The sequence below is a fragment of the Thalassospira sp. SN3W genome, from assembly GCF_038070535.1.
Lineage (GTDB): Bacteria > Pseudomonadota > Alphaproteobacteria > Rhodospirillales > Thalassospiraceae > Thalassospira > Thalassospira xiamenensis.
On the sequence record NZ_CP121124.1, the window covers coordinates 2988077 to 3103419 of the forward strand.

Consider the following 115343-nt stretch of genomic DNA (forward strand, 5'->3'; position numbering starts at 1 on the left):
GAGACCGCCGAAGGCTTTGGCAAAGACATGGAAAATGCGGGTGAGTCCATTCAGGAAGAAGCTGAATAACAATATTGCCGTGCGGCTTCTCTGATGCCTGACGGGCACCGGGCTTGATCCCGATGATCCGCCAACGGCCAAAACCGAAAAGGAGATAACATCATGTTGGGTTGGGCAGTCTTTTGTCTCATTCTGGCGCTTGTCGCCGCCGTCCTTGGTTTTGGCGGCTTGGCAGGTACGTTTGTCGGGATCGCAAAGATCCTGTTCTTTGTCTTCCTCGTACTGTTCGTTGTTTCGCTTCTGGTCAACGCACTGCGTGGTCGTCGTCCACCGATCTGATCGCGATATCGACAATAATACGAGCAAACGGAAACGGGCGTGCTGCGGCGCGCCCGTTTTTCTGCGTGGCTTTTAAATCATCCATGCAGGAAAGAGTTGCCAGCCGGTCGTGACCCCGACAAGATAGCAACCGATTTCGGAAGCCATATGCCTTGCGTCAGAAGCGGGCCGCGGCCGCCTTCAAAATCAACATGTCGTTAAAGGCAGGAGCAATCAAACGATGTCTATTCTTGTAAAACGTATTCTGGCACTGGCCCTGATTGCGGGCTTTGGCATGTCGCTGGCCGCGTGTGAAACCGCCGCCGGATTTGGACGTGATGTCGAAAAACTTGGCGAACAGATTCAGGAAGGCGTCGAAAAGTAACCCATCCTCAAGTTCTGGAAAGTTCCCGCCGTGATCACCTGCTATCTGAAATACGTTATCGACATGCATAAAATCCCTGAGTTCGAGGATTATGCCCGTCGCTGGATTCCCATCGTCAATCGGATGGGCGGGACGCATCACGGCTATTTCCTGCCGCATGAAGGCGCCAGCAGCATCGCCTATGCCCTGTTCAGTTTCCCGAGCCTTGCGGCATACGAAGATTACCGCAATCGCATGGCCGATGATGACGAATGTGTTGCAACACTCGAACTTGAAAAACGCAACCGCAGCATCATCAGTTACGAACGCAGTTTCATGCGCCCGGTTCTTGATTAGGGCGGCATATCTGATCAGGGCGTTGTGGCGTGCCGGTGCGGTGCCGGATGCATAAATCGTCACTTAAACACCGCAAAGCCTTTCCCCGACTGGACAGCACAGGGCCGAGCCGCTAAATAGGGCAGTCGCGCCGCAAGTTTGCGGCAGCGTTTGTTCCGCGTTTTCCGGGTTGGAGAGAGATGCAGACCGTTAACGATATCCGCACCACGTTTCTGGAATTCTTCCGCAAGAATGGCCACGAGGTCGTTTCTTCCAGCCCGCTGGTGCCGCGCAATGACCCGACCCTGATGTTCACCAACGCAGGGATGGTCCAGTTCAAGAACGTTTTCACCGGTCAGGAACACCGCGATTATTCGCGCGCGACCACCTCGCAGAAATGCGTGCGTGCCGGTGGCAAGCATAACGATCTTGAAAATGTCGGTCATACCGCCCGTCACCACACCTTTTTTGAAATGCTCGGCAACTTTTCGTTTGGCGACTATTTCAAGGAAAACGCGATTGAATTCGCCTGGAACCTGATCACCAGGGAATATGGCCTCCCGGCGGACAAGCTGCTGGTTACCGTTTATCACACCGATGACGAGGCCCATGGTCTTTGGAAAAAGATCGCCGGTCTTTCCGATGATCGCATCATTCGCATTCCGACGTCTGATAACTTCTGGTCGATGGGCGATACCGGTCCTTGTGGTCCGTGTTCGGAAATCTTCTTTGACCATGGTGATAAAATCTGGGGCGGTCCCCCCGGCAGCCCTGAAGAAGACGGCGACCGTTTCATCGAAATCTGGAACCTCGTCTTCATGCAGTACGAGCAGATGGCAAATGGTGAACGCGTGAATTTGCCAAAGCCGTCGATTGATACCGGCATGGGTCTTGAACGTATTGCCGCTGTGCTTCAGGGCAAACACGACAATTATGACATCGACCTGATGCGTGCCCTGATCGAGGCATCGGCCGATGCCACCAGCACCGATCCTGATGGGCCGCATAATGTGTCGCACCGCGTGGTTGCCGACCATCTGCGTTCGACCAGCTTCCTGATTGCCGATGGCGTTCTGCCGTCCAATGCCGGGCGTGGTAACGTTCTGCGCCGTATCATGCGCCGTGCTATGCGTCATCTGCACATGATCGGCACCCAGGACCCGGTGATGTATAAACTGGTCCCGGCGCTGGTGCGCAAAATGGGCGGTGCCTTCCCGGAACTGGTTCGGGCGCAGGCATTGATCGAAGAAACCCTTAAGCTCGAAGAGCAGGGCTTTAAAACCATGCTTGATCGCGGCCTCAAGATGCTTGATGACGCGACTGATGGCATGGGCGAGGGCGCGACCCTTTCGGGTGATGTTGCCTTCAAGCTTTATGACACCTACGGCTTCCCGCTTGATCTGACGGCGGATGCACTTAAACCGCGTAAGATCGGCATTGATGAAAGCGGTTTTACCTCCGCCATGGAAGAACAGAAAGCCAAGGCCCGTGCCGCATGGTCGGGGTCGGGCGAAGCCGCGACCGAGGAAGTCTGGTTTGACATCAATGATCGCGATGGCGCGACCGAATTCCTGGGCTACGAAACTGAAAATGCCGAGGGCGTTGTCACAGCCCTGATCAAGGATGGTGCGGAAACCAAAACCGCGACCAAGGGCGATAACGTTGCCATCGTTGCCAACCAGACCCCGTTCTTCGGGGAATCCGGTGGTCAGCAGGGCGATGCCGGGGTGATCAAAACCGAAAAGGGTGCCGTGATTGAAATCACCGACACCCAGAAGAAACTTGGCGCATTGCATGTGCATCTTGGCAAGGTTGTCGAAGGTGATGTTTCGGTTGGCGATGCCGCCGAATTCCGCGTCGATCATAGCCGCCGTTCGGCCTTGCGCGCCAATCATTCGGCGACCCATCTTCTGCATGCGGTGATGCGCAAGCATCTGGGCGATCACGTCACCCAGAAGGGATCGCTTGTGGCCAAGGATCGCCTGCGTTTCGACGTATCGCATCCTAAACCGATCACCGCCGAAGAAGCCGCTGTGATCGAATTCGACGTCAACCGTCTGATTCGCGAAAACAGCGAAGTCACCACCCGTCTGATGACCCCGGACGAGGCGATTGAACTGGGTGCGATGGCGCTGTTTGGCGAAAAATACGGCGATGAAGTCCGCGTTGTTTCGATGGGCCTGCCCGAAGCCAACGAACATGCCTATTCGCTTGAGCTTTGCGGTGGTACGCATGTCAAACGGACCGGCGATATCGGCATGTTCAAGATCGTATCCGAAGGTGCGGTTTCAAGCGGTGTCCGCCGTATCGAAGCCCTGACCGGCTCGGATGCTGCAAGCTATATGGCGGCCCGAGATCAGCTTCTGCAAACCATTTCGGCCGATCTTAAAGCCGTTCCCGAAGATGTTCCGGCGCGTGTCAAAGCCTTGCAGGAAGAACGCCGCAAGCTTGAACGTGAGGTTTCCGACCTGCGCAAGAAACTGGCGACCGCCGGTTCGGGCGGGGCATCGGGTGCGGATGCGTTCAAGGAAGCCAACGGTGTCAAACTGGCCCTGCGTGTTCTGGATGGTATCCCGGCCAAGGAACTCAAAGGGATGGTTGACGAATTGCGCGATCAGATGGGATCGGGCATCGTTGCCCTGATCTCGACGGATGGCGGCAAGGCGTCCATTGTTGTCGGCCTGACCGAAGACCTTGCGGGTAAATTCAGCGCGGTCGATCTGGTGCGTGTCGGTGTCGAAAAACTCGGCGGTAAAGGTGGCGGTGGCCGCCCGGATATGGCACAGGGCGGTGGGCCCGATGCCGATCAGGCCGAAGCGGCACTTGCCGCGATTGAGGCAACGGTTGCTGCCTGATCCGGTAGTTTCCGGATATGGAAACGAGAAAAGGGGACCTTCGGGTCTCCTTTTTGCGTCTGGCGTCGTGCTCTGAATTATTCGGCTGTATGATGGACTGGCTTGGTTTTGATCAGTTCCCAGCCAAGGTTCAGGCCGCTGAATAATCATCCTTGGCCTGTTGCTGTCGCAGGACGCGGTTAACGGCCCGTTCAACCGCCCGGCGATCCGTCGCATCGGGGACATCGCGCGCAGCTGCGCGTTCGATGAGACGGGCATGTTCGCGCAGAATTTCCTGCTGCCCCGGGTGGCGGGCAAGCCCGACGAGACTTTCAAGGACTTCTGCCATTGGCAGAAGCACATCGGGCTTGGCAGCAGCCGATTGGCGGATCTGATCGAATGCTGCGTCCAGCATGCCACCGAAATCCGAAAGATGGGCGCATATGCGTTCCTTACCCTGATCATCCTGCCAAAGTCCAAGTGGATAATGAAAGCGCATCGCTTCTGGCAGCGCCCGGCCCAGACGATAGATCACCGCAATGGCGGTAAACGGGTCGTTGATCCCCGGCGACAGGGCGCGTAAGGCAATCTCGACCAGCTGGCGCAGGGCGAATTCGATATCAAGCAGGGCCGTGCGCTGATTGCCGATCATGATTTCGGTGTCAATGTCTTCGCGGAGTTTGTCGGTGTCGATATTGCTGTCGCGGGCCGTCGGGTAGGGGCTGATTTCACCGATAATGTCACCGGCAATAACATGTTGCCCGGCGCGGATCGTCAGGGCTATTTTGATGTCGGCCCGGATGGCAAGTTCAAGCAGATCGTCATAGGCAATTCCCTGAACATATCCCGATTTGGTGGCCCGGATGATCCGTTCGGATTGGATCGAAGCCGCGTCGGGTAGCGCGCATTTAATTTTTGCTGCCCGTTCAATGGGGGATTTCAGGGTCTCAAGCGACGAGGAAATGGTGGTTTCCAGATTCGCGCCGACATTGTGGATCACCTGATCGGCAACGATGGATCGGCCAAGATGATGCACAAACAGGATCAACACAAACAGGCTGACGACAAAAAGCGTAATGCCCGCCATCGCGGCAATTTGGGGTATCTGATCGCCTTCGCCCTGTTCGCCCATGATGACAAGGGTGGTGATCAGAAACAGGATCGATCCGACAAAACTGCCAAGTGAGTTCTGGGTTTTCGGGTCCCCCATGAAATTGCGGATGGTGCGTGGTCCAAGCGACCCGGCAGCCAATGTCAGAACCACCATGGTCACCGAAAGAGCAAAGGTGGTCATCGTCACCAATGTTGCCAGCAGTGTCGATGTCAGGTCCTGCACGGTTTCAATCGTACCAAAACGCGGCCAGAAATCCGGAAGGCTTCTGATCAAATCCCCGCCCGGTAACCGAATGGACAACAGGGCAAGAATAGCACCGCCAACCGCATACAGAAGCGGGGTAAACCACAGGCTGTGGCTTATCATTTCCCAGAGCCGGATAAAGCGATGAAACATTTTTAAAGGAACCCCGTTCTTGTCATGTGCTTTGCGTGGCGACATATGGCGCCCGTCGACAAAGCCGGTACCGGGACAGCGATCATCATATGAACGTCCGACGTACAAAGCCGGTTCCCGACCGATGACGGGAATTCATGTCATAGCATATTACGGGAATTTCAGCACCTTCATCACTGCTGGATGTCACCCATGCAAATTTCGCGGTTGCCGGTTTTTTAAAAATGAACCAAATTCGATTTTGCGTCATTTAATTAAACAGGCATTGCCATGACCCGGCAGGACATCCCGGAAAACCCACCCGTAACGCCACGGGTGAACCGCATAGAGAAGCGCCAGCAGCGCGAAGAACTGATTGTTCAGCGTGCGGGTGAACTGATTGCGCAATACGGGTTTTTCGAATTGAAAATGTCCGATCTGGCACAGGCCTGTGATATTTCGGTCGGTACGCTTTATGCCCATTTCGCCAGCAAGGAAGACCTTTTGCTGGGGCTTGCCATTACAGCCGGGCAGAAACGTGCGCGGTTTTTTGGTCATGCGCGCGCCCATGATGGCAGTGCGATGGAGAAGTTCATTGTCGCCAGTTTGCTCGATATCCGCTTTTCCCTTGAACATCCCGAATGGTTCGAGGCGGAATATCTTGCGCTGGCGCCTTCGATCTGGACGCGCGCAACACCATCCCATCATCAAAGCCAGTTGGCCGAGGTTGGCCGGATTACCGAAATGTTCCAAAGCTTCCTGTCGGCGGCGGCCGATGAACTTGGCATTTCGCATGATGTGATTGCGCGAACACGCAACCTCAATCTTGGCAGTTGGGGGCTTTCATTTGGCATGAATGCCCTTGCAATGTCGGAAATTACCGACCGCCATTACGGCGCGGAGCTTCGCAACAATGCGATTGATATTTTCTGTGACAGTCTGGCCGATCTTCTGGCCGGGGCAGGATGGCATGTTGATGATGCCCGCCAGATCGTGCGCGACCTTGCCGCACGTTATGCCGAACTGCCCGAAGATGCGACATAGCTTCCACCCACGATTTCCATAAACCGCTGCCACCAAAAACGCCCACGGAGTATTCGCCCCATGCCCCAGGAAACCAAAACCATGACTGCGGTCTTTTTGACCGTGCTGTTCGGTTTTGCCGGGTTCAGCCTGCCTTATCCTGTTTTCAGCCCGATGTTTCTGAAACCCGAACTGGGGTTTCTTGATCCATCGGTGCCGACGGAATACCGCACGATGCTTTTGGGTGTCGCCATGGCGCTTTATCCCATCGGGCAGTTTATCGGCGCGCCGTGGCTTGGTCGGGTGTCGGACAAGCTTGGTCGTCGTCCGGTTCTGATGGCGTCGCTTTTGGGAGCGGCCCTTGGCTATCTTGTGACGGCCTATGGGGTGGCTGATGCCAATCTTCCGCTGGTTCTGGTCGGCCGGTTCGTGTCGGGCCTGTGCGAGGGCAATATGGCCATCGCCCAATCGATTGCATCGGATATCAGCCGCCCGGAAACCAAGGTGCGCAATTTTGGCCTGATCACGGTTGCGATCAATGTTGGCTGGATCATCGGCCCGCTGATGGGCGGCTTTTTCTCCGACCCGACCATTCATCCGTCCTTTAACGTGTCCTGGCCGTTCTATTTTGCCGCGGGCATGTATGCCTTTAACCTGCTGGTGGTGTTCGTGATCCTGCGCATCCCCGAATATGCGCGTCGTCGCGGCACGCCAAAGGGTATGGTGGCACCGGTCACACGCACCGTTTGGGCGACGATCAAGGATCCGGACCTTTTGCCCGGTTACGTGATTTCGTTTTTCAGCTATATCGCGGTTTATATCTTCTTTGCCTTTTTCGGGGTCTATCTGGTGCAGAATTACGACGTCACCAGCAGCTTCCTTGGCATGTGTTCGGCCATCATTTCGATCCCGCTGATCCTTGCCGGATTGACGGTTGATCGCGCGCAGAAGATTTGCGGCCTGATCGGTGTCGGGACCCTTGGCCATCTGTTTCTGGGGATCGGCCTGATCACGTTCCTGATCCCCGATGGGCTGGTGTGGATATTTGTCCCGATGTGTCTGGCGGCGTTTGGCATTGCCTGGTGTGAGGTCACGACCAGCCTGTTTATTTCCAACGCTGCCGGATCGCATGAACAGGGGCAGGCGCTTGGCGTTTATCGGTCCGCCCACGTTCTGGCCGAAGCCACCGCTGTCCTGATCGGTGGGGTTCTGGCCGGGATCGCCAGCTATGCGCCGTTCTTCCTTGGCTTTATCGCGGCGATGCTATGCGTAATTGGTATTCTGGGCTGGCTGCGCATCCGTCAGACAACCGCGGACGTGCCGGCGGCATAAGTTCGCAATACAGACTCAGACATCAACCGGCGCATAGGCGGCGCAGGCAATCAGTTTGGCCGCCTTTTCGCTGTCTTTGCGGTCCTTGTCCGGCAGTTTCGCAAGGTCATCGGCAAGCGCGCGGGTTTCGTCGATCCCGTCGAGATCGGCACTGATTTCCATCACCCGATCCCAGATCGCCTGATCATCCATACCGCCCATCACCGTCAGGGTGATCGCCCGGTTAAGGGTGGCTTCGGGGTTTTCGGCATCTTGGCTCAGGATCAGTTCGAACGCCTCAAACGCCGAAATCAGATGACCTTCGCGCAGATGGATAACGCCCAGATCATTTTTTGCCGCAAGTGACGCTGGATCAATGCGTAAAAGCTGCTCGATTGCGCGTTTTTCACCTTCCGGATCGTCGTTGGCGCGATGTGCTGCGGCAATCAACTGATGTATTTTTGTATCACCCGGCCGGTGGTGGGCCGCGTTCTGAAAAGCACTCAGCGCATATTCGGGCTGTTCAAGGTCCAGCAATGCCTGCCCGCGCAGTACCAGCAAATTTGGGTCGGTCGGATGATGGCGCAAAACGATATCGACATGATTAAGTGCCGAACGGGCATCACCATTTTCAAGCAGGGCGCGTGCAATGTGATGCAGGCATTCTTCGTTGCCTTCATCAGATTGCAGCACAGTGCGATATTCGCCAAGTGCTTCGGTCAGCGAACCTTTTTCATGAAGAGCACGCGCCAGTCCGAACCGTGCTTCAAGATTATCCTCATCCTCGCCAAGTGCCTGACGCAACATATTGATCGCGGCGTCATATTGGCGGCGTTTAAGCGCGGCAAGACCCATATCCGCAAAGGACATAGTGGTCATGCAAATTCTCCCAACCTTGTGCTCATCCCGTTGCCCGGAACATCGAATTTATCGAATTTCGATGGGATTATAGGCGGTGGTGCGATCATTTCCACCCCCGATCTGCATAAATTGAAACCTGCCCGTGACGGCAGGTGATGGTCAAAGATTATTGTCGTTTGCGCAGGGTTTCGGAAGGCAAAACACCGAACTGCCTTGCATAGATCCGGGCAAAACGACCGGCATGGGCAAAGCCCCATTTCATGGCAATCTCGGCAACGCTTACCCCGTCTTGCTCATTAAGAAGGTCGTTATAGGCGTTGTTCAGGCGCACCGATCTCAGATACGCCATCGGCGACATGCCATAAGCGGCGTTAAAGGCCATTTGTAACGTCCGATAGCCGCAACCCGCATGTTGTGCCAGCGTTTCGAGTGTGATTGGTGTATGGGCATGGGCGTGGATGTAATCGCGCGCCCGTTTCACATAGTGTGGAACCGCGTTGGATTTCTGTTTCCGATGCAGAAGTTCTGAACAGGAGTTCGGAAACATCATCAGGATATTTGTCAAAAGCAGATCCTGAAGACTATTCAGAACAATGGAATTGTCGAGATTGTGAAGCGGGTCATCAAGTGCTTGCGCGATGTAATTCAGAGTATTGCAGACATGCCGACCCGGCGCAGTGTCCAGATCAAGGCTGATTTCGAACCCCGGATCCATGGTCGGCATATCATTGCCCAAAAGTGTCCGGCAATGTCTGGCGATGATGTCTTTCGGCAACCGGACGCCCAAGCAGGCAAACCGGTCTTCGTCAGCGAAAAGCGGAACGCGCATGTCGCGGATCATTCCGCGCTTGGTCGAAATTGTGTAATTCTGCCCTTGATGCTGCACCGATCCCCCCCCTTCGGTCGGGATGATCATGAATAGGGCATCGTTATCGCTTTCTGGTGTTCGAAGCTGAATGCGACAATCCCCAAAGGACGAATGCAAAACTTGCAAATCGCCCAAGGCAACGCCATGGATCGAGACATCGAAAGATGCGTGGCGTTCGATCAGGTCCAGTGTATCAATGGAATTCAGTTCGGCCAGAAGAGCCCGGGTTTCATAAAGATCACGCGATGATAGAACCTGATAATTCTGAAGATACGTCACACAAGCTTCCCCCAGACGCATTGCACAATCGCAATCGCGCAGCTTTGTAACTCCCCCGGCACCAAGACTTTAAAATAGTCTGGAGTTTGTATGATTTTCACTAACCTTAGGCTATCGGCTTGAACTCTACAAGAACGTTGAAGTTGGCGGGTTGTTAAACTCGTCCCTTGCCGCCCGGCTCGCAACGCCCTAGGTTAACGTAAACGTCAACTTATGTTGCAGGGCAAAAATGAAGTTTCAGGGCACGAAAAATTACGTTGCGACCGAGGATCTGATGGTGGCGGTCAATGCCGCGATTACTTTGCAACGGCCGCTTCTGGTCAAGGGCGAGCCGGGAACCGGCAAAACCGTTCTGGCCGAGGAAATTGCAAAATCGCTTGGCAAGAAGCTGATTATCTGGTCGATCAAATCAACCACACGCGCCCAGCAGGGATTGTATGAGTATGATGCGGTTTCGCGCCTGCGCGATAGCCAGCTTGGTGACGCGCGCGTGCATGACATTGCCAATTACATCGTCAAAGGCAAGCTTTGGGAAGCGTTCGAGGATGAAAGCGCGCCGGTTCTGCTGATTGACGAAATCGACAAGGCCGATATCGAGTTCCCCAATGACTTGCTTCAGGAACTCGACCGGATGGAATTCTTTGTCTACGAGACACAGGAAACCATCCGGGCCACAAACCGCCCGATCATGATCATTACATCGAACAATGAAAAGGAACTGCCCGACGCGTTCCTGCGCCGGTGTTTCTTCCATTATATCCGTTTTCCGGATGCCGAAACCATGGCGGAAATCGTTGCTGTCCATTTCCCCGATATCCAGAAACGTCTGGTGTCCGAGGCATTGAACCTGTTCTACGACATGCGCGATGTTGGCGGGCTTAAGAAAAAGCCGTCTACCTCGGAACTGCTTGATTGGCTAAAACTTCTGATGGCCGAGGATTTGCCGCCCGAAGCATTGCGGGCCAAGGACGCCAAAACAGCCGTGCCGCCACTTCATGGGGCGCTTTTGAAAAACGAGCAGGACGTCCATCTGTTCGAACGCCTTGCCTTCATGGCGCGGCGTGAAGGGCGTTAGACGATCATGTTCACCGGCTTTTTCTACAAGCTGAAAGAAGCCCGCGTTCCGGTCAGTTTGCGCGAATATCTGACGCTGCTTGAGGCCGTCGAAAAGGGCCTTGCGAACTATGCGGTCGAGGATTTCTATTACCTGGCGCGCGCAGCACTGGTGAAGGACGAACGTCATCTTGATCGGTTCGATCAGGTCTTTGGTGCCCATTTCAAGGGGGTGATTGATCTGGCTGGCGGCATGGACGAAGTCTCCGAGGCCGACATTCCCGAAGAATGGCTGCGCAAGCTTGCCGAAAAATTCCTGACCGACACGGAAAAGGCCGAGATCGAGGCGCTTGGCGGTTGGGAGAAGCTGATGGAAACCCTCAAACAGCGGCTTGAGGAACAGAAAGGCCGTCACCAGGGTGGGAATAAATGGATCGGCACTGCCGGGACATCGCCCTTTGGTGCCTATGGCTATAACCCCGAAGGGGTGCGGATCGGGCAGGATAAATCCCGCCATCGGCGCGCGGTCAAGGTTTGGGACAAACGCGAGTTCAAGAACCTTGATGACAGTGTCGAAATCGGCACACGCAATATCAAGGTGGCCCTGCGGCGTTTGCGCAAATGGGCGCGGACCGGGGCGGCAGATGAGCTTGATCTGCCCGGTACCATTTCATCCACCGCCCGTCAGGGATGGCTTGATGTTCAAATGCGGCCCGAACGGCATAATGCGGTCAAGGTACTGATGCTGTTTGATATTGGCGGGTCGATGGATGACCATATCAAGGTCTGCGAGGAACTGTTTTCCGCGGTCAAAACCGAATTCAAGCATCTTGAATATTATTACTTCCACAACTGCCCCTATGAGGGGCTTTGGAAGGACAATGCGCGCCGCCGCACCGATCAGGTTTCAACATGGGATGTGATTCGGACCTATGGCGCGGATTACAAGTTGGTGATTGTTGGCGATGCCACCATGAGCCCCTATGAAATCACCTATCCCGGTGGCTCGGTCGAACATTGGAACGAGGAAGCCGGGGCGGTCTGGATGCAACGTTTGCTGGATCATTTCGAACATGCCGCCTGGATTAATCCGCAGGCGGAAAACTGGTGGCAATATCACGGCTCGATCCAGATCATGCACAAGCTGATGGAAGGCCGGATGTATCCTCTAACCCTTGAGGGGCTTGATCGGATGACCGGAGCGCTAAACCGTTAAATGCCTGTCGGCTTTTGCTTGTCCGATATTTCAGGCAGGCCCCAGAAACAGATAGCTTTGGGTTTTGGCAATGCCTTCCATGGCGCGCACGGTCGTGACAACCTGATGAAAATCCGAAAGGGCGGGCACCTGAATTTCCGCGATCAGGTCCCATTCGCCATTGGTGGTGTGAAGGGCGGCAAAGCCAAGATTTTTGCGAAGGCTTGCGACCAGCGTTTTTACATTCTTGCCCGATAGTTCGATCATCATCACGCCCCGGACGGTCCCATCGGCTGCGTCATCACGCAGACGTACTGTGAACCCGGCAATCACCCCCTGATCAATCAGGCGATCCATTCGGGTTTTAACCGTTCCGGCGGCAACCCCCAAAAGCTGCGCCAGTTTCGGGACAGAAGCACGCCCATTGACGCGCAGTTCGGCAAGAATGCGACGGTCAAGATCATCCATGATTTCATTCCGCTTTGATGATTTCGTCAATTATCCTGATGAAATGATCAATTTCCAATCGAAAATTGTATCAAACTGGCATTTTAACTGATTTCGGCAAAGTATATCCTGCTGTCACGTCATCAGGGAGCAAGCACATGACCATGCCGGGAAAACGATGGGCACCTTATGCCCGTACTGCTGAAATCGCCGACCGTCTGACCCGTTTTGGCAGTGTTACCGGCAGTGCAGGGGAAGCCGATATCGCAGGGCTGATCATCGATATTTTGCATGAAATTCCTTATTTTCAGGATAACCCCGACAATATCGCCGTGATCGACAGCCATCCGGTAGCGGGGGGCAGCCGGATGGCAAAAAGTGTTGTCGCACTGGTGCGGGGGCGTGGTCGCAAAACACTGGCAATGGCCGGGCATTTTGATGTGGTTTCGATTGAAAATTATCATGATCTGAAACATTTGGCTTTTGAGCCCGATGCGCTGTGTGAGGCTCTGATTGCCGATCTTTCGGGCCGGGAAAATCTTAGCGATGCCGAGGCACTTGCCCTTCGCGATTTTCAGACAGGAGATTTCATCCCGGGGCGCGGATTGCTTGATATGAAAAGCGGCGATGCGGCGGGCATTGCATTTCTTGAACATTTCAGTCAGCAACAGGATCGGCAGGGCAATGTTGTCCTATTCCTGACCCCGGATGAAGAACGCAATTCATGCGGTATGCGCAGCCTGCGCAATGCGTTGCCGGAATTGGCCGGGCGATGGAACCTCGACATTGTCGGCGGGATCAATCTGGATGCCAGCAGTGACCCTGGCAATGGCGAAGTCGGTCGGGCAATTTTCCATGGCTCGGTCGGAAAGCTTTTGCCCTTTGCCCTTGTTGCCGGTTTGCCAACCCATGTCGGTTATCCGTTTGACGGCATTTCCGCCCATGCCATCGCATCGGAAATCATGCAGGCGATCGAGGCCAATAGTGATCTCTGTGATCGTGGTATGCATGAAACCGCCCCGCCCCCGGTCTGTCTTGAGGCCCGCGATGTGCGCGATATCTACGAAGTCACCACGCCCGAACATGTCTGGATGGCGTTTAACTGGCTGGTTATGGGGAAAAGCTGTGCTGAGCTGATGGGCGATTTCACCGACATCGTAAAGGGTGCCGGAAACCGCGCACTTGAACGATTTGCCAGCCACGCAGCCCGCTATGCTAAATCCAACGGGCAGGCTGCCCCTGCACCTTTGCCACCCTTGCGCATGGTAACGACTGCACAACTGCGTGATATGGCGTTTGCATCCGGCGGCAGCGATGCGCTTGATCGGATTGAGGCGGTGGCCCTTGAAACCGCAAAGGATAACAATCCGCTGAATCGTACCCGTATTCTGATCCGTGCGATGCTGGCCGAGGCACATCTGCGCGGCCCGGCCGTAGTGACCGGTATGGCCGGTTTGCATTATCCGGCTGTTCATGTTGATCGCGCAAAGGATATGGACCGGCAGTTCCTGGATGCGATCAGCCGTGCCCGCGCCACGATAGAGGCCCGTCACGAAACGCGGATCTGTGATCGCGGTTATTTTATGGGCATCTCGGATATGAGCTTTTTCGGCCATGTGACCGATGTTGCCGATATCGATATCATCGCCGCCAGCACCCCGATTGCCGAACTGGTCGATCATCCGGTTGACAATGCCCTGACCTATCCGGTGGTTAATATCGGTCCGTGGGGCCGGGAATATCACCAACGTCATGAACGACTTTATGCACCATACGCCTATCATGTGCTGCCCGATTTTCTGGCCGAAATCGCGGATGAACTTCTGGGGTGATCAACCCGTTGCAAAGCAATCCATGGAAGGCGATCAGGCGTAACAGTTTCGAGAAACTTTGCGCTATCGCCTTCTGCCTTGTTCCTGCCGCATCGTTTCGTCACTATGCTAGGCAAAACTTATGTGGAAATAAGGAGTTATGGGATGCTGATGAAATCTGCGCGTGCGGCCATTCTGGGAACGGCACTTGCCATTCTGCCTTTGTCGATCACACCGGCAATGGCACAGGACAGTACCCTTGAAAGGGTTGTGATCGCCCATCGCGGAGCATCGGGCTATCTGCCCGAACATACCCTTCCGGCAAAGGCGCTTGCCTATGGCATGGGCGCGGATTTCATCGAGCAGGACGTGGTGATGTCCAAGGATGGCGTGCCGGTTGTCCTGCATGACATCCATATCGATACCACGACCGACGTTGCCAAGAAATTCCCCGACCGCAAACGTGAAGATGGCCGGTACTACGCCATCGACTTCACGCTGGAAGAACTCAAAAGTCTGAACGTTACCGAACGGTTCAAAGCCGATACCGGTGATCAGGTTTATCCCAACCGTTTCCCCGGCGAATATGCCATCTTCAAAATCCCGACCTTTGAAGAAGAAATCGCCATGATCCGGGGACTTAACAAATCAACCGGGCGCGATGTCGGCATCTATCCGGAAATCAAGGACCCGGCCTGGCACAAGTCCGAAGGACAGGATGTGACTGCTGCGGTCATCAAGATCATGGAACATTGGGGGTATGGCACGACGGAATCCAATTCCTTTGTTCAGAGCTTCGACTGGGCCGAAACCAAGCGTATCCGGAATGATCTGAAATATCAGGGCAAGCTGGTTCAGTTGCTGGGCGAAAACAAATGGGGTGCGCCCGAAGGCACGGACTACGATTATCTGAAAACCGATGATGGTGTGGCCGAAATGGCAACTGTGGTGGATGGTATTGGCCCTTGGTTGCCACAGGTCATCGAAGGGCTTAGTGCCGATGGCACGGCGATCATGACACCAACCCTGATCGCAGCCCAGCGCGCGCAGTTGAAAGTCCATCCCTATACCCTGCGGGCTGACCAGTTGCCGAAATGGGCGGGCGATATGGATATCGCGCTTAAGGCGATCTTTGACGATGCCGGGATTGATGGCATCTTTACCGATTTCCCCGATCAGGTTGTCGAATATCTGGCGGTGCGACCGCAGCAGGACTGACTACGCTGGTATGTCGCGGTCTGGAACAGTTCCGGAATGCGCGCGTTCTGATCCGGGTAGGTTAAGCGAAATAGACTGTTTCCAATCTGACTGTTTCCGTCAGGCGGCAGTTGCCGCATGCTGATGGCGACGGATTTTCAACTCAAGGAGGCAAAATTGGCCAAGGTTCTGGTTCTTTATTATTCGATGTACGGACATATCGAAACCATGGCAAATGCCGTGGCCGAAGGCGCACGTGGTGTTGCCGGTACGCATGTTGACGTCATGCGCGTTCCTGAAACTATGCCCGAAGATGTCGCCAAAGGTGCTGGTGCCAAGCTTGACCAAGTGGCTCCGGTGGCGAAAGTTGACGATCTTCCGGAATATGATGCGATCATCTTTGGCGTTCCGACCCGGTTTGGTAATATGCCCGGCCAGATGCGCACCTTCCTTGATCAGACCGGTGGTTTGTGGGCCAAAGGCAAACTGATCGGCAAAATCGGTTCGGTCTTTACCTCGACCGGGACCCAGCATGGCGGTCAGGAAACCACGATTGTCACGACCCATACGACGTTGCTTCATCATGGTATGGTGATTGTCGGTGTGCCCTATAGCTGTTCGGGGCTGACCAATATGGACGAAATTACAGGTGGTTCGCCCTATGGTGCGGGAACGCTTGCCGGGGCGGATGGTTCGCGCACGCCTTCGACCAATGAGCTTGATATTGCAAAATTCCAGGGCAAACACGTTGCCGAACTGGCGGCAAAGCTGGCTGGGTAATCATTGATTGCGTTCGATATCAGGGTCGTGCGGGTTATCGGCGCGGCCCCGATACATTTAGAGGCACGAACATTTGCTATGATGTTCGTGCCTTTTTGATTGATTGGGGTGTTATGGGAAACAATTCGATGCTTGATTGGCCATTGTTTCGCGACAGTTTTCTGCCAGATTGGGGGATATGAAGTTTCACAGATCGCAGCCCGATAGATTCCCGGCTGCTGACAGGAGGACCTGATGTCTGAACAGGGCAAAAAACCGCGCGGTGTTGCGCGCGTACTTCGCGCGATGGACACATCCGACGGGGCAGGCGTATCGCTGAAGCGGTCCGTCGGATCGCCGCAGCTTGATATGCTTGATCCGTTTCTGATGCTCGATTCCATTTCAACCGACAATGCTGACGAATATATTGCCGGTTTCCCCGAACACCCGCATCGTGGTTTTGAAACCGTGACCTATATGGTCGAAGGTGCCATGCGTCATAAGGACAGCATGGGTAATGAAGGTGTTCTGCGTTCGGGTGGTGTGCAGTGGATGACCGCCGGCAGCGGGATTTTGCATTCCGAAAGCCCGGAACAGGAAAACGGTCTTTTGCAGGGGTTCCAGCTTTGGATCAATCTGCCGGCCAAGGACAAGATGGTTACCCCGCGTTACCAGAATATTGAAGGCCGCGACGTTGCCGAATTCAGCCCCGAAGACGGTGTTGATCTGCGCCTTGTCGCCGGTGAATTCATGGACAAAACCGGCCCGGTTAAAGGGATTGCCACCAAACCGGTCTTTATTGATGCCAAACTGGCGGCTGGTCGCGAGGTGACCCTGCCGGTGCCTGAAGGCCACGCGGCCATGGTTTATGTCTTTATCGGGGATGCGATTGTTGCCGATAAAGCCGTCACAACACATCATCTGGCCGTGCTTGACGACGGTGACAGCATCACCCTTACAGGCGGGCCCGAAGGCGGGCGGATGCTTCTGATTGCGGCCCGTCCGCTGCACGAACCGGTTGTTCGCTATGGCCCGTTCGTCATGAGCAGCAAACAGGAACTGATGCAGGCCTTCGATGATTATCAGCGTGGCCGTTTCGTCCGTGCTGCGGCGGCTTCCTGAAAAAAAACATCCATAAAATGCGACAAACCCCGCCAGTTTGCACTGGCGGGGTTTCATCATTCTGGCAAAATGCCGGGCAATCAGCCCATGGCAACTTTCAGGCCTTCGTCAAGTTTGTCGAGGAACTGCGTGGTGGTCAGCCATTTCTGGTTCGGACCGATCAGCAGCGCCAGATCCTTGGTCATGAAGCCAGCTTCGACAGTGTCGACACAGACTTTTTCAAGGGTTTCGGCAAATTTCACGACGTCCGGGGTGGCATCGAACTCGCCACGGTACTTAAGGCCCTGCGTCCAGGCAAAGATCGACGCAATCGGGTTGGTCGAGGTTTCTTTGCCCTGCTGGTGCTGGCGATAGTGGCGGGTGACGGTGCCGTGGGCTGCTTCTGCTTCTACGGTCTGCCCATCCGGCGTCATCAGAACCGAGGTCATCAGACCAAGCGAGCCAAAGCCCTGTGCCACGGTGTCAGACTGAACGTCGCCGTCATAGTTCTTACAAGCCCAGACGAAACCACCATTCCATTTCATCGCACATGCAACCATGTCGTCGATCAGGCGGTGTTCATAGGTGATGCCAGCAGCTTTGAACTTGTCGGCAAATTCGTTCTGGAAGACTTCCTCGAACAGATCCTTGAAGCGGCCGTCATAGGCTTTCATGATCGTGTTCTTGGTCGACAGGTAAACCGGCCAGCCAAGAGCAAGGCCATAGTTCATGCAGGCGCGTGCGAAACCGATGATGCTGTCATCAAGGTTGTACATCGACATGGCAACGCCCGAAGACGGGAAGTCGAAGACTTCGTGTTCGATGGGCTCACCGCCGTCTGCCGGCTGGAACTTGATGGTCAGTTTACCTGCACCCGGAACCTTGAAGTCGGTCGCACGGTACTGATCACCAAAAGCATGACGACCGATAACAATCGGCTGGGTCCAGCCCGGAACCAGACGCGGAACGTTCGAGCAGATGATCGGCTGGCGGAAAACGGTACCGCCGATGATGTTGCGGATGGTGCCGTTCGGCGACTTCCACATTTTCTTCAGGCCGAATTCCTCGACGCGCTGCTCGTCCGGCGTGATGGTCGCGCATTTGACGCCAACACGATGTTCCTTGATGGCATTTGCCGCATCAATGGTGATCTGGTCGTTGGTTTCGTCACGTTTCTGAACCGACAGATCGTAATATTTAAGATCGATGTCGAGATACGGCAGGATCAGTTTGGTTTTAATGAAGTCCCAGATGATCCGGGTCATTTCGTCGCCGTCGAGCTCGACGACGGGATTCTTCACTTGAATCTTGCTCATGGAATACTCCCTTTCTGGCCGCGGCCAGGATACAGCGCGGCTGCCATTTGACATTTCATCCGGCGCGCGAGGGAGCGCCCTGGCCGCGTCGGGAGAGCGCAACATACAGGATGAAATCAGAAAATCAAAGAGGGCGGCGCAACATCCTTGTTAAGACTTTCGCGCAAGGCCGAAATTGCTGGGTTTTTGTGCCTTGGCCGATGTTGATGCTGCCCTAGAAAACGCTGGTTTGCCCGATATTTACGCCATTCCCTGAATTAATGCTCATCCCACGGGCAGGGGACATGGCATGTGACGGCATATGATCCTGATCAAAGAAAAAGGTTATGGAATGGGTCAAACTCGCATTTGTCGGGTTCAGGGGGAAGACTCCGGCACCGTCAAACCGGAACCATATGGGGGCTTCCATGAACCTGCCTTATGAAACCAACATCATCATCGCGCTCTGCATTGTCGGCTTCTGCCTTTTGGGCGTCGGATATAGCTTCCGCGACCGGGGATGGGGCCTTGCGCTTGTCTGGATCGGGGTGATCACAATGATGGGGCCGATTGCCTATCGCCTGCTGGTCATGTTCTGAGCCGGAAGTCGTTCGGTGCGCAGGCTTATGCCTGCGCCGGGGTTTTCTGGTCAACCGTGGCCGGGTCTATTCCGTATCCGCGCAAGAACATATCGACCGCCGCAATTACATGGGCGTGCAAATCCTTTGCGTGTGGTTCCCAGCCGACATAGGTCATCTGTCGGAAATCGTAATCGGCCTTAAGCAGGCTTGTGAAAAACACGGCGGCCTGTTTCGGATCGCTTTTGGGGAAGTTGCCTTCTTCCATCTGGCGTTCGAAATAGGATGTGATGATCCGGCGGCCGCTCATCAAGCCGCTTTCATAAAACACCTTGCCCAGATGCGGGAACCGCGGGACTTCTGACAGGAACAGCCGCATATAGCGAATGGTTTCCGGCGTGGTCAGAAGCGTCATCAGCGTTTCGCCAAAATGGATCAGGGCCGCACGCAGCGGCATCTGTGACAATTCCAGATCGGCCATGACAGCAACCACACGTCCCGTGCAATTGCGAATCACCGCTTCGAATACGCCGTCCTTGTTGCCGAACAATTCGTAAATTGTTCGCCGGGAGCCGCCAGCTTCGGCGGTGATCATTTCAAGTGTCGTGCCCGAAAGGCCATGTTCGCAAAAAAGTTCACGGGCCGCATCAATCAGCGCTTCGCGACGTTTCAGGGTTCTCGGGTCGATATTTCGCGTTTCGGACAAGCAACTGTTCCAATTCTGCACTTGACGTTTGGTACTGATTGGTACCATAAGGGTTCAAATGGTACTGATCAATACCAAAAGGATCAAACGGACGATGAGTGTGAAAAAAGTCATACTGCCCCTGATCGCTGCGGCGATTATCGGTGGCGGTGGGTATTACGGGTTCTACTGGGTGACTGAAGGTCAGTACCACGAATCGACCGACAATGCCTATTTACAGGCTGACGAAGTCGCGATTTCGCCAAAGGTTTCGGGATATGTCGGCGACCTTCGGGTTGCCGAAAACCAGCCTGTGCGCAAGGGCGAACTGATGTTGTCCATCAAGGACGAAGATTATCGTGCCGAACTGAAACAGGCCGAGGCCGCCCTTGATGCGCGCCGTGCCGCGGTTCAGACCATGGACGAGCAGATCACCCTTCAGATGGCCGCCATCGATCAGGCGGCGGCCAATGTCCGCATTGCGAAGGTCGAACTTGATCGCACGTCCGAGGATTATACGCGTTACGAGGATCTGGTGAAAAAGGGGGCGGCCAGCCGCCAGAAATTCGATTACGCCAAGGCCGACCGTCAAACAGCACTGGCACAGGTGGCTGCTGCCAATGCGACCCTTGCGGTCGAGCAGGGGCGGATCGGCGTTCTGCGTGCGCAGAAGGTCGAAGCCGAACGTGCCGTATCACAGGCAGAGGCCGCGCGCGATATCGCGCAGCAGGCCCTTGATGACACGCGCATCTACGCACCCTTTGACGGTGTGATTGGTAATCGGTCGGTTCAGACCGGCGCACTGGTTCAGCCCGGCGAACAGTTGCTCGTGCTTGTGCCGCTTCCGGGGGTTTATGTTGTGGCCAATTTCAAGGAAACCCAGATCGGCCATATGGCACCGGGCCAGAAGGTCCGGATCGAAGTCGATGCCTTTCCCGATGCTGATATCACCGGCCGGGTCGAGAGCTTTGCCCCCGCCACCGGTGCGCAGTTTAGTTTGCTGCCGCCCGAAAATGCCACGGGCAACTTCACCAAAATCACGCAGCGTGTCCCGGTGCGTATTGCTCTTGATAACAGCGAGCTTGCCAAGGCCCTGCGCCCCGGCCTGTCGGTTGTTGTGAATGTCGATGTGCGTGATGGCGACGGTGCTGAGCATGCGGCGGGCTCCGGCCTTGCCAGTGTTGTAACGCCGACCCCGGAACTCTCGGAGCGCAACTGAAATGAGCAGTGCCGCCAACAGCCCCGGTTCCATAGCCCGGCCCGATGATCCGGTGCAGCATGTCGATACCACCAAGTTTATTGGCTGGGTTGCGATGGTGGTTGGCATGTTTCTGGCGATCCTTGACATCCAGATCGTCGCAAGCTCGCTTGAAAACATTCAGGCCGGTCTGTCAGCAAGCCCCGATGAAATCGGCTGGGTCCAGACCAGTTACCTGATCGCAGAAGTCGTCATGATCCCGCTTTCGGGTTTCCTGTCACGCCTGATCTCAACCCGCTGGCTTTTTGTTGCCTCTGCAATCGGTTTTACGATTTTCAGCATCGCCTCGGCCTGTGCCTGGTCAATCGAAAGCATGATCTGGTTCCGTGCCGCGCAGGGTTTCCTTGGCGGGGCGATGATCCCGACCGTGTTTGCCACGACCTATATCATTTTCCCGGCGGATAAACGTAATACCGCCTCGGTGATGATTGGTCTGATTGCCACTATGGCGCCGACTGTGGGGCCGACTTTGGGCGGTTATCTGACGCAGTCATTTTCGTGGCACTGGCTGTTTCTGATCAATGTTGTGCCGGGCATGCTGATCGCGCTTGTCGTCGCGGTAACGCTTGATGTTGATCGTGGCGATCGGTCGCTGCTCCGTGGCTTTGATCTGCGCGGATTGCTTGCGATGGCAGCCTTTCTCGGCAGTCTGGAATATGTGCTGGACGAGGGCCCAAAAGATGACTGGTTTGATGAACGCGCCATTGTTTATGGTGCCGTGATCTGCGTGATTTCGGGACTCTACTTCTTCCGGCGGATGTTCACCTATGATCATCCGATTGTCGATCTGCGCTCGTTCAGGGATCGCAACTTTGCCATGGGCTGCATCTTCAGTTTCACCCTTGGCATCGGGCTTTATGGCAGTGTCTATATCCTGCCGCTGTTGCTAAGCCGTGTGCGCGGCTATGACAGTCTGGAAATCGGCACCATCATGGCGGTCACCGGCATTTGCCAGTTCATTTCTGCCCCGATTGCCGGGAAACTGACGGCCAGATTGCCTGCGCGTGTCGTGCTGGGCTTTGGTCTGGCGTTGTTTGCGGTGGGGGTTGCCCTGAACGGTTTTCAGAACAGTCAGGTATCGTTTCACGAACTGATCCTGCCGCAGGCTGTGCGTGGTTTTGCCCTGATGTTCTGCATGCTGCCGATCACCAATCTGGCACTTGGCACCTTGCCACCGGAAAAGATCAAAAACGCCAGCGGCCTTTATAACCTGATGCGCAACCTTGGCGGGGCGATTGGCTTGGCTGCGATCAACACCATGCTTGATAAACGCACCGACCTGCATTTCGCCCATCTGGCCGAACATATCAATACATCAAGCACGGCCTTCCAGAATTATCTGGCGACCATGACGGCACGATACGGTGCCATGGGGCTGCCCGACCCACAGGCTAGTGCGATGAAATCCATCGTCAATATCGTCACGCGCGAAGCCAGCATGATTTCATTTAACGACGTGCAGCTTGCCATGGCCGGCATCTTCATTCTGGCTTTGCTGCTTCTGCCGCTCGCACGTCCGGCAGGATCGGGCAAACCATCCGTCGACGCACACTGAAAACAGGATATTCCCCAACCAGACAGAAAAGGCCGCACATCGTTCCCCCGACCCCGCAAGCGAAAGCTTGAGTGCGGCCTGACCGGTCCCCGTTCCCCCGGGGACCGGTTTTTTTTAGCCAACCAGCTTGATCACCTTCTGTGTGACACTTTCCGATCCGGGTTCGGCCCAGTAAAGGGTGGCGCTTATTTTGAGGTCACCATCCCGGCAATCGGCATTGATCAGCGCGAAATTGTTTTCCCCGGCAAAACGGAACATCTGTTCAAACCGACCGCCATCGAACCCGTCTATATCGGCCGATTTTTGCATGGCGGCGGTGGCAATGCCCGGTGCCGGTTTGCGTGAAATCGCACTTGACGTTACATTGAACAACCTTGCCCCGGGATAGGTTTTGCCATGCGTGATCTGAAATGCGCTGGCGCAATGGACATCCCCGCTCAGGATCACAATCGGGATGCTGCTTTCAGCGGATCGCGCCAGCAGCAATTCAAGCATCGCATTTCGTTCCTTGTGGTTGGTTTCATGGCCCCATTCATCCATGAAATCATCCTTTTGACCGCCAAAATCGAGCGTGTTTACGGCACTTTCCGTCCAGTGCACGACGGGCACGGGCGAACAGATAAAGATCGCCTTTTTCTTTTTGGTTGCGGCCGAATTGATCCAGCTTTTGAAGCGTTCGAGCTGTTCCGCCCCCAATAATCGCTGTCCGTCGGGTAATTCACAATCGTGATGGCCGCGCACGTCAAGCATGTAAAAGCCATAGGCTCCCTGATCGAATTTATAATCCCAGTGGCTGGCATCGGGATCGCCATTGACGATCATGCTGTCAGGGTTATGCGCATGCTGATATTCAAGATAGGCCCGCGCTGCGGCCTTGAACATCAGCATTACAAGCGCGTAATTGGCGTCCTCGTCATCATCCTGAAAGAAATTGGCGAGCTTGGCCTTGCGCTCATCCGCGGTCAGCGAGCCCCAGCCGTCCATGATCTCGTGATCGTCCCATATCATGTATTGCGGGAAACGCCGGTAAACAGACAGCAGATGTTCGAACTGCCAGTAAATCCGGTAATAGGTGCGATAAAGCTTGGTGAAATAATCAATGATTGCGGGTTCGTCGAGGTTGCCATCAGGTGTGCGATAGGCGGCCAGCAAGGCGTTTTTGTTATTCTTCAGCCACACCCAGACGTCCTGCATGCGCGATGCGTGATTGGTATCACAATAAACCTGATCGCCGCCGCCAATGACAAAATCTGCACGGCGTTCGTTAAGGACATCATAAAACTTGTCCCATGCGCCTTCGCTGTTAGGTTTGACACTAAACGGGTCGTGGCAGGAATAAAACCCGAACTGCAATGACTGCGGGTTTTTGGGCAATGTCCGGAACCAGTAATCATGTTCGCCGCCCATCTCGATGCAGCGCTCAAGATCAAGCTTGTCCGATGCAAGGTAATAGTAATAGCGGGTATCTGGTTTAAGGTTGTCTACCTCGAACGTCATGGTCAGGTCGGTTTCGCGGGTGAATTCGCGTTCTTCCATAAAAACGATATCGCTGTTCGCGGCCTTCATAGCAGCAAGGCTTTTGCCTGACAGATCATAGGCATCCTCGGGCAGTTTTTGCGCACTGACAATCAGTGTCCAGCGCCCGGCCATATAGGCCCTTACCCAGATTTTCGCCGTGTTGTCGGTGGTATGGCCGACGATGGCGGCTGTATCGATTTTGGATTTGAGTGTTTCGTAATTGTCCGGTTGTTGCAGACTTGCCATTGGAAATCCCCGCTCTGTTTGCGCCCATTTTTTTCGGGTGCTTGCTTGGCCCGTTATTGCCCGGTCTTGTTGCAGACAGTTTAGGCCAATTTACGACGGTATCAATTTCAAGTTTCAGATGCTTGTTTGGGGCAATCTTATCGGGAAGTATCCGTTGCCATTAAACAGGAAACGCCCGGGCGGGGAACCCGGGCGTTTCGGTCCATCCGGAAGGGAGACCACCGGATGGAAACAGGGTCGGACGGCCAATTTTTTGGGAGGCTGGCCGTTTGGGGATGCGGTCAGAAGAAAGGGGCTCCTGACCGCCGGGCGACCCTGCATTGGTGGCGCAAGGGGGGCTTCTTGTTCTTTTCGTTCTCAGGCCGGGGCAGTGGGGGCTGCCCCAGCCGGGGTGGTTGCACCAAGCGCCTTCAGGCGTCTGGAATGGAGACGTTTCGAATAGGTGATCTGAATAATGCCCAGCATCACCAGAAGGGCCGAAATCCAGAAAACGCTGTTATGGGTGGGGGCTGGCGTCAGTTCAAATTGCGCGGCCAGCATTTCAAGGCCCAGAAGGATGAAAGGCAGGATACTGGTCGCAAGGATGTATTTCTCCATCCCGGCTGTCTTGATCGACCGCAATGTCAGGACCATGGCAGGACCGCGCAATAGTGTGCCAAGGATCAGACCGGCCAATATGGTCTCGATCCCGAAGAACCCGTCAAGCGAGGTATAGGGGATCGGAACCGGGCTGATAAAACCGATCAGCGGCGGGAAGATCAAAAATACCGATGCGGTAATCAGCAACAAAACCCCGGTAAATCGCAGATGCGACCACGCATCTTTGATCTGGTTGTCAGGGTGTTTTTCCGCCAGAACGGATGATAAAATCGCCGTAACCTCGGACGCCAGCATCAACCACACCGCAGGATTGGCAAGGCCGTCGGGCAGATGCCACGCCAGAAAACCGGCACCGGCAAGCAGGATCGTGTGCCCGAACCATTCCGCCTTGCCCGGTGCGCGACCAAGGATAAAGGCCGCGGCAAGGGCCGCCATCGGCATGCCGGTTTGTGATAAAATTCCGCTTTCAGGCGCGCTGATATAGACCAGTGCCGCGGTCCAGCTGACCCCGGTCAGAACGCGCAAAACCCCATATGCCCAGTTGATCGGCAAGGTGAATTGCCGCCACGGAATGAGCCTTCCTGGTGCCATCAGCACAAGTGCCAGCCCGCCGAAAACCAGTTGCCAGCAGGTCATGGCATAAACATCGACATCAAACGCTGTCAATGCAATCCGGTTGCACACCAGAAGCATCGCCCAGACGACTGTTGTGCTGACAAGCAGGATCAGAACCGGCATATGAAAAAACTTCAAAAGTTATGAACGTTGCCAGTCTGTTGGATTCAGGAATGAATAGCCATGCCCGATATTTAAGTGGCGTTATTCAAATTTGTATCGCCGGGTCAACGGGACAGCTTTCGGTTCATCTGATCCCGGCACGCAGAAATGCCTGAATGAACTGGCGCTGGAAAATCAGGAAGGCGATCAGAAGCGGCAAAATGGTCAGGATGGTGGCAGCACTGATCACCGAAATATCAACACCGGTTTCCGGCGCACCGAACAATGAAAGCCCCACGGTCAATGGCCGGGTTTCCGGTGAATTTGTCACGATAAGCGGCCACAGGAAATTATTCCAGTGGGTCGCCACCGACACCAGCGCATACGCCAGATAAACCGGCTTGGCCGCAGGGACATAAACTTTCCACAAAACGCCCATCCAGCTGCATCCCTCGATACGTGCGGCTTCTTCAAGTTCAAGCGGTACGGATTTGAAGGCCTGACGCAGCAGGAAAATGCCAAATGCGCTGGCCATATAGGGCAAGCCGATGCCAAGGGCGGTATCAAACAGGCCCAGTTTGGCAACTATGGCATAGTTTTCGACAATCAGAACTTCTGGCAGGATGAACAACTGCAACAGCACCAGAATGAAAAGGGCATCACGGCCGCGGAACGCAAACCGGGCAAAGGCAAAACCGGCCAATGTGCACAAAACAAGCTGACCCATCAGGATCAGGGACACAAGCGTAAGCGTATTGACGAAATAGCCGATCCAAGGCACGGCATTCCAGACATCAATGAAATTCTGCAAGGTCAGTGGTGCACTGAAATCAAGTTCCAGTGCACTGCCCGACGGTTGCAGTGCCGCCCAAAGGGCAAATAACAGCGGCGCAATCCAGACAAGAGCAAGAACCCATGCGCCCAGCGTATCGAGAATCCTGGCAAGATCGGGGAACCGAATATGTGGTTGGGCGATGAGTGATGGGCGGGTGCCGAGATGTACGTTCATCGGTAATGGGTCCGTTTTTCAACCAGTCGGAATTGCACGATTGCGACGATACCAAGTACTAGCAAAACCATCATGGTCATTGCCGCGGCATGCGGGCGGTCGAAATAGGCGAATGCCATTTCCCAGATCCAGTAAAGGATCAGTTTTGACGCATTGTTCGGCCCGCCTTTGGTGAGGATGAACAGATGATCGATCAGTTTGATCGAATTGATCAGCGCATTGACAAAGACGAATATCGTGGTTGGCATCAAAAGCGGCAAAAGCACCCGTCGTGTATAGGTCCAGCGACCGGCCCCTTCAATGCGGGCCGCTTCGCGGAGGTCCGGCGGAATGGTCTGAAGGGCTGCCAGATAGAAGATCATGAAGAACCCGGCTTCTTTCCAGATCGTCACGATGATGACCGCGGCCAGTGCCGTTTCGGGCTGCCCTAGCCAGTTGGTCGGTTCCGCGCCAAAAAATCCGGTAATACGATCAATGATGCCAAGATCGGGGGTATAGAAAAACAACCATAAATTCGCTGCGGCAATCATCGGCAGGATCGTCGGCGTGAAATAGGCGCTACGCACAAAGCTTCGTGCTGGAATATGCGCATTGGCCCAAAGCGCCATGATCAGGGCAAAGATGATCGAAACCGGAATTGTAACCCCGGCATAAATCAGATTGTTGCCTGCCACGGTCCAGAATGTCGGGTCGGCAAACAGATCAAGATAGTTTTCAAATCCCGCAAAGCTGCTTGGGCGGCGTGTTGTGCCACGGGTAAAAAGACTGCCAAAGAAGGTCGCGATGGCCGGGTAAAATGCAAACAGGCTAAGCAACGCCAACGACGGCGCCATCAGCATCCAACCGTAAAGAGCAAGTTTGCGTCTTTGTATTGCTGCCAGATCGTTTCGAGGCTGATCACCCATCGAGGCCACGTCCTGAATTCAAAAGGATTTCAAATGAAGAAAGCAAAAAGGGCCGGGACGGGGGAAAACCGTCCCGGCAGCAGATCGGCTTAGTTGAACGCCTTAAGAAGACGGTTGGCGTCTTCCTGGGCGTCGACCAGGGCCTGTTTCGGCGATTTTTCGCCGGTCAGGGCCGCCTGAATGGCGTTGTTAAGAGATTCACGAACACGGGCCGTTTCATAGGTCGAGAACTCCGGGATCGCGACGTTAAGCTGATCGCGGGCAACCACAGCCTGCGGGAACTCGCTGGTATAGGATTTCAGCGCGTCGGTTTCGTAGGATGCCGGGGTAACGCCGACATAACCGGTTGCAATTGACCATTCTGCGGCACGTTCCGGCGCGGTCATGTATTTGATCAGGTCAAGCGATGCGGCCTGCTGTTCCGGGCTGGAACCCTTGAACATATAGAAATTGCCGCCCCCGGTCGGTGAACCGGGCATTTTGTGCGCCGGAAGCATGGCAACACCGAAGTCAAACTTGGCTTCTTTTTTGACAGCAGACAGGTTGCCTGTCGAATGCCACATCATGCCGGTCTGACCCTGCACGAAAGCCTGACGAAGTGTGCCCCACTCAATCGTGCCCTCAGGCATGATCTTTTCTTTTGTGGCGAGGCCGCGCCAGTATTCAAGAGCCTCGATGACGGCAGGATCATCGAAATAGGTTTCCGTTCCGTCGGCATTCATCAGTTCCTTGCCATTCTGAATGGCAAAGCACTGGAACATCCAATAAGGATATCCGGTGGACGGAACCATTAGACCCCATTTGCCGTCTTTGGAAAGCGCCTTGCCCGCGGCAACCATTTCTTCCCAGGTCTGGGGTGGAGTTTCCGGATCAAGACCGGCTTCGCGGAACATGTCCTTGTTGTAGTACATGACGATGGTTGAACGCTGGAACGGGATGCCCCAGGTTTTGTTGTCGACTTTGCCATTGGCCATCAGCGCCGGATAGAAGCCGTTAAGCCATTCCTTGTCTTCTGCGGTTTTGACAACATCATCAAACGGAATGATCAAATCCTGTTCGATCAGGTCATAGACATCGATCGAAAACATCACCGAAAGCTGCGCCGGATCGCCGCTTTTGATTGCAGAAACCGCACGCAGTCGGGTGTCGTCATAGTTTCCGGCATAAATCGCATTGACCTTGACGTCGGGATGTTCGGCTTCAAAACCGTCAATCATGCCGTCGATTACTTCGGTCAACGCACCGCCAACGGCGATGGGGTAATACATTGTCAGTTCGGTTGCGGCAAAGGCCGGGGTTGCCGCCGAAGCAAGCAGACCGGCAGCAAAAGCGGCACTGGTAATGGAATTACGCATCGGTTTCTGTCCTTTTACGATGTCGGAATTGCTGAGTGATTGGTCGTCGTAACAAAAGATTTTTGCGTTGCATGGTCGTTCATCGCCGCCGAAAGACGATGACCGTGTTCGCGATCAAACCAGTGGGCAGCAACGCCAGCCCAACTGAGCGAGACTTGTGTCCCGGGCGAAAGATGCACACGACCGGGCAGGCGGGCCGTTGTCCCGTCGGTTCCGTCTATTGACAGATAGACAAAGGTTTCCGGTCCCAGGAACTCGCTGGATATGACCGTCGCGGAGAGGCCCGAAGCACTGTTTTGCTGGTCGGTATCAAGTTTGATGTCTTCGGGTCTGATGCCGACAATCAGATTGTCGGGTCGTGCACCGCTTGGCAGGGCGTCGGACGGGATTGCGGTTGCTGGCAATAGCCCCATTGGCGGGCTGCCGACAAAGCTTGCGGCAAAGGCGGTGGCGGGTTTCAGATAAAGGTCTGCCGGGGTTCCTGCCTGCTCGATACGGCCATTCTTCATCAGGATGACGATATCTGCCATGCTCATCGCTTCGGTTTGATCGTGAGTGACATACACCACCGTGATGCCAAGGCGTTGCTGCAGGTCGCGAATATCCTTGCGCACGGAATGCCTCAGTTTTGCGTCCAGATTGGATAGTGGTTCATCCATCAGGCACAGCGGATGCCCGGCAACGATGGCGCGTGCCAGTGCAACCCGTTGACGTTGTCCGCCCGAAAGTTCGGCAGGCTTGCGTTTCTCCAACCCTTCCAATCCGGTCACACCGAGCGCATCGGCCAGGCGTTTCGCCATTTCAGCCTTGGTGCATTTGCGAACCTTCAGGCCAAAAACAATGTTTTCTGCGACGCTAAGGTGAGGAAACAGCGCATAGGATTGAAACACCATGGATAGCTGTCGTTTTGACGGCGGGACTGCGGTGACGTCCTGATCGTCAATCAGAATGCGACCCTGATCGGCGGTTTCAAGACCTGCAATCAGACGCAGCGTGGTTGACTTTCCGCAGCCGGAGGGCCCCAGCAGAACGACAAAGCTGCCGCGCGGTATATCAACGGAAAGGTCATGAACACCGTTTCCACCGTCAAAAATGCGTGAAACATTTTCGATCCTGATAAAGGGTCTTTGGGAGTCGGGGGTCTGAGACGTCATTTGGGAGTTTCGCCTTTTGCTATTTGCAGCCGGTCGAGGATGTCCTGGCGCTGGAACAGGGCGTTAAAATCATCGCCGGGTTTTTGATCAATGACGATCATGTCGGGGTCGGTGAGGTGCCCGCCCTTGGCCGGGGCCGGGCGACCGAATTTCGATTGATCGGCAACCAGAATGGAATTTCGGCAGTTTCCAATGATCGCCTGACGCAAGGCGACTTCGCGATGGTCGAAGTCGGTCAACGTTCCGTCGGTTTCAATTCCACCAACACCGAAAATACCGAAATCAGCTTTGTAGTTATGGAACATCTCTTCGGCGTCCGGTGTGATCAGGTCACGATCGGGCAGACGCACAGTGCCGCCAGGAATAACGATCCGGTTGCTGGTATTTGTGCCCAGCGCCATCGCGACATTCAGATTGTTGGTGATGACGGTCAGGTTGCGATGATCCGCCAGATTAAGCGCCAGCAATTCAAGTGTGCTGCCGATCCCGATCAGGATTGATGCCCCGTCGGGAATTTTCCCGGCAACATGCAGCGAAATGGCGTGCTTGGCGGCAATGTTGGTCACCTGACGATTGTCATATGACAGGTTCATGCCCGGCTCGCCGGCGTATTCGGCCCCACCATGGCGTCGGCGCACCAGATTGGCGTCGCTTAAAATATTGACGTCGCGACGCACGGTTTGTGGTGTGACTTCAAATTGGTCCGCCAATGCATCAATGGATGCAAAGCCATCACGGCGCAGAATATCGATAATATGGCGTTGCCGGATTGAGATGTTCATCTGATCGCTTGATTTGTTGTTTTGAACATAACCGCGATCATATAGAGCTTCGTTGTCACTAAGATTTCAGAAGAGTGACATTCGTATGAATGTTGTTTTCGGTCCTTTTCCAGTATGATTGCGGCCACCGGGATGCCCCGATGGCCGGGTGAAAATCATGTCGCGAGATTGCTGTGATTGCGTTTCAACTATGTAAAAATCAACGACTGATGCACCCCAACCCCGGCCAGAACGCCTGCGGCCGAGGCCAGTGTGGCATTATGGCGCGCCGTGGCGGCATCGCCCGCGGCAAAGACGCCGGGGATGCTGGTTTCCTGTGATGCGTCGACCTTGATGAACGGTCCGGCAAGGCCGTCTTCGAACCTGCAACCCAGCATTTCCGCAAGTGGATTGGTCATTGAAACAGTTGGCCCGGCAAACAGGGCCTGAATGGGCTTGGTGCGCCCGTCGGCCAGTTTAACGGCGTCAAGTTCGGGGGCGGTGCCGATCAGTTCGACTATCGGACTTTGTTCAATCGTGATGCCGCGCGTATCCATCTGTGTGCGGATTTCAGGTTCCGGTTCGTATTTCCCTTGGGTGAAGAAGGTCGTCGGGCCCCAGTCCGGGATCATCATTGCCTGATGGGTGGACATCGGGCCGGTTGCAAGCACGCCAAGTTCCCGGTCACGAACTTCGTAACCATGGCAATAGGGACAATGCAGCAAGGTTTTGCCCCAACGCGGCATCAGACCGGGAATGTCGGGCAGGGTGTCAACCACGCCGGTAGCAAGGATCAGGCGGCGGGCCTGAAAGCGGCGGCCATCTTCCAGCGATACCTTGAAACGGTTGCTGTCTTCGTCCCCGGTTCCGGCGGTATCCGGTTCCAGTCGGGTCGCGGTTTTTGCCATGCCATGCGCAATGCTGACGGTGGGATAGGCGCGAATTTGCCCCATCGCCAGACGGGCAATTTCATCCGGGCTTTTGCCATCCAGCCCGAAAAAGCCGTGCGATGCCGCGGCAAAACGGTTGCGCGGCAATCCGGCATCAATGATGCAAATCTCTTTGCGGGCGCGGGCCAACTGCATGGCAGCGGATAAACCGGCAAAACCGGCACCGATGATGATCGCGTCATAAAGTTTTTGCGGGTCCGGCATCGAAACTGGATGGGCAACTGATGAGGGTGCGAATGTATCGGACATATCGGGGCTCCGTACGGTAACTGAAAATGAATCATGTAACTTTATAAGTATCGTGATTTTGCAATGTCAAGGGTCTTGAAACTTTTGGTGTTGCGAATATGCGCCAAAGCCCGATAGTCTGGCCGTGATATTGCCAGACCAAGGAAACCATCAATGCGCCGTGACAGTCGCCTTTCCCGCATGTTGCACGTCCTGATCCATATGGATCGGTTTGGCGGGGCGATGACGTCCGACATGATTGCCCGGATGCTTGATACCAATCCGGTTGTGGTTCGGCGTACGATGGCAGGGTTGCGCGATGCCGGTTATGTGCGATCCGAAAAGGGGCATGGCGGCGGATGGGTGATTATTCGCCCGCTTTCGGAAATCACGTTTCTTGATATCCATAACGCGCTTGGCAATCCGTCGATCTTTGCCGTGGGGGTTGCGGTCGAACATCCCGAATGTCTGGTTGAACAGGCGGTAAATGCCGCCCTTGGCAGTTCGTTTGACGCCGCCGAGAAACTTTTGCTTGAGCGGTTTGCGTCGGTCACGCTGGCCGATCTTGCCACTGACGTCGATCAGCGCTGGCCGACCGAGCCCGATGGCAAATGGACCGGACCGGGCAGCATTTTTGAACATCTGCCTCACTCCGGCGATCCCGAATAATCATACCTTGCAAATACTTGTGGCTCTATGTCTGTGCCCGCGCAACCATGGCTTGCGGGATCGGCGGTGATCCAATAATGAATAACAACGGGATTTTTTGATGATCCGTTATTCAATCCTGTATCGCGCCCCACCACCAACCGAGGCCCCCGATGACAACCAAAAAACCGGACTGGGATCATATACGCGTGTTTCTTGCACTTGCGCGCACCGGCAGCCTCAGGGCGGCCTCTCAGGAGCTTGGCGTCAGCCAGCCGACATTGGGGCGGCATTTGTCCGCCCTTGAAGATGTCGTCGGCGTGGTGCTGTTTGATCGCCTGCCAGAAGGATTGCGCATGACCGAAGCCGGGCGCGATTTACGCCCGCGCGCCGAGGCGATGGAAGAAGCCGCCTTTGCCTTCCATCGGCAGGGCGATGCGATATCGGGCATTCGCGACCGGCAGGTTCGCCTGACCGCCAGTGCGTGGTCGGCCCTGTTTCTGGCAGGTCAGATTGATAGCAAACCCGATGGGCTTTACCTTGAAATCCGGCAATCCGATGATACGCAATTGCTGACCAAGCGCGAGGCGGACTTTGCCGTCCGGCATGGTTTGCCTTTGACCGGGGATTTCATTACCAAGCGGCTTGGCACGATTTCATGTGCGGTCTATGCGACCGAAAGATTGGCGTACGATATGCGGGGTATGGGACCGGATCGGGTATTTGCCAATGCGCCGTGGATCTGTTTTTCCGAAGAATTCGACCTTTATGAAAGCCAGCGCTGGTTGCTGGCCCATATTGACGGCAATAAACCGTTATTTCGCGCGGGCAATACCGCGATGCTGCAAAATGCATTGCGCACCGGGATCGGGGCGGGAATTTTGCCGTGCTTTCTGGGCGACAGCGACCCGGCACTGGCCCGGGTTTCGCGCCCGATCGAGACGCTGGATTCTGATATCTGGCTGATTGTTCACCGCGATCTGCGGGCCGCCGAAGGTATCAAACAGGCGACCAACTGGGTTGCCGATATGTATAAACGCCGGGTGATGCAGTTATCAGGTGCACGGGCCTCTGGCGGCGAGGGAATGGAACTGAAATAGGCAAAAGAAATGCCGCCCGGGTTGTGTCGGGCGGCAGGTTCGCAAAGAGCGTGTCGGGGTTCGCACCTTTGCGGCTACTTTCTGCTTTTCCACACCCCTGTGGGATCAGTTTGCGACCATTGCGGCCGGTTTGGGTGTGGTTTTGCTGCTGACCGGCAGGATTGGATATTCCACCCGCGGCGCTTCCCCGGTCAGGGTCATGAGGAAGGCGGTAATCGCCTTAATCTGGCTGTTGTCAAGTTCAGCACCAAGCTGGCTTGATCCCATGATCGCAACCGCCTGCTCCAGGTCCCAGACCTTGCCGGAATGGAAATAGGGTGCGGTCAGTTCGATATTGCGGAGCGGTCCGGCGCGGAACACATAGTCATCCGTTGCCGTCTGGGTCACGGCAAAGCGGCCCTTGTCATCGGGCGGCAGGATTTCCGCACCCGGCTGTTCGACAACACCGAACGGATAATAACCGGTGCCACCGACATTCACTCCGTTATGGCAGGATGCACAACCAGTATCGATGAACAGTTCAAGTCCGGCCATTTCGGTTTTGGTCAGGATGGCATCGTTTCCTTCGAGGAACTGGTCAAACCGTGATGCCGGGGTGATCAGGGTTGCTTCGAACGCCTCGATCGCCTTGGCCATGTTGTCAAACGTTACCGGGTCGCTTTCACCCGGGAAGGCGTGGACGAATTTCTGGACGTAATCGCCCATGCTTTTCAGTACCTCGACAACACGTTCGGGGGTGCTTGCCATTTCAACTCCGGCCTGAACCGGGCCCTTGGCCTGTGCCTTCAGGTCTTCCGCACGTCCGTCCCAGAACTGTGCTTCGTTAAACACGGCATTCAGAACGGTCGGGGCGTTACGCGGGCCTTTCTGCCAGCCATGACCGATGGATGTTTCAAGGTTGTCATCCCCGCCCATGCCCAGATTGTGGCATGTATTGCACGAAATCAGCGCACTGGCCGACAGACGCGGATCAAAGAACAGCATCTTGCCCAGTTCGACCTTTTCGCGTGTGACCGCGTTGCCTTTGACGGCTGGTACCATTGACGGAATGACTTCGAAATGCTCAAGGGCCGTCTTGCGCAAGTCAGAAGGTGATAGTGGTTCTGCTGCAAGGACGTTCCCAGCGACCCCCAGCATGGCAGCAATGGAAACAAGGCTGCCGACCAGACCACGATACGATTTCATTTGCTCTCTCCCAAATGATGGTGGTTCGGGAAGTAAAACAGGCGGCAAATGCAATCACGATGATATATGTCAAGTGCCTAAAATAAATGTAATATCAGTATGTTGATTGGAATTTTACAAAGAAAAATCCGCAAGAATCGATATCTTGCGGATTGGATATCCTGGCCGTTAAATCGGGCTTAAAGAAGCTTTTCACGCGGATCGAATTTTGGGGCGGGCTCGGCTTCAAGCTGTTCAAACACTTCATCCAGCGTTTCGGCCACCGTAAACAGGTTGCGGTTGCTTTCACGTGCAAAGCCGTCTTCGATAATGCCATCAATCATATCAAGGCATTTGTCCCAATATCCAAGGGCGTTCATGAACACCAGCGGCTTGTCATGGATGCCAAGCTGGCGAAGGGTTAGCGCCTCGAAGGCTTCGTCAAGGCTGCCAAGGCCACCGGCAAGGGTGACGAACGCATCCGAACGTTTGAACATTTCGACCTTGCGTTCATACATGGATTTGCAGACGATCAGTTCGCTAAGCCCCTTATGGCCGACTTCGATGTCATCCAGATGGGCCGGGATGATGCCGACCACCTTGCCGCCATTTTTCATGACCGCATCGGCAACTGCGCCCATCAATCCGATACGGCCGCCACCATACACCAGTGTTATGCCGCGTTCGGCCATCATTTTGCCAAACGCAATCGCGTTTTCCATGTGCTGGGGGTTTTTGCCGTTCGAAGCGCCGCAAAAAACACAGATCGATTTAACTCTTGTCATGGCAACCTGCCTCTTTGTTGTTATCTCGCAGGTAACTCTCGCCTGAACACCGCGCCATGTGGATGGTGCGTTTGTCGTCTGGCGACGTGGCCCGTCTATCTGCGGAGCATAGCCTATTGCGCGGTCACCCGGTCAATAGTTTCCTTTGCGAAGTTCCCGTGACGTCGGGTTATCGATATCATGTGATCCTTGCCGCATTTTTGCCTTGGCAATCGCCATGATCGGGCGCGATAAGCCGAGGTGATTTTTCGCCGATGGTTAACAGGTTCTGAACCTGATTGTGGGATGGCTATTCGCATCTGCGCGCAGGCCATGTTCGCGCAGGTTGAAATGAAACAACAAGAAGGCAGGATCGCCCAACGTGTTTGTCGACAGTCCCTTTTGGCTCGCCATTCTGGTGTCCGGTGTTATTACCACGGTCTTGATGCTTGCCCTTTGGCTGGGCCTTGACCGGGCCCTTGCACGGCGCATGGTGCTGGCTGCGGTTATTCCGGCGGTGGTGGTTGCCGTCCCGGCGGCCATCGGTTTGCCTGCAACCGCCCGGGGCGGTGTGGGGGCAGCACTTCTGATGCTGGTGCTGGGCGGCGTTTGCGGCGCTATCCTTGATTTCGCACATTTGCGCGCGCGCGCTTGCGCGATTGTCGCAATTTTGTTGATGCTGCTTGGCGGCTGGCTGGTTCTGGCGGCCCCGGTTACCGGGCTTTTGTATCATCCGGGCGGCTTGGTGACGCTGGTGTGGATCACCTATATCCTGATCGGTGCGTCCTTTTTGTGGGTGACGCGCCCCAATTTTGAAGAGGACGAAGACCCGGCTGTGACCAAGGGCAGGGGCAAAAAGAACGGCAAATCGGCAAAATCCGCCAAAACATCGACAAAATCTGTTGTTACAAGCGACGAGGATGCGGCGAAACCGGCCCCGGTTGCGACCTTTGTCGCGCTTGCCATCGGGCAGGGGATTATCGCCGCCCAGTTTGGTCTGCACGATCATGTGGTGTTTCTGGCCGGTCTTTCGGTGGCCCTGTTGGTGGCGCTGATTTCCGAAAAGGCCGCCCCGCAATATCGCGCCGCCTTGTGGTTGGCGATCAGTACCGCCCTGATGGCAAGCGCATCGGGTGTGATGCTGGCGGTGCCGGGGGCGACATTTGCAATGGCGGTTCTGGTTCTGGTGGTGTTTGCCGGGTCGGGGGCGGCGCTGATTGCCGCCCATTTTCCTGCCGATATGGGCGCTAATGCTGGTGCGGGCGGTGCGGTTCTGGCGATGCTGGTGCGGGTATCGGTTCTGGCGCTACCAGTGCTTGTGGCGGCACTTGTGGCCTATATCGGGGCGACAATGCAGGCCATTCCGTAAGGAATTCGGCACAAGGCTTGACCAACAGCGCTGATTCTATTCATCTTTGCCTAACTGTTGCACTGTAATCTCGGTTTGTTACGTTATGGAAACTGTGTGCTGAAAGTAGTACAAGGTTCTAATTAACGCGTCGGGCGGGGCGTTTGGGGGACTTAATGACTGATAGTTATAAGGTTTCGACGCCGTCCGTAATAATCATAACCACCGTTCAAGGATATTACCGGTGAAAAGACCTTATATCCTCGTCATCATTGGCGTCCTGCTGATTGTCGCTGCGATCTCGTTGAATTATATGCTGACACAGTCGGCAGATGAAGCCGATACACCGGCAAGAACAACAGCACCGCCCGCCGTGACACCGGATGCCGCAAATACGCCGCAGGTCGCGCCGGAACAAACCGAAGCCGCACCCGAAGTTCGCACGCCGAGCTTTGACGTTGTGCGCATTGGACCGGATGGCAATGCCGTGATTGCCGGTCGCGCCGCTCCCAACAGCACCGTGCGCATCCGCGAGGGTGATGAAGTCATCGGGCAGGCAACCGCTGATGAACGCGGGGAATGGGTGGTTTTGCCTGATAAGCCGCTGGCAAGTGGTGACCGGGAATTGTCGCTTGAATCCGAAGACAGCACTGGCGAAGTCTATAAGGGCGATGACAATCTCGTGGTTCTGATCCCTGAAAAACCGGCATCAGGCGAAGCCACAACGGTCGAACAGTCCGGTAACGCGGCAAAAGACGATGACAAGGCAGAACAGCCGATCATCGCCATGCGCGTCCCCAAGAAAGGTGGTGCCGCGAGCGTCATGCAGGGCCCGGCCCCCGAAGATATGAGCGAAGAAACCGCGCGCGAACTGGCCCAGGCGATGCCGGAAGGGTCGGAAGTTCCCGCAGCAGCGATGCCGCGCCTGTCGATTGATGTTGTCGATTATGACGAACAGGGCCGGGTTGCCATGTCTGGCAAGGCCGATGACGACACCAGCATTCGCGTTTACCTTGACAACAAATTTGTCGGCAGTGCCTCGACCGGGGATGACGGCAACTGGGCCCTGACAATTGGCGAACCGATTGAGCCGAGCCAGTATCAGTTGCGCGCCGATCAGCTTGATGCGTCCGACAAGGTGACGGCACGTGTTGAACTGCCGTTTGAACGTGCCCGCCCGGATCAGATTCTGGAGCCGGGGACACGTTATGTCGTTCAACCGGGCAACAGCCTGTGGCGGATCGCGCGCCGGACCTATGGTGATGGTCTGCAATACTGGGTGATTTACAACCAGAACCGCAAACAGATCCGTGATCCCGACCTGATTTATCCGGGCCAGATTTTTGCGCTTCCGGAAAATGGAACCGCCCAGCAGTAATTGCTGTTCTTTGCGAGGGGCAAAACACATGATAATGGTGTTTTGCCCCTTTTTTTATTCAGGGCCTTTCGGGTTGCGTTGCCCTTTGTCATCACTAGATGCTAAGAACGCGACCAACCGGTAGTATCGATACCGTCATTGTTATGCCCATACCCATGGCAACCAGGGAATAAAGACTTTGAAATCCGTTCTTGTGCCGATCAATCCCGAAGGCTGGAAATTCGTTGCGATTTTTGCAGCGATCACCGTGGTTCTGTTTCTGATTGCCGAACCGCTGGGCTGGATCGGTGTGATCCTGACACTCTGGTGTGCTTATTTCTTCCGCGATCCGGATCGTATTACCCCGGTTGACGAAAATCTTGTCATTTCCCCGGCGGATGGCCGCGTCTGCATGATTTCCAAGGCACCACTGCCCAAGGAACTTGAACTGGACGACAAAACGCCGCGTACCCGCGTTTCGATTTTCATGAATGTGTTCAACGTTCATGTGAACCGTTGCCCGGTCAATGGTGAAGTCGTCGGCGAGGCCTATGTGCCCGGCAAATTCGTTAATGCCGAACTCGACAAGGCATCGGAAAACAACGAACGCCAGATCCTTCTGGTGCGTGACAGGGAAGGTCGCGAGTTCGGTGTTGTCCAGATCGCGGGTCTGGTAGCACGTCGTATCCTTTGCGATGTCGGTCGTGGTTCGCAGCTTAAGGCGGGCGAACGTTTCGGCCTGATCCGTTTCGGATCGCGGGTTGACGTTTATCTGCCCGAAGGTGTAGAACCCAAGGTCATCGTTGGCCAGACCACGATTGCGGGTGAAACCATCCTTGCCGATATTGCGGCCAAGGGGGTTGAAGCGGCCGTCGGGGAGATTCGCTAATGGCAGGCGGCATCCGGCAAGATCATCGCCCCCGTCGGTTCAAGGCATTATCGCTCAGCCGTCTGGCGCCGAATGTCGCGACCCTGATGGGGATGTGTGCGGGGCTGACGTCGATCCGTTTTGCGATGCAGGATCGATGGGAAGCCGCGGTTGCCGCCATCCTGATCGCCGGGATCATTGATGGCCTTGACGGTCGTCTGGCCCGGATGCTGAACGCGTCAAGCCGTTTTGGGGCCGAACTTGACAGTCTTTCGGACTTTGTCTGCTTTGGCGTTGCGCCTGCGATGATGCTGTATTTCTGGTCGCTGCATGAATTCGGACCGGTCGGCTGGGCCTTGTCGCTTCTGTTTGCGGTGTGCATGGCGTTGCGTCTGGCACGGTTTAATACCCAGATGCTGGGTGAACCGGAATTACCGACATGGGCTTATCGCTTTTTCACCGGCGTTCCGGCCCCGGCGGCAGCCGCCCTTGCGATGTGGCCGATTGTTCTGACCTTCCAGTTCGGGCGGGGCGTGTTTGACAGCCCCTATATCGTCGCACCATATGGTGTTCTGATTGCCGGACTGATGGTTTCGCGCATGCCGACCTTTTCGTTCAAAAAGGTCAAAATTCCGCGGGCGTGGGTTTTGCCACTGATGCTGGCATTCGGGGCGTCTGTGGCGTTTCTGGTGTCCTCGCCTTGGTTGACCCTGTCGGTGATTGCCGCGGTCTATTTCGCAACCTTCCCGCTGTCCTATCGGTCCTATCGCCGGATGGGCGTTGAAAACCAGCAGGAAGAAGTCCGAGCCGAGGAAGAAGACGATGACGGTGAACCCGACGACGATCCCGACGAGGGACTTAACAGGGTCCACCAGAACTGATCACACCCGATCAAGACTTTCCCAGGCACCGTTTTTACGGTGCCTGTTTTGTTTTGCGGATGTCATTGCATCGCGGATGCAGGGACATCACGCGTTGTTTTGAAATCACGCAGTGTTTCGTTGAAACGGGCACGGTCGGCGTGACCGAGATAATCGACATAATATTCAAGCCACGGCATGTCAGGATTGCTGGCAAGGATGTCATTGATCTTGGTGATCGCACCGATCCCGGTTGATGACCGGTTGCACGCAATGGCAAGATGAAGCAATCGCGGCATTCCCCCGATAGGCAGTGCAACCGTATCGGATGCTTTGCCCTGTGCCCGGCGATGGAATTCGATTTCCGCCGGAAAGGCCAGCATCCAGTCGATCCGCCCCATTTCCAGCATCAGAGGAAAACTTGATTGATTGTCGGTGCGCAGAATATTGGGTGAATCAATAGCCTCTGCCAGGATGCGATCAATATCGGGACCATAAGACCGCGATTTTGCCAGCGCGGTATAGCGCGACGTATCCCCCAGCAGGGCTTCAAGGTCAATCGTGCCGTCTTCGAACATATAGGGCGTGAATGACACCAGCGCGCTGTCGGGGACGACAACCGACAACGGCAGAAGGGGGGCGACGGTGTTGCTCAGGATGAATTCACGCGCCCTTTCCGGGGTATTTTGCGTTCCGGGAATACAGACCGTCTGGCCGGTATCGTCGGTCATGCGCATGGCGTCATATGCACTGCGGCGTGGCAGGATTTTCATCAAATGATGATATTCGGGCATACGCACGGTAAACCAGTCCAGCATCTGCGCGCCATAACCATTCAAGCGGTCTTCGATCTTGATGAAGCCCGGCATGTCTGCATCAATCGCCCAAACGATATCGGTTTTGGTTTCAGGGGGTGATGGCCGCACGTCCTGCGCCATCACGCCCGATGGCTTCAAGGTCAGCAATGCCAATAATCCTGCAATCATCAGAGAACTGAAAAGCCGTCTGCCCATGCCAAGTCTTCCGATCGCCAAGATGCGCGGTTCGATGTTTCAATTTGTACTTATCCAAAGGTGGTGGGTCGGCGGTGAGGATCAATAGCCACACGACAGAAAATTGCGCCATAAATCCCATTTTTATGGAATAATTGCCGGTTTTTAAGGGGGTGATGATCGGAATGCGCATGGTTTTTGCAGCCCCATTCATGTCATGTCGGTCACTTTAGGATAGGATGTGTGCGCATTCTGTCACCGGCTAACGCGACGCTGATGCTATTTGGTTGGTTGCAGTAACGCTTCGAACTGTTTGGGATCAATGTATTGCGCGCGGGCCGAAAGAAACCATTCGCGGTCCTGGGGGGAAAGCCACGCGGCATAGAAATTTGTCCAAGGCATATCAGGATTGGCATCGACAATCTGGTTGATCCGGGTGATGGCCTGTTGTCCGACTGGTGTTTTGGCGCAACCGATTGTGGCTTCCAGCAGATTGGTGTTGCCGCGGATTGGCAATGATTTGATCTGCTGGTGTGGTGTGACATCGCGGCGGTAAAATTCGGCTTCGGACGGAAAATAGAATATCCAGTCGATCCGCCCCATTGCCAGCAACCTTAAAAGTTTGCTGTCGTCGGCCACCGGCATGATTTGCGGGGCGTTGCGATATCGCTCGACATAATTGTCAATCAGCGCCCCGTAGGAGCGCCCGATCCGAAGGGCGGTGGCCATCTCCCGGTTTGCCATCAGCTGTGCAAGCTGAATATGACCATCTTCATCCATGAACGGTTTGAAATTCTGCTCGTCCCCGGCGCGGATAACGACTGAAATCGGCAAGTGCAAAAGAATGGTTTTGGCAAAGCTGATATAGTTGCGGCGTTCGTCATTCGGGATCAGGGTGGTACTGCATCGGGCATTGTTGTGCTCGTTTTCCGGGTTGCTGCTATCACGCATTTCTGCCAGAAGCCGTGCCAGAGGGACTTCCTGAATTCTGTGCTGATAATCCCCCAGTCGCGCAATAAACCAGTTCTGGGTATCGGCGGCATATCCCGTCAGTTTACCATCTTCGGAGATGAAGGCGGGCGCAAATGGCGGCACTGTCCAGATCAGTGTGCCTGGCACATCGGCATTGGCCGTTGCTGCCATAAAAGGCAGGGCTAAAAGCCCAGTCAGGCCGGAAATTGCACCACATCCAAGCCGGAACTTCATCCGCAATCCCATGTTCAGTTCCCGAGTTTACAAGGATCGTTATTGTTTTGTCGTCAGGATAGTACCCAACTCATTATCAAATTATGTAAGGAGTCTTATCCGAACGAAGGATTTATCCTATCACTTGGGGCGGTTTTGAAATGCGGTGAGTGCTCCATCGAACTATGCCCTGACGCTCAGGATTTTCTGGTGTGTCTCCCAAAAGCGACCGGCCCCCGGTGCGTAGCTGGGGGCCGGTCAAACCGCGCGGCGGGGTCGGGGGGAATGTCGCGCGGTTTTTACTGTTATGTCTGGCGTGGTCGGGATTATGACCTATGGTCGGCAGATTGTGGCGTGCCGCCCTTGCCAAATCTATCCGCCATCCGTGCCTTTAGCTTCCGCCAGCCGATCCCCGCCTTGTGGCGCATCATCAGTGCGCAGGGGGTAAAGACCAGTGTCAGCACGGTGGCAAAGGCCAGACCAAACGCGATGGATGTCGAAAGTTGCACCCACCACTGGGTCGAAGGGGCTCCAATCGACATGGAACGTTCGGCGAAGTCGATATTGATCTGTAACACCATCGGTACCAGGCCAAGGATCGTGGTAACTGTGGTCAGCATCACAGGTCGCAAACGCTGTGCCCCGGTTTGCAGAATCGCGGTTTCGATACTGTCCGCACTGTGTTTTAGCCGGTCGAAAGTATCGATCAGAACGATATTGTTGTTCACCACGATCCCGGCCAGTGCCACAACCCCGATCCCGTTCATAACGATGGAGAACGCTTGTCCCGTGATCATCAGCCCCAGGAAAACACCCGCCGTTGACATGATGATTGCCACCATGATCAGAAGCGAACTTGAGATGCTGTTGAACTGGGTGACCAGAATGACAAACATGATGAACAGCGCAACAGAGAAGGCATTTTTCAGGAAGTCTGCCGACTTTTGCTGCTCTTCATCCTGCCCCTTGAATTCGACCGAAACACGCGGATCGATATCAAGGTTTTTCATCCATGCCTTGACCTCCTGCACCTTGGTGTCGACCAGGATGCCTTCGGCAACGTCGGCCTTGACGGTCAGGGCGCGGCGGCTGTCAACGCGTGACAATGTCCCGGTTTTGGGTTTTGCGGTGCGTTTGACGAAGTTGGCCAGCGGCACCAGCCCCTTGTCGGTCACGATCTGAAGGCTTTGCAATTCTTCAAGGGACCTGTGTTCGGCCGGGTAACGACCGACAATGTCGATTTCCTCGGTCGAATCATCCGGGCGATAGGTTGAAAAATTGATCCCGTTGGTCACCAGCTTGATCACATTGCCGATCTGGTTGATGTCCGCCCCGAATTTCAAGGCCTGCGCACGGTCAACCGTGTATTCCCAATCAATTCCCGGAGGCGATTTGCCGTCTTCGAAATTGTAAAGACCGCCCATCTCCTGCAATCCGGTCATGATTTTGGTCGCGGTTTCATCAAGTGCATCGGGATAAAGCGACCGCAACTGAATCTGGACATCCTTGCCTTGCGGGGGGCCTGCTTCGGCGGCACGAATTTCGATCTGCAAGCCGGCCAGATCGGCGGTTTCTTCAAGGATGCGATGTTCGATCTCGGTCGCCTTCGGGCGTTTCTGCCAGTCGGCATATTCAAGCTGGATGACACCGATCACGTCTTCGGGGGTGTCGTTGCCGCCGCTGCTTGCACTGCGGCCCGAACGGGCATAGACGGTGTCGAACCAGTGTTCGCCTTCATGCTTGGCGTCAAGGCCAAGAATGCGATCCTCGACTTCCTTTAACAACGCATCCTGTTCGTAATAGGACATATTGCCGCGCGCACGGACCTGAACGGCGGCGACTTCGGGCTCTACTGCCGGGAAGAACTCCACCCCGCGACCAAATATACCAAATGCCGCCCAAACCCCGATCAGGATGACAAATGCCATCGGTACAACCAGCCAGTGGAACCGCAACGAGCCTTTAAGCAGACGGACATAAAAACCTGTTCCGCCCTTAAGATCGCGCAAACGATCCATCCGGCCTGCGGCAACCGCGTCCAATGCCTCGCTTGAGGCAGAGCCGGGCTTGCCAAACCATGCGCCAACCGTGGGCACAAAGATCAGCGCCATTACAAGCGACGCGGACAGGGTAAACAGAACCGTGATCGGCAGGAATTTCATGAATTCGCCGACGATATCGGGCCAGAATGCCAGTGGCAGGAAGGCGGCAAGGGTTGTTGCCGTCGATGCAATGATCGGCATCGCCATGCGTTTGGCTGCCAGCGGATAGGCCTGCTTGCGCGGCAATCCGTCAAGCATCTTGCGATCAGCATATTCGGTTACAACGATCGCGCCATCCACCAGCATCCCGACCGCCAGGATCAGACTGAACAGAACCACGATATTGACCGTCATGCCCAGTGCCCAAAGCACAAGGATTGCTGTCAGGAAGGAACCCGGAATGGCAAGGCCCACCAGAAGCCCCGACCGCCAGCCCAGCGACCAGATCACCACCACCATGACTAGCAGGATCGCAAGGATAACACTGTTTTGAAGGTCGGTCAGCATGGTGCGGATATCTGATGATTTATCCTGCGAATAGCTGATCGTGATATTGGGTGGGAAGGATTGAGCCGCTTCGGCGGTTACCGACTTTATGTGGTCAATCACATCAATGATGTTTTCGCCAACACGTTTGGAAACCTCGATCGCGATGGCCGATTGGCCGTTCAGTCGGGCAAAGCTTTCGGCATCCTTGAAGGTCCGGCGGACTTCGCCGATATCGCGGAAACGGATCACCGAATCCCCGTCAACGATAAGCGGCATGTCAAGGATGTCATTGACTGTTTCAAACAGGCCGGGAACCTTGATGTTGAAGCGGCCCGATCCGGTATCGATGGCCCCCGCGGCCACCAGCGCGTTCGAATTGCGCACCAGCGATACGATATCAACCCCGTTCAGGCGATAGCTTTCCACCTTCATCGGATCGATGACAAACTCGACCAGTTCTTCGCGGTTGCCGGCAAGATTGGCTTCGAGAACCGCGGGTATACCTTCGATATTGTCTTTCAGGTCGCGTGCCAGACGCAGCAAGGTCCGTTCAGGCACATCACCGGCAAGGGTGACAACCAGAACCGGAAACAGCGACAGGTTGACCTCGTGAACTTCGGGATCGTCGGTATCGGTGGGCAATTCTGACTTGGCAATGTCGACGCGTTCGCGCACATCGGCAAGGGCGTCGTCGATATCAACATCGGAATAGAATTCAAGCGTGACCGAGGCGCCGTCCTGATAGGATTGCGATGTCATTTCCTTCACACCTTCGATGGTGCGAAGTTCCTGTTCCATCGGACGCAGCAAAAGCCGTTCGGCATCTTCGGGCGAAATGCCGTCATGATGCATCGACACATAAAGGACCGGGATCTGCACATCCGGGTCGGCTTCCTTGGGGATCGCGTTGTAACCCACCCAACCGGCTGCCAACAGCAGGATCAGGGTCAGGATAACGGTGCGCGAACGGTCAAGCGCAATATCAATGAGGGACATGTTTCTGTCTCCGGTTCCTCAATGCCACGCTTAACGCGCAACCGTTTCCTTGGGGGCGGGGGCCATGTTTTGCAAACCTTCGGGGGTATCGCCGGTTTCAATCCGGCTGACTTCGACTGTTGCGCCTTCCTTGACCCAGTCATGGCCGACCACGATCAGGTCGATCTTTTCCGGAAGGCCGCCAATCCAGATGCCATCTCGGTTTCCTCCCTGAAGTTCGATCGGGTAAAACGCAACCTTGTTGTCATCGACAATGACGCGCACGCCGACCTGACCTTCGTCATTCAGCGTCAGGACCGACGGGGCAACGCGATGCGCCATTTTGGTGCCGATTGGAATTTGCAATTCGGATGTCATGCCATCGGGGATGCCAAGGTCGGTATTATCTATTTCGACTTCGACCCGATAGGTACGTGTCGAATTGTCCGATGCCTGCGACACATAGCGCACGACACCATCGGCCTCGCGCCCATCAAACAGGGTGATATGCGCCAACTGGCCAGTTTGGACGCTGCCGATCGAATGTTCAGGGACATGGGCAACCACCAGCATCGGGTCGGCCTGGATCAGGGTTGCGACCGGATCGTTTACCGACAGAAGATCACCGATTTCAGCCGGGCGGTTTTCCACCACGCCGTCAAAAGGGGCGCGAATTTCTGTATGGTTCAGTTCGATCTGTGCCAGTTTCAGGTCCGCCCGCGCTTCTTCCAGCAGGGCCTTGGTTTCTGCGACACCGGTTTTCGAACGGTAATTCTTTTCGGCAAGGCTTTTGGCCGCACTATTTTCAAGTTCGCGCTGGGCTACAAGGGCACGCGCCTTTTCCACGCGCGCAGCACGGTCTTCAACCGCCAGCTTGACCAGAAGATCACCCTTTTTCACGCGCTGGCCCTTGATTGCGCCGATTTCTTCGACCATGGCATCGACCTGGGCACGGATTTCAACGGAAACCACGGCTTCGGTGCGTCCTGAAATGCGCAGGACATCGACATGTTCGACGGCTTCGCTGGTTCTGACGCGGACCGATGCATGTGGGGCATGCCTGGCCGAAGGTGACGTGGTCGGCACAGGCGCATCGCCATTTTTCGCGACTTGCGCACCGTCCGCGTTTTCGACCGCTGACGTCGGGCCTGTTTCGGCGGGATCGTCCCCGCCCAGTAATCCGGACCCAACCCAAAGTACCGCCCCGACGGCAAGTACGATGGCGATAAGGCGTGAAGCATTCATGGTTCTATTCCCTCAGATATGCCCAAACGGAATGCGTGTGGCACTTGATAAAGTGGCGCTTTGTGGTGAACCTTGCGGTTCTTGTTATTCTTGGTTCTGTTGTTATTGTTGTCGGCGGATCAGGCTTTCCTGTCTTTGCGGGTTCGCAATTCCTCGATCAAACCTGATTTGTTTTCGCGGATGAATTTCAGTGTCGCCTCGCACATTGCCTGCCCAAGTCCGGCGACGAAACGGCAACCCGGGGTCGGCTGCCCGTCTTCATCGCGTCCATGGGTAAGCGGACATTTATCCTTTTGCGGATTGTCCGGATCGATATCGAATTTCATCATTTCGTGGCGGGCAGCGAATTCATCGATCAATGCCTCGGTCAGCTCGATCGGCAGTTCCTCGGCAAAGGTCAGCATGAACAGAATATCGGACCGGTAACGATCCTCGCCCGGGCGGGTTTGCAACAATGTGCGCAGAAACGTTCGGCGGCCTTCGCTGGTCAGTTGGTAAACCTTTTTATCGGGGCGATTTTCCTGTTCGCGTTCAACAAAGGTCACCATCCCGTCCTGGGTCAGCTTGGTCAGTGCCGGATAGATCGAACCCAGAGACGCGATCTGGAAATGGCTGAAAGTGCCATCTTCAAACATTTTGCGTATCTCGTATCCGGTTGATTCACCACCCATCAGGGCGCCAAGGCACAATGTGCGTACATCCATATTCTGTTCGGTATCCATCCTGTTATGCGTCTCGATCCGATCATCGTTCCGGCGGGGGAAGATGCTAGAACAACTATATCATTTCGGTATATATCGATTCTTAGTATATCGGACTGATATAGTCAATTTATTGCACGTTTCGGTTTAATGACGACTGATAAGGGTGGTTTGTTACAAAATCGGGCGAGTGTTTTGATTTGGCTGGGGTTAACCGCGCTTATCGTTGAAACAAACTGGCTTAATTTGTCCGGCCGGGCGTCCGGTTGTGCATCGTCGGACGCCGATTGTGTTTGTTCGTGCATATTGAAACGATATAGGACGACATTTCCTCACCCCGGTAAGGGGACAATGCCGGGCACCGATCAAACGGGATAAAGCGCGTTTATGAACGATATATATGACTATCTTGATCTGTTTGTGGCTGTCGCTGGCATCGCGCAGGCAGCATTCCTTTGTCTGCTGTTGCGGTCCGAAGGTGCGCGTGCGCTTCGTGCCAATCGCTGGATGATGCTTTTCCTTGCTGCTGTGGCGTTCAACCTGTTCGAAGATGTCGCAGAGGTTTTCTTTTCGCAGCAAGGCTATCAGGTTGTCGAAATGATATTCATTCCGGCCAATTTTCTGATTGCCCCTGCCGTTTATCTTTACTTCCGCGAAGTTTCGGGCGTGCCGTCACGTCAGCCTTGGGTGCATTTTGTGTTGGCTGGGGTGGTCCTGAATCTCATGGCATGGTCGATCACCAATGGCATGCCCATTTCCGATGATTTTCAACATAGTTTTACTGTTCCTGCCGCCATCAGCAGTTTCTGCTGGTTTGCGATTTTCGCGCAGGCGGGGACTTATGTTTTGCTGATCTGGAAGGTGGCGCATCGGTATTTCCGTCAGGCACAGGAACAGCTCGGCGTGGATCGCAACGCGATGCGCCGCTGGATGGGTGTCATTCTTGGTGGTGTCAGCCTGATCTTCCTGACGGCCCTGATCGGTAAGATTGCCGCATTTTTCTTTGTTGAAGATCTGGCGATGTCGGGAACCGGGGTAGCATTTGTGCTGCTGCTGTTCGCACTCAGTTATGAAATCGCGACCCAGCCGGTTTTGTTTGTCATGCCCGATTGGCCGGGCGAGGGCGAGGTGGATGAAGAGGATCTGACCCAGCCAGTACAAGGTTCTGCAAACAGTGCTGTTGTTTCGGCGGCTCCTGCTGTGTCTTCTGCAAGGGGGGGCGACGCGGAGCCGATCTCGCGGCCGCTGCTTGACGGTGACGGTGTGGCATCTGCGCTCAGGCGGCTTGACGATATCCGTAAACGCGGTGACTTGCTGCTGGATCCTTTGGTTTCGCTGCCAAAACTCGCCCGTGCGGTGGGGCTTTCGCCCAATCAGTTATCCTATGTTTTAAACCATCATGTCGGGCAGAATTTCTTTGATTATGTCAATGGGGCGAGGATCGAGGAAGCGCGTGCGGTACTGATTGCCGAGCCTGAGCGGACCATCCTTGATGTGGCGCTCAGTGTCGGTTTCAATTCGAAATCGACCTTCAATCTGGCGTTCAAGAAACTGACCGGGGATACGCCAAGTGCGGTGCGGGCAAATGCGCGAGCAGCGGCAGAAAATAGGCCGTCCGGAGCGACACCTGGTGGGCCGGATGGGCAGGGCCGGACGCCGGACGTCGCACAATAGGGCTGGGTCGGCAGGATTTCACAACAGGAACCTGCCGACATGATCCGCTCCAGCAACCATCAAAGAAACCATCAAAGAAACCATTTCAAGCCCAGCACGAAGACCAGCCATAATACCAGTACCAAACCCAGCGATAATAATGGCCGAAGCACGGTTGCCCGAAAGGGTATCGTCACAAACGCCATCGATGGCCATGATGATGGCCTTCGGAATGTGCAGCATATCCGCAAGCGGACCTTTCGGATCGGCGGCCTTATGATGCTTTTTCTGGTGATGACCGGACCCTAGCCCAGAATGGTCCAGAACAGGAATACCGTCACGGTCAGAAATGAAAGCGACCCGGCGGCCATTTTCATAAACTCGATCATCTTGAAGGACATTGATGGCTCCTTTTTTTGGGGGCGCGCGGGATCAGGCGATATCAAAGGGGCTATCGTGGATTGGTCGGGGTGAAACGGGCCTGATAAAGCTCGTTCCCCAAATCATCAAACAGGGCAAAGGCATCTGGTTTTTGCGGCATGCCCGCCCCTTTCAAAAGGTCTTCGGCCTGCGCAATCGCAGCCTCGATATCGGGGGTGACGCAGTCAATCCGGTTTAACCGTGCACGGGAGTCAGAGCCTTCATGCACGCGGAAAAACTCGATCCTGATCTGCATGATTTCATGGCGTCCTGTGATCGGGCTGGGAGGGACGGAAGGCAGGGCCGGGACCGGTGGTCGCGTGACCGGGGGGATCGTCTTCCCCTGCGTCATCTGCGTCGCCGTGGTCGTCCTCTTTGCCAGTTGTGCCGATCATCCGGGCGCGTTCTTCCTCGCGCAGGGGATCCGCATCCAGGACCAGGGCGCTATCAAGAATGACGGGATCAAGAACCAGCACGCGTTCAAAGGTCGTTTTGCCATCGCGTGACCAGACATGCAGGTTGCTCTGAACCTTTTTATAGCTGCGCGTCGCGGCCATCAGATCAAGTTCTTCAAGGGTTTCGACCTCGTAAGTGCCGGGCTGAAACAGCTCGTCATATCCTTCCAGCCGGAACGGATGGAAAAAGGTGACGGTCCGATGCGTGTTACGGGTGATGGTCATGATCAAGCTCCTTGCGCCTTTGACACAGGAACCAAAACCGACGGAGGGGGCAATCCCCCGCCTGTTTGTGAAACCGGTTATTGTGGTGGCGCGGATGGCACGGGTTTAGCGACCGGATTTTCTGCCTGTTTGACGGTTGGCGGACCTTCAAGCGGCGAATGTTCCGGCTGGGCCACCGGCGTATCGACCGGGCGGCCTTCCAGCGGTTCTGCGGGCTTTTGCTTCCCGGACTTCACATGGTTCAGTGAAAAGCTGCGAAAAGACATTTTGTCCTGCTTTCTGTTCAGGAGGGCAAAATAGACCTCCCTATTAGAAATGGTCAGAACGGCGCGCAAAAGCAAATCGCGGGCGGCCGCAACGCCTCGGAAAACCGGCTAATTATCTGATATTGCTTGTCGTCTGCAGGATGATTTATTTTCAATTTATGGTTTATTTTTCATAAATATATGCCCGCATAACGAATGTGGCGCGGGCTTTGCCGTGCAAGGGGCAGCGGAGAATCACACCCCGCGCAGGTTGCCCCAGACATGGACGTGCCATTGCGGCAGGACGCGGATGTTAAACCAGCCGCGTTCTGACACCTGATCAACCAGCCAGCGGTAGCGTTCCGTAAGGCCGTCTATATCAACGCCGTTAAGGCCGTCCGGGTGCGGTTCGGCGGGGGTGATGTTGACCGGTTGCAGGCAGACCGGGATATCGGGATGGCGTTTGCGGACATGGTCGGCAAACATCAGATCGGCATCGTCGCGGATCGGGAATTTAAGCGTAATCGCCGGGCCGTCAAGCACGCCATTGGCTTGCGCCGCGGTGATGCAGGCGGCAAGGGCATCGGGGTCGAAATCGGTGCTGCTGCTTGGCGGTTTAGGGCTGAGTGTCAGGTAATCAAGATCGGCAAACCAGTCACGCGCGATGCTGCCCTGTGTTTCGATGGCAAAGGTAAAACCATTGCGTTTGCCAAGCGCGATCAGGCCGCCCAGGGGCTGGATCGCCGGGTTACCGCCCGAAAGGGTGACAAGGATCGGCTTGCCACCCGAAAGGGTGCGAACCCGATCCATGACCTCGGCCGCCGTATTCGGTTTCCAGTCGGCGCGAAAGGCCGGATCGACGGCGTAAAGCGTGTCACACCATGAACAGCGAAAATCACATCCTCCGGTGCGGACAAACACCGTCGGCATGCCGATCAGCGCACCTTCGCCCTGTACGGTCGGCCCGAAAATTTCCGATATGCGGATTTTGTCGGATGCCAGCTCTGTTCGAGGCTCTGGCGCAAGTTTCGTCCCGTTCATGGCCGATATTCCGCCCAGGTTTTCGGGGTCTCGGACACCCGCACCGCGCTGACTTCGGGCCAGCGATCATGCGCCCAGTCGTAAAAGAACAGGGCAAGCCGTTCTGCGGTGGCGTGATCATGGCCAAGGACCTCGTTCAGGTGACGGTGATCAAACTCGTCATCGATCATTTTCTTGAGCGGGGCGAGTTCGCGGTAATCGCGGACAAAGCCGCGCGCATCAAGCTCCGCACCGCGAAGCTCGACCTCGACAATGTAATTATGCCCGTGCAGGCGCGCGCAAGGGTGATCGGCATCAAGCCCGGCCAACTGATGGCTGGCGGAAAAGGCGAATTGTTTGGTGATGGTGAACATTATAATGGCTTTCGATACGGCGCGCCCGTGCCCGCGATGCGGCGGAGGGCTTGCGGCCGGTTGGTTTTGTCTGGCTAAGTCGGTTGTGTGGGGGGATATGGACTCCCGCACAGTCGGGCATCCACTTAGTTCCCGGAAGCCCCAAGGCTACGCGCCATATGTTCGGCCCGTGCCTGTTTCCAGTAATCGCGATCCACGTAAACCGTCGGATCGGGCACACGGGCAAGTTCAAGCGCCTCGCGCCGCTCGACGCATGTGCCGCACCGCCCGCAATGGGTTTCACCGCCCTTGTAGCACGACCATGTGCGATCAATCGGAACACCAAACCGCCCGGCCTCTGCGGCGATATCGGCCTTCGACCCGTGGAGGAACGGCGTATAAAGCGACACGTCGCGCACACCTTCAAGGGCGTGGTTCTGCATGGTCTGGAACGATTTGATGAAATCGGGGCGGCAATCGGGATAGATGAAATGATCCCCGCCATGAACCGCGGCCGCCACTGCATCCGCCCCGGCCGATGCCGCAGCCCCGAACGCCACGGCAAGCATGATGGCATTGCGGTTGGGCACCACGGTAATCCGCATGGTTTCTTCGGCATAATGGCCGTCGGGCACAGCAATATCATCGCTTGTCAATGACGACCCGGTCAGCAATGCGCCAACCGGTGTCAGATCGACAATGTGATGTTTGACGGCAAGATCGCGTGCGGCACGCGCGGCGTAATCAAGTTCCTTTTTATGGCGTTGGCCATAATTAAACGAAATCAGGGAATGCAGGTTGTGCTCTGCCGCAACCTTATGGGCCAGCGTGACGGAATCCAGCCCGCCAGAGCAGACGACAATCGTCTTCATATGTCATGTCTTTCGTGTTTTTAACCTGGTGCTACGACAGGGGAAGGAAACATCCCTTCCAAGGCGCGCGGTTTGACACGAAGGTTTGCGGAAATCAAGGGAAAAACGGCGCTTTTAGGCGCAGTTTACCCCTTAACCCCGGCAAGTACATGAAAACAAATCGGAACCTGAAAATGCCCGTCCGTCACATAGGGACGCAGTGCTTCGAACATCGCGGCATCAATCGCCCCGCGTTCCGCATCCGACGCTTTTCGCAATTGCGGCCCAAACAGCATTTCCATCTGCGGCTTCCAGAATGCCGCGCGTTCCGGGATGCGCCCGGCGGGGTTGTGGGTGGTGAGGGTGACATCACCAAACCCGACCTGCGCCATGCGTGCGGTCGCCAATGCTGGATCGGCAAAGCCAAACAGATCAAGCCCCGCATCGGCAAACCCGGTCCCCAACATATTGCCCAGAACCCCATCCATGGCGACAAATAACGGATTATCGACCAGCGGCGCCCAGAGCATGAAAGCCGCCCGGCCACCGGCACGCAAAACCCGGCTGGCATCATGAAGCGCGGCATCGGGATCATGGCAGAACATCACGCCAAACCGGCACGAAACCGCATCCATCGTGCCCGTTCCAAAGGGCAGCTTTTCCATGTCGGCGGCAACCACCGACAGATTGCCAATCCCTTCCGCCCCGGCGCGCTCCGCCAATCCGGCACACATGCTCTGCACGATATCGGATGCGATCATATGGCCGCGTAGGGCTTCATCGGCATCGTCATTATCCCCGGCTAGCATTCGCGCAATCCCGAATGCCGGTTCCCCGACCCCGGACGCCAGATCAAGCACGGCCAATCCTCGCCCGTCGGCGGCACGCGCCAAAGCCGGCAGATCAAGCGCCTCGATCAGATGCCGGTTGATCTTCTGTGCTGCGGGCGCGAGTTGATCGGCCCAGTTCAGCCAATCTGAGGAGAGGTGGTGCCATATCATTTCGCTGCCGGTCGTATCTGTTAATGTTTTTATTCGCGTCATTGGTGTATGCTTTCATTTCAGGGCAGCTAGGCGACCAAATCTGTTTTACATAAGGGTAGATCATACCTATTGTGCGCCAGCTTTACACAGGGGGTCAAAGTCTTATGTTCTGTGAGCCATGAGCAGCGTAGCCAACGAAGTATCTGCAATCGCAAGACTTTTTTCTTCGTCCGTACTGAAAGATTTGGCACGACACGGTGAATCGAAGTCGGTTGCGAATTTGCTGAAACAAACGCGTCTGCCTGCGGAAGTAGGAAGTGATGCGCGTTTGGCGGATGTCTTCGATGCCGGGTTTTCGGTTCTTAAGCACCGTAAATTCAGACATGAATATATTTACAAAGCGGCTCTTACCCAGCGCGTGTTGCTTGGTACACACTCCCTGAAAACAGCTTCCATGATGACCGAATTTCGTGTCGGAAGCTGCAAGGCTGATGTCGTTATCCTGAACGGTACGAGCACAGTTTACGAAATCAAGTCGGAGCGCGACAGTTTGTCACGGCTTGAGCGTCAGGTAGAAAGCTACCTGACGGTGTTTGAATATGTAAACGTGATAGCGGGCGAAAACCACATCGAAGGTGTGATGGATACCGTTCCCGAAATGGTTGGAGTTTTGAAACTTTCTGACAAGTTTCAAATATCGACTGTTCGAGAAGCCAAGCAGGATTTTTCTACTTTGTCTTCAAGTGCAATATTTGATGCCATTAATATGGCTGAGGCAAAGGAAGTCCTTAAACGGCTTTCGATAAAAATTCCCGACGTTCCAAACGCTGTGATCTATGCCGAAATGGCAAAAATTTTTGCGGGTTTGGACCCTATTGTCGTTCATTCAAAAATGGTTGAAGTCCTTAAGAAGAAACGTGGCTTGGCGGGATTAGGAGAATTTGTTTCTAAATTACCAAGTTCTTTGTCTTCTGCGGCACTTTCGGTTAAGTTGAATAAGCAAGACCAAATGCGCCTCGTTGATGCGATGAACGCGCCGATTGGTCAGGTAATGTCATGGGCGTAACATTGCATGTATTATCCTTATTTTCGAGGAAAGCAGAACGAACTAATCGCAATTAAAGAACAGGCAGAACTGATCTCCGATCATGGTTTTGCTCCAATAATCGAACCCGTGAAACAGAACATGAACGGGTTGATGCGCACATTGGATGCTTTGAAAGAGTCCGGTGCAGCAGCGGTTTTGATTGTAAATCCTAAGCATGGCGATTTCCGCCGCCGGAACGATCAAATCATTCATCTTCTCAGTAATCGATACAGTGATTACCCCGACATTCGTCCTGGCCTGTTGATGGATGCAAACAGTGAGTTGGTGCAATTTCCTGGGTTACGATCACAATTCGTAAATCGACCAGTTGCCTTGGTTCATAAAGGTTTTAACGAAGCCAGTGTTTTGGCTCGCTTAATCAGGGATGATGCGGAGATTGATACTTCGATCTTCATTAACTCTGATTCGCTGTATCGCAGACACTTTAATTTTCACCCGACCCGAGTGCTAGTTAGGGACGGATTCATAAAAAGAGTGCGAAACAGTGATCATCCCGATGCGGAAGAATTTTCTACTCTGCATCTTACGTTCGCTGAAGAAGGCGCTACAAATTTTGGCGACTTCCTGATTGTCGGGGACGAGTTTTCAGAAACAGGTGGACCTGCTTATACGGTCGCCATCCATTTGACTTACATTGATCCCCATAATGATGACAGAATGTATATCCGACACTTTAAGTCGGATAGCCAAGACACTCCTACCGATCCGGGCGGTAAGTTTCTGGAAGCTTTAGCTAAACTAATAGAACATTTGGACGAGTTAGGTTGTTTAATTGAAGAAACCGAAGCGATAGGTGAATTCCGCAGTCTATACGCGCGTCGTCACTTTCCCGGCCTGGGGACAGTAAAAAAACTCGCGATGAAGCACCACATTGAGACCTTGGCTTTGTTTTTCGATGAGTAACATTGACGAAATATTGTCGCGTACCTATCGGAGATCAATAACGTAGTTGCAAATCTGGCCTATCGATGGCTTACGGCGTTCTAGGTTTCGTTTAAGATACAAAATGGTTTTAATTGTCGCATAACCCGATCTCTACGGTGTCAAGCAGAACGACAGATCATCCAGATTATATGGGCTTCACTGCAACCCGCATCACAAACAGGTCTAGTATTTCAATCAGATTCTGGTTCATATTCTGTCCTGCTGGGGTAGTGTTTTTATGTCTGAGATAACTTTGACCGTTCTTTTTATATTTCTATTTTGGCCTTTTTTTCCAAAATGAACTTCCCCACACGATCATTCATTTTCTCTTTGAAGCCGTTTATTTGCTTTAATATTGGCTCACCCTTGGCGCCAAACATTCTGCTCGCCCTTTTTGCATATGTATAAAAGGTCCAGCTTTTATGATCATCGCTAAACTCTTTTTTCAGAGCACGAGAAAATTTTCTGAGAAATAAAGAATAATCATAAGAATCAACTAGTTGGCTAGTTGATTTTTCCGGATGTGATGTGACATGTATTGCCGCAGTCGCACGAGCAACTGCTGTTGCTTTCCTGTATAATCGCGAAACTGTGCTGTCTCGGAGATACACATTTTTTCCGTCGAAACGAAAACCAAGGTATTCAAATCCATTTTTACCTTGTGGTCCACCAATGTGAGTGAACTTTAATCTTTCTCCGACCTTCTCAAATTTTGAAATGCAAGTCTTTGCGTCTTTTATCTTTATTTCTTTTCCATATTTCGTAATTTCCTTTATTGCGAAATTGATTGCTTGATTAGTAATTTTCTCATCTCCTGGGACAATAATAAGGATGTCATCCGAGTATCGGACATATACTCCCCCCAGTTTTTTAGCATATTGATTCAGTGCTAAGTCAAAATCCATCATATAAATATTTGCTAGAAGATCGGATAGCGGTGCACCTTGCGGCACACCATGATCCTTATCATTATATTGAATTAGCGATTTATACTTCCCACCAGATCCGCAGACTTTCTCTCTAAAATCTGAGGGTGAACAAATTTGTTTTGGAATTTTCTTGAACGGAATGGTTAACTTCTCGAAGGACTTTTTTCCTGCTGAAGTTTTTCTTAAATATTCAAGCCTTCTGAGCAATTGTTTTTGGTCTACATATCTGTATTTCGTTATATTTTTAAATACAGCGTAGTGATCTTCTGGTAGTTCATTGCAATCTAAAAGAGATTTCCATAATGCTTTTATACGTTTGTGATCCAAACTTTCGAAAAAGCTTTTCACGTCCATAGCAATTGTAACGCAATCACCGAACTCTAATATTTTATCAACTGCATCTTTTGCAAAGTCAATATTGCACTTTCCGCCAGTTTGTGCGGCGTTTGGTATCTTTCTGTATGCGATTGGGCAATGTTCTATGCCCAGTTCAATCAATCTGTTTTCATATTTCTCGGAAAGTAAGTGCCGGTAATATGAGAAGATATATGCATCTCCCCTTGCCCCATAACGAATTGGGCGAGTTTTCTTTTCTGGCTTGCCGTCCGACTTTGATCTGTAAGGCTGCCATTCTTCTTCAAACATCAGGAACGGATAAAATTTCCTCTGTGCAACTGCAACAGGGTCCGTAACGAGGGTTTGAATGTTTGAGAGGGAGATTGGCGCATCAAAATGAGGGTAATATTTAAGGTCGGCTTTTTGAATTGGAAAAGGAAAAGCCATTATCTCTGCTCCGCGAGTGGGAACGGATATATTGGATCGCACACTGATCCTTTGAATATCCGTTCCCGTCCGTTCTGCGGTGTGTGCGGGTCTTCGACGTAATCGTGTATCCTGTCATAAACTGGATCATTCGCAATAAGCCAACCATCGCAGCGGTCATTAACAATCACACAGCAGGAGCGCTTTTCATGGCACTCGCAACATGTGCGGACTATCAAACAACACTTGACAGTTTAAACGAGTAACTTTGATCCCCAATCGGACCAATCTGGTGATCCATAGAACTTGGAACACCAAATTAAAATTGGAAGATTGATGTGAAATCGCAATGCCCTTAGGTGAAGAAATACGAATTTTGATTCAAAATTCGTATTTTTCGTGCGTCTGCTGCGGAAGTAGTAAGGGTTGTTACGTCTGAAGGTCAGGAGCGACTTCGGGTTTCTTTGGCTTAAGGCGGATTAAACTTTTCCGGTATTCTACTCAATCACCGCACAAGCAATCCGGTCCCCGGCATCGCCTGAGGGCTGGGATTTATAGTCGTCGGCTCCGGCATGGATGATGACGGCCTTGCCGTGGATGTCGGTGTCGCCGGTGCCGTCAAAGCGAACCGCGTTATTGAGGGTCTGGGCGTAAAGTTCGCCCTTGTCATTGACATACTGGTTCATCATGTCGCCCGCGTGCGGGCCGTCGGCAAATTCGCGGCCGTGGGATTTGTTCATCGGGTTGAAATGGCCGCCGGCGGATTTAAAGCCGCTCTGCGCATCGCATTCGCCGTTTTCATGGATATGAAACGCCACCCACTGCCCGGGAGGAAGGTCGCGAAGCGCGATCTTCAGGATCGCGGCATCCGGCACGCCATTGACCGTCAGCGTCCCGATTTCCGTACCATCCGTATTGATAAAGTTTGATTGGGTTTCCTCGCCTGCCTTGGCATGGCCGGGGACAAGCGCCATCGCAGCACCAAGGGCAAGCAGGGCCGCCGTGGTGGCCGCAGTTGCCAGTGCCGTGCGGCGGGTGTCGCTGGCATCGGTGGCTGCGGCGGGGATGGCGGCAGTACGTGATTTGGAGCGGCAGATGTTTTCGCGATGGAACATGGGAAATCCTCTGCTGTTGCGGGCGGGTCAGTGGGCGGCATGGTGCAGGTTTGGCCGTTCTTTGAAAACCTGTCTTTGTAAAACCGGTGGGACCGGGTTTTGTTCCGTAAATCTTTGACCTGTTGGTTGAATTGCGGCCGGAGTATTGGCGGGGTTTGAGGCTATTTTGTGGGACGATGGGGTCGATCCCGCGTGGGAGCGCGGGGCGGCATGGACTCCCGCCTTCGCGGGAGTGACGAAAGGGGAGCGGGGAGTTCGGGAGTGATTGTGACGACGGCAAGTGCATGAGGGAAAGGCCGCCGTCACAAGGGCGGGTCTGGGAGCGTCAGGTTTGAGGCGGCGCGGGCCGCCGTATCACGGCATAACCAGACGGAGTGCAGGCGCAGACCATGGCAGAGGAGAATGACCGGCAATCTTCGGGGGCTCCGGCACGGCCGCCGTTATCTGGTGCATCTGGCAGCGGCGTAGGCGCAAAAGGATTGGGAGATCTGATCCGGCGTGTTCTGTTTGGCCGGGTTTTATATGTTCGCGGGGCGGCGATTTTGGGCTCTGTCATGCTGATCGGGTTGGTGGTGGTTTTGTATGTCGGGTTTGTCGTGACCCTGTTCGCCGGATTTACCGCCGATATCCAGCGTGAGCTTCTGAGCCGCGAGCTTGAGCTAAGCTCGCCCGGCGATCTGGAGCGGCTGGTGTTTCAGGGCTATCACGAGGCACAGCTCAAGGGCGATATCCATGCGATGCGCACCGAAATCAGGATGCTTGACGCAAGCGGCCTTGCCGCCGCCCGGCACGGATTGGCCCTGCGGCAGGAGGCGATTGCCGCGTGGCGGGCGGCGTTTGATCTTTATGCCGGATTGGGGGCGGTGGTGGCCGAACAACCGGGCAGGTTCGACCCGGACTTTCGCACGGCTTATCTTGGGGCGCTTAATCAGGCGTTCGCCTTTCTGGCGCAAAGCGATTTCAGTGCCGAGGACGGGCGACCATCGCCCGATAATGCGCGCACCGACGAGGGCAAGGAGGTGATTGCCAACCTGGATAATGCCCTGTCGCAGATGGCGCTGGCCCCCGGGGTAAACGAGGACTTTGCGACCGATATCCGCACCCGGATTGAGGCGATCAAAAATGCGGTGATGAGCTTTGGCGAGAAGGCGGCGCGCGCCCAGGTGGCCTGGGCCAATATCACCGCCGAACAGGCGCAGGCCGACCGGCTGCGCGCCAGCCTGAGTGCGGAGCTTGCCGATCTTAGAGAAGAACATGCAGCCCTTTGGGCGGACGAGGATGCGACAGATGAGGGCGGACGACGGTCGCTGGTCGCCCTGTTTCAGCAGCCGCTTGGCGGGGTATTGTCGCTTTTGCTTCAGATGCCTGGGATCGTGCTTACGCTTTTGGTGACGGTGGCGGCGGGCGGCCTTGGCTCCGTCGTCAGCTTTACGCGTCGCTATCGCCGGGTTGGGGTGGCGGATGTGGCGGACAGGGATGAGGATGGGGCAGAGGCAGCAGAGGTGGCGGTGGTGGCACCCGAAACCGGCTTTGCCGCCGCAGGCCACCTGATGGTGATGACGGGGGAGGGGATTGCGGCCGCCATCGCGATTTTCCTGTTTACCGAGGCCGGGATGCTGATGGTGACCCAAGGTGGCCCGGACGGATCGGGCAATATCGAAATCAGCGCGTTCCTTGTGACCTTCATGGCGTTTGTCTCGGGCTTCATGGCCGAGGATGCGTTTAACAAGATACAGGATACCGGACGGAAGCTGTTTCGCGTTGGCGGCGATGACGGGCCGGGGGCGGCGGGGATGTGAGGGCGCAAAACAAAACCGGCAGGGGATGTGCCTGCCGGTTTGGATGGGTGAGGCTATGATCGCGAAGATCAGATCGCGGAAGTGCCGTAACGCGGGGCGTTACGCTGCGCATTGGTGCCAGCCTCGGCATAGGCCTGACTTGCCTGTGCGGTCTGGGTGATCTGCGACTGGAGCACCTGCTCATCGCGTTCCGGCGTTGTATCGGCCGCTTCCTTGGCCGGGCTGCTTTCAAACAGTTCGGTCAGGCGGGCTTCGATGGATTTCAAGCCTTCATTCAGGCGGTCTTCGGTTTCGTTGATATTGCCATTGATCGTGTCATTGAGCGCGCCAAGGCCGTCAAGGAAGTCGCGGGCCTGTTCCAGACCCTTGGCGATGCCCTCGCTGGCCTGATCAAAAATCTCGCGGGCTTCTTCGGGGCTGCTGGCGTTCGAGGCGATCAGATCACCGACACGGGCCAGAATGCGATCAGCAACCGCTTCGGGGGTGTAATCGGTGGGATCGACGCCCTGGATCGACAGGCCGGTCGAAGACAGGCTTTCATTGATCGCCGAAACGATCTGATCGGCCGAAAGAAGATTGCCTGACTCAGAGGACAGCGAAACCGAGGTCGCGCTGGCGAAGGCGGAGGCAATAGAATTGTTCGACCCGGATTTCGAGTCGTCATTACCGGGCAGGTAAGACTGCGCGCTGCGGCTTGAGCCGTTTGCTGCCTGCGATGTCAGTCCGCCGATGGTGATATCCATGCCGTCCTCCCTGGACGCGGGTTGTAGGTGTATAAGTCCTTGATCGGGCTTGATACACGGTGATTTCCTGATGGCCTGCGCGGGCACCTTCTTGGTACGGATCGCGCGCCGGAAGTCTTTACGTGCAGTTAATATGGCACAATCAGGGCGAAAAGGCCATAGCCAGTTATATAGGTTCGGTTGGGCGATGTGCAAACCCGCCATGCGTGATACGCGGGTTTTCGGGCTTGCATCCGGGCCGGTTGTGGCGGTTATCCTGCACTCTGATATTGCAACAGGGGCCAAGCCCGATTATTGAACAGGGTTTGGTTAATCAGAATTGATGATCCGGATCGTGTCGAGGTTTACTCCGCATCCGGTATTTTGAGCTTAGGAGCTGTTTGACGGTGGCGAACTATCAGGAAAGTGCGCGCGAATTTGAAAAGCGCTGGCAGGATTACTGGCGGGAAAACGATACCTATCGTACCCCCAATCCGGGCGATGCCGATTTCGACGCCGCCAAAAAGAAAAAAGTCATCCTCGATATGTTTCCCTATCCAAGCGGTGTCGGCCTTCATATCGGTCATCCGCTGGGTTATATCGCAACCGACGTCAAGGCACGGTTCGAACGCATGCGCGGCTTTAACGTGCTGCATTCCATGGGATTTGATGCGTTTGGCCTGCCAGCCGAACAATTTGCCATCCAGACCGGCCAGCATCCGCGCATCACCACCGAAGCCAATATCGAAAACATGCTGCGCCAGTTGCAGGTGATCGGCCTTGGCCATGATCCGCATCGTCGCTTTGCCTCGACCGATGTCGATTATTACAAATGGACGCAGTGGATTTTCCTTCAGCTTTTCAACAGCTTCTATGACCCGACCGTCGAATGGAAAGGCCCGCAGGGGCAGACCATCACCGGGCGGGCCCGCCCGATTGCCGAGCTTCGCGGGCTGCTTGAAAGCGGGGAATGGTTGTTGGACGAGGACAGTGTGCCGCAACCGAAATCGCTGATTGGCGAGGGCACGAAGGCAGAAGGCAAGGAAATCGACCGCGCGATTGATCGCGGGCGTCTGGCCTATGTTGACGAAGTGCCGGTCAATTGGTGCCCGATGCTGGGCACGGTTCTGTCAAACGAGGAAGTCACCAACGAAGGCAAATCCGAACGTGGGGATTACCCGGTTTACAAGCGCCCGCTGAAACAGTGGATGTTACGCATTACCGATTATGCTGATCGGCTGGTGGGTGACCTTGAAGGGCTTGATTGGCCCAACGGCGTTGTCGAGATGCAGAAAGGCTGGATCGGTCGTTCGGTCGGCGCGCGGGTCAATTTCCCGGTGGCATTGGCCGATGGCGGAAAAGACAAGATCGCGGTCTATACCACACGCCCCGATACGATTTTCGGCGCGACCTATATGGTGCTCGCCCCCGAACATCCGCTGGTTGATGCATTGACGACAGCCGATCAGAAGGATGCGGTCGCGGCCTATCGCGCCGAGGTCAAACTGGCCGGTCCGGTATCGTCCAAGGACGAAGCCAACCGGGAAAAGACCGGCGTGTTTATCGGGGCCTATGCCACCAACCCGGCCAATGGGCAGCAGATCCCCGTCTGGATTGCCGATTATGTCCTGATGGGCTATGGCACAGGCGCGATCATGGCGGTGCCGGCCGGCGATCAGCGCGATTTCGAATTTGCCCATAAATTCGGTCTGCCGATTGTCGCGACCACCAAACCGTCGGAAAGCTGGCTTCGGGCCAATGCACCGGATGATGCGACCGATCTTGACGATGCGGCATTGCTGGCGCGCTATGAAACCGCACCGGGCGATTTCAAAATCGCGCAGACCGATATCGGCGATACGATCAATTCGGCCAATGACGAGGTCAGCCTGAACGGGCTCTCGACACCGGATGCCAAGGCAAAAATCATCGAATGGCTGGAAACCAGAAACATCGGCCGCGGTCGGGTACAGTACAAACTGCGCGACTGGCTGTTTTCGCGCCAGCGTTATTGGGGTGAACCGTTCCCGGTTCTGTTTGATCAGCAAACCGGACAGGTGCATGGCGTGGCCGAGGCGGCATTGCCCGTCGTCCTGCCGGAAATGACCGATTTCAAACCGCAATCAAACGAAGACCCGAATTCCGAGCCTGAGCCGCCGCTGGCGCGTGCCAAGGAATGGATGGAAGTCACCGGGATCGTGCTTGCCGATGGTTCGGTCCTACCGGTGGATGCGGCTGTTGGTTCGACCCACAGCCACGCCGGTGCGGATCACGAAGTGCGTTCGTTCCGTCGTGATGCGAACTCGATGCCGAACTGGGCCGGGTCGTGCTGGTATTATCTGCGTTATTTCGATGCAAATAACGATCAGGCCTTTGCATCGGATGCGGCGGCGGCCTATTGGGCCAACACCACCGATGACAATGGCAATGCCAAGCCCGGCGCGGTCGACCTTTATGTCGGCGGGGCGGAACATGCGGTGCTGCATCTTCTGTATTCGCGTTTCTGGCACAAAGTGCTGTTTGACCTTGGCTATGTCGCCACACCCGAACCGTTCCAGAAGCTGTTCAACCAAGGCATGATCACGGCCGATGCCTATACCGATGCGCGCGGCGTTTATGTCGATATCCATGATGTTGAAATGCGCGATGTTGACGGTAAAAAGCAGCCATTCAATGCCAAAACGGATGAGGCGCTGATTACCGTTCCCGGCAAAATGGGCAAGCGGTACAAAAATGGCATCCCGCCGGAAGAAATTTGCGATCAATATACGATTGATACCTTCCGGACGTACGAGATGTATATGGGGCCGCTTGACAGCTCCAAACCGTGGCAGTCCGATGCGATTGTCGGCATGATGCGTTTCCTGTCCAATGTCTGGAAGGTCGCAACCCAGATGGAACGCACAAGCGACGTCGATGGCAAGATCGAAACGCTTTTGCATAAAACCATCGCCAAGGTGACCAATGACATCGCTGAATTGCGGCTGAACACTGCGATTGCGGCATTGATCGAACTGACCAACGCCATGACCCGCCAGAATGCGGTGCATGACGATCATGTTCGTGCGCTTGCCCTGATGGTCGCGCCCTTTGCACCGCATCTGGGCGAAGAGCTTATGAGCTGTATGGCAGAGGCCGAATTTGGTTCCAAAAAATCGGTGATCAAGTTTGACTGGCCGGTATTTGATGCCGAAAAGGCCAAGGACGACGAATTTGAAGTCCCGGTTCAGGTCAATGGCAAAAAACGCGGCTCGATCATGGTGGCGGCGGATGCCGATCAGGCAACGGTCGAGGCAATGGCAAAGACCGATGAAAATGTTGCCCGCCATCTTGAAGGCATGCAGATCGTCAAGGTGATCTATATCGCCAAGCCGACCCCGAAACTGATCAATATCGTGGTCAAGGGGTAAGCCCAGCCTTAATCGACAATGATGATGAAACGGGGTGTGTCATATATGGCGCACCCCGTTTTGCATATTGGATCGTTGGCTGTTTAGCGGGTGGAACCCGGAAGGGAGGGAAGGCAGTCGTTACGCCAGCTTTCAGGTGGCAGATCACGTTCGAGCAAGGAAATATCGGGTAAAACGTCGCTTCGTCCGAAAATTCCCGCCAGCGTTCCGTCACACAGCATGTCGTAAACAGCCCGGTTAAATATGGCGCGATTTTCAATACCTTCGCGGTTGGCCTGAAACAGGGAAAAGACATTTTCCGTTGTGAGCGGGATGTCGAGAGTATCGATAACCCCGGCAAGTCCGAGCTGATCGCGAATGTGAAGCCCCGAAGACCTCTCGATGATGGCAGCATCAAGCCGGTTGTTGGCAATCATGCTCAGCAAGGAATGGTCGCTGGGAACCCGTTCGAAATCGACATCCTGACGATTGATGATGGCGGGTGGATAATGATAGGCCGAAAGCCCGACCCGCAATCCGGCCAGACCGTCGGGTGAGGTGATCGCGTTCTGACCAAATTGGCCCGGTTTGTAGAAAATCAGATTCTCGCGCAGGTAATACGGCACGGATGCCAGCGAAACCGGTAATTCGCTAAGCGACGGGAAGGCACCCAAGGCATCGTATTCGCCGGCAATAAAGGATTGTACCGCTCGGCGGGGTGGTAGAATATCAATGATGATTTTCTGGCCGGTCCGCGCAGCCACTTCTTGATACATGCGAATGAATGTCCCACGCGCCGGACTTTCGGCCATCATCGGGATGTAAGGCATTACAACGCTTATGCGCGCAGCTCCTGCCCGGCCTGTGGCGGGCATTCCAGCAACAAGACAAAACAGGAAAAGGCAAATCAGATAGGGGATTTTATGCATGGATAACAGTCTGATTTCGAGAACTCGCAGGTTAACACATATTTTGCGATTGCCTAAAGCGGATACCGTTCCTCTTTTATTGACGGTTGAGCATGTGCTGGCTAGAAGTCAGACAGAATTAAAATCCAAGGGTTGAGCAATGAGCCACGGTCGCAAGATTTCGGTTATCGGTCTGGGATATGTCGGTTTGCCGGTGGCGGTGGCCTTCGGGATCGAAATCGGACGTGTCGTGGCGTTTGATATCAACAAGTCGCGCATTGCACAGCTTAAGGCAGGGCATGACGCAACCGGCGAGGTTGATGATCATGAACTGGCAGCCGCCGATTTGTTGCTGAGTGATAATCCCGAAGATTTGCTTCAGGCCGATTTCCATATCGTGACTGTGCCGACCCCAATTGACAAATCAAACCGTCCTGACCTGTCGCCGTTGCGATCTGCATCGAAAACCGTTGGTGCAATCCTCAAGAAGGGCGACATCGTTGTTTATGAAAGCACGGTTTATCCCGGCGCAACCGAGGAAGAATGCGTGCCGATCCTGGAGCAGCTTTCGGGGTTGAAGGCGGGGATCGATTTCACGGTGGGTTATTCGCCTGAACGCATCAATCCTGGAGACCGCGAACATCGCTTTACCACCATAACCAAGGTTGTGTCGGGGCAGACGCCTGAAACGCTTGAAATCGTTGCGGCGGTTTATGGATCTGTCGTCAAGGCTGGGATCCACAAGGCACCGACGATCAAGGCCGCAGAGGCCGCCAAGGTGATTGAAAATACCCAGCGCGATCTGAACATTGCGCTGATGAACGAACTGTCGCTGATCTTTGATCGGGCGGGTATCGATACCCGTGATGTTCTGGATGCCGCGGGCACCAAATGGAACTTCCTGCGCTTTACGCCCGGCCTTGTCGGTGGGCATTGCATCGGGGTTGATCCCTATTACCTGACCCACAAATCAGAGGAACTTGGTTATTACCCGCAGGTGGTTCTGGCCGGTCGTCGGGTGAATGACGGCATGGGCGAGGTTGTTGCCAATAAGGTCATTCGGGCGTTGTTGCGCGAAGGAGCGACCAAGAACCCGACTGTGACGGTGCTTGGCCTGACCTTTAAGGAAAACGTGCCCGACATTCGAAATACGCGCGTGATCGATATCATCCGCTCGCTCGAAGATGCCGGGATAAATGTTCAGGTCCATGATCATCATGCCGATGCCGAGGAAGTTCTGCATGAATTCGATGGTCTGAAATTGTGTGGTGATGCCGACCTGAAACCGGCGGATGCCGTCGTGCTGGCGGTGTCACACCGGGAATATGTTGCCAAGGGTTGGCCGCTAGTGGAGGGGCTTTTGAAGGATGGCACCGGCTTCGTTGCCGATGTGCGCGCCATTCTGCCGCGTGACGACGTGCCCGCAGGCATCGACCTTTGGCGGTTGTAAAAGCCGCGCCGTTTATTCCTGATACAGATTAAGCTCGCGCTGCATCTTTTTGGTCAGGCCGCGCGAGACGATTTTGTGGGATTCTGCCAAATGGTCACGCAGGTTCGCATCATCAAGTCCCGGTGCGTCATAATGCTGGATCCATTTCATCCCGCGCGAGGCAAGATACGGGGCAGGGCGCAAACCGGGTTGTTCCTTTAAAACCTCGTAGGCGATGTCGGATACCTTGAAGGTAATGCCAAGCGTATGGCCCTTGGTCCAGCCGCCAATCGCAAAGACCTTGCCGCCGACTTTCCAGACATCCGCCCCGCCCCATTGCACGACATGCGTTGTCACCGGCAGCGATTGGCAAAATGCGTTGAATTCATCGCGGGTCATGACGGTATCTTTCACGATTGAGGCTTGCTGGATATTTGGGCAGGCGTGGTTAAAGAGATCAAGAAATGATTTCCTTGATCAGTTGTTGAAGTTCCTTCTCAAACCGATCTGCCCGGAAGTGCTGGTTGCAAAAGGCCTTTGCAGCCCGCGCCATTTCGTGGGTTTCGGTTGGTTGGGTCAGGGCATCTGAAACAATATTTGCCAGCATTTCCGGATTGCCGGGCTGGCAGATGCGGCCGGTTTCGCCATCGTGAACGATATCAACCAAAGTTCCGATGGAGGAGCTGACGACGGGAACTCCTGCGGCCATGGCTTCGAGCACGACAAGAGGTTGTGCTTCGTTCGGGTAGCTTGACGGAAACAGAAAGAGGTTGGCATTGGATAGAAGTTTGGTGCGGATATCCGCATCGACCGGACCGTGATAATGGCAGTGATCCGAAAGATTCAAATTGTGGATCAATTGTGAAAGTTCGCAGGTTGAGAGGTCGCCTTCGGCGCCGGCGATATCAAGCGCGAAATCGATATTACGCTGTTTGAGAATTGCACAGGCCGCCAGCACATCATCGATACCTTTGCTGCGAAAAAGGTTTGATAGATAAAGCATACGCGGCGTTATGGTGCTGATCGGGTCGTGATCGATCATGAAGGCCGTATCGGGCAGGCAATTGGCGATGATTTTTGATCGGCATTGAAGGCCATCAATTTCATTGCGCAACGCCTTGCCCAGAATAATGGCGGTTTGCCCGGCAAAGGCATGGCGTTGCAAAAATGCGGTTAACCATTGGCTGCGCCCGGTTTGCAATCCACGGCCATGCAGATGCAGTATGGTTGCGATGCCAAGGATTTTGGCCGTCATCACATAAAGACAATCGCGATAAAACGCGCCCCCAGTTGGGGCGAAGCAGATATAAAGTGCATCGGGTTTTCGCCGGAGTGCGAGCAATAGTTTTAGCCAAAGTCCCAGAGCCATAACCAGTTTGCCCAATCTCATCCTGGCAATATCGCGGGGATTTTTGGCAAAGCGCATTTCAAGCACTGTCACATCACAGATTTTGCGAAGCGCGACCAAAGCCCGTTCATTCATGGTTGCCGCCCCGTGCATCGGCGGGGGCAGTTGCACCAAGGCAATGATCCGCGGTGGTTTCGTCATCTGCCAATCCCCGACAAACGTTTCAGATCGAAAATGCGCATCCAATGTGGTGGCGCGATAGCCCGGCGATGTCGGGCCAGAACAATGCGTAAAGTTTCTTGATAGACCGGGTCGGGGATGGAGGCAAAATGGCGTGTCTCGGGATTAGTGTTTCGCGTAATCAATTGTCGGCGAAACTGCCAGATGGAGGTCATGGGCAGGCTTGCGACGCGCAGATAAAAATCAAGATCGATGCAGCACGGCAGTACCGGGTCATAGCCACTGGCCATTTCCCAGATATCGCGATGAAACGCCAATGACGAGTGATGCAGCGGGTTGCTGCGATAAAGCCGTGTGGCCGGGATTTGTTGCCACGGGTTGCGGGCGTTTGTTGTGGCTGTTTCCTGTCCTGTGGCGAAGGCAAGGGCGTTTGGACGATCCATGAGAAAGGCGGCCTGTATCGACAGGCGATCCGGGTGAGACACATCATCGATATCCTGAATGGCAATCAGGCGGGTTGTCGCATTGGAAATGGCAAGATTAAGGGCGGCTCCCCTGCCAATCGGGGGGCAGCAAATCAGTTTGACTCTTGTTGCTTGGCCGGGAAGGATGATCGGGTTTACCGAACCATCATCGACAAGGATGGCAACATCCTGCGGGCGGAGAATTTTGTAAAGATTGGCAAAATAGCGTTCCAGAAAGGCATCGCCATCCCGAACCGTGGTGATCACGGTGATCGCATCATCCTTGGTCATGAGGGGCTCCAGACGATGCGAAGTGTTGCGGTGCTTTGGTTCGGGACAAAGATCGTTCTGACCGGGCCGGTTACGGCAAACAGGCCATCATCGGTGATATGGAGCGGATGGTCCGCGATCAGGTGGAGGTTCAAATCGGGGAAATCAATCCGGTTTGAACCGGGTTTTTCGAAGGCCAAGCCGGCGGGGACCAGCAGGCGGAACAGATGCAGGTTGGATCGGCTGTCTGTATCGACCTGATCATGGATGACAATTTCGTTCTCGTTGAATGTGATGTCGCGCTGGCCCCGGCGACCTGCCAGTCTGAATGTGATCTTTGCGGTGCTATCGCTTATCGTGCCGGATGTGAAGGTGCTCCACGCCTGTTGACCGGCAAAGGCCGGAAGTGGCAGTGATGCCAGGCCATAAAGGCTTGAAAAGTCTTCTTCGCCGCCGGTGGGAGGCAGGAACACATGACCGTTTGTGATCAACACCGGCGCGGTCGTGATATCATAGGACGACTTTCCGCGCAGGCACATGCGGGCGTGATAATGATCGGTGTCGTGGATCAGCAGGAAATCGGCATTGGCGCGAATTGTTGGCGCATGTTCGGGCGAACTATCGATTGCTGCGCGCAGCAGCCAGAAGCCGGTGAAAGCCAGATAATCGTAATGCCGGTTATAGCTGTACCAGCCCGGTGTTTGTGGATTATCCGGGCCGGGATCATCTGGTAAAGGATTGGGGGCAAGCAGGTTGAGCGACAATGTTTCGGTTTGCAGCAAGGTCTGTTCAAGGCGAAACAGGATGGCTTCGGCCTCAGCGCGATAGCCGTGTTTGAGCAGGGCATAAAGGGCGGTCGTTGCGCCAAAGCTCTGTCCGGCACCGCGCCCGACAAGGTTGGGGATGCCTGTTGTTGCGCAAAGTCGGGCAATCAGATCAGTGGCCTTCGCCGCGATTTTGCGTTGGGCTGGCATAGGGCTATCGGTCAGCAAGGCGGTGCAGAAGGCATGATATTGCGCGGAAAAACAGCCGGGGCGGTCCATGAAGACCGGTGCGCGCCAGAAGCGGGTACGAGTATAAAGCCAGTCCAGTTTTGCACGCAGTTTATCCCGCCATGAACCGGATTGGCGGATACGCATTGCAAGGATGTGCCAGTTTGCGACACTGGGCGATTGGTATGGGGAGTTTCGCAAGATGGCATAACGGGTTTCGGCGTTTATGTCCGGGCAGTTTTCCAGTGCGTATTCGATGAATTCGCGATGATAACGGTGGTCCTGGATTTCGGTTTTCAGCGCATTGACGGCCGCCCTAATTTTCGCAGTATAGTGATCGTAACCCAGATTTTGACAAAGGGCGACGGCATAGGCCTTGGCGTAAAAGCTGTGCTGGGGGAAATCGCCATTTTCGTACTGCTGATTGGCCAGTTGATCGGCAATCAAACGCGCAAGGCGAAGGCAGCGTTCGTGCAAATCAGATTGTACTACGCGAAGCGACATGTGACCTCCAGCATTAGGGACTGACTTGATTTCAGCCTGTTAAGCGGGACTGCCTGTATTTCGGGACAGCGTCGGCCAAGTCGTTCGCGCAAGCGCCAGAAAGCAGCTTTGCCACCCGGAAAATTCCAGACTAGATGCGCCAGCCAATCCGGGGCGGACAGGGTGAAAAATCGGTTGGCCCAGCGCAACCAGACGTGATCAACCGGATCGATTGGCAGCAGGCGGGCGTGAATGATCCAGTGATCGCCGCGATCACGCAGATAAATGTAAGGCGTAAAGCGACCGGCCCCGTCATAACGATCAAGCGTGACGGAAATGATTGTGCCATCGGTTCCCATTAGTCGGACGGTGCGGACGGGATGCAGGCGGTATCTGTCACTGTCGGTGTGGTGATATTTGCGACCGGCAATTTCGCCTGATTGAATGGTGGGTTTGTCAAAGATCAGCCGGATGACGGCATCCTGTAACAGCCCATCGCGGCGGGCGGAGAGTGTTGCCCGGATGCGAAGCGTTGCGGGATCAATCCGGCTTGTCTGGTAATCAAGCGCCCAGTCGCCTTCGGCCAGTTGCCAGTGATCGCCAACCTGGCGTGTGTTGCGGCATTGATCGCTGAGTGTGACGAAAGAGTACCTATCAGAGCATTCAAAACTCCAGGGCCCGAAACGGATATCGCCATACTGGCCGGTGATGAGGCGGTTATTGATGATTTCGGCCTGCAATTTCTTCATGCCGGTTTGTTCCGCAAAATGGGATTGCGGTGACATATCGCGATCAGGATCAGGCAGAGGCTCAGGCGAAGCTGCATAATGATCACAGCATCGGTTTCATGAGGGGAAGTCGGAAGAAGCACGCCTGAGACAACAAGAAGAGCAAGGCAAATCCAGCCGGGGAAGAGCTGGTTTTCGGTTTCCTGTGATATCAGGATTTGACGCGAGACCATCGCAAGCAGCACGGGCCAGAAGGCCCCTGTGCGCAACAAGGCGACGAGGTTGACATTGACAGTGCCGTAAAAAAGCAGGGCAAGCGTTTCGGGCAGCATCAGAAGTGTTGCAGTCATGGCAAGTGGTGGTGCGATCAGCCAGATATCGCGGAGCAGCCCGGCCTGCTTTTTGGCAAATAATGCCGCCGAAATGCTGGCGATGATCGCCGCCGTGATCAGGAAGATGCGTTGGGCCAGCATCAGATTGGCGTGCGCTGTGTTGGGCAGATTTTGGCCGAGCAGCACGAAATCAAGATTGGGGAGTGCGCCAGCCAGCAGGGTGAAGCCGATCAGATTGATCATCTGGCTGTGGGTGATTTTGGTTATGGCAGTTGGGTGAGAGGCATGATCGCGAAGGGCAAGCAAGGCACCCGCGATCAGGCTTGCCAGTGAGATTGCTGGTGCGATGGCAAAGAGGGCCAGATTGCTTTGGGGGACGATGGCAACGAAAGCGACGGTGATTCCGGCGATTTGTCCTAGAACGGCGATCAGGGCGATTTTGGAAAGTTGACCGCGTGCCGTGATGATCCAGTCCGGGGCGAGAGCCGCGACCGTGGGCATCAGAAGGATCGGCGATGGGGGGATGTCTGTCATGATGACGACAAACGCGGTTGCCGCGATAGCAAGTGTAAGGCGAAGCGCGCAAAGGGCGAAGGCGGCGCGGTACTGGTTTGCCTGATAGAACCGGATCAGAAGCAGGCCGCATCCGGCCTGCGCGATGGTTACGGCAAGGCCGATGGTGGCAACGGCCGCGAAATAGGCCCCTAACTGATCAGGGGCGAAATGATGGCCGATCAAAAGTAGAATGATCATACCGCCAAGGCGTGTGATCAGATTGGCTGAGAGCATCCAGAGCGGATAAATACACGTGCGGAACCTATGCATGGTGGGCAAGAACCCTTTCATAGGCGGCTTCGGATCGGGTGCCGTAATCCATGGTGATATTGGTTGCGATCAGGTCGCGGGCGGCGACGCCAAGTGCCTGAACACGTGCCGGAGCGGCATGCAGGGCATGTATGGCGTCAATCAGAGCGTTGCGATCGCGGGGCTGGATCAGGAGCCCATTTTTTTGATGGGTAATTGGGCTTCCGGCATCTGGGGTCGTGATCACGGCACAGCCAGCCGCCATGGCTTCAAGCACGGCAAGACTGCTGCCTTCGGACAGGCTGGGGAAGACGAATATATCGTCGGAGAGCAAGTGCTCGGCAAGCTTCGCCTGTGGCATTGCACCGTGCCAGACGCAACCCTGCGGCAGTTTGGAAAGATAGGCGAACGCACAGGGCTGTGCCGCACCGATCAGATCAAGCGTGATGGAAGGCCCATGACGGGTGCGCAGCGCACGGAAGGCTTCGATCAAAATTCGGATGCCCTTGGCAATCGAGATATTGCCGACATAGAGAAGGCGGGTGATGCCGGGATTTTGTGTCGTTCGTTCGGCCTTGACCAATTGAGAACACAGGCCGGACGCAAAGGGAACCAGATGAATGCGTGCCGGATCAATGCCGCATTCTTCAAGTCCGGCGGCAACCACGTCGGAGGGGGCAAAAACGCCATCGGCAAATCGGGCTTCTGCGATGCGGCGGCGGGCAAGGAAGTTTGATATCTCGCGATAACGCAAACCGTGATGGTGATATTCGTCGGCGAGCTGGCGATGGCGGACCGGGGCAAGCTGGCCGGTGACATCCGAAATGATCGTCATGCCATGTGCACGGGCAGCTCGCATGGCGGGAAGGCTGTAATTTCCCTGACCGTGGAGGATACGGGCATCGGGCATATGGAGCCGCGCCAGCCATGACAGAGGCAGATCGGAATAGAGGTTTCGCGCGGGAAGGTGAAGCTTTTGTGCGAGCTTTCCCATAATATCGGGCAAGAGATGTCGGCCGGGAACATTGGAAAGATGTGGTTCCACCCGCCGGGCCGGCGGGGTGAGAAAAGCGCTACCGTCATGACGCCAGAAACTGTCCCAGCGGACCAGCCGGTTATGGTGTGCTAGATGGGCGGCGAGAATGCGGAGCTGGTCATTGCGGCCAATCATCCAGACCGGGGCATCACGGACCAAAACGCGGTTATGCATCAGGCACCTCTGCGCTGTTTGCCATCTTGCAAGCCCGCAAGATGGTTTCGGCGTGATGGGCGGGGGTGTTGTTGGCGATGCGGGAATGCTGCCGGGCTTGGGTTTTCTGCCATGCGGCGCGATCACTTAGCAATCGCGCGCAGGCCGTCATCCATGCGGGCACGATGTTGCAAGGCAGAATTTCGGCGGTGCCGAGAATATCGGGAACGCAGCCGACCCGGTTGCTTGCGAGGGCGACGGTGCCGCATGCAATGGCCTCGATCACGGTGACACCATAGGCATCATTGCGGCTGGGCAGGAGGCAGAGTTTGGCCTGCTGATAGATGCTGGGCAATTTCGCCGGAGGTATTTCGGGCATATGGTCGCTGGCCTTGCTCAGACCTAGTCCCGCAAGCCGGTTTGCAAGGTCATTCTGGTCGCAGGTCCCGACGATCTGGATACGCTTTGCGTGGCCCTGGCGATGTAGCCCGGCTGCAATTTCAAGGAAGGTTTCGAAGCCCTTGGATAATGTTGGCCTTCCGCACCATAAAAGATCGACGGGACGGTCATCAAAGCCGTGAAGATGATTGGGAGCCGTGAAGGAAGGCGGGATCGGGGCGATCAGGATATTGTTTCTGACCTTGCCGGATTCGACAAACCAGTCTTGGCCATTTTCCCCGGCGGCAATGCAGATTTTGGCATGCGCGATCATCGTTTTCCGGATGCAATCGCGAAGACGGTTTTGATAGGTGGCGTCCGATCCGGCCCAACCATCAAACTGTAAAATGGTCGGGATATTGTGTCGGCGGGCATAAAGATGTGCCTGCCATTGTGCCAGTCCGAAACCGGCAATGATCAGGACATCAGGCCGGGCGGCGTCAAGGGTGCGGATTAAGCCGAAATTAATCGGGATCACGCGATTTTCACCAAGCGGGATTTTGATGCCGGGCAGGATTGATTGGGCGAAATCGCCGGTCAGCATTGGCCACGCGCGTTGGGGTTCTTGACGCTGGGTGCAGATGACGTGGAAGTCGCCATCTGGATTGCGGACCGGGTTGCAGGCATGAACAAGGCGGGCCAACATGCCATAGGCGCGTTGCCGGTAGGGCGGAACGATATTCGTAAGCAGAATGATCTTCACGCGCCATCACTCTTTGGTGTTTGTCTTGATGGCAAAACAATCATAAGTTACTTTGAATTTCAATGCTTTGTCAGATGGTTGTCGGGGGGCGAACAATTGCAGCCATCACATAAAGGGACATTGGGGAGAGATCGGCGGGGATGACCAGCGACCGAGGGGACTTTTTCGGCCTGATGCTTGATCTGCGCAGGCAGGCGTCATTGGCCGATCACATCTGTTCCAATATCCATCAAGAAGGCTGTTTCCGCCATTTGTCTTTAAATGCGGTCAAATTCGCACAAGCGTGTCGGGATGGCGGTCTTTGGCGTGTTTTGGCACAGGCCGATTGCCTGTCGGCGGATGGGATGGGGATTGTCTGGTCGGCCCGATTACTGGGCCTTGCGGTGCCCGAACGGGTGACCGGCATTGATTTGATGGAAAGTCTTTTGCCAAGGTTTGAGGCGGCGGGACATTCGGTCTTTTTGCTAGGCGCCCGCGATGATGTTTTGCATCGCGTGCAAGCACGCCTTCGCCGCGATTTTCCCGAACTGATCATTGCCGGGGGCCATCACGGTTACGACCCCGATGATGCCAAACTGGCCGAAAAGGTTCGAGCCAGCGGTGCGGACGTGGTGTTTGTTGCCCTTCCCAGTCCGCGCAAGGATGCGTTTGTGGTGAATTACGGGCCGAAAACCGGATGCCGTTTTATCATGGGGGTTGGGGGGGCGTTTGATGTCCTGGCCGGTGATATCAGGCGGGCACCAGCGATGATGCAGCGATGCGGGCTGGAATTTGCATGGCGCATTGCCATGGCACCGCGCACGATGGGGCCACGGTATGGCCGCGGGCTTTGGCGGTTTGCCGGGGGTATCATTCCGGCAATCTTGCGGGCATGGGCTGGACGATTTTACCGCGCGGCAGGTTGGGTCGTGATTGTCGGATTTGCGATCTGGCTTGTGTTGACACCCGCCGATGCCAGCGGACAGGTGGTTTTACCCCCACCTGAAATCGAAGCGGCCGAGGCAAATGCAAGCCAGATCATGCAATTCCTGACCGATCAGCTATCCGAAAACGACACTGTGGAAATTGACGATACGGTCGATGCCCTGATTGCAAGATTGTTGGGGCGGGATGTGGTGACAAGCGAAGGCAATCTGAGGCCAGAGGATTTCAGGATGGTCTTGCTGGTTCTGGATCGGGTTCTGGCATTGACGCAGATGCTCATGCCCGGTGGGACAGGCAGTTTTCTGATGGAATTGATCGTTATGAAGGCGGTGCTTCGGGTGGTGGCAATGTATCCCGAACCCAAGATGCGTGACGCGATGGCAGCAGGAACGATGCCTGAAATCTCAAGGCGGTTTTTTGATGCGGGATATCGCGCGCAAGCCGTTGCGTCAGAGACAACCGACAATACCAGTCCCGGATCGATATCAAAGCCACCCCAGCCCTTTTTGCCAATTCGTTTCAGCACGTATTACAGGCAATGGGACCCCGCGGCGACGCAAAGCTGGAACACGAGCCTTACGGAAGAAAGGGCAGATACCGATCAGTCGGACTGGATTGAACAGCCATCGGTCAGCCCGCGATGAGGCATTCGGATCAACTGCAAACCGACAAGGATACAGACTTGACGTTGATCGATCTGTTCGCGGTGCTGTGGCAGCGCCGCGGGATTGTGATGCTTGTTTTTGTTGCGGTGTTGATGGTGGCCGCGGCTATTATTCCCCGACTGATGCCAACCTATCGTTCGGTGGCCGAAATTGCCTTTGTGATCGATCGCGAAGATGCCCCGATAAACGGGGGCGGGGTTGCGCAGCATCTGGAAACCGCAATGGCGGAGCTTCGCGGGAATGAAGTACTTGCAACCGCACTTTCGGTCCTGCGCGGCGAGGGCGTTCAGATCGTGCCCGCGATTGACGGAAGTGAGGGAAATGAAGCAGGCGATAACCGCGTACTTGGTGCCCTGCGATCACGGATCGAGGTGGTGCGCATTGGCAATGCGTCCGTGATCGAGGTTAGTGTGACCGATCATGATGCGGCGCAAAGCCAGAAAATCCTGAATGCCGTTATCGACAGTTACCTTTGGCAGCGCGAAAGTACACGCAAACAGGGATTTCGCGCGAGGTTGATGGAAACGTCCGAACAGCTTTTGGCCGCGAACGCAAAGCTGGCGCAGGCCGAAACCGATCTTTCGGTGTGGCAGCAGCAGGCAGGCTTTATCGAACCCGATGAAAGCCGTTTGATACTGGACCGAATTTATCAATTGAATGGCGCGCTGGAGGTTGCGCGCCGTGATCTGGAACGGGCACGCCTGATGGCCGATGCACGCAAGAATTCGCAGTCGATTGATACCCTTCTGGCCCTGCCACCGATTGCCAATAATGAAACGGTTCGACGGCTTTCTGGGCAATATGACGAGGTACGTCGAAATCATGCGGCATTGGATCAGCGATACGGTCCCAAGCATCCGGCGATGATTGCTGTTCATCGCGAACTTGAAACCGTGCAGCGGCATCTGCGCGATGCCGTGTTGGTGGCGGCAGAGAAGATCGCGCTTGATCTGCGAGATGCGCAAAAACAATATGATGTGATCAGAAGCCAGCGTGATGACTGGCAGGAAAAATTGACTGTCCGCCATGAAAAGGCACAGGGGCAGGCCGCCCTTTTGCGCGCGGTGGAACTGATGCGCAGCGAAGCCGACACGCTTGGCACAACGGAGCAGGAACTTCGTATCGCATTGGCTGCATTTCAAAGTGATGTGACGGTGATGCAGGCCGCAAGCCTGCCTGAAACGGCGGAGTTTCCGACCAGACGCGATTTGTGGATGGCTTCAGTTCTGGTCGCGCTTTTTGCCGCCGTTGTTGCGGGGATGCTAAGACACTATTTCGATCAGGCGATCCATGATGACGGGAAGTTGGAAGACCGGTTTGGTATTCCGCTTTATGCCCGGACTCCGCAAGTTGATGACCCCTTTGCCAGTGCGGTTTCGATGGAGGAAGCGGTTGGCCATCTGGCGGTTTTGGTCAATATCCTTGCCAAAACGCGCGTACATGCGGGTCGCGCCCATGTCAGTTGCATCGGGTCGGCTGTGCCGGGCGAAGGCAAAAGCAGACTGGCGCGTGATCTTGCGACAAGCTTTGCGACTGCGGGGATGAAGACGATTCTGCTTGATGGCGATCTGCGCCACCCAGCGGGATTTGCGCGTGTCGGCAACGTGTCGGATTTGACGGCGGCTCTGGCCGGTGAAGGGACGTTGGAGGACGCCATTCAAAGCGGGGAAGATCGTGAATCCTTTGACTATATCGGTGCGCGGGCATCCGTACCGGGAAGTTTTGCGACCGGCTTGCTTCAGAATGGATTACGGGATGTTCTGGATCTTCTGCGCGGTCGTTATGACCGGATCGTGATTGATAGTCCGCCGGTTTTATCAGTGGCCGATGCGATACTGCTGATGGGGGCGGCGGATGCGCGGTTGCTGGTGCTGCGCCGTGGTTACAGCAAACGCCGTGATGTGCGCGATGCCATCAGTCAGTTGAACGCCGCCGGGTTGGTGCCCGATGGCCTTGTCCTGGCTGCCACACGGGGCAGACCGGCGTATGGTCGGGACAATGCCGACAGGGCGGAGAACGCCTGATGCGTTTTCGCCGGACCCCTATATTTGCCGGGCTGGTTTTGATCGGGATCGGTTTGGGCCGCCTTGGGGCTGAGATGGCGGCCTTGCGGAATGTGCCGGATATCGAAGCTGCTTTGCGTGATGGGGATGGAGTTGCCGATTACGCAAAGCAGCACGCGGTCACGGCAGCTTTTAAATCAGGCGATTGGATGGCTTTGGAGATATTGACGAGTGCGGAGCTTATAGATGCGCCGTTTGATCCGGTTTTGATGTCGCTTCGGGCTTTGGCACGGGCGCAGCAACAAGACTTTAATCCGCAGGCGATTGGCGAAGAACTGGATCGGGCCTCACGGATTGCCGGGGACCGTTCCGATATTGTGATGCTGCGCGGCTTTGTACTTTCGGCCTTGCTTCAAGCGCGGCCAGAAGGGACAGGAAGGGCAGAATGAGTGCAGGCATCGACGCGACCCAGCCGATGCTGGACATGATACCGATCAGAGCCGCAAGGCTGATCAGAAGCGTTCGATCCAGACGGTTTTCGGCTGCTCGGAAAGTGCGTGTCAGCCGATACAGGATAAAGCCAGCCATCGCCAGCGTTGCGGGAATGCCAAAGATGAGGGCGGCATCAAGCCATAAATTATGGCTGCTGAACCATGCGGCTTTGCGGTTAAGGCCAAGGGTTGCGAAATGATCCATCACCAACGCAATCGCGTTCGGGCCAAAGCCGGTAAATGGGCGATGGGATATGGCGATGATGGCAGTCTGCCATGCGTCATCGCGCTGGATCAGATCGGGGCGGGCCAGTTCGGCAAAGCGATTGCCAAGATCGGGAATGAGCATGGCGATGACGATCAGGGCAGTTGTAACGCAGGCTACGACCATAACGGGATAGGTGATGCGCGGCAGCAGGCGGTCTGCTTTTGGGCGAAGCATGATTGCAAAGGTGATGAGGGCAATTGCCAGTGCAAGAACCGCACTTCGCGAATGGCTGGCGAACAGGGCGGATGTGAAAATCAGTGCAAGTGCGATCCAGCCAGCCGCGTGATCAATCCGGCTTCCGATTGTGGCCGTGCCCTTGGCGCAGAAAAGGTAAAGGGCGTAGATCGCCGCAATCGTCATCAGGCCGCCAAAGGCGTTGCGATTGGCAAAGCTTCCGGTCCAGTCACCAAGATGGGCCTGCTTGGCAAACCAATAGGTGCTTTCAAACGAGAAGATATCGGCAAGACAGGCAAGTGCGACTTGCAGAATTGCCGCAATTATCACGGCCCATGCGATTATTCGGGTGAATTTATCACCTCGCATTTGCGCGCATCCAGCGGCCAGCACATAGATACCGGCCAGCCACAAAACACTGCCGATCATCGGCAGGAAGGCGGTTGGGTAAAGGGCAAGGTGCGATGCGTTGAACGGGGCAGGCAGCGTTGGCCAGATCGGTGCGGCCTGCACGACCAGCCATACAGACAGGAGTGCGCCGGCAATGCCAACCTGTTTGATCGGTCGGGTCAGTTTCACGTGGCCGAACCATCCCGCCACCAGCAACCCGATGCCGGTCAGGATGGTCAAAACCGCTATCGCCCAAGGTCGTGTGCCGCCCAGCATGATAGGGGCCAGAACGATCTGGGATGTCAGGCAAAATGTCACCAGTCGCTGCATCAGCGTTCCGAAAATATCCATGATTTCAAGCTGATCACGATAGCGGAGTTTTTCGAATTTGTCCCGCCGCGAGGTGTGGCTGGGTGTTGCAGGGGCAATTCATGGCCGAAATGAACGCAAAGCCGGACGCGGTCGGGGATACGGCGGGCTCAAACATGCCGGTTCTTTTGCTGGGCATTGTGGCAATGCTGGCATCGCTTTGGCTGACCGGGTTTGGCGGGATGCTGGCGAAGCTGATCCTGATCGGGTTTTGGGGGATTTGGGTTGGGCCTGCGATTTTGCGGGGGCGATTGACGGGAGATGGATTGGTCGCCGTGCTTTTGCTGGGCGTGTTGCTCGGGGTTGTTGGGCTTGGCGATGGTGGGACGGATGAGAAAGTCCGGCTGATCGGCAATCTTTTGATCCTGCCGCTTGGCCTGATATGCGGCCTATGGCTGGGGCGGGATTGTTTGCGGGTGATGGTGCCGGCATTGATTTTGTATCTGCCGATGGCAAGTGTTTTTCAGATCACCCATGAAGGGTGGCGGCTTAATCATCCGTTTCTGTTTCTGGGGTTGTTTGCATTGACGTGCGCGATGCGGGGGCATGCGCGCGGATGGATTGGCGGGGTTGCGGCGGTTGCCGTGGTCCTGAGCCAGACGCGGATTGCGGTTTTAGCGCTGATGATCGCCTTTGTCGGGCGGGTTCGGTTTTCGCGAGCGATGACGTGGCTTTTCGGATTGCCGACTTTGATTGCGGTGTGGGTGATGATGACGATCTGGCTGCCGCGACTGTTGATGACGCATGGCAGTGGGCGATTGGCATTCTGGCGGATGTTCTGGGATGATTGGCAAACGGCATCCGCCGCGCGGCAATGGCTCGGCTTTGGAGCGGGCAGTGTCGAGGCGATTTTGCAGGATTTGCCGTCTGCGGTGGCGTTCGGCGCGCTGCATAATGATCATTTCCGCATCCTGTTCGAGACGGGATTGATCGGAGCAATCCTTTGGCTGATGAGCTGGGGGATGCTGATCTGGTTTGCGCGGGGATCGCGGTTGGCGATCTGTATTCTGGCATCAGTCGTGGTGACGATGGTGACGGACAATACATTGTCATACGGGCATTACCTGATTTGTTGCGGGATGGCGGCGGGGATTGCCATGCGGGAGAATACCGATGCAAGGCAATGATCTGATTGCGGTGCGTGACCGTGTTCTTGCGGGGATTGTTCACGCCGACTTTGCCGGGGCCGATCCGTTTGACGGGCTCGAAAGCGGGGTGTTCCGTTTAAGCGGCTTGGGGCGGTTTCGGATGGCGCGGCTGACTTGGTTGCAGGCGATTAAGCGTGGACCACGGGCATTACGCCATATTGCGATCATCCTGGCATTGCAAAACCCGAAAACGTTGGCGTTGCTTTTGGGTGCGGCTGATGGGGTACGGCTTTGTGATGTAGCGGGTAGGCTTTGCCGGATGCAAAACGAGGACGGTGGTTGGGGATATCCGTTTGCGTGGCAGGCACGCGCCTTTTATGTGCCGCGCGGTGCGTCCAATGCGATTGTCACAAGCTTTGCGGTTGATGCGTTGATGACTGGCGGTATGGCACCAAGCGACCCGATATTGCATCGGGCGGCGGGATTTTTGCGTGGGCTTTGGCGGGATGGGTATTTTGCCTATGTCGGGCAGGGGGATGGGGAAATCCATAATGCCAGCCTTTGGACCGCCTGGACATTGCATCGCATTGATCCGGGTAATGAAATAAGCCGGAAGGCGGTTGCGCGGGTGTTGGCCGCGCAGCGTTCCGATGGGGCGTGGGAATATGGCACGCGGTCGCATCATCGCTTTGTTGATGGCTTTCATACCGGTTACATCCTTGATCTGCTGGATCGGTTCCGGGCATCGGGGATGGTCGGGTTGGATGACGCGATCATGCGTGGCTATGCATTTTACCGTGCGGAATGTTTTGACACTAATGGCCGCCCGCGCAGCTTTGCCAGGCGGGACGGGTATGTTGATTGTCATGCGGTGGCACAAGCCATCGGGACACTTTGCCGGTTTGGCGAGCTTGCAGCGGCAAAGAAGATTGCAGATTGGGCGTGTGAAGCATTGTTTGATGCAAAGCGCGGTGTTTTTTATGCCGGTCTTGGGCGGTTTGGCGTGGATCGGCGCAATTATATGCGCTGGACACAGGCATGGATGGTCTGGGCATTGTCGATTGTGATAGAAAAGACCGCGATGACAGAAGCACTCAAACCTGCCCAACCCTTGGTTTTCGAACATCCCGATCCGGCCCGGTCGGAGAAGGAAGAAGCCCTTCGTGCGCTTTCCGAGGGTGCATTTCGCGACCTGTTTAAAGTGACCCGGATTGAAGCGCAGAAAATGCGGGTAAGCGGGGATATGGAAGCGCTTTATCGCCTGACGCGAGGGCTTAAAACCCTGCAACGGATTGGTGGGGAGCGGGGGATTGTTTTGAGGACAAGGCCGGTGCAATTCTTGCACGAGCAGGAGTAATTCGCTTTTTGCTGCGAATTCGATAAATATAAGATAGACTAAGTTAACTTAGTCATATTTTAGGTGCGCGATGGGAACCGTTAACATTCATGAGGCCAAAACACACCTGTCCCGGTTGATTGCAAGGGTAATGAACGGCGAGGATCTTGTGATTGCTAAGGCAGGAAAACCGGTCGTTCAGATGTCTGCGTTTGATCCCGAGAAGTCCCTTGCCAAACGGACGGGATTCCTTCGCGGTGAAATTCTGGTTCCGGACGATTTCGACAGAATGGGATCGGACGAGATCGAAGAAATGTTTGGTCTGCGCTGATGAAGCTTTTGCTCGATACACACTTGATCCTTTGGGCGGCAGGAGAACCGGAAAAGCTTCCATCTGGCGCAGTTGATCTGATCGAAAACGCTGAGAGCGAATTGCTTTTCAGCGCGGCCAGTCTTTGGGAAATCGCAATCAAGTCCGGGCTGGGGCGAGATGATTTTCGGGTGAATGCCCGGCTATTGCGTCGAGGGTTAATTGATAATGGATACTCCGAATTGCCGATCACTGGCGAACATACGCTTATGATCGATACTTTACCGTCTATTCACAAGGATCCGTTTGATCGGCTTCTGGTTGCTCAGGCGATATCGGAAGGGATAATGCTTCTGACATCGGATGATCTGGTCGCGAAATATGCGGGGCCGGTACGTTTGGTCTGATTTTGTTGCGCTTTTGATGAAATCCTTCAGTAATGTCCGGCCCTTGCCGTAGTTGTTAGTCCAGTTCATGCCCAAAGCCTTCCCCATCCTTCCGATTGATGCGGTTCTGCCCGACCTTTGTACCGTGCTGGAAACCGGCATCAACGCGGTTTTGCAGGCCCCGCCGGGGGCGGGGAAAACGACCAAGGTGCCCTTGGCGTTACTGGAAAGGGCATGGCGGAATGATCAGAAGATCGTGATGCTGGAACCCCGGCGGCTGGCCGCGCGGGCGGCAGCGCGCCGGATGGCGCAGTTGCTGGGCGAAAGCGTGGGCGAGACGGTCGGTTATCGCGTGCGGTTTGACAGCAAGGTTTCCGCTCGAACCCGGATCGAGGTCGTGACCGAGGGTATTCTGGTGCGCATGATCCAGGATGACCCGGAACTGTCAGGCATTGGTTGCGTGATTTTTGATGAATTTCACGAACGGTCGCTTGATGCCGATCTGGGTTTGGCCTTGGCGCGGGAAACGCAGACAGCCCTTCGCGATGATTTGCGTATTGTTGTGATGTCGGCCACCCTTGATGGCGGTCCTATTGCGGCCCTGATGGGCGACTGCCCGGTGATCACCAGCGAAGGCCGTGCCTTTCCGGTTGAAACAAAATATGTTCCAATCCGCCCCGATGCATGGATTGATCGGGAAATGACGGCGGCGATCAGGCTGGCACTTCGCGAGGAAAGCGGGTCGATCCTGGCCTTCCTGCCGGGGCAGGGGGAAATCACGCGGGTTGAGGTGGCGTTGAAAGATGGGCTTGATCCAACGGTGATTATTGCACCGCTTTATGGTGCGATGGAAACCAGGGCGCAGGACATTGCGATTGAGCCGACCCCAGATGGCATGCGCAAGGTGGTGCTGGCGACTGCGATTGCCGAAACGTCATTGACGATAGATGGCATCCGGGTGGTGGTCGATTGCGGACTGCAGCGTTTGCCGAGGTTTGACCCGGCATCGGGCATGACCCGGCTGGTGACGGTCAAATCATCGCAGGCCAGTGCCGAACAACGCCGTGGCCGCGCCGGGCGGTTAGAGCCCGGTGTGTGTTATCGCCTATGGGCGGAGGCCGAACATCGCGCGCGCCCGCCCTTTACCGCGCCGGAAATTGCCGATGCCGATCTTGCGCCTCTGACGTTGGAACTCGCGCGGTGGGGCGTGTCTGATCCGGCAAGCCTGCCCTGGCTGGATCAGCCCGACGGGGCAAAGATCGATCAGGCGCGCGATGTGTTACGGCGGCTTGAGGCGATTGATGATGCCAACCGGATCACGCCGATGGGCACCGCGATGGCTGGATTGCCGGTGCATCCACGCTTGGCGCATATGATGTTGCGTGGGGCGCGCCTTGAACTGGGCGAGGTTGCCTGTGCGCTGGCGGCATTGTTATCGGATCGGGATTTCATGCGCGGTCGCGGCGCGGATTTACGGCTTAGGGTCGAGGCGATTCTGGCCCGCAAGGCCCCGAAAATGATCACCGAGGCCGCAAGGCAGCTTTCGCGGCGATTGGGTGATGCCGCGAAGAAAGAGGCCAGCAAAGCGGGCAATCATAACCCCGCCGGCCCCGATGATCCTGTTGATCATGCCGATCAGGTCGGGTTGCTTCTGGCCTTTGCCTATCCCGACCGGATTGGCGAACGACGCAAGGGTACGGATGCGCGTTATCGTCTGTCGGGGGGGCGTGGCGGGATTCTGGCCAACAATGATGGGTTGGCGAGCGAACCCTATATCGCGGTGGCGGAGCTTGACGGACAGGCACGAGAGGCAAGGATTTACCTTGCCGCACCGTTATCGCGCGCGAGCCTTGAAACTCATTTCGCCGATCAGATTTCCGAAGGGACAGAGGTCTTCTGGGATGCGCAAAGCGATGCGGTGCAGGCACGCTGGCAACTGCGGATTGGCGCGCTGGTGCTTGATGAAAAAACCACCCGTGACGAAGCCGGACCGGATGCGATTGCAGCGGCGATGATCGAAGGCATTCGTCGTCTTGGCCTGCATTGTTTGCCTTGGGACAAGGCGGCCGAGGGACTGCGCGAACGGATCGCGTTCTTGCACCGGGTTGATCCGGAAAACTGGCCCGACATGAGCGACGATGCGCTTTTGGCATCGCTTGAGGATTGGCTGATGCCATATCTTGGCGGGATCAATAAACGCAGCCAGCTTAAACAGGTCAATTTGGCCGAGGCATTGGTATCAGGCATTGACTGGAACAGGCGCCAAGAGCTTGATCGTCTGGCACCGACCCACTGGACCGTGCCAACCGGATCCCATATCCGCATTGATTATAGCGGTGAAACACCCGCCCTTCCGGTCCGGTTGCAGGAAATGTTCGGTGCGACCGAAACACCGAAAATCGCCGGTGGCAAGGTGGCGGTAACGTTGCATCTGCTGTCGCCAGCGCAAAGGCCGCTTCAGGTGACGTCTGATCTGGTGGGGTTCTGGAACGGCTCCTATGCGCAGGTCAAGGCCGAGATGAAGGGACGTTATCCCAAACATTACTGGCCCGACGACCCGTTGCAGGCCGAACCGACCAGGCGGGTTAAAAGCCGGATGTAAGGATAAGGCCCGGTCGCGTGCGGCGGGGCTGTACGCGTTTGATGCCGCCGGGCATAATCGTGCCTCGATTTTGCGTTTAACAGGATCATGATGATCACAGCCGCCACACCGCTTCTGAACGTTGCCGAGATCAACCGCAGTATCGGGTTTTACCGGTTTCTAGGGTTTGAGGTGGTGGCGCGTACCCTGTCCGATCAGGATGACGAGCCGGTCTGGGCGATGCTGGAAGCGGGTGATGCAGGTGCCAAAATCCGTTTGATGCTGGCCGCCCATGGCGGCGTTTCGCACGAAGAACGCCGGATGCGGCCATCCTTTGCCGGGCTGGTCTGGTATTTGGAATGCAATGATGTTGATGTCATGTTTGACGCGTTAAATGATGCAGGTTTCAAGCCAGAGCCGGTGACAGAGCTTGAAGACGGCACGCATCAGTTTTTTATCCGTGATCCGGATGGGTATGAAATTGCGGTCACAGAACCGACGGGTTATGCAGTCGGATAGCTGATTTTTAGGACTTCAAGCTCGTCCTCGCCCGCCGGGGTGCGCAACGTGACGACGTCGCCGACACCGGCCTTCATCAGGGCGCGGGCGACAGGGGAAATCCAGCTTATTCTGCCTTTGAGGCTTTCGGCTTCGTCCTCGCCAACGATGCGGATGGTGACTTCTTCGTCCCGCGCATTCACATATGTAACCGTGGCGCCAAAGAAAACCCGGCTGTGATCGGGTTGTTCGTGCGGGTCGACAACAACCGCGTCCTCGATCCGTTTGCGCAGATAGCGCACCCGGCGATCAATTTCGCGCAGGCGCTTCTTGCCATAGATGTAATCGCCATTTTCCGACCGGTCGCCATTACCTGCCGCCCATGAAACCACTGCAACGGTTTCGGGCCGTTCCTTTTTCCACAGGTGATCAAGTTCGGTGCGAAGGGCTGCGAGCCCTTCGGGGGTCATGTAAACCGGTCTGTCCATTAGCGGGTTTTAGCTTAACGCTGCGCCGCGGGAAAGAGGCGATTTGGGTCGGCGGTGTAGCAGATACCGGGCGTCTTGTTATCCATCAAGCGGCAGGCCCGCGACAAAATCACGCAGCCAGCGTTGTGCGGGATGGACATCATTGCGGCGATGCCAGGACATGGTGAAGCCGATCGGATCAAGATCTAAGGGAAGCGGGCGGATGGCAAGAGCATCGGCCTGGCCAGACGCTGGAATGACGCCCGCCATCAGAGTCGCGATCAGATCGGAGCGCGCAATCACAAGCGGGGCGGCGTACATCGTTGGCAGGGTCACGGCAAGGCGGCGTTTATGGCCCATTTTTGCCAGTGCCGCATCCACCAGACCAAAACGGTCATTTTCCGGTGATACCAGCAAATGCGATAGCGAAAGGAAAGCCGGAATATCCAGCGGTGCCTTGGTTGCTGGGTGGTCACGGCGCAGAACGCAAACGAAGTCTTCCGAAAACAGCGGTCGGGTCAGTATGCGCCCGCTTGCCGTGGGGGAGACGCCAATCGTTAGGTCGGCTTCCCCCGCGTCAAGCAGGGTAATGGCGTCATCCCGCGCGGTGAAGTTCCCGATCCGCAGCGTGATGCCCGGTGCCTTCTGACGCAGCGCATCAAGCAACACTGGTAGGACTTTGAAGGTCGGATGATCCGAAAGTGCTATGGAAAAAGTCGCGGTTGACGTCGTCGGATCAAACGTCTGGGTGAATTCAAGCGTGCGCTGAATTTCGGCCAGCGCATGGCCAATTGGTTCGGCAAGATCAAGGGCACGCGGGGTTGGCTGCAAGCCCGCAGGGCTTCGGATGAAAAGTTCATCATTAAGCAATCCGCGCAGCCGCGATAGTGCGGCACTCATGGCCGGTTGGGTGCGGCCAACGCGGATACCCGCGCGCGTGACGCTGCGTTCTTTCATCAGCGCGTCGAAGGCCACCAGAAGGTTAAGGTCGATACCATGTAAATCCATAAAATGGATGTTGTCATATACTTTATATCGATTTCAAGTATGTCGAGAGGATCGATAGCATTTCCCATATCCAACAATCCTGAATGGGAAATGAAAATGACGGAGCAAATCAATAAGCCTGTGATTACCGGGGTATCAGACCCGGATCGCAAGGCCATCGAGGTACTCTATCGGGCTTTTAGCGAAGGTGCCGACCTTTTGAATGAGGCGGTTTGCAGCGACTGGCAGGATATCCCGCTTGCCCCCGGGCAGGCACCGGGACGCGATGGCATGAAGCCCCTGATCAGGGCGTTTCAGGCTGCCTTTCCAGACGTGAAAATCATCGTCCACGAAATGATTGGCGGACCGGGCCGGGTTGCCGTGCGGGCCGAAATCACCGGCACGCATTCAGGCGAATGGTTCGGGATTGCGCCGACAGGCAGGGCTTTTCACATGCCGATTCACGAATTTCATTATGTCGAAAACGGCAAGGTGACCCATACATGGCATCTGGAAGACTGGCTTGGCTGGTTGTATCAGGTGGGCGCATGGCCAATCACTGATCAGGAGGCCGCGCAATGAAAGCCGTTAGACTTGATGATTACAATACCGCACCTGTCATCCGCGATATTGCCACACCGGAAATCGGCCCGGAGGACGTGCTGGTCCGGGTGGGAGCAGCAGCTCTTAATCCGCTTGATATTAAATTGCAAAGCGGCGTGTTGCAGGGCTACTTCCCGCTGGAATTCCGATACACGGTCGGATCCGACCTTGCCGGGATGATCGAGGATGTCGGGGCAAATGTGATCGGCTGGCACAAGGGTGACAAGGTTATTGCCCGGCTTGATCCGGTTGCGGGCGGGGCGTTAGCCGGGTTTGCCTGTGTTCCGGCGAATTATCTGGTGAAGGTGCCCGAAGACATGCCGCTTGAAGTCGCCGCAGGCATTCCGACGGCGGCGGGAACGGCGTGGCAGGCGTTGTTTGAGCTGGGTGGTCTTGGTGTCGGGCAGACGGTTCTGATCCATGCCGGGGCCGGTGGGGTAGGCAGTTTTGCCATCCAGTTTGCCCGTGCGGCAGGCGCACGCGTGATTGCAACCGCATCCGGGGACGGGATCGCCATTGCCCGGACATTGGGTGCAGATCAGGTGATCGATTATCGCCACGCTGATTTTGCAGAAATGCTTTCGGATATTGATCTGGTGATTGACACCATCGGCGGTGAAACACAGCAAAAATCGTTTGGTGTTCTGCGAAGCGGCGGCAGGCTGCTATCGCTTGTTGCCCCGCCGGATGAGGCATTGGCACATGCCCACAATGTCAATGCGCAGTTTGTGTTTCACATGTCTGATGGGGATCGGCTGGCACGGGTCGTTTCGGCGATGACCGAGAGCAATGTGCGTGTTCTGATCGACCGGACCGTGCCGCTTGATCAGTTTGCCGATGCCTTTGCCCGACAATCATCGGGCCGGGCACGCGGCAAGATCATTGCTACGATGGTCTGATAGGAGAAAGCCGTGACACAGAAAATATGTGTCACGGCTTTGTTCGGATAATCAGCGATCAGGCGTTGGCTTCGACCCGAAGGGCTTTGTCGTCAATTGGCATATGGACGATGGCGGCAAAGATGCCAAGCGCGATGGAGGTGATCCAGACGCCATCGAAACTGCCGGTCATATCAAAGATGATCCCGCCCATCCATGCGCCAAAGAATGCGCCGATCTGATGGGACAGCATCACAATGCCAAACAGGGTCGCCATATAGCGCGGGCCGAAAACCTGCACGATGATGCCACTGGTCAACGGCACCGTCGACAGCCAAAGCGCTCCCATCAGGGCAGAAAACAGCCAGATGGTTTCGGCGGTTTTGGGGGCAAGCATGAACAGCAGAATGACCAGTGCGCGCATGCCGTAAATAAACGACAGGCTCCATTTTTTTCGCCACTTGCCGCCCACCCAACCGGCCGTCAGGGTGCCAACGATGTTAAACAGGCCAACAATCGCAAGCCCCTTTGCCGCGACCGAACCGGGCAGGCCGCAAAGCTGGGTAAAGGTTGGCAGGTGGGTTGCGATCACCGCGATATGGAAGCCGCAGACAAAGAACCCGGCATTGAGCAGCAGAAAACCGCGATGCTTGCGGGCTTCGTGAAAGGCCGCGACCAGCCCGGTCGGTCCAAGATCGGCACCACCTGAATTGGGGCCATGGGCCTCGGCCTTGCCGGTAAGCGCAAAGGCAAAGGGTACGATGATCATCGACATGACGGCAAGAATTGCAAGGGCGGTGACATAGCCATAACCGTCATTAAGAAACTGGGTTGTCGGGGCCATGACGAACTGGCCGACCGATCCCCCGGCGGATGCCAGACCAAGGGCGAAGCTGCGTTTGTTCGGCGGAAAGGCGCGGCTGATAGCGGCCAGAATGACCGGAAAGCTGGTCGCACCGACCCCTGCTCCGATCAGGAATCCCGATGTCAGATGCAGTTCCATTGGCGAGGTCGAAATACCCATGAGATACAGACCCAGCGCATAAAACAGCGCCCCGCCAATCAGTGTGCGCGTGGTGCCATAGCGATCAGCAAGGGCACCGGCAATCGGAGCGGCAACACCCCACATCAGGTTCTGAATGGCAAAGGCCAGACCAAAGGTCGAGGCACTCCAGCCGGTGACGGTCAGCATATCGGGGATGAACAGGCCAAGCGACGGGCGGATGCCGAGATTGACCGCCAGGACAAGACAGCCAGCGACAAGAACAAGCCAGGGAAACCACCTGGCGGTGCGAAGAGTGGGGCTCATCGGTCTACTCCGGAGCGGATTTCAATAATTGTTCCGATTTTGAACGCGATGGTGTAATGCGTCCAATTCATTCGGATTATTATGCGGATAACATTTGCGCATTATTATCTGGCAGCGGATCGGACATAGCCCCGGCTTCGACGACAATTTTGCCAACGGTATCAATGATATCATCAAGATCGGTGTTGGACTGACGGCGGATCAGCATGATCCCCATATCCCAGTTCATGCCCGGAATATCAAGAATGCGAATGCGGTTTGCCGCCGGGCTGTGCATGCAGAACCGCCGTGCCATGATGCCGTATCCTGCCCCGGCGGCGACCATTTCGATCTGCAATTCAAGAGCGGAAACTTCAAGGACGGATTTGAACTGCACCCCGTTCTGGCGCGCCCATGCATTGCCAAGTGCCCGGAAAGTACAGCCATCCGGCATCAGGACCATGGGATGTTCGGCCAGCTCGGCAATGTTTTCCGGGTGGTGTCTGGCTGACCGGGGACCGATCGCAACGATTTGATCATCAAGAAGTTTTTGGGCACGCAGACTTGGCGGAATATCGCGGACATCAATGCCGCCAATTGTACCATGCGGACCATCCAGCGACAGCATGGCATCAATTTCGCCCCGCCGCATCAGCGGCAACAGCTCGCTTGACCAGCCACTTTTGATTGTAAGCGACATGTCGGGAAAACGTGCGTGCAGATCTCGCAGTTCGTGCGCCGCCAGAAGCGGTGCCGCCCCGTGACTGACGCCAAGGCGGAACGGACCGGTCACGGCATTGTTGCCGGTGATGCTTTCGGTGAAACCATCAAGGCGGCGTAAAAGATCGCGGGCTTCGGCCAATGCCCGGTGCCCGGCGGGGGTGGGTTGTAACGGCTTTAAGGACCGGTCAAAAAGCTGTGCGCCAATGCGTTCTTCAAGGCGCTGGATACGGCGCGTGATGGCAGGTTGCGTAAGGCCAAGGCGGGCGGCGGCCCCATGAAAGGATTTTTCATCGGCAACGGCGATCAATGCCTGAAGTTCGCGGGTATCCATGACGGTCACCTGTTGTCACAAAAGATGGTTCAGGATCGCGCAAATCGGCTATTGATGCAAGAAAAGCATCGGTGTCGTTAAGTTGATGCGAGTTCTGCATGAGCTGGTTGTGCCGGGAGCTTTTTCATCTTTGCTTTGCAGATGCTGGCTGCCGCGGTGTAACCGCCATCGGCTCCATCTAGGAAATGCAGGTGGGAGTCCGTTGCAATATCGGGAACGATGCAGGTCATCAGCGCTTCGTCCTGCTGTTTTATCCCAAACCAGATATCACCATTGTTTTCGGCATCCGACAGCAACGTTTCGATTTGTTCTGTTTGTGGTGCGGTGCAATTGACAGTCAGCCAGATACCATCGCCAAAGCGTCGGAAATCAGTATTGAGTTTGGTTTGTTCGCGATAATGCACCGGATCGAAATCGCCAAGATTCCGGCCAGTTTTAAACAGAAACAGGGCAACGCAGGAGACGAAAAGCGCCTTGCACCATGCGAGCAGTTTTGATCCTTCGGTTCCCTGTGTTGCCAGTGCTTCTAGGCGCAGGCTTTGCCAGCCAATCCGGAAATCGGGACCGGATTCCGGGACCGGATTGCTGTCGCGACGGTCCTGTTCAAGGATGCCAAACAGGGCGGTTGCGCAACGGTCAAAACGGGCTCGATCATCGCGGGGCAGCATGATTATTGACAGGATTTTGCATCCATCCTCGGCCCGGATCGGCGACCATCGGCACGAAAGTCCGGTCAGATCGGGCTGCGTGCCAGACGGTGCCGGGGTAATCAGGTTATGGCCCTGTTTCATCTGTTCTTCGGCCCAGGAAATGCCGCGCCCGGAAAATACCGCATAGGCCAGCTTTTTTGATGCGAGAAAACGGGCAACCCGGACATTGTGACCACTTTTTCGGATTTCGTCGATGCGGACCAAGGCAACCCGCAAATCAAAACCCAGTTCTTCGCTTGCCCAGATGGCGGTCGCGGCAAGGGCATCGCGGACGGCGGGAACCTTGTCGGGTGGGCAGGCAATCGCTGCACCGTCCCCGCCAAAGATGAATGGAAAATCCGAATGTCCGATGGCATTGGTGGCTGCGGCAATGACCGACGCGCCGACCATATTGACTTCCTTGTAACGGCCTGCTTCGACCGCCTTGGTCGATCCGACGATATCGGATGTGCCAACCCACCAGTCATCGGGCAGTTCGCGATAAATTGACGGGTCAAGAACCTTGGCGAAATCGTCGAACACCGGGATGTCGAGATAGGGATTGGTCAAGGGCATCTCTGGGGTTGGCGAGGCCAGTTCATGGCACCATTAATAATGAGGCGGAGGTGTATCATCTTCTGGTGATGTACGCAGAAAATCGACAAGCCGTTTTATATCTTCGGCCATTAATTTGTTGCGCCGTTCCAGCAGGTCGATCCGGTCCCACTGTGATTTGATCATGTCGGACATGTCATGTATCGAGCTTTCGAGATGGGCGATGTGGATTTCGAGTTCGTCGATACGGTTGCTTGCGTCTTGGCTCATGGCGCGATGGTTGTCCCGCTTGGATGGGTGAAAACTTGCCGGGGACAATGCCCTGTGGCAGGAGTAAGACACCAACCTAGCACAGATCAGAAAGATTGGTTAGCAGGCCCATGAGCGAATTATCCATCCTCGTCATTCTTGGCGTCGTGACAGCACTGATCGTGGTCTATGCCATCCGGTTGCGTGCGGTGCCGATGCCAAGTGGTCGCAAGGCACGCAACGAAATCATATCCTATCTTCCCAAGGAACCCTGCCGGGTGACGGATTTCGGATCGGGATGGGGCGATCTGGCGATCAGTATCGCGCGTGCCCGACCCGATATAACGGTCACCGGGATTGAGTTATCGCCGCTACCCTATGCGGTCAGCCGCATTCGCGCGCGGCTGGCACAGCTTGAAAACCTGTCGCTGGTGCGCGCGGACTTCAGAAAGCACGATCAGAATCCGGGGGATGTTGTGGTGTGCTTTCTTGACCCGCGGGTGATGGCCGATGTCGGCGATGTGTTAAACCAGCGCATGGCACCGGGCGGGATTTTGATTTCACGCGCTTTTGCCATTCCAGGCTGGCAGGCCTTTGGCGAAGTCCCGATGCAGTCGGGATCGGATATGCTTTACCTGTACCGAATGGGATCGCATCTGCCAGGATGAGGCGCTGCCTGGCTTGCAAAAAGCAGGGTCGCCCAAGGACACCCTGCTTTTTGTGTGTCATTCTTCTTCGTAAATCTTGATCAGGGCGGAATGGTCAAGATCGCCGCCGCCCATTTCGATCAGTTCTTCGTAAAGTTCAAGGGCGAGCCGCGAGAAGGGCAGTTCAAGGCCCAGTTCGCCTTCGGAAAATTCAAGCGCCTGATACAGGTCCTTGCGCTGGGTCACGACCTTGCCACCTGGTTCGAAATTGCGTTCGATCATGCGTTCACCGTGCTTTTGCAGGATCGCGGAATCCGCAAATCCGCCGGTCAGTGCGGAGCGCAATTTGCCAAGATCGACCCCGGCTTCGTCGGCCATGGAAAAGGCTTCGGCAATCGCACCGATAGTGATGCCAACGATCATCTGGTTGGCGGCCTTGGCGATCTGGCCGGATCCGATTTCACCGACATGGGTGACGCGTGATCCAAGCACGCCAAAGACTCGCTGGACACGTTGAAAATCTTCTTCTTCGGCACCGACCATGATGGTGAGCGTACCGTTTTCAGCCCCGTGTGTTCCGCCTGATACCGGGGCATCGATCCAGTGACCGCCGGCTTCTTCGACGGCATCGGCAAAGCGCCGGGTGGCGTCGATGGCGGTCGTGCCCATGTCGACAACGATGGTGCCTTCTTCCATGCCGTCAATCACGCCATCCTCGCCAAGCAGCACGTTTTCAAGGGCTTCGGTATTGGCGACACAGATGATGACGATATCTGCATTCGCCGCCGCATCGGCCGGGGTGGGCGCGGTGGCAACGCCCAGATCGTCAAAGGCATTGAGCGTTTCGGGATTGCGCGTATTGACGGTCAGGATCGCCCCTGCTTTTTCGAGATTGAGCGCCATAGGACGGCCCATCAGTCCCAAACCGATGAATGCGATGTTTTCCCCGGCAAGTGCGGTCATAACGGTGTTCCTTCGTTTTGGCCAACGTGTGGGCCTTCGATGTGACGGTCAAAAAGCGATCAGACGATCAAAAACATCCCGGCTGGTTGAACCGGGCGGGCGGCAGTCAAATCGCAAGTGCGGCCATAACATGGCGGTCTGACAAAGAAAGCAGCAATTCAGGGCGTTACCCGGTCTTATGCGCGTTTCGTTCGGTTTCCGTCGTTATCGGCCGACGCTATGTCGTCGGAATGGAAATTATGTGGTCGTTCTGTGCCGTCTTTGCGCGATTGCCTAAAACTCGCCGGGGCGGACATATCGCGCGGCCATGGCGCGTTCAATCGCGGCACTCACAAGGCGGTCAATATCGAGCCGATGACGTATCAGTTCAAGAATACGAAGTTCTTCCTGACTGATTTCGCTGTCCGACAGGACAATTTCGCAGGCAAAGACATAAGCGGTTTCGCGCAATTTGCGCGGCAGGGCTTCGCGGATCATGTCCAGCGTGCTGTCCAGGCCGTCTTCTTTGGCTAGCAGTTTGGCGCAATCACGCGCAACCGCGGTGACACCGTCATTGTCAAAGCCGGCAAAAATCGGAAGATAGCGAACCCGACGCCCCATTGCGGACAGTTCCGCATCGGTGATGTCGTTATCCGAGGCCGAAACCATAACCATTGTGTAAATCAAGGCGTCCTGATGTGAGATCACGATGATTACTCCTTTTCCGGATGACTGACCGTTAACGGGTATTCCCGCGAAACGTCGACGCACCGGTTGATGGCGTGTGACAACTCCGATGGACATAGAACCTAAGACGGTATTTGATCTCCGGCAACAGTTAACCGGTTAAATATTCACGATTTTAATGATTGCGTAGTGAAATGTGGCGCATCCTCTGGGCGTCGGAACACAGGGGGGCTTGCTGCGCATGCATGTGCAGGGGCTGTGAACCGAAGGGGATGCTTAAAAAATTACAACATGTTAGCGTCAAGAACGCATCGCATTCTCTCTTGGGAATAAAATAGGCCTTTGCAGCGCATGGGGTAAAAGTTATGGTCTCGCAGCGATAACAAAAATGACGAATAAGCCGGGTATGGGAGTTATCATTTCAAGCAACGCTGCGGGGACTCTTGCGGCGTTGATTGGGCATCTTCGTGTCCCGTCGGGGGTTTATGACCCCATCGGCGAAAGCCTTCTTGTGAATGCGCCATGGGCGCAGACGATTTCACCCGACCTTGTCGATGATACCTGGCACAAGATTGATACCCATCCCGAAATCGCCCAAAATATCCGTGAAATCAGTGCCGAGGCCCTAAATGCCGTCGGATATTTTTCGCGTGTCGATAAAATTGATGGCCGCGATGTCCAATTCTTTGCCTGGCAGCTTTCACTCTCCGGGCAGGTTTTCATCCGGATCATCGCCCTTCAGGACGCAGATGCGACGACTGGCACCGGGGTTTTGATTTCGCCGCAGCCGGTTCTGGTGGTGGAGCGTGACGGCGGTTTGCGATTCTCCAACAAGGCAGCCGAGCAGGCCGCCCTTGAAATGGGGCTGCCTGGTGCATTGTCGCTGACTAAACCATCTGGCCAGCGTGCTCTGATCGAAGACGGCGAAAACATTGCCGACTGGGATGACATCCGAACCGTGCATTACGGGCAGCGGATTTATCAGTGGCAACGCATGCCGTTGCCGACACAGGATGCGATTGCACTTTTCGGGCAGGAACGCACCCGCGAGGAAAGCTATCGCCGTGCCCTTGAACATGCTGTGCACGGTATTATCGATCTGGCCGCCGATGGCACATTGACCAGTGTGAACGAAGAAGCCGCGACATTGTTTGGCTATGACAATGTTCGCGAATTGCGCCAGGCCTATATTGCCAATAGTGAAAAGTTTTATGCCCGGGCCGAGGATTTGCGGGATTTGCGTCGCGACCTCGTATCCGGGGCAGGGATTCAGGCGCGCGATATCGAAATGCGCCGTCAGGATGGCAGCCAGCTTTGGGTGCGGATCAATGCTACCGAAATTCGTGGCGAAGGCGGATCGCTTCTGGGTTATAGCGTCACGGTTACCGACATCACCAAAAGCCGTCAGGCGGAATATGATCTGCGCCGCCGTCAGGAACGTTATCGCGCGCTGGTCCAGACCGCAGGCAGCGTGATCCTGTTCCTTGATAGCGAAGGTCGCATTCTGGAATATAACCGTGAATGCGAATGGACATTCGGCTTTTCCTGGATGGAAGCCGCCGGGCAGAATTTCTTTGATTTCCTGTTGCTTGACGGTGAACGCGATCAGGTGCGTCAGGGGATCAAACGCCTGATTTCCGGCGAGATCATCAAGGACGAAGTCATTTCATTCCGGCGCCGCGATGGCGAGGTTCGCCTGTTGCAATGGAATGCGCGTGCGCATTTCGGTGAGGATGGCGACGTATCGGGCGTGATCTGCATCGGGCAGGATGTGACCGAAAAGCTGTCGGTCGAACGTGCCCTTCGCCGGGCCGAAGAAAAATATCGCGGCATTTTCGAAAATTCCGCCGAAGGTCTTTATCAGAGCCGCCCGCTTGGCGATATCCTGTCTGCCAATCCGGCCTTCGTATCGATCCTTGGCTATGACAGTGCCGATGAATTGCTGGTGTCCCAAGCCGGGTTTTCGCAATGTTACCTGAACCCGACCAATCGTCTGCGCCTGACGGGAAAGCTTATGCGCGATGGCGTGGTTCAGGGGTTTGAGGCCGAGATGCGCCGACGCGATGGCAAGATCATCTGGGTCGAGGAAAATGCAAGACTGGTACGCGATGACAAAGGTGTTCCGGTTCTGATCGAAGGATCGATCACCGACATCACAGATCGCAAACGCAGCGAAGCACGTATCCAGTTTCTGGCCCATCATGACGGATTGACCGGACTTCCGAACCGCACCCTGTTTCAGGAGCGCCTTGCAGCCGCGGTCAAGCGTGGCAAGCATGAAAAGCGCAGTTTCGTGCTGATGCTGTTTGATCTGGATAACTTCAAAGACATCAATGATACGCTTGGGCATCCCATCGGCGATCTGCTCTTACAGGGGGTTGGCGAACGCATGCGGGTTTGTCTGCGCAACGAGGATGTGGTCGCGCGCCTTGGCGGGGATGAATTTGCCGTCCTGATCCATGATCCGGGCACGGTCGAGGAAGTGACCCTTGTTGCACAGCGCCTGATTGAACGGGTTTCGGAACGCTTCATGCTGGATGGGAACGAGGTGCAGGCATCGACATCGGTCGGTATCTGCATGTTCCCCCAGGACGGGCGCGATGAAAAGGACCTGTTCCGCAATGTCGATCTGGCGCTTTATTGTTCCAAGGCCGAAGGACGTAACCGGTATCATTTCTTCGAACCGCGTTTGCAGGTCGAAGTGCAGGAACGCAAGGCGCTTGAACGCGACCTTAGTCATGCGATTGAAAATGACGAGCTGGAGCTGTTCTATCAGCCGATTATTGATATCGCGAACCACAAGATCATCGGAATGGAGGCGCTGGTGCGCTGGTTCCATCCGTCCCGCGGGCAGGTCAGCCCGGTCGATTTCATTCCTGTGGCCGAACGCATGGGCATCATTGCCGATGTTGGCCATTGGGTGCTTAATCAGGCTTGCAAACAGACCCGGCAATGGCTCGATGCCGGATATGGCGAACTGACGATTTCGGTCAATCTGTCGCCGCTGGAGCTTGCCCGGCACGAAGACCTGATTGAAAGTGTCGGCGATGTTCTGGAACGGTCGCGTTTGAACCCGACCCAGCTGCAGTTTGAAGTCACTGAAAGTGCGGTGATGGATAACCCGCGCGAAGCGGCGATCACGCTTGGCATTCTGCGAAATCAGGGCATCCGGATTGCAATTGATGATTTCGGCACAGGTTATTCATCGCTGGCCTATCTGAAACGATTCCCGGTCGACAAGATCAAGATAGACCGGTCGTTTATCATCGACCTCGACAGCCGCGATGGCAATGCCGCGATTGTGCGCGCGGTGGTGTTCCTGGCGCGGTCGTTTGGCATGGCGGTCAATGTCGAAGGGATCGAAACCGAAATGCAACTGGAACGCATCGTCTCTGAAGGCGTTGATGAGGTACAGGGCTTCTATTTCAGCAAGCCGATCCCTGCCAGCGATTTTGAAATGCTGTTGAAATCGAATGTGACCATGCCGTTCGATGTGTCCTTTGGCGGGAACACGCGGCCGCACTGATCATGCAGGCGACCGCATTCCCGGTTTTCAACAGGTTTCGTCCGTTATCACGCGGCGCGGTGATCCCAGAAATCTCCGGCCTTCTGGCGCACGCGATCCCGGTCGATCACGACCGTTGACGGGCGAGACCGGCTTTTGCGCAAAACACCCTGACGGCGAAGATCAGCAATCATGCGGCTTGCGGTTTCGGTGGTTGTGGCAATGATGCTGCCCAGCTTGTCGCGTGTCGGCAGCGGGCAGTGATCATCCTTGGCACTCCAGAGCAGGAAACGGCAAATCCGGCGCATCGCCGATCCGGTCCCCAGATTGACCTTCCAGTTATAGCCATCGACAACCTCGCGTGCGAGCAGCCGCAGGATCGCCTGTTGCAGTTCGGGATTGGTCGCCTGTGCCATTCGGATGCGCGCAACCGGAATGCGCATCAGGACCGTTGGCGTCAGGGTTTCGCTGATCAGTGAAAGACCCGGTTCGACAACCGTCTCAAGCCCGATCAGATCACCGGGGCGGAACACGCGGCAGACTTGACGTTCGCCATCTTCGGCATAATGACATTGCATCACAAGGCCCGACAGGATGCGATAGATATATTCGCCTTCCTCTTCGTGGTGCCCGATGGCGGCATTGGCCCCCATATCAAGGGCCGGGTTTTCAGCAAGTTTCTCAAGATGTTTCAAGGCGTCTTCGTTGTTCATGGGGAACTCCCGATGGCACAAGGGAGATACGCGGCACGTTGCGGGGTGCCGCGTATCGACACCAGATCTTTTATCCAGCCGGATGGCCGGGTTGCATTGTCGAACCTTCAGGCCACGCGCAATGACCGGGCGGGGCGGGCCACAAACAGCCAGTCCAGGAACCAGATCACCAGCATGGATACACCGACGACCGGGTAAATGATTCCGCCAATCCCAAGGATCACCGTCACCCCGATCAGGCTTTTTGTCCGGCGCGGCAAGGGCGGTATGCCCAGCGATCCGGCCGGGCGGCGTTTCCACCACATCATCCCGCCAGATACAGCCATAAAGACAATCGCGGTACAGACAATCATCAGCACAATCTGGTTGATCACCCCGTATTCCTGACCCATATGGACATTGATCGCCCATTCCATGATGCGGCCAAAGATGCCGTAGTCCTGATATCCCATATCAATCAACGGTCGACCTGAATATTGGTCCAGATGAATGACGCGCTGCTGGGACAGGTCATCGGGATAAATTGATGCGCTGTAAACACCGGTTTCACTGCTTGGCAATGAAATCGCATAGCCGGGTGCAATGCCAAGTTCCGCGAACTTTGCCACGGCGGCATCTATGCCAAACGGAGTTGGTGTGCCACCATTGGCAGTTGATGTGCCATCAATCGATAACGGGATCTGGGCGTTTTCGGTAGTCCAGCCGGTTTCACCAAAAGCCTTGATCATCGGGACGGACGAAAGGGGCACATCGACGCGAACACCCGATGGATAGCCGCTCGGCGTACCATTGGCGAATTCGTTGGCATATTTGCCCCAGAATACTGACCAGAACATGCCGGTCGCGGCCAGAAACACGATAAAGAAGCCAACGAAAATGCCGGTAACCGCATGGGCATCGCGCCACCAGCGCCGACGCGCCGGGGTATCGCGCACGGTTAGAACGCCGCCGCTTTGATTGTCACGCGGCCACCAAAGATAGGTGCCTGTCACGACCAGAAGGATGCTCCATCCCGCGGCGATTTCGATCAGGTAATTGGTAACGGTACCAAATTCGGCCAGACTGTGAATGCGGCGGATCAGCCACATGATCGTGCCGCGATCTGGCATCGATCCCAGCACCAGCCCTGTATAGGGATCGACATAAACCGACCGGCGATCACCAGCCGATGTGGCAATGACGATTTCGGTGCTACGGTCCGGCGAGGTCGGCGTGATGATTTTGACCGGTTTGTCCCCGACGAAATAGCGCACGGCATCAACCTGTGTGCTGATCGGAAGTGGCGGTACATCCAGAACATTGACGAATTTCAGGTCGTAATAGACCCAGTCATCGATTTCGTCACGGAAAAGATAGGCTGCACCAGTGACGGCCAGAAGAATCATAAAAGGCAGAACAAAAAGTCCGGCATAGAAATGCCAGCGCCAGACAGCGCGATAGAGGCTGCTTGTCCCTTTTGGCGCATTTTTGGCATGAGCCGATGCGTTTGGCATCACGATATCCCCAATTCGGTCGCGGGTCTGTCGGGATACGGGCGCATTGGCCCGATGATCCCTACCCGGAACTCAAACAATCTGAAGTTGACCATGCTGGGTGGTCCGGGGCCAGTAAGGGCAACGGACATCATCCATCAGGCCGGGAGACACTCAGACGGGAAAGGGCGGGGCGCGGGGCGATGCCGCAATCGGACAGAAATCATGCAGGCGTGCCGTGATATGAAGGGCGGTGACCGCATTGGACATTCGCACGCGATGGATCAATGGCAATTCCGGTTCGACGGGCAGGCCGACCGCATGATTGCCAAGGCCGCAAATCGCGCATTGGAATCCTTCATAGGCACTGGAATGAGGGGAAGAACCGCCTTCTTCTGTTGCACCAGCCGGGACAGATATCGTCTTGATGCCATTGGCGGTACAGATGATAAGCGGGATAAAGTTCTGATCGGCGTTGCCACCGACAGCGGCCGGGGTATTGGCAAGCGCGACCGGCGCATGCATAAAGCCGAACATCAGGGCGTTTGCCAGCAAAAAGCACGCGACAGCAACCGACAGGCTGCGTCTGAGTGCCGAATATATCTGGCGGGTTCTGATCACGGCTTTCAATCCATTCCGGAAAGATACCTGCCTTCAATAATCCCTTGAAGGCAGGGTGTCAAAACCTCTTGGTGTGAACCACTTATCAGCAATTTTTTATAATCGTTCCTATAACAATTGAAATTCGCTGATTTGACTTGGTTGCGACGAATTGCACCAACAGTGTTTTGGCATTCTGAAAGCCAAAAATTTTTGTCTCAGATTTCGAAACGCCGGTTGTGACGAAGGCTGTCAAAGCTTCCAGCATGCGGTTTGCAAATAGTTTTCGGTAAAACTCCTGTTTGGGGCTAGGCTTCATTACCTGCTTTGGTCATTTGCGGAGAACCCCCCTATGCATGCCTATCAGCACGGTGGTGTGCCAGAACAGAAAACGCCCATATGGTCTGCGGTTCGTCTTAACCGGGCGGTTCTGATTTTGACCGTTGTCGGCATTGTCACCCATTTTGCCTTGATACCGGTTTCGATCTCTGTACCGGTTTTCGGGCATGCCGCGATGGATTGGCCGCTTTTTGCAGTGATTGCACTGGGCGGCGGGGTTCTGATTTTTGAAATCGTGCAAAAGGCGCTTGCCCGGGATTTCGGTGCGGATTTTCTGGCGGTGATTGCCTTTGTCACCGGTGTGGTGTTGGGCGAATATCTGGCGGCGGCGCTGATTATCCTGATGCTGAGCGGTGGGCAGGTTCTTGAAGCATTTGCCATGCGCAAGGCATCTTCGGCGTTAAATGCGCTTGCCGATCGGATGCCGCGTGTGGCGCATCGCAAAGACGGCGAAAACATTACCGACATCAGCCTTGATGACATCGTGGTCGGTGATCTGATTGCGATTTTCCCGCATGATACTGCCCCGGTCGATGGGGTGGTCGTCGATGGTCATGGCGCCATGGATGAAAGTTACCTGACCGGGGAGCCGTTTGTTGTGGCCAAGGCACCAGGGGCATCGGTGCTTTCAGGTGCGATCAACGGAGATGCGGTTCTGGTCATTCGGGCGGAAAGGCTTTCAAGTGAGTCACGCTATGCCCAAATCATGCAGGTCATGCAGGAAGCCGAACAGAAACGCCCGAAAATTCGCCGGATCGGGGATCAGATCGGGGCGTGGTTCGCCCCGTTTGCTTTGTTGGTTGCTTTTATCGCTTGGTATCTGAGCGGTGATTCCGTGCGGTTTCTGGCAGTCCTGGTCGTGGCAACGCCTTGTCCGCTTTTGATTGCCATTCCGATCACGATTATGAGCGCGATTTCCATGGCCGCCAGACGGGGCATCGTGATCAGCGATCCGACGGTTCTGGAACGGTTACCGACATGTAAAACGGCAATTTTTGATAAAACCGGAACACTGACATATGGCCGACCTGAACTGGTCGAAGTTCTGCCCGCCAGCGGTCATGGCGCGAACGAGGTTTTGCGCCTGGCCGCCAGTCTTGAACGGTATTCAAAACATCCGCTGGCAACCGCGGTGCTGGCAGCGGCAGAAAGCCGCAAACTGGCGCTTGGCGATGTGGCTCGAGTATCAGAAAAGCCCGGGCAGGGGCTGGTCGGGGCGGTGGATGATCAGGAGATTGCGGTGACCCACCGCAAAAAGCTGATCGCAAGTGACCCGGCCATGGCCGAAATCCTGCCGCCAGATGTCAGCGGACTTGAATGCGTGATCATGATTGATGGTGCCTATGGTGCGACATTGCGTTTCCACGATAGCCCGCGTGCCGATGGCAGGAATTTCGTCGGGCATCTCGGGCCGGTTCATAATTTCAACAAGGTCATGCTGCTGTCGGGGGATCGCGCAAGCGAGGTCAGTCATCTTTCAAAGCTGCTTGGCATTGATGAGAGTCTTGCCTCACAAAGTCCGGAGCAAAAGGTTGAAATCGTGCGACGCGAAACGGCGCTTGCGCCCACGCTTTTCATGGGGGATGGCATTAATGATGCGCCCGCGCTGGCGGTGGCAACCGTTGGTATCGCCTTTGGTAAACACAGTTCTGTAACGGCCGAGGCCGCCGGTGCCGTGATCCCCGAAAGTTCGCTTCAGGCGGTTGACGAACTGTTTCACATCAGCATGACCATGCGGCGCATTCTGCTGCAAAGTGTGATCGGTGGCATGGTGTTATCGATCTTTGCCATGGGCTTTGCCGCCTTTGGCTACATCAGTCCGGTTGCTGGTGCCGTGCTGCAGGAGGGGATTGATGTCATTGCGATCGTCAATGCCTTGCGCCTTGCCCTGGCGGGCAATATCCGCGCCGATCTTGTTGGGGATGAAAAGCAGATATCCTGAACATATCATCGACCGGAACCAAGCTTTGATGGCGGCGTTTATACAAACGACGGATCACATTTAAAGAAATCGGTAAATGAAACCAAAGGGACAGATCCATGACACTCGTTGTAAATGACGGCACGCCGGAAATGCGCGCACTTCTGGAAAAGGGACGCAAACGGCTTCGGACTGTCGGGATCGTTCTGCTTTTGCTGGGTATTCTTGCCGTCGCCTTCCCGTTTGCCACGACGATTGCGTTTAAAACCGTGATCGGCTGGTTGTTTATCATCGGGGCTGTCGGGCATTTTTACGGCGCGTGGAATGCCGATACACCAACGCGCCGCTGGATCGATGTGGTGCAAGGCGTTCTGTTCGCGCTTGTCGGCGGGTGGCTGGCCTTTTTCCCGCTGACCGGGATTGTGACCCTGACCGTGTTACTGGCAATTGCCTTTATCCTGCAAGGATTGCTTGAACTTGCCATGGCGTTCCGCCTCAGCCAGTTTCCCGGCTGGAAATGGATGCTGTTTTCCGGCGGTATCGCAGTGCTTGCCGGTGTTTTAATATTCGTGGAATTGCCAAGTGCTGCCACTTGGGCGATTGGATTGTTGCTTGGGATTAATCTGATTTCGTCAGGTTTGAGCTATCTGATGGTGTCAATGGCAATGCGAACGGTTACCAAGAGCTAAGCTGCGATTTCTGTGCCGTTCAGGATCAGATCAACCGCCGTAGCAACACCGTTTTCATGCGAAATTTGTTTGGCAATTCGTTTTGCTGTTTCGTGAACCTGTGGTGTTGCCAGAATGTCGCTTATGGCGCTGGCAAGACATTTTGCATCAAGCTTCGATGAGGGGATCAACTGGTGGGCAACGCCGATCGTGTAAAGCCGTTTGGCCCAGAATGGTTGATCGCCAAAGAACGGTACAATAATGGATGGACATCCCGCCCGTAATGTTGCTGCACACGTTCCGGCCCCCCCCATGATGTATGGCGGTCTTTACATGTTTGAACATCCATTCGTGTGGTACTTCCCGAACGGCATAAATGTTGGATGGCCAATCAACACCGGAAGCAATGCCGCCCCAACCGGTTGCAATGATTGCCTGGACATTTGCCTGTTTGACCGCATCAATCAACATTTGGGCGGTCTTTTGCGGATTGGTGGCGGGCATGGAGCCAAACCCGATATAGATCAGTTTTTGACTGTTTTTGATAAAGCTCGTCATTTCGGTGCTTGGCTCGTACAAAGCATCATTTACAAACCAATAGCCCGTGACAGCAGCTTTTTTCGGCCAGTCATTTGGGCGCGCTATGATGGCGTTGCTATAGGCGTTTAGAACCGTGATGGCTCCGAACTTTTGTGATTTTAGGATATCAAATTTCTGATACGGGATGACTTTATGCCGTTTTGATGCCCAATCGCGGAGACTGTTGCGCAACGACAGATTAACCAACCCCTTCACAAGCTTCCCTGTCAGAAGGTTATATTTCTGGCAATCCGCCATATTGGGAAAGCCGATATGCGGATAGGCACGAGTTGGAATGAGGGCTGGGATCAACTGGGCCAGAATGGCTGGGATTGCAAAATGATCAGCAATTGCCAAGGCGCCAAAGGCTTTTGGATGAAATACTATTTTGTCTGGCCTGATCCTATTAATGGTTTCAAAAATATCATCAAGAAGCGCACCTTGAAGGTCTCTTCCTTGCGCACGCAATTTTACGATACTGCTTATTTTCTTTAGGAATCCGGTGCCCGGATTTGACGCATTCGCAAATTGTGGTTTGCTGGTCAGATTTATTAACGCATCTGTTAAGGGCGCAAATGCGAGGCCGTGTTGTTGTACTAACGATTGGAAGCGCCCGGGGGCGGCAAGTGTAACCATATGGCCGGTTTGTTGTAACCCGTACGCCAAAGCAATGAAGGGCTGGATGTCGCCGCGTGTGCCATAGGTCATCAACAATATATGCATATCGCGTCCTTCGGCGGAAAATGGGCGTATTGCAAAATCGATTTGTTGTCAGATGTCAGGTGAAGTTGACCCGCACAGATTACTTTAGCAGATTTCCATTGTTGGCGTTTGGCCTTAAAAACGCCCGTGTCTGTTCAATCGCTTCGCGCATGCCGACCCGTTGGACATTGACATCGTCGGGGAATGCACCCAGCAAGCGTGACGGCATCCGGTTATCAAGCAGCACAAACACTCCGCGATCTTCGGCGCGCCGGACAAGGCGGCCAAAGGCCTGCTTCATCCGCAGACGGGTCAGCATGTCGTCATAGCGCGCACCATGAAATGCGGCCTTGCGCGCCCGGTGCAGAATATCGGGGCGGGGCCATGGCACGCGATCAAACACGATCAGGCGGAGGCTATCACCGGGCACATCGACCCCGTCGCGTACCGCATCGGTACCCAATAGACAGGCATCACGTTCAACCCGGAAAATATCGATCAGGGTCGACACATCCATACCGTCAATATGCTGTGCCAGAAGCTGCAACCCGGCATCGTCAAGCGGCCCGGTCAGGCGGTCATAAACCGCGCGCAAACGGTTGATCGCGGTAAACAGGCCAAGCGCGCCGCCGCCGGACGCCAGAAACAGCTCGCGATAGGCCGCCGCCACATGATCGGGGTTATCACGGCCAAGGTCATTGATGATGAAAATCTTGGTCTGTTTGGCATAGTCATAGGGGCTTTTCATCGCCGCCCGGATCGCAGGCATCGGCATATGCGATGCCCCGGTGCGATCTTCGGCAACACCCCAGTCAAACATCTCATCGCCTGTGCCATCGCGGAGCGTGGCCGACGTGATCACCAACCCATGGGCGGAGGGTGCCAAGGCCGCGGTCAGGGGCAATGTGGGGTCGATATGATGGCGGTGCATGCCGACATCGAAATCGCGGCCAAACTGCCGTTCGATGGCAAACCAGTCGACAAATTCCGGCGGGGTGGCATCGACAAGGCTTTCAAGCATCCCGCGCCATGCGGCGACCTGCATGATCGCACGCCGTTCAAGGGAACGGATCGCGGCATCAAGGCGCTGCCGTTCGGCACTTTCAAGCTCGTCTGCCTTTTCATCTAGCATATGGGCGATGATTTTGATCAGGGCCTTGGCCGGTCTTTCAAGGGCCGCCAAGGCACGGTCAAGATCGGCGGCACTGGCCAGAACCGGGTCAATCGCCGGTTTGCAGTCGGTTTCAATCGAATAACCCCGGTCGCCTTCGGCCGCACGCGCCATCACCTGCGCCCGGACATGGGCAAGGAACAATTCCGCCGGGCCCTTGGCATGTTCGGCCCCGTCATGAATGCGCATCAGCCAGCCCTGTTCGGGCAGGCATTGGGCGGCGACAATCACGGCATTGACCGCATCACGAAGTTCGTCCCGATCCATGATCAGGGTTTCAAGCCGTTGTTTAAGCCCACGTGCGCGCGACTGGCCCTTGTTTTCCGCACCCAGCAACCAGCGGCGTAATTCTGCCCCTTCCTGCCCGGTCAAATGTGCGGAAAAGGCCTTGTCGGCGGCATCAAAAAGATGATGTCCCTCGTCAAAGACATAACGTGTGGGCATCGATGCGTCGTCAAGTCCGCCAAGGGCGGCCTGCACCATCACCAGCGCATGATTGGCGACCACGATCTCGGCCGACCTTGCGCGCCGGACGGTTTTTTCAACAAAGCAGCGCGAATAATGCGGGCAGGCGGCATAAATGCATTCGCCGCGCTGATCGGCAAGGGCACTGGTAAAACGGCCACCGATCAGTTCGGTCAGCCATGCCGGGAAATCACCGCCGACCATATCGCCATCGCGCGTTTGCGATGCCCAGCGCGCCATAAGCCCCAGCGGGATCGCCTGATGGGGCTGTTGCGCCAGCGGTCTTTGGGCTTCTTCGAAATTCAGAAGGCACAGGTAATTTTCGCGGCCCTTGCGCACGACCGCCTTCAGGCGTTTGTCCTTGGGATCATCATAAAGACGGTTCAGTTCCTGATCGATCTGACGTTGCAGGTTGCGGGTATAGGTTGAAATCCAAACCGCCCCGTCATTCTTTTGTGCCCAGATCGAGGCCGGGGCAACATAACCCAGCGTCTTGCCCGTCCCGGTCCCTGCCTCGGCCAGGACGATATTGGGCGTGCCTTCGGCGGTGCGGGGCGCGAAGGCCGAACAGACGGCGGATGCATAATCGGCCTGTTGCGGGCGTTCTTCCGCCCCTTCGCCCAGAAGCTTTTTCAGCCGTTCGCGGGCATCCTTGGGATCGACCGGGTTGTTGCCGGGTGGCGGTGGCGGGGCATGTTCGGCCCATTCGCCCATTTTCTTCCAGACCTTAAGACCTTCATAGACGGCAAATTTATGCGGGCCGTCGCCATCGGCACCAAGGGCGGCCAGAACCGGCACGCCCCACATCCAATGCCCGCGTGCCATCGGCCATGCAATGGAAAGCGCACGTGCGCGCTTTTCACGCGGCAGGGTGGCAAGTTCCTGCAACAACCGTTTCATCGCCTCGGCCAAGGCTTCGGCCTGTCCGATCAGATCATCGCATGCCTGTTGCCCGGTCGCCATGGCAAGCCCGCGTGGTGTGGGGACGCAAAACTGCGCCGGGCGGACAAAGGCAAAAAGTTCCAGGAGGTCATGGGCCGGAAACGGATCGGATTTCATCCGCCGTGCCGATGCCGGGGTATGAACCAATATCGGGCGTTGGGATCGCGCCCGTTTGGCCGCCGCCCCATGCGGCAATTCTTCTATTTCCCCGTCGGGCGACAGGAAAACAGCATGACGCAATCCGACGACCATGACGGGTGCGTCGGGTGGCATGAATTTCGGCGTGGGATCAGAACGATCATCGAACATTTGGGGGACTATAATCAGGTCCGGCCACTGGTGCCACCGGTGAAATTAACCTATCTTCGGATTTTGGCGTTTTCATTCCCAAAGATGGTGCGGGCGTTTCAATGGGCAAGGCAAAATCAGATAAGCAGTGTTTCTGGCGTGATGCCGGTTTGCCATTTGTCGAATTGCGCCGCGTCGATGACGGGCGGGGTGTTTGCTATGAACGCCACAGCCACGACACGTTTTCAATCGGCATCGTCAAGGGCGGGCGCAGTACCTATTGGAATCGGGGCAAGGTCCATGAAACCGGCAAGGGATCGGTTGTGGTACTGAACCCTGAGGATGTGCATGGCTGCAACCCGGTGCCGGGTGGGGGATGGTGTTATGACATGCTGTTTGTCGATCCGGCGTGGCTTCTGGATTTGCAGGTGGAAATTGATGCCGATGCCGCCGGGCGGTTTGCGATGTTTTCCGACACCATCAGCCATAGTCCAATGCTGTATTCCGGCCTGCAAAGCCTTGCCGATACATTGATTGATCCCGATTGTGACCGGCTGGCCAAGGAAAGTACGATGGTATCGTTCTTTGCTGATCTGCATGTGGCGCTTGATCGGCGCGGTATCTTGCGTGGGGTTGGCGGTGCGACGGATAAAAACAAAATGGACCGGGTTGCGGATTATATCCGGGCCTATTACGCCGAAGACGTCAATCTGGATGATCTTGCCGGGGTGATCGGGGTTTCGCGATCCTATCTGGTGCGCGCGTTCAAAAAGGCACATGGCATGACGCCCTATGCCTATCTGATCAATTGCCGGGTGCAGAAGGCACGCCATGCGCTCAAGCGCGGGGAGCGGATTGTTGACGTTGCCCTTGATTGCGGCTTTGCCGATCAGGCGCATTTTCAACGGGTTTTCAAACGCCTGATAGCGACCACGCCGCGCCATTATGCGATGGCGCATGTCGCCTGAGCCAATCAGGTGATGATCAGATAGGCCGCACTTGCCATCAGTAGCAATGCCATGATCCGGTTAAACAGCCGGATATGGGCGGCATCATTTAAAAACCGGCCGAGGAACGCCCCGGCATAGGCCCAGCAGGCGACCGAGGCAAAACAGACCGCGAAATAAAGCACGGTGAATTCCCAGACCAGCGCCGGCGCACCATTGGCGGCATAGGCCCCCATGCCTGCAACCGCGGCAAGCCAAGCCTTGGGGTTAACCCATTGCAGCAATGCGCCGGTGATCATCGATGGTCCCTTGTCCGCGCGCGTTTTGCCCAATTCGCCCGATGCGGTGGCAAGCTTGAAGGCCATGAACAGCAAAAACGCCACCCCGGCCCATTGAATGACTGTCGTCAGGTTGGGAAAAATCACCAGCAATTCATGCAGGCCCAACCCGATCAGAAGCAATAACAGGCAAAAGCCGCTGGTCGCGCCGAACACAAGTCGCAGGCTGGGACGAAAGCCGTAATGCACGCCGGAACTCAGGATCAGGATATTGACCGGGCCGGGCGTGATCGAGGCGGCAAGCGCGAAGGCAGCCATCGACAGATAAAGGCTTGGGGCGGCGGCAAGCATGGGTTCGCGATCCTTTTGGTGGCTTTGCTGGATGCAACAATGCGCCGCAGGTCTTGGGGTTTATTGAACGATATTGCCCTGCCGGTTGTAAATGCCCCAAAAAAAACGGCATCCGGGAGTTGGCCCGGATGCCGTTTTGGACGGATCAATTACCTCGGGGGAGGGGATCCGCTTAGTTTTCTGTCAGTTTCATCAACTGACTTGCACAGGCGTCGGCGATTTCCGTGGTCGGGGCATCATTGCCAGGCATGGTGGCCCAGCCTTGAGCGGCGACGAAATCATCACGCTTGTAGGAGCTTTCCTCTTTAAGGGCGGCAAGCTGCATGGTCTGATTGGTGGGGGTCTGGGTTTTGAACTGCGCAACACAAATCGGGGCGAGGGCGGTAATGACCGCATCCTTGCTTTGCGTGTTGGCCATTTCGGCTGCGGTGCTGCCCGAAACGACCCAGCTTGTGCTAAAGCCGATGATCGTGATGGCAACGGCACCGATAACACCGCCCCAGATTGCGGGTTTTACCCAGACTGGAATTTCCATATTCATAATATACTCCCATTCATTTTGTGAAATTTATAAACAATTGCTCGTTTTTATTTCATTCAATGAAATCATTTGGGCGTCATTTTAGCAAATGAACTATATTTTTATATAATTGATGTGGCTATTGTGTTTTCGACAATTTGCGCGTTTCGATTTTATTGTGTATTTTGTTTTGATAAATATTATGAATATCCAAGTAGGTTGGCGATCCAGCCCGCGCCACCGGCAATCATTGCATATCGTGCCGCCTTGCCAATCGTCACCAGCACGATAAAGGGCAAAAAGCGCACCCGCATGACACCGGCAAAGAGTGTTAGCGGATCCCCGATTATCGGCAGCCACGCCAGCAAAAGCGACCAAAGCCCGTATTTGCCAAACCAGTCTGAAGCACGATCAAGGGCATCTGGCGATACCGGGAACCAGCGCCGATCCTTGAAATGATCGATATACAGTCCAAGCCCCCAGTTGACGCACGAGCCCAGAACATTCCCCGCCGTCGCGACGACAACCAGCCACCACGGCGCATGATCACCCGACGCGACAAGGGCTGCCAAGGCCACCTCGGACGTGCCGGGCAGGATGGTGGCGGATGTCAAAGCCGACAGGAACAAGGCGAAAAGCACGGATAAAGGTCCCGTTCAGGTCAAATGAGCTGGATCAGGCGAAGGCAGGAATTACGTTCAGGCTTCAGGATTTAACGGTGAATTTCTGAACGCTGACCGGTTCTGCCAGTAATTCATCGCCAAGGGCGCCGAAGGCGCGCAGGTATGGTGTTTCAAAATGAAGGGCGAGGTCTTCGTCAGAGCGCCAGTTTTCATACGCCATCCAGATCGCCGGATCTTCGTTGGACTGATGAATATCGTAACTGATGCAACCTTCTTCGTCGCGCGACGGTTCGACAAGTGCCAGAAGCTGTTTGCCAAGTTCGGCTTCCTTGCCCGGTTTGGCGCGTGCGATGGCAAGAACGGTAAGCTTGGTGGTCATCAATGTTTCCCATGAAATTTTTGTGGTATTTTTGCTGCCAAGGATCATCAGGGCAGAGGCCGCATCGGGCAACTGTTAAATGCCGACAAATAAAAGCCCGGTGCAGGGGAGATGCACCGGGCTTGGCTTCGGCATATACGGATCAGGGGAGGTCCCGTGCCGAAGAGGGGCCGTTTGTTGATCAGGCGATGTGCGAGGTTACATCGACATTGCCGCGGACCGAGTTGGAATACGGGCAGATTTTGTGGGCTTCTTCGACCAGCTTTTCAGCTTCGGCCTTATCAAGGCCCGGCAGCGAGATATGCAGGTCAACCGCAAGGCCGAAACCGCCAGCCGCACGCGGGCCGATGCCGACAACAGCCTTGACCGAAACATCAGACGGAACTTTCGGGCCGCCCTGGGAGGAGACGAATTTCATCGCGCCGATGAAACAGGCCGAGTAACCCATTGCAAAAAGCTGTTCAGGGTTGTTGCCTTCGCCGCCAGCACCACCGAGTTCCTTGGGCGTGGTCAGTTTGACATCGAGGCTGCCGTCTTCGGTTTTCGCACGGCCGTCACGGCCACCGGTTGCACTTGCTGTTGCGCGATATTTGACATCTACAGACATGGTTTTCTTCCTTTGTTTGAACGTGATGGTTCGAAGGTTTCGATAACCCGGCTGATCAGGGCGTTGGTTCGGTTGGTGCCCCAAATGATATGTCGCCGGGTGGGTGGGGGCGCAACCGCGCCCCCGAAAGAAGTTGTAGAAAGTTCAGGTCATTCGCCGTAGAAGGCGTTCTTCAAAAACTGGCTGGCCTGGGCGGTTGCGGCCTTGGCAGCCGGGGTGTCGGCGATGGCATTGAGCATAACGAAATCATGGATCGTGCCGTTGTAGCGAACCGTGGTGACATCCACCCCGGCCTGGCTGAGTTTGCGGGCATAGGCTTCGCCCTCGTCACGCAGCACGTCGTTTTCATCGGTGATGATCAGGGCAGGTGCCTGTCCAGCCAGCAATTCCTGCGGGGCATGGATCGGCGTTACTTTCGGATCGGTGCGGTCCGTGCCTTCGGGCAGGTACTGGTTCCAGAACCATTCCATTGCCGCCTTGGTCAACCACGGGCCATTGGCAAATTCGGTATAGGATCCGTTGTCAAAATTCGCATCAGTCACCGGATAGAACAGGACCTGGGCGATGATTTCAGGGCCTTTGCGCTGCTCGGCCAACAGGGAAACAACCGCGGTCATGTTGCCACCGACACTGTCCCCGGCAATCGCCAGACGGGTCGGATCAACGTTAAGCTGTTCACTGTGTTCGGCGACATATTTGGTGACGGCATAATCCTGTTCAATCGCGATCGGATATTTGGCTTCGGGTGAACGTTCATAATCAACGAAGACGACGGCAGCATTTGCCTGTACGGCGATTTCGCGGATCAGACGGTCGTGGGTTTCCTTATCTCCCAGAACCCAGCCGCCACCGTGGAAGTAGACGACAACCGGCAGGCGGTCGGTGTTGCCTTCGGGGCGGACGATCCGGACCCGGGTTTCGCCGGTCGGACCGACAGGGAAGACGGTATCGGTAACATCGGCGGCGCGTTTTGCAATCGGGCCTGCCTGCGCACCGGCCAGAACATTGCGGGCATCAGCCGGGCTGAGCGTGTAGATCGGCGCACCGCCCGAAGCGGTCAGAGCATTGATGAAGTTCTGGGTGTTATTTTCGAGAACCGGATTTGCCAGTGCGGTCGTGGTGGCCAAGGTTGCTGCCAGAGCAAATGCAGCGGAGGCAACAGTCGTTTTGAATGTATTCATGATCTTGTTCCTTTTGGCTGTCTGGATGGTGCCGCTGTGCGGCGTTTTCCGTTTCGATGATTATGAAATAGCATGCGATTTAATCGTGCACGATATAAATTTGAGAATATGAGCTATGCAATTAAATCGCTTGTAATTAAATCGTGCACGATATATTAATGTGAGTTTGATTTGAAATCGGCCGTGTTACGAGCCACAGAAGCAGCACCAGTGACTGCCAGTCGGCCCGGCCCGATAGGACAAAGGAGAACGCCACTATGGACAATCATGATAACAATCCGCTCAGGCTTGAAAACTTCCTGTGCTTTTCTGTCTATGCGGCCAGTCATGCGTTTAACCGTATCTATAAACCGCTTCTTGACGCGCTTGAGCTCACCTATCCGCAATATCTGGTGATGGTGACCCTGTGGGAGGAGGATGATCAGCCGGTTCGCAGCATTGGTGAAAAGCTGTTTCTGGAATCCAGCACCTTGACGCCTTTGCTTAAACGGCTTGAGGCGGCGGGACTGGTTAAACGTACCCGTGATCCAAAGGATGAACGTTCCGTACGTATTACCCTGACAGCAGCGGGCAGGGAATTGCGGCAAAAGGCACTTGATGTACCGCGTTGCGTTGGCGAGGTGGCGGAACTTGATCTTTCGACAATCAAACGCCTGATCGATGATCTGGGCCAGTTGCGTGACAATCTTGAGGCAAATGCATCGCGGAAATAGCGATGAAAACGTTCAAGCAAGCGGCGACTAGCGTTTGGGTGTCGGTTTGCGCCGGTCCTGATGATAAGTCAGCGCCCAGCCAAGTACGGTTTTAATTGCTTCTTCGGGAAACGGGCGATCCAGCGCAAGCAGGATCGCCCGATTTCCTTCGCATTCCAGAACCCCGTCAAAATGGCTACGAACCCGATCAATCAGGTCGGTCTGGCAGTTGACGTAAATGGCGATCCGGTCGGGTGCCTTTGGTTTCCAGTCGGCCCGGATGGTCGTCCCTGACCCGGAGGGCGTTATCCATGCCGGTTCCCCCCATTTCAGGGTTTCCGTAATCATCCCGATAGGGATATTTGCCGCCAGTTCGAAAATCCATCCGCGAATTGTCATTAGCGCCGAGCGGGCATCGTCGGGATAGCATGCGAATTTGGTCGAAAGGTCAGCGGCCAGTTTGGGAATCGTGCCGGGGTCAGATCGGCCTATTCCGAAGGATTGCGTCTGGTTCATATTCCTGCCCGGCATCCGATGCATCAGCCAGACATCATAGCGCAGAAAAAGAAAGGGCGCGATGTCCTGGTGGAAATCGCGCCAAGTTTGCTGTCAGGGACAGCAGGGAGGCATACATCAAGGTTCAGATTGTCTGCGAGAACAGAAAACCACGGAATGCAGCCACCGGCATATCCCCATATGAGGAGGTTAAAAGCATATCGCGTATTTCGTCGAAGATGGCGGGATGCGATTCGGGCATGGCAAAGGCTGCAAGCCGGAACTTGCAGCCTTGTAGGGGGCTGGTCCCAGAGCGGGGCCGGTTTTTATCTAGATGCTTTGGATCAGAAGCCAGAT

General features: G+C 55.4%; 108 protein-coding genes and 2 pseudogenes (2 of these 110 running past the window's edge). 44 read left to right on the forward strand and 66 right to left on the reverse strand.

All coding sequences use genetic code 11. The annotated features are described in order from the left end of the window. The 5 genes from P8T57_RS13465 to alaS all read left to right on the forward strand — a co-directional run. Positions 1 to 69, forward strand: the final stretch of a protein-coding gene (locus P8T57_RS13465; protein WP_097051001.1) for an entericidin A/B family lipoprotein. Its footprint begins 72 nt before the window's first position; only the last 69 of its 141 coding nucleotides appear in the window; its start codon lies off the left edge, out of view; it ends in the stop codon at positions 67 to 69. 93 nt (positions 70 to 162) lie between these two features. Beyond that, positions 163 to 339 carry a DUF1328 domain-containing protein gene (locus tag P8T57_RS13470; protein ID WP_082824831.1) on the forward strand — a complete coding sequence of 59 codons (177 nt, stop codon included), beginning with the start codon at positions 163 to 165 and terminating at the stop codon, positions 337 to 339. 220 nt (positions 340 to 559) lie between these two features. Further along, the gene (locus tag P8T57_RS13475; protein ID WP_341363372.1) at positions 560 to 703 is read left to right on the forward strand and encodes an entericidin; all 144 of its coding nucleotides are present in this window, start codon (positions 560 to 562) and stop codon (positions 701 to 703) included. A 30-nt stretch (positions 704 to 733) separates the two neighbouring features. Continuing rightward, positions 734 to 1039, forward strand: coding sequence for an NIPSNAP family protein (locus P8T57_RS13480; protein WP_007090558.1), 306 nt, complete (start codon positions 734 to 736; stop codon positions 1037 to 1039). Positions 1040 to 1218: 179 nt separating this feature from the next. After that, the gene (gene alaS, locus P8T57_RS13485; protein ID WP_341363373.1) at positions 1219 to 3873 is read left to right on the forward strand and encodes an alanine--tRNA ligase; all 2655 of its coding nucleotides are present in this window, start codon (positions 1219 to 1221) and stop codon (positions 3871 to 3873) included. A 130-nt stretch (positions 3874 to 4003) separates the two neighbouring features. Here alaS and P8T57_RS13490 read toward each other — a convergent pair whose 3' ends face one another. Beyond that, positions 4004 to 5407, reverse strand: coding sequence for a DUF2254 family protein (locus P8T57_RS13490; protein WP_341363374.1), 1404 nt, complete (start codon positions 5405 to 5407; stop codon positions 4004 to 4006). A gap of 225 nt (positions 5408 to 5632) precedes the next feature. Between P8T57_RS13490 and P8T57_RS13495 the strand changes: the two genes are divergently transcribed. Next, positions 5633 to 6385 carry a TetR/AcrR family transcriptional regulator gene (locus P8T57_RS13495; protein ID WP_063092755.1) on the forward strand — a complete coding sequence of 251 codons (753 nt, stop codon included), beginning with the start codon at positions 5633 to 5635 and terminating at the stop codon, positions 6383 to 6385. 60 nt (positions 6386 to 6445) lie between these two features. Then, positions 6446 to 7696 (forward strand): MFS transporter, encoded by a 1251-nt coding sequence (locus P8T57_RS13500; protein WP_341363375.1) that lies wholly within the window; start codon positions 6446 to 6448, stop codon positions 7694 to 7696. Between the two features lie 15 nt (positions 7697 to 7711). Here the strand turns inward: P8T57_RS13500 and P8T57_RS13505 are convergent, their stop codons facing one another. Together P8T57_RS13505 and P8T57_RS13510 are read right to left on the reverse strand one after the other, a co-directional pair. Beyond that, positions 7712 to 8554 carry a tetratricopeptide repeat protein gene (locus tag P8T57_RS13505; protein WP_341363376.1) on the reverse strand — a complete coding sequence of 281 codons (843 nt, stop codon included), beginning with the start codon at positions 8552 to 8554 and terminating at the stop codon, positions 7712 to 7714. 148 nt (positions 8555 to 8702) lie between these two features. Continuing rightward, positions 8703 to 9683 carry an AraC family transcriptional regulator gene (locus tag P8T57_RS13510; RefSeq protein WP_341363377.1) on the reverse strand — a complete coding sequence of 327 codons (981 nt, stop codon included), beginning with the start codon at positions 9681 to 9683 and terminating at the stop codon, positions 8703 to 8705. Positions 9684 to 9912: 229 nt separating this feature from the next. Between P8T57_RS13510 and P8T57_RS13515 the strand changes: the two genes are divergently transcribed. After that, a complete protein-coding gene (locus P8T57_RS13515) occupies positions 9913 to 10758 on the forward strand; it encodes a MoxR family ATPase (RefSeq protein ID WP_341363378.1) in 846 nt (281 codons plus the stop codon). A 6-nt stretch (positions 10759 to 10764) separates the two neighbouring features. After that, a complete protein-coding gene (locus tag P8T57_RS13520) occupies positions 10765 to 11952 on the forward strand; it encodes a VWA domain-containing protein (protein ID WP_341363379.1) in 1188 nt (395 codons plus the stop codon). A 30-nt stretch (positions 11953 to 11982) separates the two neighbouring features. Here the strand turns inward: P8T57_RS13520 and P8T57_RS13525 are convergent, their stop codons facing one another. After that, positions 11983 to 12399: an Lrp/AsnC family transcriptional regulator gene (locus tag P8T57_RS13525; RefSeq protein ID WP_341363380.1), complete on the reverse strand. Its 417-nt coding sequence runs from the start codon at positions 12397 to 12399 to the stop codon at positions 11983 to 11985. A gap of 137 nt (positions 12400 to 12536) precedes the next feature. Here P8T57_RS13525 and P8T57_RS13530 point away from each other — a divergent pair, with 137 nt between their 5' ends. From P8T57_RS13530 to P8T57_RS13545, 4 genes are all read left to right on the forward strand, one after another. Beyond that, positions 12537 to 14210 (forward strand): M20/M25/M40 family metallo-hydrolase, encoded by a 1674-nt coding sequence (locus P8T57_RS13530; RefSeq protein WP_341363381.1) that lies wholly within the window; start codon positions 12537 to 12539, stop codon positions 14208 to 14210. Positions 14211 to 14354: 144 nt separating this feature from the next. Beyond that, on the forward strand, positions 14355 to 15407 hold the full coding sequence (glpQ, locus tag P8T57_RS13535) for a glycerophosphodiester phosphodiesterase (RefSeq protein ID WP_341363382.1): 1053 nt from the start codon (positions 14355 to 14357) through the stop codon (positions 15405 to 15407). 156 nt (positions 15408 to 15563) lie between these two features. Continuing rightward, the gene (gene wrbA, locus P8T57_RS13540; protein ID WP_007090544.1) at positions 15564 to 16166 is read left to right on the forward strand and encodes an NAD(P)H:quinone oxidoreductase; all 603 of its coding nucleotides are present in this window, start codon (positions 15564 to 15566) and stop codon (positions 16164 to 16166) included. A gap of 234 nt (positions 16167 to 16400) precedes the next feature. Next, complete coding sequence (locus tag P8T57_RS13545; protein WP_341363383.1) at positions 16401 to 17267, forward strand: pirin family protein; 867 nt, start codon at positions 16401 to 16403, stop codon at positions 17265 to 17267. 80 nt (positions 17268 to 17347) lie between these two features. On the opposite strand, the gene P8T57_RS13550 is transcribed toward P8T57_RS13545, so the two are convergent. Then, positions 17348 to 18562 carry an NADP-dependent isocitrate dehydrogenase gene (locus P8T57_RS13550; protein ID WP_007090536.1) on the reverse strand — a complete coding sequence of 405 codons (1215 nt, stop codon included), beginning with the start codon at positions 18560 to 18562 and terminating at the stop codon, positions 17348 to 17350. Between the two features lie 326 nt (positions 18563 to 18888). On the opposite strand from P8T57_RS13550, the gene P8T57_RS13555 reads away from it, so the two are divergent. Beyond that, positions 18889 to 19140: a hypothetical protein gene (locus P8T57_RS13555; RefSeq protein WP_037990256.1), complete on the forward strand. Its 252-nt coding sequence runs from the start codon at positions 18889 to 18891 to the stop codon at positions 19138 to 19140. Between the two features lie 25 nt (positions 19141 to 19165). Here the strand turns inward: P8T57_RS13555 and P8T57_RS13560 are convergent, their stop codons facing one another. Next, a complete protein-coding gene (locus P8T57_RS13560) occupies positions 19166 to 19825 on the reverse strand; it encodes a TetR/AcrR family transcriptional regulator (RefSeq protein WP_341363384.1) in 660 nt (219 codons plus the stop codon). Positions 19826 to 19919: 94 nt separating this feature from the next. Between P8T57_RS13560 and P8T57_RS13565 the strand changes: the two genes are divergently transcribed. Both P8T57_RS13565 and P8T57_RS13570 read left to right on the forward strand, forming a co-directional pair. Further along, complete coding sequence (locus P8T57_RS13565) at positions 19920 to 21023, forward strand: HlyD family secretion protein (protein WP_341363385.1); 1104 nt, start codon at positions 19920 to 19922, stop codon at positions 21021 to 21023. Position 21024: 1 nt separating this feature from the next. Beyond that, entirely contained in the window at positions 21025 to 22617 is a 1593-nt protein-coding gene (locus P8T57_RS13570; RefSeq protein ID WP_341363386.1) for a DHA2 family efflux MFS transporter permease subunit, read from the forward strand. A 114-nt stretch (positions 22618 to 22731) separates the two neighbouring features. Here the strand turns inward: P8T57_RS13570 and P8T57_RS13575 are convergent, their stop codons facing one another. From P8T57_RS13575 to P8T57_RS13610, 8 genes are all read right to left on the reverse strand, one after another. Further along, positions 22732 to 24381, reverse strand: a complete 1650-nt coding sequence (locus tag P8T57_RS13575) for an alkaline phosphatase D family protein (protein WP_341363387.1) — start codon at positions 24379 to 24381, stop codon at positions 22732 to 22734. A gap of 357 nt (positions 24382 to 24738) precedes the next feature. Beyond that, the gene (locus tag P8T57_RS13580; protein ID WP_341363388.1) at positions 24739 to 25719 is read right to left on the reverse strand and encodes an EamA family transporter; all 981 of its coding nucleotides are present in this window, start codon (positions 25717 to 25719) and stop codon (positions 24739 to 24741) included. A gap of 124 nt (positions 25720 to 25843) precedes the next feature. After that, positions 25844 to 26707: a carbohydrate ABC transporter permease gene (locus P8T57_RS13585; RefSeq protein ID WP_220150854.1), complete on the reverse strand. Its 864-nt coding sequence runs from the start codon at positions 26705 to 26707 to the stop codon at positions 25844 to 25846. Further along, on the reverse strand, positions 26704 to 27612 hold the full coding sequence (locus tag P8T57_RS13590; protein ID WP_007090528.1) for a sugar ABC transporter permease: 909 nt from the start codon (positions 27610 to 27612) through the stop codon (positions 26704 to 26706). The genes P8T57_RS13585 and P8T57_RS13590 overlap by 4 nt, the downstream gene beginning before the upstream one ends. 89 nt (positions 27613 to 27701) lie before the next feature. Next, complete coding sequence (locus P8T57_RS13595) at positions 27702 to 28967, reverse strand: ABC transporter substrate-binding protein (RefSeq protein WP_114094632.1); 1266 nt, start codon at positions 28965 to 28967, stop codon at positions 27702 to 27704. Positions 28968 to 28981: 14 nt separating this feature from the next. Continuing rightward, positions 28982 to 30121: an ABC transporter ATP-binding protein gene (locus P8T57_RS13600; protein WP_341363389.1), complete on the reverse strand. Its 1140-nt coding sequence runs from the start codon at positions 30119 to 30121 to the stop codon at positions 28982 to 28984. Then, positions 30118 to 30903: a DeoR/GlpR family DNA-binding transcription regulator gene (locus P8T57_RS13605; protein WP_341363390.1), complete on the reverse strand. Its 786-nt coding sequence runs from the start codon at positions 30901 to 30903 to the stop codon at positions 30118 to 30120. Before P8T57_RS13605 ends, P8T57_RS13600 begins: the two co-directional genes overlap by 4 nt. A gap of 188 nt (positions 30904 to 31091) precedes the next feature. Further along, positions 31092 to 32081, reverse strand: coding sequence for an NAD(P)/FAD-dependent oxidoreductase (locus P8T57_RS13610; RefSeq protein ID WP_341363391.1), 990 nt, complete (start codon positions 32079 to 32081; stop codon positions 31092 to 31094). Between the two features lie 153 nt (positions 32082 to 32234). Here P8T57_RS13610 and P8T57_RS13615 point away from each other — a divergent pair, with 153 nt between their 5' ends. Beyond that, positions 32235 to 32729, forward strand: a complete 495-nt coding sequence (locus P8T57_RS13615) for an Rrf2 family transcriptional regulator (protein ID WP_341363392.1) — start codon at positions 32235 to 32237, stop codon at positions 32727 to 32729. 152 nt (positions 32730 to 32881) lie between these two features. After that, positions 32882 to 33808 carry a LysR family transcriptional regulator gene (locus P8T57_RS13620; RefSeq protein ID WP_007090522.1) on the forward strand — a complete coding sequence of 309 codons (927 nt, stop codon included), beginning with the start codon at positions 32882 to 32884 and terminating at the stop codon, positions 33806 to 33808. Between the two features lie 105 nt (positions 33809 to 33913). Here P8T57_RS13620 and P8T57_RS13625 read toward each other — a convergent pair whose 3' ends face one another. Further along, positions 33914 to 34993: a cytochrome-c peroxidase gene (locus tag P8T57_RS13625; protein WP_063092775.1), complete on the reverse strand. Its 1080-nt coding sequence runs from the start codon at positions 34991 to 34993 to the stop codon at positions 33914 to 33916. A gap of 179 nt (positions 34994 to 35172) precedes the next feature. After that, positions 35173 to 35757, reverse strand: coding sequence for a TIGR00730 family Rossman fold protein (locus tag P8T57_RS13630; RefSeq protein ID WP_063092776.1), 585 nt, complete (start codon positions 35755 to 35757; stop codon positions 35173 to 35175). A 361-nt stretch (positions 35758 to 36118) separates the two neighbouring features. On the opposite strand from P8T57_RS13630, the gene P8T57_RS13635 reads away from it, so the two are divergent. The 4 genes and pseudogenes from P8T57_RS13635 (at position 36119) to pssA (ending at position 40190) form a co-directional block, all read left to right on the forward strand. After that, the gene (locus P8T57_RS13635; protein WP_341363393.1) at positions 36119 to 37105 is read left to right on the forward strand and encodes a hypothetical protein; all 987 of its coding nucleotides are present in this window, start codon (positions 36119 to 36121) and stop codon (positions 37103 to 37105) included. Positions 37106 to 37328: 223 nt separating this feature from the next. Further along, positions 37329 to 38462, forward strand: a complete 1134-nt coding sequence (locus P8T57_RS13640) for an Ig-like domain-containing protein (protein ID WP_341363394.1) — start codon at positions 37329 to 37331, stop codon at positions 38460 to 38462. Positions 38463 to 38616: 154 nt separating this feature from the next. Next, positions 38617 to 39330 (forward strand): annotated as a pseudogene (locus P8T57_RS13645) (phosphatidylserine decarboxylase); the annotation flags it as partial. Then, entirely contained in the window at positions 39330 to 40190 is an 861-nt protein-coding gene (pssA, locus tag P8T57_RS13650; protein ID WP_007090516.1) for a CDP-diacylglycerol--serine O-phosphatidyltransferase, read from the forward strand. The pseudogene P8T57_RS13645 and the gene pssA, both read left to right, overlap by 1 nt. A 62-nt stretch (positions 40191 to 40252) precedes the next feature. On the opposite strand, the gene P8T57_RS13655 is transcribed toward pssA, so the two are convergent. From P8T57_RS13655 to P8T57_RS13680, 6 genes are all read right to left on the reverse strand, one after another. Next, positions 40253 to 41134 carry a hypothetical protein gene (locus tag P8T57_RS13655; protein WP_341363395.1) on the reverse strand — a complete coding sequence of 294 codons (882 nt, stop codon included), beginning with the start codon at positions 41132 to 41134 and terminating at the stop codon, positions 40253 to 40255. Then, a complete protein-coding gene (locus P8T57_RS13660) occupies positions 41076 to 41375 on the reverse strand; it encodes a hypothetical protein (protein WP_341363396.1) in 300 nt (99 codons plus the stop codon). Before P8T57_RS13660 ends, P8T57_RS13655 begins: the two co-directional genes overlap by 59 nt. A 65-nt stretch (positions 41376 to 41440) precedes the next feature. Beyond that, positions 41441 to 42379 (reverse strand): transporter substrate-binding domain-containing protein, encoded by a 939-nt coding sequence (locus P8T57_RS13665; RefSeq protein ID WP_341363397.1) that lies wholly within the window; start codon positions 42377 to 42379, stop codon positions 41441 to 41443. Between the two features lie 293 nt (positions 42380 to 42672). Next, positions 42673 to 45873: an efflux RND transporter permease subunit gene (locus P8T57_RS13670; protein WP_341363398.1), complete on the reverse strand. Its 3201-nt coding sequence runs from the start codon at positions 45871 to 45873 to the stop codon at positions 42673 to 42675. 30 nt (positions 45874 to 45903) lie between these two features. Beyond that, positions 45904 to 47097, reverse strand: coding sequence for an efflux RND transporter periplasmic adaptor subunit (locus tag P8T57_RS13675; RefSeq protein ID WP_341363399.1), 1194 nt, complete (start codon positions 47095 to 47097; stop codon positions 45904 to 45906). Positions 47098 to 47216: 119 nt separating this feature from the next. Further along, a complete protein-coding gene (locus P8T57_RS13680) occupies positions 47217 to 47819 on the reverse strand; it encodes a PadR family transcriptional regulator (protein WP_341363400.1) in 603 nt (200 codons plus the stop codon). A 366-nt stretch (positions 47820 to 48185) separates the two neighbouring features. Here P8T57_RS13680 and P8T57_RS13685 point away from each other — a divergent pair, with 366 nt between their 5' ends. Beyond that, entirely contained in the window at positions 48186 to 49472 is a 1287-nt protein-coding gene (locus P8T57_RS13685; protein ID WP_341363401.1) for a helix-turn-helix domain-containing protein, read from the forward strand. Positions 49473 to 49490: 18 nt separating this feature from the next. Here the strand turns inward: P8T57_RS13685 and P8T57_RS13690 are convergent, their stop codons facing one another. From P8T57_RS13690 to P8T57_RS13725, 8 genes are all read right to left on the reverse strand, one after another. Beyond that, on the reverse strand, positions 49491 to 49667 hold the full coding sequence (locus tag P8T57_RS13690) for a hypothetical protein (RefSeq protein ID WP_341363402.1): 177 nt from the start codon (positions 49665 to 49667) through the stop codon (positions 49491 to 49493). A gap of 235 nt (positions 49668 to 49902) precedes the next feature. After that, a complete protein-coding gene (locus P8T57_RS13695) occupies positions 49903 to 50127 on the reverse strand; it encodes a hypothetical protein (protein ID WP_341363403.1) in 225 nt (74 codons plus the stop codon). Positions 50128 to 50131: 4 nt separating this feature from the next. Next, a complete protein-coding gene (locus P8T57_RS13700; RefSeq protein ID WP_341363404.1) occupies positions 50132 to 50551 on the reverse strand; it encodes a hypothetical protein in 420 nt (139 codons plus the stop codon). 77 nt (positions 50552 to 50628) lie between these two features. After that, entirely contained in the window at positions 50629 to 50817 is a 189-nt protein-coding gene (locus tag P8T57_RS13705) for a hypothetical protein (protein ID WP_341363405.1), read from the reverse strand. 234 nt (positions 50818 to 51051) lie between these two features. Next, positions 51052 to 51837, reverse strand: coding sequence for a 7-carboxy-7-deazaguanine synthase QueE (gene queE / locus P8T57_RS13710; protein ID WP_341363406.1), 786 nt, complete (start codon positions 51835 to 51837; stop codon positions 51052 to 51054). Continuing rightward, positions 51834 to 52190, reverse strand: a complete 357-nt coding sequence (gene queD / locus P8T57_RS13715; RefSeq protein WP_007090504.1) for a 6-carboxytetrahydropterin synthase QueD — start codon at positions 52188 to 52190, stop codon at positions 51834 to 51836. Before queD ends, queE begins: the two co-directional genes overlap by 4 nt. 125 nt (positions 52191 to 52315) lie before the next feature. After that, entirely contained in the window at positions 52316 to 53041 is a 726-nt protein-coding gene (gene queC, locus P8T57_RS13720) for a 7-cyano-7-deazaguanine synthase QueC (protein ID WP_341363407.1), read from the reverse strand. Between the two features lie 125 nt (positions 53042 to 53166). Continuing rightward, the gene (locus P8T57_RS13725) at positions 53167 to 54063 is read right to left on the reverse strand and encodes a methyltransferase domain-containing protein (protein ID WP_341363408.1); all 897 of its coding nucleotides are present in this window, start codon (positions 54061 to 54063) and stop codon (positions 53167 to 53169) included. A gap of 118 nt (positions 54064 to 54181) precedes the next feature. Between P8T57_RS13725 and P8T57_RS13730 the strand changes: the two genes are divergently transcribed. Both P8T57_RS13730 and P8T57_RS13735 read left to right on the forward strand, forming a co-directional pair. Beyond that, positions 54182 to 55069 (forward strand): sce7726 family protein, encoded by an 888-nt coding sequence (locus tag P8T57_RS13730; RefSeq protein WP_341363409.1) that lies wholly within the window; start codon positions 54182 to 54184, stop codon positions 55067 to 55069. 6 nt (positions 55070 to 55075) lie between these two features. Beyond that, positions 55076 to 56014 (forward strand): sce7725 family protein, encoded by a 939-nt coding sequence (locus P8T57_RS13735; RefSeq protein WP_341363410.1) that lies wholly within the window; start codon positions 55076 to 55078, stop codon positions 56012 to 56014. A 287-nt stretch (positions 56015 to 56301) separates the two neighbouring features. Here P8T57_RS13735 and P8T57_RS13740 read toward each other — a convergent pair whose 3' ends face one another. Then, a complete protein-coding gene (locus P8T57_RS13740) occupies positions 56302 to 57747 on the reverse strand; it encodes a reverse transcriptase domain-containing protein (protein ID WP_341363411.1) in 1446 nt (481 codons plus the stop codon). Between the two features lie 476 nt (positions 57748 to 58223). After that, the gene (locus P8T57_RS13745) at positions 58224 to 58841 is read right to left on the reverse strand and encodes a superoxide dismutase family protein (RefSeq protein ID WP_341363412.1); all 618 of its coding nucleotides are present in this window, start codon (positions 58839 to 58841) and stop codon (positions 58224 to 58226) included. A 389-nt stretch (positions 58842 to 59230) separates the two neighbouring features. Here P8T57_RS13745 and P8T57_RS13750 point away from each other — a divergent pair, with 389 nt between their 5' ends. Further along, positions 59231 to 60640, forward strand: coding sequence for a hypothetical protein (locus P8T57_RS13750; RefSeq protein WP_341363413.1), 1410 nt, complete (start codon positions 59231 to 59233; stop codon positions 60638 to 60640). 68 nt (positions 60641 to 60708) lie between these two features. On the opposite strand, the gene P8T57_RS13755 is transcribed toward P8T57_RS13750, so the two are convergent. Further along, positions 60709 to 61383 carry a DUF5610 domain-containing protein gene (locus P8T57_RS13755; protein WP_007090497.1) on the reverse strand — a complete coding sequence of 225 codons (675 nt, stop codon included), beginning with the start codon at positions 61381 to 61383 and terminating at the stop codon, positions 60709 to 60711. A 386-nt stretch (positions 61384 to 61769) separates the two neighbouring features. Here P8T57_RS13755 and P8T57_RS13760 point away from each other — a divergent pair, with 386 nt between their 5' ends. Next, the gene (locus P8T57_RS13760) at positions 61770 to 64772 is read left to right on the forward strand and encodes a class I tRNA ligase family protein (RefSeq protein WP_341363414.1); all 3003 of its coding nucleotides are present in this window, start codon (positions 61770 to 61772) and stop codon (positions 64770 to 64772) included. Between the two features lie 83 nt (positions 64773 to 64855). On the opposite strand, the gene P8T57_RS13765 is transcribed toward P8T57_RS13760, so the two are convergent. Beyond that, entirely contained in the window at positions 64856 to 65581 is a 726-nt protein-coding gene (locus P8T57_RS13765; protein ID WP_341363415.1) for a transporter substrate-binding domain-containing protein, read from the reverse strand. A 238-nt stretch (positions 65582 to 65819) separates the two neighbouring features. Here P8T57_RS13765 and P8T57_RS13770 point away from each other — a divergent pair, with 238 nt between their 5' ends. Next, on the forward strand, positions 65820 to 67109 hold the full coding sequence (locus tag P8T57_RS13770) for a nucleotide sugar dehydrogenase (RefSeq protein ID WP_341363416.1): 1290 nt from the start codon (positions 65820 to 65822) through the stop codon (positions 67107 to 67109). 12 nt (positions 67110 to 67121) lie between these two features. On the opposite strand, the gene P8T57_RS13775 is transcribed toward P8T57_RS13770, so the two are convergent. The 8 genes from P8T57_RS13775 to P8T57_RS13810 are packed head-to-tail and all read right to left on the reverse strand — an operon-like array spanning position 67122 to position 75019. Then, the gene (locus tag P8T57_RS13775) at positions 67122 to 67487 is read right to left on the reverse strand and encodes an MmcQ/YjbR family DNA-binding protein (RefSeq protein WP_071240996.1); all 366 of its coding nucleotides are present in this window, start codon (positions 67485 to 67487) and stop codon (positions 67122 to 67124) included. Positions 67488 to 67545: 58 nt separating this feature from the next. Beyond that, on the reverse strand, positions 67546 to 68637 hold the full coding sequence (locus P8T57_RS13780) for a glycosyltransferase (RefSeq protein WP_341363417.1): 1092 nt from the start codon (positions 68635 to 68637) through the stop codon (positions 67546 to 67548). Next, positions 68634 to 69371 carry a glycosyltransferase family A protein gene (locus P8T57_RS13785; protein WP_341363418.1) on the reverse strand — a complete coding sequence of 246 codons (738 nt, stop codon included), beginning with the start codon at positions 69369 to 69371 and terminating at the stop codon, positions 68634 to 68636. Before P8T57_RS13785 ends, P8T57_RS13780 begins: the two co-directional genes overlap by 4 nt. Further along, entirely contained in the window at positions 69368 to 70846 is a 1479-nt protein-coding gene (locus P8T57_RS13790) for a hypothetical protein (RefSeq protein WP_341363419.1), read from the reverse strand. Before P8T57_RS13790 ends, P8T57_RS13785 begins: the two co-directional genes overlap by 4 nt. Further along, positions 70831 to 71574, reverse strand: coding sequence for a hypothetical protein (locus tag P8T57_RS13795; protein ID WP_341363420.1), 744 nt, complete (start codon positions 71572 to 71574; stop codon positions 70831 to 70833). Before P8T57_RS13795 ends, P8T57_RS13790 begins: the two co-directional genes overlap by 16 nt. After that, positions 71571 to 72710, reverse strand: coding sequence for a hypothetical protein (locus P8T57_RS13800; RefSeq protein WP_341363421.1), 1140 nt, complete (start codon positions 72708 to 72710; stop codon positions 71571 to 71573). Before P8T57_RS13800 ends, P8T57_RS13795 begins: the two co-directional genes overlap by 4 nt. After that, positions 72703 to 73899, reverse strand: coding sequence for a glycosyltransferase family 4 protein (locus P8T57_RS13805; RefSeq protein ID WP_341363422.1), 1197 nt, complete (start codon positions 73897 to 73899; stop codon positions 72703 to 72705). Before P8T57_RS13805 ends, P8T57_RS13800 begins: the two co-directional genes overlap by 8 nt. Beyond that, entirely contained in the window at positions 73892 to 75019 is a 1128-nt protein-coding gene (locus tag P8T57_RS13810; RefSeq protein WP_341363423.1) for a glycosyltransferase family 4 protein, read from the reverse strand. The genes P8T57_RS13805 and P8T57_RS13810 overlap by 8 nt, the downstream gene beginning before the upstream one ends. A gap of 140 nt (positions 75020 to 75159) precedes the next feature. On the opposite strand from P8T57_RS13810, the gene P8T57_RS13815 reads away from it, so the two are divergent. Both P8T57_RS13815 and P8T57_RS13820 read left to right on the forward strand, forming a co-directional pair. Next, a complete protein-coding gene (locus P8T57_RS13815) occupies positions 75160 to 76587 on the forward strand; it encodes a WecB/TagA/CpsF family glycosyltransferase (RefSeq protein ID WP_114094601.1) in 1428 nt (475 codons plus the stop codon). Positions 76588 to 76625: 38 nt separating this feature from the next. After that, positions 76626 to 78632, forward strand: a complete 2007-nt coding sequence (locus P8T57_RS13820; protein WP_341363424.1) for a hypothetical protein — start codon at positions 76626 to 76628, stop codon at positions 78630 to 78632. 288 nt (positions 78633 to 78920) lie between these two features. On the opposite strand, the gene P8T57_RS13825 is transcribed toward P8T57_RS13820, so the two are convergent. After that, entirely contained in the window at positions 78921 to 80285 is a 1365-nt protein-coding gene (locus tag P8T57_RS13825; protein ID WP_037991804.1) for an O-antigen ligase family protein, read from the reverse strand. Positions 80286 to 80365: 80 nt separating this feature from the next. Here P8T57_RS13825 and P8T57_RS13830 point away from each other — a divergent pair, with 80 nt between their 5' ends. The 6 genes from P8T57_RS13830 to P8T57_RS13855 all read left to right on the forward strand — a co-directional run bounded on the left by P8T57_RS13830 (position 80366) and on the right by P8T57_RS13855 (position 86523). Continuing rightward, positions 80366 to 81430, forward strand: coding sequence for an O-antigen ligase family protein (locus P8T57_RS13830; RefSeq protein ID WP_341363425.1), 1065 nt, complete (start codon positions 80366 to 80368; stop codon positions 81428 to 81430). Then, positions 81417 to 82748 carry a hypothetical protein gene (locus P8T57_RS13835; RefSeq protein ID WP_341363426.1) on the forward strand — a complete coding sequence of 444 codons (1332 nt, stop codon included), beginning with the start codon at positions 81417 to 81419 and terminating at the stop codon, positions 82746 to 82748. Before P8T57_RS13830 ends, P8T57_RS13835 begins: the two co-directional genes overlap by 14 nt. Positions 82749 to 82818: 70 nt before the next feature. Continuing rightward, complete coding sequence (locus tag P8T57_RS13840) at positions 82819 to 83058, forward strand: type II toxin-antitoxin system prevent-host-death family antitoxin (RefSeq protein ID WP_037991808.1); 240 nt, start codon at positions 82819 to 82821, stop codon at positions 83056 to 83058. After that, positions 83058 to 83444, forward strand: a complete 387-nt coding sequence (locus P8T57_RS13845; RefSeq protein ID WP_037991809.1) for a type II toxin-antitoxin system VapC family toxin — start codon at positions 83058 to 83060, stop codon at positions 83442 to 83444. The genes P8T57_RS13840 and P8T57_RS13845 overlap by 1 nt, the downstream gene beginning before the upstream one ends. Before the next feature lie 67 nt (positions 83445 to 83511). After that, positions 83512 to 86025, forward strand: coding sequence for an ATP-dependent helicase HrpB (hrpB, locus tag P8T57_RS13850; protein ID WP_341363427.1), 2514 nt, complete (start codon positions 83512 to 83514; stop codon positions 86023 to 86025). A gap of 87 nt (positions 86026 to 86112) precedes the next feature. Beyond that, a complete protein-coding gene (locus P8T57_RS13855) occupies positions 86113 to 86523 on the forward strand; it encodes a VOC family protein (RefSeq protein WP_114094595.1) in 411 nt (136 codons plus the stop codon). On the opposite strand, the gene greB is transcribed toward P8T57_RS13855, so the two are convergent. Both greB and P8T57_RS13865 read right to left on the reverse strand, forming a co-directional pair. Then, positions 86508 to 86990, reverse strand: coding sequence for a transcription elongation factor GreB (greB, locus tag P8T57_RS13860; protein WP_258548458.1), 483 nt, complete (start codon positions 86988 to 86990; stop codon positions 86508 to 86510). The two genes, P8T57_RS13855 and greB, sit on opposite strands and share 16 nt — an antisense overlap. A gap of 78 nt (positions 86991 to 87068) precedes the next feature. Then, on the reverse strand, positions 87069 to 87977 hold the full coding sequence (locus P8T57_RS13865; RefSeq protein ID WP_114094593.1) for a LysR family transcriptional regulator: 909 nt from the start codon (positions 87975 to 87977) through the stop codon (positions 87069 to 87071). Between the two features lie 96 nt (positions 87978 to 88073). Between P8T57_RS13865 and P8T57_RS13870 the strand changes: the two genes are divergently transcribed. Further along, the gene (locus P8T57_RS13870; protein ID WP_114094654.1) at positions 88074 to 88538 is read left to right on the forward strand and encodes an ester cyclase; all 465 of its coding nucleotides are present in this window, start codon (positions 88074 to 88076) and stop codon (positions 88536 to 88538) included. Further along, the gene (locus P8T57_RS13875) at positions 88535 to 89458 is read left to right on the forward strand and encodes an NADP-dependent oxidoreductase (protein ID WP_114094592.1); all 924 of its coding nucleotides are present in this window, start codon (positions 88535 to 88537) and stop codon (positions 89456 to 89458) included. Before P8T57_RS13870 ends, P8T57_RS13875 begins: the two co-directional genes overlap by 4 nt. 58 nt (positions 89459 to 89516) lie before the next feature. Here the strand turns inward: P8T57_RS13875 and P8T57_RS13880 are convergent, their stop codons facing one another. The 4 genes from P8T57_RS13880 to P8T57_RS13895 form a co-directional block, all read right to left on the reverse strand. Beyond that, a complete protein-coding gene (locus P8T57_RS13880) occupies positions 89517 to 90746 on the reverse strand; it encodes an MFS transporter (RefSeq protein ID WP_114094591.1) in 1230 nt (409 codons plus the stop codon). 79 nt (positions 90747 to 90825) lie between these two features. After that, positions 90826 to 91779, reverse strand: coding sequence for a LysR family transcriptional regulator (locus tag P8T57_RS13885; RefSeq protein ID WP_114094590.1), 954 nt, complete (start codon positions 91777 to 91779; stop codon positions 90826 to 90828). A gap of 77 nt (positions 91780 to 91856) precedes the next feature. Further along, entirely contained in the window at positions 91857 to 93044 is a 1188-nt protein-coding gene (locus tag P8T57_RS13890; protein ID WP_114094589.1) for a DUF3095 domain-containing protein, read from the reverse strand. A 33-nt stretch (positions 93045 to 93077) separates the two neighbouring features. Beyond that, positions 93078 to 93293 carry a SlyX family protein gene (locus P8T57_RS13895; RefSeq protein WP_341363428.1) on the reverse strand — a complete coding sequence of 72 codons (216 nt, stop codon included), beginning with the start codon at positions 93291 to 93293 and terminating at the stop codon, positions 93078 to 93080. Positions 93294 to 93403: 110 nt separating this feature from the next. On the opposite strand from P8T57_RS13895, the gene P8T57_RS13900 reads away from it, so the two are divergent. Further along, the gene (locus tag P8T57_RS13900; RefSeq protein WP_341363429.1) at positions 93404 to 93940 is read left to right on the forward strand and encodes a class I SAM-dependent methyltransferase; all 537 of its coding nucleotides are present in this window, start codon (positions 93404 to 93406) and stop codon (positions 93938 to 93940) included. A 57-nt stretch (positions 93941 to 93997) separates the two neighbouring features. Here the strand turns inward: P8T57_RS13900 and P8T57_RS13905 are convergent, their stop codons facing one another. From P8T57_RS13905 to P8T57_RS13915, 3 genes and pseudogenes are all read right to left on the reverse strand, one after another. Next, positions 93998 to 94411: an NAD-binding protein gene (locus P8T57_RS13905; protein WP_255356857.1), complete on the reverse strand. Its 414-nt coding sequence runs from the start codon at positions 94409 to 94411 to the stop codon at positions 93998 to 94000. Next, positions 94394 to 94900, reverse strand: a pseudogene (locus tag P8T57_RS13910) (NAD(P)-binding domain-containing protein); the annotation flags it as partial. The gene P8T57_RS13905 and the pseudogene P8T57_RS13910, both read right to left, overlap by 18 nt. A gap of 255 nt (positions 94901 to 95155) precedes the next feature. Next, the gene (locus tag P8T57_RS13915) at positions 95156 to 95569 is read right to left on the reverse strand and encodes a tellurite resistance TerB family protein (protein WP_341363430.1); all 414 of its coding nucleotides are present in this window, start codon (positions 95567 to 95569) and stop codon (positions 95156 to 95158) included. Between the two features lie 367 nt (positions 95570 to 95936). Between P8T57_RS13915 and P8T57_RS13920 the strand changes: the two genes are divergently transcribed. After that, on the forward strand, positions 95937 to 99074 hold the full coding sequence (locus P8T57_RS13920) for an EAL domain-containing protein (RefSeq protein WP_223305012.1): 3138 nt from the start codon (positions 95937 to 95939) through the stop codon (positions 99072 to 99074). Between the two features lie 47 nt (positions 99075 to 99121). Here the strand turns inward: P8T57_RS13920 and P8T57_RS13925 are convergent, their stop codons facing one another. The 3 genes from P8T57_RS13925 to P8T57_RS13935 form a co-directional block, all read right to left on the reverse strand. Continuing rightward, positions 99122 to 99766, reverse strand: coding sequence for a Crp/Fnr family transcriptional regulator (locus tag P8T57_RS13925; RefSeq protein WP_007090467.1), 645 nt, complete (start codon positions 99764 to 99766; stop codon positions 99122 to 99124). A gap of 107 nt (positions 99767 to 99873) precedes the next feature. Beyond that, positions 99874 to 101259 (reverse strand): PepSY domain-containing protein, encoded by a 1386-nt coding sequence (locus tag P8T57_RS13930; protein ID WP_341363431.1) that lies wholly within the window; start codon positions 101257 to 101259, stop codon positions 99874 to 99876. 153 nt (positions 101260 to 101412) lie between these two features. After that, the gene (locus tag P8T57_RS13935) at positions 101413 to 101859 is read right to left on the reverse strand and encodes a DUF2946 family protein (RefSeq protein ID WP_139192148.1); all 447 of its coding nucleotides are present in this window, start codon (positions 101857 to 101859) and stop codon (positions 101413 to 101415) included. A gap of 331 nt (positions 101860 to 102190) precedes the next feature. On the opposite strand from P8T57_RS13935, the gene P8T57_RS13940 reads away from it, so the two are divergent. Together P8T57_RS13940 and P8T57_RS13945 are read left to right on the forward strand one after the other, a co-directional pair. Next, the gene (locus P8T57_RS13940; RefSeq protein WP_341363432.1) at positions 102191 to 104119 is read left to right on the forward strand and encodes a heavy metal translocating P-type ATPase; all 1929 of its coding nucleotides are present in this window, start codon (positions 102191 to 102193) and stop codon (positions 104117 to 104119) included. Between the two features lie 98 nt (positions 104120 to 104217). Continuing rightward, a complete protein-coding gene (locus P8T57_RS13945; protein WP_007090462.1) occupies positions 104218 to 104787 on the forward strand; it encodes an HdeD family acid-resistance protein in 570 nt (189 codons plus the stop codon). Here P8T57_RS13945 and P8T57_RS13950 read toward each other — a convergent pair. The 3 genes from P8T57_RS13950 to P8T57_RS13960 all read right to left on the reverse strand — a co-directional run bounded on the left by P8T57_RS13950 (position 104784) and on the right by P8T57_RS13960 (position 108934). Continuing rightward, positions 104784 to 105029 carry a hypothetical protein gene (locus P8T57_RS13950; RefSeq protein WP_341365376.1) on the reverse strand — a complete coding sequence of 82 codons (246 nt, stop codon included), beginning with the start codon at positions 105027 to 105029 and terminating at the stop codon, positions 104784 to 104786. The genes P8T57_RS13945 and P8T57_RS13950 overlap by 4 nt on opposite strands. Beyond that, entirely contained in the window at positions 104935 to 106068 is a 1134-nt protein-coding gene (locus P8T57_RS13955) for a glycosyltransferase (protein ID WP_341363433.1), read from the reverse strand. Before P8T57_RS13955 ends, P8T57_RS13950 begins: the two co-directional genes overlap by 95 nt. Before the next feature lie 79 nt (positions 106069 to 106147). Next, positions 106148 to 108934 (reverse strand): ATP-dependent DNA helicase, encoded by a 2787-nt coding sequence (locus tag P8T57_RS13960; protein WP_341363434.1) that lies wholly within the window; start codon positions 108932 to 108934, stop codon positions 106148 to 106150. A 101-nt stretch (positions 108935 to 109035) separates the two neighbouring features. Here P8T57_RS13960 and P8T57_RS13965 point away from each other — a divergent pair, with 101 nt between their 5' ends. Then, positions 109036 to 109881: an AraC family transcriptional regulator gene (locus tag P8T57_RS13965; protein WP_341363435.1), complete on the forward strand. Its 846-nt coding sequence runs from the start codon at positions 109036 to 109038 to the stop codon at positions 109879 to 109881. A gap of 5 nt (positions 109882 to 109886) precedes the next feature. Here P8T57_RS13965 and P8T57_RS13970 read toward each other — a convergent pair whose 3' ends face one another. From P8T57_RS13970 to P8T57_RS13995, 6 genes are all read right to left on the reverse strand, one after another. Beyond that, entirely contained in the window at positions 109887 to 110489 is a 603-nt protein-coding gene (locus P8T57_RS13970; protein ID WP_341363436.1) for a LysE family translocator, read from the reverse strand. 172 nt (positions 110490 to 110661) lie between these two features. After that, on the reverse strand, positions 110662 to 111030 hold the full coding sequence (locus P8T57_RS13975; RefSeq protein WP_114094586.1) for a hypothetical protein: 369 nt from the start codon (positions 111028 to 111030) through the stop codon (positions 110662 to 110664). A 179-nt stretch (positions 111031 to 111209) separates the two neighbouring features. Beyond that, entirely contained in the window at positions 111210 to 111650 is a 441-nt protein-coding gene (locus P8T57_RS13980) for a YqaA family protein (protein ID WP_341363437.1), read from the reverse strand. Positions 111651 to 111714: 64 nt separating this feature from the next. Continuing rightward, positions 111715 to 112011, reverse strand: a complete 297-nt coding sequence (locus tag P8T57_RS13985; protein ID WP_341363438.1) for a putative quinol monooxygenase — start codon at positions 112009 to 112011, stop codon at positions 111715 to 111717. Positions 112012 to 112192: 181 nt separating this feature from the next. After that, on the reverse strand, positions 112193 to 112618 hold the full coding sequence (locus P8T57_RS13990) for an organic hydroperoxide resistance protein (RefSeq protein WP_063092830.1): 426 nt from the start codon (positions 112616 to 112618) through the stop codon (positions 112193 to 112195). 149 nt (positions 112619 to 112767) lie between these two features. Next, entirely contained in the window at positions 112768 to 113799 is a 1032-nt protein-coding gene (locus P8T57_RS13995; RefSeq protein ID WP_341363439.1) for an alpha/beta hydrolase, read from the reverse strand. A gap of 257 nt (positions 113800 to 114056) precedes the next feature. Here P8T57_RS13995 and P8T57_RS14000 point away from each other — a divergent pair, with 257 nt between their 5' ends. Then, positions 114057 to 114512, forward strand: coding sequence for a MarR family transcriptional regulator (locus tag P8T57_RS14000; RefSeq protein ID WP_007090451.1), 456 nt, complete (start codon positions 114057 to 114059; stop codon positions 114510 to 114512). 27 nt (positions 114513 to 114539) lie between these two features. Here the strand turns inward: P8T57_RS14000 and P8T57_RS14005 are convergent, their stop codons facing one another. Next, on the reverse strand, positions 114540 to 115007 hold the full coding sequence (locus P8T57_RS14005) for a DUF1801 domain-containing protein (protein WP_341363440.1): 468 nt from the start codon (positions 115005 to 115007) through the stop codon (positions 114540 to 114542). Between the two features lie 309 nt (positions 115008 to 115316). Continuing rightward, positions 115317 to 115343, reverse strand: partial view of an MAPEG family protein gene (locus P8T57_RS14010; RefSeq protein ID WP_341363441.1) — the 3' end only. The gene runs 357 nt beyond the window's last position; the window shows 27 of its 384 coding nt (coding positions 358–384); its start codon lies beyond the right edge, outside the window; its stop codon occupies positions 115317 to 115319.

What these genes read in the sequence shown, in the direction of transcription:
- P8T57_RS13470 (WP_082824831.1), top strand. Translation starts at nt 163, where the DNA reads ATGTTGGGTTGGGCAGTCTTTTGTCTCATTCTGGCGCTTGTCGCCGCC.
- P8T57_RS13475 (WP_341363372.1), top strand. Translation starts at nt 560, where the DNA reads ATGTCTATTCTTGTAAAACGTATTCTGGCACTGGCCCTGATTGCGGGC.
- alaS (WP_341363373.1), top strand. Translation starts at nt 1,219, where the DNA reads ATGCAGACCGTTAACGATATCCGCACCACGTTTCTGGAATTCTTCCGC.
- P8T57_RS13490 (WP_341363374.1), bottom strand. Translation starts at nt 5,407, where the DNA reads ATGTCGCCACGCAAAGCACATGACAAGAACGGGGTTCCTTTAAAAATG.
- P8T57_RS13495 (WP_063092755.1), top strand. Translation starts at nt 5,633, where the DNA reads ATGACCCGGCAGGACATCCCGGAAAACCCACCCGTAACGCCACGGGTG.
- P8T57_RS13500 (WP_341363375.1), top strand. Translation starts at nt 6,446, where the DNA reads ATGCCCCAGGAAACCAAAACCATGACTGCGGTCTTTTTGACCGTGCTG.
- P8T57_RS13505 (WP_341363376.1), bottom strand. Translation starts at nt 8,554, where the DNA reads ATGACCACTATGTCCTTTGCGGATATGGGTCTTGCCGCGCTTAAACGC.
- P8T57_RS13515 (WP_341363378.1), top strand. Translation starts at nt 9,913, where the DNA reads ATGAAGTTTCAGGGCACGAAAAATTACGTTGCGACCGAGGATCTGATG.
- P8T57_RS13520 (WP_341363379.1), top strand. Translation starts at nt 10,765, where the DNA reads ATGTTCACCGGCTTTTTCTACAAGCTGAAAGAAGCCCGCGTTCCGGTC.
- P8T57_RS13525 (WP_341363380.1), bottom strand. Translation starts at nt 12,399, where the DNA reads ATGGATGATCTTGACCGTCGCATTCTTGCCGAACTGCGCGTCAATGGG.
- P8T57_RS13530 (WP_341363381.1), top strand. Translation starts at nt 12,537, where the DNA reads ATGACCATGCCGGGAAAACGATGGGCACCTTATGCCCGTACTGCTGAA.
- glpQ (WP_341363382.1), top strand. Translation starts at nt 14,355, where the DNA reads ATGCTGATGAAATCTGCGCGTGCGGCCATTCTGGGAACGGCACTTGCC.
- P8T57_RS13545 (WP_341363383.1), top strand. Translation starts at nt 16,401, where the DNA reads ATGTCTGAACAGGGCAAAAAACCGCGCGGTGTTGCGCGCGTACTTCGC.
- P8T57_RS13550 (WP_007090536.1), bottom strand. Translation starts at nt 18,562, where the DNA reads ATGAGCAAGATTCAAGTGAAGAATCCCGTCGTCGAGCTCGACGGCGAC.
- P8T57_RS13555 (WP_037990256.1), top strand. Translation starts at nt 18,889, where the DNA reads ATGGAATGGGTCAAACTCGCATTTGTCGGGTTCAGGGGGAAGACTCCG.
- P8T57_RS13565 (WP_341363385.1), top strand. Translation starts at nt 19,920, where the DNA reads ATGAGTGTGAAAAAAGTCATACTGCCCCTGATCGCTGCGGCGATTATC.
- P8T57_RS13570 (WP_341363386.1), top strand. Translation starts at nt 21,025, where the DNA reads ATGAGCAGTGCCGCCAACAGCCCCGGTTCCATAGCCCGGCCCGATGAT.
- P8T57_RS13575 (WP_341363387.1), bottom strand. Translation starts at nt 24,381, where the DNA reads ATGGCAAGTCTGCAACAACCGGACAATTACGAAACACTCAAATCCAAA.
- P8T57_RS13580 (WP_341363388.1), bottom strand. Translation starts at nt 25,719, where the DNA reads ATGCCGGTTCTGATCCTGCTTGTCAGCACAACAGTCGTCTGGGCGATG.
- P8T57_RS13585 (WP_220150854.1), bottom strand. Translation starts at nt 26,707, where the DNA reads ATGAACGTACATCTCGGCACCCGCCCATCACTCATCGCCCAACCACAT.
- P8T57_RS13590 (WP_007090528.1), bottom strand. Translation starts at nt 27,612, where the DNA reads ATGGGTGATCAGCCTCGAAACGATCTGGCAGCAATACAAAGACGCAAA.
- P8T57_RS13595 (WP_114094632.1), bottom strand. Translation starts at nt 28,967, where the DNA reads ATGCGTAATTCCATTACCAGTGCCGCTTTTGCTGCCGGTCTGCTTGCT.
- P8T57_RS13600 (WP_341363389.1), bottom strand. Translation starts at nt 30,121, where the DNA reads ATGACGTCTCAGACCCCCGACTCCCAAAGACCCTTTATCAGGATCGAA.
- P8T57_RS13605 (WP_341363390.1), bottom strand. Translation starts at nt 30,903, where the DNA reads ATGAACATCTCAATCCGGCAACGCCATATTATCGATATTCTGCGCCGT.
- P8T57_RS13610 (WP_341363391.1), bottom strand. Translation starts at nt 32,081, where the DNA reads ATGTCCGATACATTCGCACCCTCATCAGTTGCCCATCCAGTTTCGATG.
- P8T57_RS13615 (WP_341363392.1), top strand. Translation starts at nt 32,235, where the DNA reads ATGCGCCGTGACAGTCGCCTTTCCCGCATGTTGCACGTCCTGATCCAT.
- P8T57_RS13620 (WP_007090522.1), top strand. Translation starts at nt 32,882, where the DNA reads ATGACAACCAAAAAACCGGACTGGGATCATATACGCGTGTTTCTTGCA.
- P8T57_RS13625 (WP_063092775.1), bottom strand. Translation starts at nt 34,993, where the DNA reads ATGAAATCGTATCGTGGTCTGGTCGGCAGCCTTGTTTCCATTGCTGCC.
- P8T57_RS13630 (WP_063092776.1), bottom strand. Translation starts at nt 35,757, where the DNA reads ATGACAAGAGTTAAATCGATCTGTGTTTTTTGCGGCGCTTCGAACGGC.
- pssA (WP_007090516.1), top strand. Translation starts at nt 39,330, where the DNA reads ATGGCAGGCGGCATCCGGCAAGATCATCGCCCCCGTCGGTTCAAGGCA.
- P8T57_RS13660 (WP_341363396.1), bottom strand. Translation starts at nt 41,375, where the DNA reads ATGAATGGGGCTGCAAAAACCATGCGCATTCCGATCATCACCCCCTTA.
- P8T57_RS13665 (WP_341363397.1), bottom strand. Translation starts at nt 42,379, where the DNA reads ATGGGATTGCGGATGAAGTTCCGGCTTGGATGTGGTGCAATTTCCGGC.
- P8T57_RS13670 (WP_341363398.1), bottom strand. Translation starts at nt 45,873, where the DNA reads ATGTCCCTCATTGATATTGCGCTTGACCGTTCGCGCACCGTTATCCTG.
- P8T57_RS13675 (WP_341363399.1), bottom strand. Translation starts at nt 47,097, where the DNA reads ATGAATGCTTCACGCCTTATCGCCATCGTACTTGCCGTCGGGGCGGTA.
- P8T57_RS13680 (WP_341363400.1), bottom strand. Translation starts at nt 47,819, where the DNA reads ATGGATACCGAACAGAATATGGATGTACGCACATTGTGCCTTGGCGCC.
- P8T57_RS13685 (WP_341363401.1), top strand. Translation starts at nt 48,186, where the DNA reads ATGAACGATATATATGACTATCTTGATCTGTTTGTGGCTGTCGCTGGC.
- P8T57_RS13690 (WP_341363402.1), bottom strand. Translation starts at nt 49,667, where the DNA reads ATGGCCATCGATGGCGTTTGTGACGATACCCTTTCGGGCAACCGTGCT.
- P8T57_RS13695 (WP_341363403.1), bottom strand. Translation starts at nt 50,127, where the DNA reads ATGCAGATCAGGATCGAGTTTTTCCGCGTGCATGAAGGCTCTGACTCC.
- P8T57_RS13700 (WP_341363404.1), bottom strand. Translation starts at nt 50,551, where the DNA reads ATGACCATCACCCGTAACACGCATCGGACCGTCACCTTTTTCCATCCG.
- P8T57_RS13705 (WP_341363405.1), bottom strand. Translation starts at nt 50,817, where the DNA reads ATGTCTTTTCGCAGCTTTTCACTGAACCATGTGAAGTCCGGGAAGCAA.
- queE (WP_341363406.1), bottom strand. Translation starts at nt 51,837, where the DNA reads ATGAACGGGACGAAACTTGCGCCAGAGCCTCGAACAGAGCTGGCATCC.
- queD (WP_007090504.1), bottom strand. Translation starts at nt 52,190, where the DNA reads ATGTTCACCATCACCAAACAATTCGCCTTTTCCGCCAGCCATCAGTTG.
- queC (WP_341363407.1), bottom strand. Translation starts at nt 53,041, where the DNA reads ATGAAGACGATTGTCGTCTGCTCTGGCGGGCTGGATTCCGTCACGCTG.
- P8T57_RS13725 (WP_341363408.1), bottom strand. Translation starts at nt 54,063, where the DNA reads ATGACGCGAATAAAAACATTAACAGATACGACCGGCAGCGAAATGATA.
- P8T57_RS13730 (WP_341363409.1), top strand. Translation starts at nt 54,182, where the DNA reads ATGAGCAGCGTAGCCAACGAAGTATCTGCAATCGCAAGACTTTTTTCT.
- P8T57_RS13735 (WP_341363410.1), top strand. Translation starts at nt 55,076, where the DNA reads ATGTATTATCCTTATTTTCGAGGAAAGCAGAACGAACTAATCGCAATT.
- P8T57_RS13740 (WP_341363411.1), bottom strand. Translation starts at nt 57,747, where the DNA reads ATGGCTTTTCCTTTTCCAATTCAAAAAGCCGACCTTAAATATTACCCT.
- P8T57_RS13745 (WP_341363412.1), bottom strand. Translation starts at nt 58,841, where the DNA reads ATGTTCCATCGCGAAAACATCTGCCGCTCCAAATCACGTACTGCCGCC.
- P8T57_RS13750 (WP_341363413.1), top strand. Translation starts at nt 59,231, where the DNA reads ATGGCAGAGGAGAATGACCGGCAATCTTCGGGGGCTCCGGCACGGCCG.
- P8T57_RS13755 (WP_007090497.1), bottom strand. Translation starts at nt 61,383, where the DNA reads ATGGATATCACCATCGGCGGACTGACATCGCAGGCAGCAAACGGCTCA.
- P8T57_RS13765 (WP_341363415.1), bottom strand. Translation starts at nt 65,581, where the DNA reads ATGCCTTACATCCCGATGATGGCCGAAAGTCCGGCGCGTGGGACATTC.
- P8T57_RS13770 (WP_341363416.1), top strand. Translation starts at nt 65,820, where the DNA reads ATGAGCCACGGTCGCAAGATTTCGGTTATCGGTCTGGGATATGTCGGT.
- P8T57_RS13775 (WP_071240996.1), bottom strand. Translation starts at nt 67,487, where the DNA reads ATGACCCGCGATGAATTCAACGCATTTTGCCAATCGCTGCCGGTGACA.
- P8T57_RS13780 (WP_341363417.1), bottom strand. Translation starts at nt 68,637, where the DNA reads ATGACGAAACCACCGCGGATCATTGCCTTGGTGCAACTGCCCCCGCCG.
- P8T57_RS13785 (WP_341363418.1), bottom strand. Translation starts at nt 69,371, where the DNA reads ATGACCAAGGATGATGCGATCACCGTGATCACCACGGTTCGGGATGGC.
- P8T57_RS13790 (WP_341363419.1), bottom strand. Translation starts at nt 70,846, where the DNA reads ATGTCGCTTCGCGTAGTACAATCTGATTTGCACGAACGCTGCCTTCGC.
- P8T57_RS13795 (WP_341363420.1), bottom strand. Translation starts at nt 71,574, where the DNA reads ATGAAGAAATTGCAGGCCGAAATCATCAATAACCGCCTCATCACCGGC.
- P8T57_RS13800 (WP_341363421.1), bottom strand. Translation starts at nt 72,710, where the DNA reads ATGCATAGGTTCCGCACGTGTATTTATCCGCTCTGGATGCTCTCAGCC.
- P8T57_RS13805 (WP_341363422.1), bottom strand. Translation starts at nt 73,899, where the DNA reads ATGCATAACCGCGTTTTGGTCCGTGATGCCCCGGTCTGGATGATTGGC.
- P8T57_RS13815 (WP_114094601.1), top strand. Translation starts at nt 75,160, where the DNA reads ATGACCAGCGACCGAGGGGACTTTTTCGGCCTGATGCTTGATCTGCGC.
- P8T57_RS13825 (WP_037991804.1), bottom strand. Translation starts at nt 80,285, where the DNA reads ATGGATATTTTCGGAACGCTGATGCAGCGACTGGTGACATTTTGCCTG.
- P8T57_RS13830 (WP_341363425.1), top strand. Translation starts at nt 80,366, where the DNA reads ATGGCCGAAATGAACGCAAAGCCGGACGCGGTCGGGGATACGGCGGGC.
- P8T57_RS13835 (WP_341363426.1), top strand. Translation starts at nt 81,417, where the DNA reads ATGCAAGGCAATGATCTGATTGCGGTGCGTGACCGTGTTCTTGCGGGG.
- P8T57_RS13840 (WP_037991808.1), top strand. Translation starts at nt 82,819, where the DNA reads ATGGGAACCGTTAACATTCATGAGGCCAAAACACACCTGTCCCGGTTG.
- P8T57_RS13845 (WP_037991809.1), top strand. Translation starts at nt 83,058, where the DNA reads ATGAAGCTTTTGCTCGATACACACTTGATCCTTTGGGCGGCAGGAGAA.
- hrpB (WP_341363427.1), top strand. Translation starts at nt 83,512, where the DNA reads ATGCCCAAAGCCTTCCCCATCCTTCCGATTGATGCGGTTCTGCCCGAC.
- P8T57_RS13855 (WP_114094595.1), top strand. Translation starts at nt 86,113, where the DNA reads ATGATGATCACAGCCGCCACACCGCTTCTGAACGTTGCCGAGATCAAC.
- greB (WP_258548458.1), bottom strand. Translation starts at nt 86,990, where the DNA reads ATGGACAGACCGGTTTACATGACCCCCGAAGGGCTCGCAGCCCTTCGC.
- P8T57_RS13865 (WP_114094593.1), bottom strand. Translation starts at nt 87,977, where the DNA reads ATGGATTTACATGGTATCGACCTTAACCTTCTGGTGGCCTTCGACGCG.
- P8T57_RS13870 (WP_114094654.1), top strand. Translation starts at nt 88,074, where the DNA reads ATGACGGAGCAAATCAATAAGCCTGTGATTACCGGGGTATCAGACCCG.
- P8T57_RS13875 (WP_114094592.1), top strand. Translation starts at nt 88,535, where the DNA reads ATGAAAGCCGTTAGACTTGATGATTACAATACCGCACCTGTCATCCGC.
- P8T57_RS13880 (WP_114094591.1), bottom strand. Translation starts at nt 90,746, where the DNA reads ATGAGCCCCACTCTTCGCACCGCCAGGTGGTTTCCCTGGCTTGTTCTT.
- P8T57_RS13885 (WP_114094590.1), bottom strand. Translation starts at nt 91,779, where the DNA reads ATGGATACCCGCGAACTTCAGGCATTGATCGCCGTTGCCGATGAAAAA.
- P8T57_RS13890 (WP_114094589.1), bottom strand. Translation starts at nt 93,044, where the DNA reads ATGCCCTTGACCAATCCCTATCTCGACATCCCGGTGTTCGACGATTTC.
- P8T57_RS13895 (WP_341363428.1), bottom strand. Translation starts at nt 93,293, where the DNA reads ATGAGCCAAGACGCAAGCAACCGTATCGACGAACTCGAAATCCACATC.
- P8T57_RS13900 (WP_341363429.1), top strand. Translation starts at nt 93,404, where the DNA reads ATGAGCGAATTATCCATCCTCGTCATTCTTGGCGTCGTGACAGCACTG.
- P8T57_RS13920 (WP_223305012.1), top strand. Translation starts at nt 95,937, where the DNA reads ATGACGAATAAGCCGGGTATGGGAGTTATCATTTCAAGCAACGCTGCG.
- P8T57_RS13925 (WP_007090467.1), bottom strand. Translation starts at nt 99,766, where the DNA reads ATGAACAACGAAGACGCCTTGAAACATCTTGAGAAACTTGCTGAAAAC.
- P8T57_RS13930 (WP_341363431.1), bottom strand. Translation starts at nt 101,259, where the DNA reads ATGCCAAACGCATCGGCTCATGCCAAAAATGCGCCAAAAGGGACAAGC.
- P8T57_RS13940 (WP_341363432.1), top strand. Translation starts at nt 102,191, where the DNA reads ATGCATGCCTATCAGCACGGTGGTGTGCCAGAACAGAAAACGCCCATA.
- P8T57_RS13945 (WP_007090462.1), top strand. Translation starts at nt 104,218, where the DNA reads ATGACACTCGTTGTAAATGACGGCACGCCGGAAATGCGCGCACTTCTG.
- P8T57_RS13955 (WP_341363433.1), bottom strand. Translation starts at nt 106,068, where the DNA reads ATGCATATATTGTTGATGACCTATGGCACACGCGGCGACATCCAGCCC.
- P8T57_RS13960 (WP_341363434.1), bottom strand. Translation starts at nt 108,934, where the DNA reads ATGTTCGATGATCGTTCTGATCCCACGCCGAAATTCATGCCACCCGAC.
- P8T57_RS13965 (WP_341363435.1), top strand. Translation starts at nt 109,036, where the DNA reads ATGGGCAAGGCAAAATCAGATAAGCAGTGTTTCTGGCGTGATGCCGGT.
- P8T57_RS13970 (WP_341363436.1), bottom strand. Translation starts at nt 110,489, where the DNA reads ATGCTTGCCGCCGCCCCAAGCCTTTATCTGTCGATGGCTGCCTTCGCG.
- P8T57_RS13975 (WP_114094586.1), bottom strand. Translation starts at nt 111,030, where the DNA reads ATGAATATGGAAATTCCAGTCTGGGTAAAACCCGCAATCTGGGGCGGT.
- P8T57_RS13985 (WP_341363438.1), bottom strand. Translation starts at nt 112,011, where the DNA reads ATGACCACCAAGCTTACCGTTCTTGCCATCGCACGCGCCAAACCGGGC.
- P8T57_RS13990 (WP_063092830.1), bottom strand. Translation starts at nt 112,618, where the DNA reads ATGTCTGTAGATGTCAAATATCGCGCAACAGCAAGTGCAACCGGTGGC.
- P8T57_RS13995 (WP_341363439.1), bottom strand. Translation starts at nt 113,799, where the DNA reads ATGAATACATTCAAAACGACTGTTGCCTCCGCTGCATTTGCTCTGGCA.
- P8T57_RS14000 (WP_007090451.1), top strand. Translation starts at nt 114,057, where the DNA reads ATGGACAATCATGATAACAATCCGCTCAGGCTTGAAAACTTCCTGTGC.
- P8T57_RS14005 (WP_341363440.1), bottom strand. Translation starts at nt 115,007, where the DNA reads ATGAACCAGACGCAATCCTTCGGAATAGGCCGATCTGACCCCGGCACG.